At 71.6% G+C, this 115,343-nt stretch carries 89 protein-coding genes and 3 pseudogenes (2 of these 92 running past the window's edge); 49 read left to right on the top strand and 43 right to left on the bottom strand.

The window, feature by feature from the left end; all coding sequences use genetic code 11:
• The 5 genes from QC385_RS13040 to QC385_RS13020 form a co-directional block, all read left to right on the top strand.
• Positions 1–2,019, top strand: the end of a protein-coding gene (locus tag QC385_RS13040; RefSeq protein WP_279541459.1) for an NEW3 domain-containing protein. Its footprint begins 2,235 nt before the window's first position; 2,019 of the gene's 4,254 nt are visible here — the last part of the coding sequence; its start codon lies off the left edge, out of view; it ends in the stop codon at positions 2,017–2,019.
• Positions 2,016–2,687 (top strand): peptidyl-prolyl cis-trans isomerase, encoded by a 672-nt coding sequence (locus QC385_RS13035; protein WP_279541458.1) that lies wholly within the window; start codon positions 2,016–2,018, stop codon positions 2,685–2,687. The genes QC385_RS13040 and QC385_RS13035 overlap by 4 nt, the downstream gene beginning before the upstream one ends.
• Before the next feature lie 127 nt (positions 2,688–2,814).
• Complete coding sequence (locus QC385_RS13030) at positions 2,815–4,188, top strand: extracellular solute-binding protein (protein ID WP_279541457.1); 1,374 nt, start codon at positions 2,815–2,817, stop codon at positions 4,186–4,188.
• A 2-nt stretch (positions 4,189–4,190) separates the two neighbouring features.
• Positions 4,191–5,228, top strand: coding sequence for a carbohydrate ABC transporter permease (locus QC385_RS13025; RefSeq protein WP_279541456.1), 1,038 nt, complete (start codon positions 4,191–4,193; stop codon positions 5,226–5,228).
• Complete coding sequence (locus tag QC385_RS13020) at positions 5,225–6,106, top strand: carbohydrate ABC transporter permease (protein ID WP_279541455.1); 882 nt, start codon at positions 5,225–5,227, stop codon at positions 6,104–6,106. The genes QC385_RS13025 and QC385_RS13020 overlap by 4 nt, the downstream gene beginning before the upstream one ends.
• Here QC385_RS13020 and QC385_RS13015 read toward each other — a convergent pair.
• A complete protein-coding gene (locus QC385_RS13015; protein ID WP_279541647.1) occupies positions 6,070–8,250 on the bottom strand; it encodes a glycoside hydrolase family 3 N-terminal domain-containing protein in 2,181 nt (726 codons plus the stop codon). The two genes, QC385_RS13020 and QC385_RS13015, sit on opposite strands and share 37 nt — an antisense overlap.
• Positions 8,251–8,330: 80 nt before the next feature.
• Positions 8,331–10,049, bottom strand: coding sequence for a BadF/BadG/BcrA/BcrD ATPase family protein (locus QC385_RS43990; RefSeq protein WP_336621284.1), 1,719 nt, complete (start codon positions 10,047–10,049; stop codon positions 8,331–8,333).
• A 44-nt stretch (positions 10,050–10,093) separates the two neighbouring features.
• On the opposite strand from QC385_RS43990, the gene QC385_RS13005 reads away from it, so the two are divergent.
• Positions 10,094–11,362: a glycoside hydrolase 5 family protein gene (locus QC385_RS13005; protein ID WP_279541454.1), complete on the top strand. Its 1,269-nt coding sequence runs from the start codon at positions 10,094–10,096 to the stop codon at positions 11,360–11,362.
• Between the two features lie 9 nt (positions 11,363–11,371).
• Here QC385_RS13005 and QC385_RS13000 read toward each other — a convergent pair whose 3' ends face one another.
• The 3 genes from QC385_RS13000 to QC385_RS12990 all read right to left on the bottom strand — a co-directional run bounded on the left by QC385_RS13000 (position 11,372) and on the right by QC385_RS12990 (position 13,970).
• Positions 11,372–12,865 (bottom strand): glycoside hydrolase family 3 N-terminal domain-containing protein, encoded by a 1,494-nt coding sequence (locus QC385_RS13000; protein WP_279541453.1) that lies wholly within the window; start codon positions 12,863–12,865, stop codon positions 11,372–11,374.
• Positions 12,866–12,938: 73 nt separating this feature from the next.
• A complete protein-coding gene (locus QC385_RS12995) occupies positions 12,939–13,451 on the bottom strand; it encodes a RipA family octameric membrane protein (RefSeq protein ID WP_279541452.1) in 513 nt (170 codons plus the stop codon).
• A 30-nt stretch (positions 13,452–13,481) separates the two neighbouring features.
• Complete coding sequence (locus QC385_RS12990; protein WP_279541451.1) at positions 13,482–13,970, bottom strand: hypothetical protein; 489 nt, start codon at positions 13,968–13,970, stop codon at positions 13,482–13,484.
• 330 nt (positions 13,971–14,300) lie between these two features.
• Between QC385_RS12990 and QC385_RS12985 the strand changes: the two genes are divergently transcribed.
• The 8 genes from QC385_RS12985 to QC385_RS12950 are packed head-to-tail and all read left to right on the top strand — an operon-like array spanning position 14,301 to position 27,989.
• Complete coding sequence (locus tag QC385_RS12985; RefSeq protein WP_279541450.1) at positions 14,301–14,753, top strand: hypothetical protein; 453 nt, start codon at positions 14,301–14,303, stop codon at positions 14,751–14,753.
• A 16-nt stretch (positions 14,754–14,769) separates the two neighbouring features.
• Positions 14,770–16,827: an Hsp70 family protein gene (locus QC385_RS12980; protein WP_279541449.1), complete on the top strand. Its 2,058-nt coding sequence runs from the start codon at positions 14,770–14,772 to the stop codon at positions 16,825–16,827.
• On the top strand, positions 16,824–18,320 hold the full coding sequence (locus QC385_RS12975; RefSeq protein ID WP_279541448.1) for a tetratricopeptide repeat protein: 1,497 nt from the start codon (positions 16,824–16,826) through the stop codon (positions 18,318–18,320). Before QC385_RS12980 ends, QC385_RS12975 begins: the two co-directional genes overlap by 4 nt.
• The gene (locus tag QC385_RS12970) at positions 18,317–19,867 is read left to right on the top strand and encodes a hypothetical protein (protein WP_279541447.1); all 1,551 of its coding nucleotides are present in this window, start codon (positions 18,317–18,319) and stop codon (positions 19,865–19,867) included. The genes QC385_RS12975 and QC385_RS12970 overlap by 4 nt, the downstream gene beginning before the upstream one ends.
• Entirely contained in the window at positions 19,848–20,189 is a 342-nt protein-coding gene (locus QC385_RS12965; protein ID WP_279541446.1) for a hypothetical protein, read from the top strand. The genes QC385_RS12970 and QC385_RS12965 overlap by 20 nt, the downstream gene beginning before the upstream one ends.
• The gene (locus tag QC385_RS12960; protein ID WP_279541445.1) at positions 20,186–22,060 is read left to right on the top strand and encodes a hypothetical protein; all 1,875 of its coding nucleotides are present in this window, start codon (positions 20,186–20,188) and stop codon (positions 22,058–22,060) included. Before QC385_RS12965 ends, QC385_RS12960 begins: the two co-directional genes overlap by 4 nt.
• Positions 22,057–23,784: a TIR domain-containing protein gene (locus tag QC385_RS12955; protein WP_279541444.1), complete on the top strand. Its 1,728-nt coding sequence runs from the start codon at positions 22,057–22,059 to the stop codon at positions 23,782–23,784. The genes QC385_RS12960 and QC385_RS12955 overlap by 4 nt, the downstream gene beginning before the upstream one ends.
• Positions 23,781–27,989: a hypothetical protein gene (locus QC385_RS12950; protein ID WP_279541443.1), complete on the top strand. Its 4,209-nt coding sequence runs from the start codon at positions 23,781–23,783 to the stop codon at positions 27,987–27,989. The genes QC385_RS12955 and QC385_RS12950 overlap by 4 nt, the downstream gene beginning before the upstream one ends.
• Positions 27,990–28,030: 41 nt before the next feature.
• Here QC385_RS12950 and msrB read toward each other — a convergent pair whose 3' ends face one another.
• From msrB to QC385_RS12930, 4 genes are all read right to left on the bottom strand, one after another.
• Positions 28,031–28,438 (bottom strand): peptide-methionine (R)-S-oxide reductase MsrB, encoded by a 408-nt coding sequence (gene msrB / locus QC385_RS12945; RefSeq protein ID WP_279541442.1) that lies wholly within the window; start codon positions 28,436–28,438, stop codon positions 28,031–28,033.
• Positions 28,439–28,452: 14 nt separating this feature from the next.
• Positions 28,453–29,844: a UDP-N-acetylmuramate--L-alanine ligase gene (murC, locus tag QC385_RS12940; protein ID WP_279541441.1), complete on the bottom strand. Its 1,392-nt coding sequence runs from the start codon at positions 29,842–29,844 to the stop codon at positions 28,453–28,455.
• Positions 29,845–29,925: 81 nt separating this feature from the next.
• Complete coding sequence (locus QC385_RS12935) at positions 29,926–30,399, bottom strand: indole-3-glycerol phosphate synthase (RefSeq protein WP_279541440.1); 474 nt, start codon at positions 30,397–30,399, stop codon at positions 29,926–29,928.
• A 252-nt stretch (positions 30,400–30,651) separates the two neighbouring features.
• A complete protein-coding gene (locus QC385_RS12930; RefSeq protein WP_279541439.1) occupies positions 30,652–31,467 on the bottom strand; it encodes a pyrimidine reductase family protein in 816 nt (271 codons plus the stop codon).
• 37 nt (positions 31,468–31,504) lie between these two features.
• Between QC385_RS12930 and zapE the strand changes: the two genes are divergently transcribed.
• From zapE to QC385_RS12895, 6 genes are all read left to right on the top strand, one after another.
• Complete coding sequence (zapE, locus tag QC385_RS12925; protein WP_279541438.1) at positions 31,505–32,608, top strand: cell division protein ZapE; 1,104 nt, start codon at positions 31,505–31,507, stop codon at positions 32,606–32,608.
• Positions 32,609–33,312: 704 nt separating this feature from the next.
• A complete protein-coding gene (locus QC385_RS12915) occupies positions 33,313–33,894 on the top strand; it encodes a carbonic anhydrase (protein WP_086849579.1) in 582 nt (193 codons plus the stop codon).
• Positions 33,895–33,902: 8 nt separating this feature from the next.
• Positions 33,903–35,393, top strand: a complete 1,491-nt coding sequence (locus QC385_RS12910; protein WP_279541436.1) for a SulP family inorganic anion transporter — start codon at positions 33,903–33,905, stop codon at positions 35,391–35,393.
• 175 nt (positions 35,394–35,568) lie between these two features.
• Entirely contained in the window at positions 35,569–36,483 is a 915-nt protein-coding gene (locus tag QC385_RS12905; RefSeq protein WP_279541435.1) for a slipin family protein, read from the top strand.
• Between the two features lie 90 nt (positions 36,484–36,573).
• Positions 36,574–37,956 (top strand): PhoX family protein, encoded by a 1,383-nt coding sequence (locus tag QC385_RS12900; RefSeq protein ID WP_279541434.1) that lies wholly within the window; start codon positions 36,574–36,576, stop codon positions 37,954–37,956.
• 180 nt (positions 37,957–38,136) lie between these two features.
• On the top strand, positions 38,137–39,018 hold the full coding sequence (locus QC385_RS12895) for a PPK2 family polyphosphate kinase (RefSeq protein WP_443032899.1): 882 nt from the start codon (positions 38,137–38,139) through the stop codon (positions 39,016–39,018).
• Between the two features lie 44 nt (positions 39,019–39,062).
• On the opposite strand, the gene QC385_RS12890 is transcribed toward QC385_RS12895, so the two are convergent.
• Together QC385_RS12890 and QC385_RS12885 are read right to left on the bottom strand one after the other, a co-directional pair.
• Complete coding sequence (locus QC385_RS12890; RefSeq protein ID WP_279541433.1) at positions 39,063–39,548, bottom strand: SRPBCC family protein; 486 nt, start codon at positions 39,546–39,548, stop codon at positions 39,063–39,065.
• Positions 39,545–39,967, bottom strand: a complete 423-nt coding sequence (locus tag QC385_RS12885) for an ArsR/SmtB family transcription factor (RefSeq protein WP_279541432.1) — start codon at positions 39,965–39,967, stop codon at positions 39,545–39,547. Before QC385_RS12885 ends, QC385_RS12890 begins: the two co-directional genes overlap by 4 nt.
• Before the next feature lie 86 nt (positions 39,968–40,053).
• Here QC385_RS12885 and QC385_RS12880 point away from each other — a divergent pair, with 86 nt between their 5' ends.
• The 3 genes from QC385_RS12880 to QC385_RS12870 all read left to right on the top strand — a co-directional run bounded on the left by QC385_RS12880 (position 40,054) and on the right by QC385_RS12870 (position 42,689).
• A complete protein-coding gene (locus tag QC385_RS12880) occupies positions 40,054–41,574 on the top strand; it encodes an FAD-dependent oxidoreductase (RefSeq protein WP_279541431.1) in 1,521 nt (506 codons plus the stop codon).
• Positions 41,575–41,636: 62 nt separating this feature from the next.
• A complete protein-coding gene (locus QC385_RS12875; RefSeq protein WP_279541430.1) occupies positions 41,637–42,491 on the top strand; it encodes a polysaccharide deacetylase family protein in 855 nt (284 codons plus the stop codon).
• Positions 42,492–42,509: 18 nt separating this feature from the next.
• Positions 42,510–42,689 (top strand): hypothetical protein, encoded by a 180-nt coding sequence (locus QC385_RS12870; RefSeq protein WP_086603996.1) that lies wholly within the window; start codon positions 42,510–42,512, stop codon positions 42,687–42,689.
• Here QC385_RS12870 and QC385_RS12865 read toward each other — a convergent pair.
• Together QC385_RS12865 and QC385_RS12860 are read right to left on the bottom strand one after the other, a co-directional pair.
• A complete protein-coding gene (locus tag QC385_RS12865; protein ID WP_279541429.1) occupies positions 42,681–43,352 on the bottom strand; it encodes an ABC transporter in 672 nt (223 codons plus the stop codon). The genes QC385_RS12870 and QC385_RS12865 overlap by 9 nt on opposite strands.
• Complete coding sequence (locus QC385_RS12860) at positions 43,349–44,215, bottom strand: ABC transporter ATP-binding protein (protein ID WP_279541428.1); 867 nt, start codon at positions 44,213–44,215, stop codon at positions 43,349–43,351. Before QC385_RS12860 ends, QC385_RS12865 begins: the two co-directional genes overlap by 4 nt.
• Before the next feature lie 42 nt (positions 44,216–44,257).
• Between QC385_RS12860 and QC385_RS12855 the strand changes: the two genes are divergently transcribed.
• Positions 44,258–45,019 (top strand): aminoacyl-tRNA hydrolase, encoded by a 762-nt coding sequence (locus tag QC385_RS12855; RefSeq protein ID WP_279541427.1) that lies wholly within the window; start codon positions 44,258–44,260, stop codon positions 45,017–45,019.
• A 70-nt stretch (positions 45,020–45,089) separates the two neighbouring features.
• A complete protein-coding gene (locus QC385_RS12850; protein ID WP_279541426.1) occupies positions 45,090–45,536 on the top strand; it encodes a DUF7144 family membrane protein in 447 nt (148 codons plus the stop codon).
• Between the two features lie 33 nt (positions 45,537–45,569).
• Here the strand turns inward: QC385_RS12850 and QC385_RS12845 are convergent, their stop codons facing one another.
• Entirely contained in the window at positions 45,570–46,109 is a 540-nt protein-coding gene (locus QC385_RS12845; RefSeq protein ID WP_279541425.1) for a potassium channel family protein, read from the bottom strand.
• 215 nt (positions 46,110–46,324) lie between these two features.
• On the opposite strand from QC385_RS12845, the gene QC385_RS12840 reads away from it, so the two are divergent.
• Positions 46,325–47,887, top strand: a complete 1,563-nt coding sequence (locus tag QC385_RS12840; protein ID WP_279541424.1) for a DUF692 domain-containing protein — start codon at positions 46,325–46,327, stop codon at positions 47,885–47,887.
• A gap of 9 nt (positions 47,888–47,896) precedes the next feature.
• Here the strand turns inward: QC385_RS12840 and QC385_RS12835 are convergent, their stop codons facing one another.
• Genes QC385_RS12835 through QC385_RS12825 form a run of 3 tightly spaced genes read right to left on the bottom strand, consistent with a single transcriptional unit; the run spans position 47,897 to position 52,437 of the window.
• Positions 47,897–49,378 carry an APC family permease gene (locus QC385_RS12835; RefSeq protein ID WP_279541423.1) on the bottom strand — a complete coding sequence of 494 codons (1,482 nt, stop codon included), beginning with the start codon at positions 49,376–49,378 and terminating at the stop codon, positions 47,897–47,899.
• Positions 49,375–50,946 carry a GMC family oxidoreductase gene (locus QC385_RS12830; RefSeq protein WP_279541422.1) on the bottom strand — a complete coding sequence of 524 codons (1,572 nt, stop codon included), beginning with the start codon at positions 50,944–50,946 and terminating at the stop codon, positions 49,375–49,377. The genes QC385_RS12835 and QC385_RS12830 overlap by 4 nt, the downstream gene beginning before the upstream one ends.
• Positions 50,947–50,970: 24 nt before the next feature.
• Positions 50,971–52,437: an aldehyde dehydrogenase family protein gene (locus tag QC385_RS12825; protein WP_279541421.1), complete on the bottom strand. Its 1,467-nt coding sequence runs from the start codon at positions 52,435–52,437 to the stop codon at positions 50,971–50,973.
• Between the two features lie 292 nt (positions 52,438–52,729).
• Here QC385_RS12825 and QC385_RS12820 point away from each other — a divergent pair, with 292 nt between their 5' ends.
• The 4 genes from QC385_RS12820 to QC385_RS12805 all read left to right on the top strand — a co-directional run bounded on the left by QC385_RS12820 (position 52,730) and on the right by QC385_RS12805 (position 56,962).
• Positions 52,730–53,482, top strand: a complete 753-nt coding sequence (locus QC385_RS12820; protein WP_279541420.1) for a DUF4142 domain-containing protein — start codon at positions 52,730–52,732, stop codon at positions 53,480–53,482.
• Positions 53,483–53,568: 86 nt separating this feature from the next.
• On the top strand, positions 53,569–54,342 hold the full coding sequence (locus QC385_RS12815) for a TIGR04222 domain-containing membrane protein (RefSeq protein WP_279541419.1): 774 nt from the start codon (positions 53,569–53,571) through the stop codon (positions 54,340–54,342).
• 40 nt (positions 54,343–54,382) lie between these two features.
• On the top strand, positions 54,383–55,153 hold the full coding sequence (locus QC385_RS12810; RefSeq protein WP_279541418.1) for a transposase: 771 nt from the start codon (positions 54,383–54,385) through the stop codon (positions 55,151–55,153).
• Between the two features lie 186 nt (positions 55,154–55,339).
• Positions 55,340–56,962, top strand: coding sequence for an alpha/beta hydrolase (locus QC385_RS12805; RefSeq protein ID WP_279541417.1), 1,623 nt, complete (start codon positions 55,340–55,342; stop codon positions 56,960–56,962).
• On the opposite strand, the gene hemQ is transcribed toward QC385_RS12805, so the two are convergent.
• Both hemQ and hemG read right to left on the bottom strand, forming a co-directional pair.
• Positions 56,963–57,706 carry a hydrogen peroxide-dependent heme synthase gene (hemQ, locus tag QC385_RS12800; RefSeq protein WP_279541416.1) on the bottom strand — a complete coding sequence of 248 codons (744 nt, stop codon included), beginning with the start codon at positions 57,704–57,706 and terminating at the stop codon, positions 56,963–56,965.
• A 5-nt stretch (positions 57,707–57,711) separates the two neighbouring features.
• Positions 57,712–59,231 (bottom strand): annotated as a pseudogene (gene hemG / locus QC385_RS12795) (protoporphyrinogen oxidase).
• A 157-nt stretch (positions 59,232–59,388) separates the two neighbouring features.
• Between hemG and QC385_RS12790 the strand changes: the two are divergent.
• The gene (locus QC385_RS12790) at positions 59,389–60,378 is read left to right on the top strand and encodes a DUF4349 domain-containing protein (RefSeq protein ID WP_279541415.1); all 990 of its coding nucleotides are present in this window, start codon (positions 59,389–59,391) and stop codon (positions 60,376–60,378) included.
• 27 nt (positions 60,379–60,405) lie between these two features.
• Positions 60,406–61,797, top strand: coding sequence for an FAD-dependent oxidoreductase (locus tag QC385_RS12785; protein ID WP_279541414.1), 1,392 nt, complete (start codon positions 60,406–60,408; stop codon positions 61,795–61,797).
• A gap of 119 nt (positions 61,798–61,916) precedes the next feature.
• On the opposite strand, the gene QC385_RS12780 is transcribed toward QC385_RS12785, so the two are convergent.
• The gene (locus QC385_RS12780; protein ID WP_248505410.1) at positions 61,917–62,249 is read right to left on the bottom strand and encodes a hypothetical protein; all 333 of its coding nucleotides are present in this window, start codon (positions 62,247–62,249) and stop codon (positions 61,917–61,919) included.
• Between the two features lie 134 nt (positions 62,250–62,383).
• Here QC385_RS12780 and QC385_RS12775 point away from each other — a divergent pair, with 134 nt between their 5' ends.
• Complete coding sequence (locus tag QC385_RS12775) at positions 62,384–63,208, top strand: rhomboid family intramembrane serine protease (protein ID WP_279541413.1); 825 nt, start codon at positions 62,384–62,386, stop codon at positions 63,206–63,208.
• Position 63,209: 1 nt separating this feature from the next.
• Here the strand turns inward: QC385_RS12775 and hemE are convergent, their stop codons facing one another.
• Entirely contained in the window at positions 63,210–64,277 is a 1,068-nt protein-coding gene (gene hemE / locus QC385_RS12770; protein ID WP_279541412.1) for a uroporphyrinogen decarboxylase, read from the bottom strand.
• 101 nt (positions 64,278–64,378) lie between these two features.
• On the opposite strand from hemE, the gene QC385_RS12765 reads away from it, so the two are divergent.
• The 3 genes from QC385_RS12765 to QC385_RS12755 all read left to right on the top strand — a co-directional run bounded on the left by QC385_RS12765 (position 64,379) and on the right by QC385_RS12755 (position 67,515).
• Positions 64,379–65,053 (top strand): DUF3000 domain-containing protein, encoded by a 675-nt coding sequence (locus tag QC385_RS12765; RefSeq protein WP_279541411.1) that lies wholly within the window; start codon positions 64,379–64,381, stop codon positions 65,051–65,053.
• 323 nt (positions 65,054–65,376) lie between these two features.
• A complete protein-coding gene (locus tag QC385_RS12760; RefSeq protein ID WP_279541410.1) occupies positions 65,377–66,039 on the top strand; it encodes a response regulator transcription factor in 663 nt (220 codons plus the stop codon).
• 186 nt (positions 66,040–66,225) lie between these two features.
• A complete protein-coding gene (locus QC385_RS12755) occupies positions 66,226–67,515 on the top strand; it encodes a ribonuclease D (protein WP_279541409.1) in 1,290 nt (429 codons plus the stop codon).
• 10 nt (positions 67,516–67,525) lie between these two features.
• On the opposite strand, the gene QC385_RS12750 is transcribed toward QC385_RS12755, so the two are convergent.
• From QC385_RS12750 to QC385_RS12740, 3 genes are read right to left on the bottom strand one after another with little or no spacing between them, the layout of a single operon-like run.
• Positions 67,526–68,356, bottom strand: coding sequence for a carbohydrate ABC transporter permease (locus QC385_RS12750; RefSeq protein ID WP_150483622.1), 831 nt, complete (start codon positions 68,354–68,356; stop codon positions 67,526–67,528).
• The gene (locus QC385_RS12745; protein WP_279541408.1) at positions 68,353–69,303 is read right to left on the bottom strand and encodes a carbohydrate ABC transporter permease; all 951 of its coding nucleotides are present in this window, start codon (positions 69,301–69,303) and stop codon (positions 68,353–68,355) included. The genes QC385_RS12750 and QC385_RS12745 overlap by 4 nt, the downstream gene beginning before the upstream one ends.
• Positions 69,303–70,616 carry an ABC transporter substrate-binding protein gene (locus QC385_RS12740; RefSeq protein ID WP_279541407.1) on the bottom strand — a complete coding sequence of 438 codons (1,314 nt, stop codon included), beginning with the start codon at positions 70,614–70,616 and terminating at the stop codon, positions 69,303–69,305. The genes QC385_RS12745 and QC385_RS12740 overlap by 1 nt, the downstream gene beginning before the upstream one ends.
• A 163-nt stretch (positions 70,617–70,779) precedes the next feature.
• On the opposite strand from QC385_RS12740, the gene QC385_RS12735 reads away from it, so the two are divergent.
• The 4 genes from QC385_RS12735 (at position 70,780) to QC385_RS12720 (ending at position 77,908) form a co-directional block, all read left to right on the top strand.
• On the top strand, positions 70,780–73,407 hold the full coding sequence (locus QC385_RS12735) for a glycoside hydrolase family 2 protein (protein WP_279541406.1): 2,628 nt from the start codon (positions 70,780–70,782) through the stop codon (positions 73,405–73,407).
• Positions 73,404–74,447 (top strand): LacI family DNA-binding transcriptional regulator, encoded by a 1,044-nt coding sequence (locus QC385_RS12730; protein ID WP_279541405.1) that lies wholly within the window; start codon positions 73,404–73,406, stop codon positions 74,445–74,447. Before QC385_RS12735 ends, QC385_RS12730 begins: the two co-directional genes overlap by 4 nt.
• A gap of 117 nt (positions 74,448–74,564) precedes the next feature.
• Positions 74,565–75,782, top strand: a complete 1,218-nt coding sequence (locus QC385_RS12725; RefSeq protein ID WP_279541404.1) for a thiolase family protein — start codon at positions 74,565–74,567, stop codon at positions 75,780–75,782.
• Positions 75,779–77,908: a 3-hydroxyacyl-CoA dehydrogenase NAD-binding domain-containing protein gene (locus QC385_RS12720; RefSeq protein ID WP_279541403.1), complete on the top strand. Its 2,130-nt coding sequence runs from the start codon at positions 75,779–75,781 to the stop codon at positions 77,906–77,908. The genes QC385_RS12725 and QC385_RS12720 overlap by 4 nt, the downstream gene beginning before the upstream one ends.
• Before the next feature lie 108 nt (positions 77,909–78,016).
• Here the strand turns inward: QC385_RS12720 and QC385_RS12715 are convergent, their stop codons facing one another.
• On the bottom strand, positions 78,017–79,033 hold the full coding sequence (locus QC385_RS12715) for a hypothetical protein (protein WP_279541402.1): 1,017 nt from the start codon (positions 79,031–79,033) through the stop codon (positions 78,017–78,019).
• 82 nt (positions 79,034–79,115) lie between these two features.
• On the opposite strand from QC385_RS12715, the gene QC385_RS12710 reads away from it, so the two are divergent.
• Positions 79,116–79,487, top strand: coding sequence for an NTP pyrophosphohydrolase (locus QC385_RS12710; protein ID WP_279541401.1), 372 nt, complete (start codon positions 79,116–79,118; stop codon positions 79,485–79,487).
• Positions 79,488–79,708: 221 nt separating this feature from the next.
• Here the strand turns inward: QC385_RS12710 and QC385_RS12705 are convergent, their stop codons facing one another.
• The 9 genes from QC385_RS12705 to ngcE form a co-directional block, all read right to left on the bottom strand.
• Positions 79,709–81,208, bottom strand: coding sequence for an amino acid permease (locus QC385_RS12705; RefSeq protein WP_279541400.1), 1,500 nt, complete (start codon positions 81,206–81,208; stop codon positions 79,709–79,711).
• 136 nt (positions 81,209–81,344) lie between these two features.
• Positions 81,345–83,276 (bottom strand): 1-deoxy-D-xylulose-5-phosphate synthase, encoded by a 1,932-nt coding sequence (dxs, locus tag QC385_RS12700; RefSeq protein WP_279541399.1) that lies wholly within the window; start codon positions 83,274–83,276, stop codon positions 81,345–81,347.
• 177 nt (positions 83,277–83,453) lie between these two features.
• Entirely contained in the window at positions 83,454–84,755 is a 1,302-nt protein-coding gene (locus QC385_RS12695; RefSeq protein ID WP_086854988.1) for a sugar ABC transporter permease, read from the bottom strand.
• Positions 84,752–85,543 carry an ATP-binding cassette domain-containing protein gene (locus tag QC385_RS12690; RefSeq protein ID WP_059420691.1) on the bottom strand — a complete coding sequence of 264 codons (792 nt, stop codon included), beginning with the start codon at positions 85,541–85,543 and terminating at the stop codon, positions 84,752–84,754. The genes QC385_RS12695 and QC385_RS12690 overlap by 4 nt, the downstream gene beginning before the upstream one ends.
• A gap of 232 nt (positions 85,544–85,775) precedes the next feature.
• Positions 85,776–86,876 (bottom strand): ABC transporter substrate-binding protein, encoded by a 1,101-nt coding sequence (locus tag QC385_RS12685; protein ID WP_279541645.1) that lies wholly within the window; start codon positions 86,874–86,876, stop codon positions 85,776–85,778.
• A 133-nt stretch (positions 86,877–87,009) separates the two neighbouring features.
• Entirely contained in the window at positions 87,010–88,221 is a 1,212-nt protein-coding gene (locus tag QC385_RS12680) for an ROK family transcriptional regulator (protein ID WP_279541398.1), read from the bottom strand.
• A gap of 670 nt (positions 88,222–88,891) precedes the next feature.
• Positions 88,892–89,815 (bottom strand): carbohydrate ABC transporter permease, encoded by a 924-nt coding sequence (locus QC385_RS12675; protein WP_279541397.1) that lies wholly within the window; start codon positions 89,813–89,815, stop codon positions 88,892–88,894.
• A 4-nt stretch (positions 89,816–89,819) separates the two neighbouring features.
• Positions 89,820–90,746, bottom strand: a complete 927-nt coding sequence (locus QC385_RS12670; RefSeq protein WP_279541396.1) for a carbohydrate ABC transporter permease — start codon at positions 90,744–90,746, stop codon at positions 89,820–89,822.
• A 42-nt stretch (positions 90,747–90,788) separates the two neighbouring features.
• Positions 90,789–92,243 carry an N-acetylglucosamine/diacetylchitobiose ABC transporter substrate-binding protein gene (ngcE, locus tag QC385_RS12665; RefSeq protein ID WP_279541395.1) on the bottom strand — a complete coding sequence of 485 codons (1,455 nt, stop codon included), beginning with the start codon at positions 92,241–92,243 and terminating at the stop codon, positions 90,789–90,791.
• Between the two features lie 367 nt (positions 92,244–92,610).
• Here ngcE and QC385_RS12660 point away from each other — a divergent pair, with 367 nt between their 5' ends.
• Entirely contained in the window at positions 92,611–96,408 is a 3,798-nt protein-coding gene (locus QC385_RS12660) for a GH92 family glycosyl hydrolase (protein ID WP_279541394.1), read from the top strand.
• A gap of 20 nt (positions 96,409–96,428) precedes the next feature.
• Positions 96,429–98,429, top strand: coding sequence for an alpha-glucuronidase (locus QC385_RS12655; RefSeq protein WP_279541393.1), 2,001 nt, complete (start codon positions 96,429–96,431; stop codon positions 98,427–98,429).
• 12 nt (positions 98,430–98,441) lie between these two features.
• Here the strand turns inward: QC385_RS12655 and QC385_RS12650 are convergent, their stop codons facing one another.
• The 6 genes from QC385_RS12650 to QC385_RS12625 all read right to left on the bottom strand — a co-directional run bounded on the left by QC385_RS12650 (position 98,442) and on the right by QC385_RS12625 (position 105,449).
• Positions 98,442–100,448, bottom strand: coding sequence for a beta-galactosidase (locus tag QC385_RS12650; protein WP_279541392.1), 2,007 nt, complete (start codon positions 100,446–100,448; stop codon positions 98,442–98,444).
• A complete protein-coding gene (locus QC385_RS12645) occupies positions 100,445–101,128 on the bottom strand; it encodes a hypothetical protein (RefSeq protein ID WP_279541391.1) in 684 nt (227 codons plus the stop codon). Before QC385_RS12645 ends, QC385_RS12650 begins: the two co-directional genes overlap by 4 nt.
• A complete protein-coding gene (locus tag QC385_RS12640) occupies positions 101,125–101,328 on the bottom strand; it encodes a hypothetical protein (protein WP_279541390.1) in 204 nt (67 codons plus the stop codon). The genes QC385_RS12645 and QC385_RS12640 overlap by 4 nt, the downstream gene beginning before the upstream one ends.
• Positions 101,329–101,822: 494 nt before the next feature.
• Positions 101,823–103,478 (bottom strand): ABC transporter substrate-binding protein, encoded by a 1,656-nt coding sequence (locus QC385_RS12635; RefSeq protein ID WP_279541389.1) that lies wholly within the window; start codon positions 103,476–103,478, stop codon positions 101,823–101,825.
• Positions 103,479–103,590: 112 nt separating this feature from the next.
• Positions 103,591–104,463 carry a carbohydrate ABC transporter permease gene (locus QC385_RS12630; protein ID WP_279541388.1) on the bottom strand — a complete coding sequence of 291 codons (873 nt, stop codon included), beginning with the start codon at positions 104,461–104,463 and terminating at the stop codon, positions 103,591–103,593.
• Positions 104,457–105,449: an ABC transporter permease gene (locus QC385_RS12625; RefSeq protein WP_279541387.1), complete on the bottom strand. Its 993-nt coding sequence runs from the start codon at positions 105,447–105,449 to the stop codon at positions 104,457–104,459. Before QC385_RS12625 ends, QC385_RS12630 begins: the two co-directional genes overlap by 7 nt.
• Before the next feature lie 231 nt (positions 105,450–105,680).
• Here QC385_RS12625 and QC385_RS12620 point away from each other — a divergent pair, with 231 nt between their 5' ends.
• Both QC385_RS12620 and QC385_RS12615 read left to right on the top strand, forming a co-directional pair.
• Complete coding sequence (locus QC385_RS12620; RefSeq protein ID WP_279541386.1) at positions 105,681–106,676, top strand: acetylxylan esterase; 996 nt, start codon at positions 105,681–105,683, stop codon at positions 106,674–106,676.
• A gap of 119 nt (positions 106,677–106,795) precedes the next feature.
• Complete coding sequence (locus tag QC385_RS12615; protein WP_279541385.1) at positions 106,796–107,314, top strand: hypothetical protein; 519 nt, start codon at positions 106,796–106,798, stop codon at positions 107,312–107,314.
• 174 nt (positions 107,315–107,488) lie between these two features.
• On the opposite strand, the gene QC385_RS12610 is transcribed toward QC385_RS12615, so the two are convergent.
• The gene (locus tag QC385_RS12610) at positions 107,489–107,899 is read right to left on the bottom strand and encodes an MmpS family transport accessory protein (protein WP_279541384.1); all 411 of its coding nucleotides are present in this window, start codon (positions 107,897–107,899) and stop codon (positions 107,489–107,491) included.
• Positions 107,900–108,217: 318 nt separating this feature from the next.
• Here QC385_RS12610 and QC385_RS12605 point away from each other — a divergent pair, with 318 nt between their 5' ends.
• Positions 108,218–109,309 carry a lytic polysaccharide monooxygenase auxiliary activity family 9 protein gene (locus QC385_RS12605; RefSeq protein ID WP_443032890.1) on the top strand — a complete coding sequence of 364 codons (1,092 nt, stop codon included), beginning with the start codon at positions 108,218–108,220 and terminating at the stop codon, positions 109,307–109,309.
• Positions 109,310–109,342: 33 nt separating this feature from the next.
• Here QC385_RS12605 and QC385_RS12600 read toward each other — a convergent pair whose 3' ends face one another.
• Complete coding sequence (locus QC385_RS12600) at positions 109,343–109,810, bottom strand: DUF1648 domain-containing protein (protein WP_279541383.1); 468 nt, start codon at positions 109,808–109,810, stop codon at positions 109,343–109,345.
• A 163-nt stretch (positions 109,811–109,973) separates the two neighbouring features.
• A pseudogene (locus tag QC385_RS12595) lies at positions 109,974–110,132 on the bottom strand (aminoglycoside phosphotransferase); the annotation flags it as partial.
• A 279-nt stretch (positions 110,133–110,411) separates the two neighbouring features.
• Between QC385_RS12595 and QC385_RS12590 the strand changes: the two are divergent.
• The 3 genes and pseudogenes from QC385_RS12590 to QC385_RS12580 form a co-directional block, all read left to right on the top strand.
• Positions 110,412–112,916: pseudogene (locus QC385_RS12590) on the top strand (SpoIIE family protein phosphatase); the annotation flags it as partial.
• A 580-nt stretch (positions 112,917–113,496) separates the two neighbouring features.
• A complete protein-coding gene (locus QC385_RS12585) occupies positions 113,497–114,579 on the top strand; it encodes a substrate-binding domain-containing protein (protein ID WP_279541382.1) in 1,083 nt (360 codons plus the stop codon).
• A gap of 12 nt (positions 114,580–114,591) precedes the next feature.
• A protein-coding gene (locus QC385_RS12580; RefSeq protein WP_279541381.1) for an ATP-binding cassette domain-containing protein crosses the window boundary here: on the top strand, positions 114,592–115,343 show its 5' portion. It continues 28 nt past the right edge of the window; 752 of the gene's 780 nt are visible here — the first part of the coding sequence; the start codon lies at positions 114,592–114,594; the stop codon falls past the right edge of the window.

The raw sequence follows: 115,343 nt of genomic DNA, 5'->3' as shown, positions 1-115,343 counted from the left end.
TTCGTGGACGTGGACAGCGAACGGTTCCCCTGGACGCTGGACAACCCCGCCAACACGTGGTTCGGTCTCGGCTCCACCGCCCGCGTCGCCGTCCACGACGACTCCGGCGTCCTCCTCGGACACCGCTCGATCGGCGTCGCCGAACTCGTCTATGCCGACTGGGACGTCGCGGGGGACCTCGGCACCCCGCTCGCGGCGGCCCTGGTCCGCGCCGGGGTCACGGCCACCTCGACGATCGCGGGCGGCCCGCGCTACGGCGACCTGGAGGTCGACTCCAACCTCCCGGACCTCCGGATCGCCGTCGGCGGCCCCGACCGCAACGCCGTGGTCGCCGAGGCGCTCGGCTGGGACCCGGCGGCCGGGCGGGAACTGAAGCGCCAACTCGCCGAACGGGGCGTGGCCGCCGTCTGGGTCGCGCCGCGCGCCTGTCTGGCCGAGGAGTGGATCCCCGGGGCCGATCTGCGCGATCTGGAGCGCCTGCCGCTGCTGGTGGTGGCGGGCGCCCGCCCCGAGGACGACGCCGAGGCGGTCGGCGCGCTGATCGCCGACCTGGACGACTTCACGGTGAGCGCCACGGCCGCCGGCGGCGGCGAGGCACTGCCACCGGGTGACGCCTGGGACGGCCGCAGCTTCGCGATCCTCAACCGCGGCACGCCCGGCTGCGTGGTCACCGCCTCCGGCGATCTCTACATGTCCCTGATGCGCTCCTGCACCGGCTGGCCGTCCGGCATCTGGATCGACCCACCGCGCCGCACGGCCCCCGACGGCTCGGGGTTCCAGCTCCAGCGCTGGTCGCACACCTTCGAGTACGCCGTCGTCGCGGGCCCGGGCGACTGGCGCGAAATGCGGCTGCCGCAGGCGGGCCACGCGTACAACCGTCCGCTGACGGCGCGGCTGCGGCAGTCCCCCGACGCCCAGGCCTCGGGCGCCCAGTCCTCCGGTGCCCTGCCGAGGAAGGCCACCCTGCTCGGTCTGGAACCCGCCGGCGAGGTGCTGCTCGACGCGCTCAAGCCGCTCGGCTCCCCGCTGGCCCGGGGCAGCGGGGCACCGGTGGATCCCGGACGGGGCCTCGTCGTCCGCGTGCACGAGGTCGACGGCCGGCCGGTACGAGCGCGGGTGGCCGGGCCGGTGGCATGGGCGGCGGGCGCCCGCGCCGACGTCCTGGAGAGGCCCGGGGCGCCCCTGGGGGGTGTCCGCAAAGTCCCGGAGGAGACCGGCGGCCTCGGAGTCGACCTGACCGGCTTCGAGGTCGCCACCCTCCTCGCCACGCCCGCCCACGCGCCGGAAAGCGCGGTCGGCCCCGGCGTCGGCGCCCACGAGCCCGCCCAGCCGGTCGCCACCCGCTACTGGCTGCACAACTCCGGTCCCGCGCCCCGCGGCAACATGCCGGTCGCCGTGTACCTCTCCCCCACCGCCCTCACCGCCGACGGCCCCGTCACGGCGACCGTCCGGGTCTCCTCGGAGCTCACCGACGCGCCGGTGTCGGGCACGGTGACCTTCGAGGTGCCGCCCGGCTGGCGCACCGAGCCCGCCGAACTGCCGTACGCGCTCGGCCCCGGCGGCTTCACCCTCACGGACATCACGGTGACGCCCCCGCCGGACCCCGTCCCTGGCCGGCACTGGCTCGCCGCCCGGCTGTCGTACGGCGGCCAGACGTACGAGGACGTGGTGGCCCTGGACGTCGCGGGCGGGCACAGGGGCCCGACTCTGGTGACGGAACTGGGGGTTGAGCGGGTGTCCGTGCGCCGGGGCGAGCGGACCCGGGTGCCCGTGACCCTGCGGAACCCCACCCGCGGCCCCGTCCACGGCACCCTGTGGGCCGTCTCCTCCTGGGGCACCTGGCCCGGCGTCACCCCGGGCTGCCAGGGCTTCACGGTGCCCGGCGGGGAGCAGCGGGAGTGCGCGATCGAGGTCGACGGCGACGCGATCCCACCGGGTTCGTACTGGCTGATGGCGAAGGCGGCCTGGCACGGCTGCGTGGCGTACACGCGGGCCGTCGAGCTGGAGGTGACGCCGTGAAGGATGAGTACGCGGCTACCGTCCGTGGCGACCCGATCCCCAAGCAGCACGTGGAGACATTCCTCGGCACTGACGCCCTCAGGGGCGCGGGGAACTGCGCGACCAGCCACGACGGCGCGGCACCCGCACACGGACATGGCGCGGCACTCTCCGCCCGCGCAGCCCGCCAACGAAGACGCTGGGCGACCCAGGTCATCGTCACCGACGAACTCGCCCGCCACGCCTGCGCGGAACGAGGGCTCGTCCCACCGAACGACGTCCTGCCGATGCAGTTGCTCACCGTCCCCGAACCCGACGTCGCCGACCTGGGCAGCATCATCGCCGCAGCACTCGCCCACTCCCCCGCCGCCCGAGCCCTGCTCGCCGCCCTGGAACGCGAGCAGCACATCCCCGAGACGGCCGTACGGGACTACTACGACCGCAACCGGGACCGCTTCCTCACCCCCGACGCCCTGCGCCGCGGCGTCGACCCCTACGACGATCCGGCCCCCTCGGACATCCACCCCTACGAGCACGTCCACGACGGCATCGCACAGCAGCTACGGCACGCCGCCGCCCGACGCGCCTTCTTCAACTGGCTCGACCGGGCAAGGGCGGACGTCGTGTACGCCGAAGGCCACGAACACCCCGGCGACCCCTCCCACCCGGACCACGAACACCGCCACTGATCGCCGTACGCAACCGAACAGCAACACGGCAAACCATTGACCTCCGATGAATTCTGGTCCACCTTTTCATCAATCGAAGTCCAACTTGGTGATTTGATCCAGCATGACTGGTCCCAGGAGGGCAGCAATGCGCGCAAGAAGACTCACCGGATCCCTGACCTGTCTGGCCGTCCTGACACTGACGGCCGCCGGCTGCGGTCTGGCCGGCGGCGGTTCGGACGGCGGCGACGCCACGGCCGGCGGCTGCAAGGTCGACAAGGGCAACGTCGGTTCCGGGAAGCTCTCCGGCGAAGTCAAGGGAAAGATCACTTTCCAGACCACCAACCTGAAGAAGGACTTCGGGAAGTACTTCAACGGCGTCATCGACGCCTTCGAGAAGGCCCACCCCGGCACCGAGGTCAACTGGATCGACGACCCGGGCGACGCCACCTTCACCCAGCGCCTGGTCGCCGACGCGCAGGGCTGCACGCTGCCGGACGTGGTGAACATCAACGTCAACACGGCGGTGGCGCTGACGAAGAACGGCTACCTGCTGAACCTGGACGACAAGGCACCGGACGCGGGCAAGCCGTTCACGCCCGCGCTGTGGAAGTCCAGCATGTACGCCGACGCAGACGGCAAGAAGGTGCACAGCGTGCTGCCCTGGTACTCCGGCGGCATCGTGCAGACGTTCAACACCGACCTGATGAAGAAGGCGGGCCTGGATCCCGCCAGACCTCCGACCACCGTGCTCGGCCTGTTCGACGACGCCGAGAAGATAGCCAAGGCCTCCGGCGGCGAGTACTACGCGTTCCTCGCCAACCCGCAGCTGCGCATCCCCGCCGACTGGCAGCAGATGGGCATCAAGATCCTCTCCCCGGACGGCAAGAAGTTCACCTTCGCCGACGACCCGAAGACGGCCCGGTGGGTCGACGCCATGACGAGCCTCTACAAGGCCGGCGGCATGCCCAGGGACTCCCTGTCCTCCACACAGGACCCGGCCAACGTCTACGGCCAGGGCAAGCTGGTCTACGGCCCCACCAACCCCAACTTCCTGCGGTTCATCCAGCAGAACAACCCGAGCGTCTACAAGAAGACCGGCGTGGCGCCCTTCATGCTGGACGCCCTCGGCCACACCGTCGGCGCCCCGCAGTACATCGGCACCGCGTCCACCAGCAAGAACGCCTCGACGGCGCTGGCCTTCGCGCGGTTCCTGACGAACGCCGGGAACCAGCTGGAGTGGGCCAAGGACCCGAACGTCGTCATCTTCCCGTCCACCACGGCCTCCCTGAACGACCCGTTCTTCCAGTCGGTCAAGGGCGACGACCCGTTCGCCGAGGCCCGCAAGATCGTCGCCAGTGACCGCAAGACCGCCACGGCCGACGAGATCGCGCTGACGCCCGGCGAGCTGAACGCCATCTCGGCCCAGATCCAGCTGGCCATGCAGGGCAAGAAGAGCGCCGAGGACGCTCTGAAGGAGGCCCAGTCCAAGGCGAACCAGCTGATCGAGCAGGGCAGTTGAGGATGACCCAACCGACCGTCCACAAGGCGCCCGCCCCCGCTCCCCCGGGTGCGGGCGCCCGACGCCCCGGCGCTTCCCCCGCGCCCGGCACGCCGGGGCCCCTGCGCCGCGCCCTCCGCTTCGTCACGCCCGGCGCGAGCGCCGACGCGGGGGGTGCGGCGCTCTACCGCCGCTGGTGGCTGCCCTGGCTGTGGATGACCCCGGCGATCATCGGCGCGACCGTGTTCGGGGTCTTCCCGTTCCTCAACACGGTCGTCGTCTCCTTCACCGACGCCAAGCCGCTCGGCGGGGCGTACGACGTCGTCGGCCTGGAGAACTACCGCCGGATGCTGGGCGATCCGGACTTCTGGGTGGCCACGCGCAACAGCCTGCTGTACGCGCTGTTCGTCGTCCCGCTGATGGTGCTGCTGCCGCTGCTGCTCGCGATCCTCGTCGAGAAGAACCTGCCGGGCATCGGCTTCTTCCGCTCGGCGTTCTACACGCCGGTCCTCGCCTCCAGCGTGGTCGTCGGCCTGAGCTGGCAGTGGCTGCTGAGCGACCAGGGGCTGGTCAACACCTGGCTCCAGAAGGCGCACCTCATCCGCGAGGCCATCCCGTTCCTGTCGGACTCGTGGCTGATCCTGCTGTCGGCGATGGGCCTGACGCTGTGGAAGGGCCTCGGCTGGTACATGATCTTCTATCTGGCCGCCCTCGGTAACGTGCCCAGGGAGCTGCACGAGGCGGCGGCGGTGGACGGGGCGGGCGCCGCGCGCCGGTTCTGGCACATCACCGTGCCCGGTGTCCGCCAGTCGATGATGCTGGTCGGCACCCTGACCGGGATCGGCTCGCTGCGGGTCTTCACCGAGATCTACATGCTCGGCGGTGCCACCGGTGGCCCCGGCGGCGCCGACCGCACACTGCCCTTCTACATCCGCGACGTCGGCCTGGACCCGCTCACCGGCAACGCCGGCTACGGCGCGGCCGTCAGCGTCGCCCTGTTCGCACTCACCCTCGGCCTCACGCTGCTCGCCCAGCGCCTGACGAAGGAGGACGAGTCATGACGACGACCGCCGTCGACAAGCGCCGACGTCTGATGCCCCGCTGGCGCGACTACGGCCGCCCGCGCGAACTGGCCCTGCGCTACCTGCTGCTGGTGTTCGTCCTCTTCATCACCGTCGGCCCGCTGCTGTGGCAGCTGCTGTCGTCCCTCAAGGGCGCGGGCGAGGACGTCTTCGGCGCGGGCGCGTCCCTGATCCCCCGTGACCCGTCGCTGCGGGCGTACCGCGAGGTCTTCGACCAGGTGCCGGTGTGGACCTACATCGGGAACAGCGTGGTCATCGCCCTGCTGTCCATCACCAGCCAGCTCGTCTTCTCCACCATGGCCGGCTACATGCTGTCCAAGCCCGGCTGGAAGGGCCGCAAGCTGGTGTGGATCGTGCTGCTGGCCTCCATGATGTTCCCCTTCGAATCGATCATGGTGTCGCTGTTCCTCAGCATCCGGGACATGGGCCTGGTCGACCACCTGGCCGGTGTCTGGCTGCCCGGCTTCGTCGCCGCGATCAACGTCCTCATCATGCGGGCCGCGTTCCTCGCCGTGCCGCGCGAGATCGAGGACGCGGCGATGCTCGACGGAGCGGGCGAGTGGAAACGCTTCCGGTACCTGTACCTGCCGTCCGCCTACGGCGCGATCCTCGTCGTCACCATCAACACGTTCATCAGCGCCTGGGACGACTTCCTGTGGCCGCTGATCGTGCTGCGCACCGAGGACCACTTCACGCTGACACTGGGCCTGGCAAGGCTTCAGACCTCGTCCTTCGGCTACGACCAGCGGATGGTGATGGCGGGCTCGGTGATCTCCGTGATCCCCGTGCTGGTGCTGTTCGTCATCACCCAACGGTGGTTCTACAAGGGGGTTTCCTCAGGGGCCGTGAAGCTCTGAGTCGGTACGGCGGTCAGGGCGGCCCGCGCGGACGCGGCGACCCGGAACTCGACCACCGTGCCGGGCGGAACGGCGGTACGGAAGTCGGCGCCGAGCCGGAAGGCGACCGTGCGGGTCTCGCCCGGCGCCAGGTCGACAGCCTGGAAACCGCACAGCTCCAGCGTGCGCGGCCAGACGGGGGTCCGCAGCCGGCGCAGATAGAGCTGGGCGACGGAACGGCCCTGGCGCCGACCGGTGTTGGTGATGCCGGCCTCGACGGTATGCCCTGACAGCCGCGGGGGGCCGTACGCGAAGGTCGTGTACGACAGCCCGTGCCCGAAGGAGTGGAGAGGCTCGGCGCCGGAGTCCACGTAGCCGCCGTACTCGGTGTCCTTGTGGTTGTAGTGGACGGGGAGCTGGGCCGCCGAGCGGGGCAGGGAGACCGGCAGGCGGCCGACGGGCCCGGCGAGACCGAGCAGCACTTCGGCGATCGCCTCACCGCCCCACGGGCCGGGGTACCAGGCGGTGAGCAGCGCGGCCGGCGTGCCGGGCACGACGTGCGGGCGGCCCTGGATCAGCACGACCGCTGTCGGCGTCCCCGTCGCGATCACGGCGTCCAGGAGCGCGTACTGGGCGTCGCCCAGCCGCAGTCCGGCCAGATCGACGCCCTCGCCGCAGGTCATCTCGGACACGGCGGTGCGCGCGGCCCCGTTGGCGTCGAACCCGGTCCCGGCGGGACGCGCGCTGCTGCCGCCCAGCACCAGCACGGCGACATCCGAGGCGGCGGCGTGGGCGATCGCCTCGGGGACGCCCGACAGGTCGCCGCCGGTGAGGGCGCACCCCTGGGCGTGGCGTATGTCGATGCCGGGCGGGGCGAGCTCGCGCAGCCCGTCGAGGACGCTGGTGCCGGTGCCGGGCCGTTGCGGGGCGGTGTAGTCACCCAGTTGGTGGACGACGGTGCCGGAGTGCGGGCCCAGGACGGCGATACGGGAGACGGTCGCCGGGGACAGGGGCAGCAGGTCGTGGTCGTTGTGGAGGAGGGTGACGGCGGCGCGGGCGAGGGCGGTGCTCAGGTCGCGTCCTACGGCCGGGGGCGGCGACGGGCAGGTGGAACAGGGCTGTTCGAACAGGCCCAGGCGGAATTTTAGCCGCAGGACGCGCGCCACGGCCTCGTCGAGAGCCGTCTCGCTCACCAGCCCCCGCTCGACCGCCGTCTCCAGGTGCGTGAAGCCCTCGTCCCACAGGCTCAGATCCACACCGGAGGCGAGCGCGAGGGCGCCCGCGGCGACCTTGTCCCCGGTGATCCGGGCCAGCCGGTCCACGGCCAGTCCGTCCGCCATGACGAGACCCTGGAAACCCCAGCGCTCCCTGAGCAGTTCGTGGAGCAGGGCGCGGTTTCCGGAGCAGGGCAGGCCGTCCACCTCGTTGTACGCGGCCATGACGGCGGCGGCCCCGGCGCGGACCCCGGCACGGGCGGCGGGGAGGTGGATCTCGTGCAGCTCCCGGAGCCCGAGCTCGGACTCGGCGGAGTTGCGGCCGCCTACGGTCGCGCCCTGCCCGGCGAAGTGCTTGAGGACGACGGGGGCTTTGTCGGCGGGGAAGTACTCGGCGGGTGCGCCCTGCATGCCGCGCACCAGCGCCTCCGTCAGCCGGGCGGCCAGGTACGGGTCCTCGCCGAAGCACTCCTCCGTCCGCCCCCAGCGCGGGTCGCGGGCGATGTCGAGGGCCGGGACCAGGGCGACGTGCCCGCCACGGGCGCGCAGTTCGGCGGCGGCGTGTGCGGCGGCCCGCTCGTACAGCCCGGGGTCCCAGCCCGCGCCGACGGCCAGGTTGACGGGCATGACCGTGCCGTCGAGGGCCATGTGCCCGTGCGGCACCTCCTCGACGAACAGGGCGGGGATGCCGAGCCGGCTGCGCTCGACGACGTGGCGCTGGACGAGGTGCGCCAGTTCAGCGCCGTCCGACGCGCCGGAACCGGTGGCGTGGTCGACCCCCGACCAGGCGTCGGCGCGCAGCAGTCCGTACAGCGCGCCGAGTCCGGCGAAGCGCTCGGTCTCGGCGTACAGGGCGTCGGTGAGCTCGAAGGCGCCGTCGGGGGTGCGGCGGTAGGCGTCCCAGCCGTACATCCGCTGGTTGAGCTGACCGGCCTTCTCGCGCAGGGTCATACGGGAGAGCAGGTCGCGGACGCGGGCGTCGACTGGGGCGGCGGGGTCGCGGTACCGGGGCGTGCCCTGCCGGGTGGCGGTCACGTACGGCCGCCGTGGGCGAGGCGGGCCAGGGCGACGGCGCCCCGGCAGCCGTCGGGGACCCAGTCGAGGGTGAGGCCGAGGGCGCTCAGGCGGGTTTCGAGGCGGTCTGTGAGCGGCCCGTCGGGCCCGAGCAGCCCACCGGTGGCGACCACCCGCTCCCCGGGGCTGGGATCCAAGGCCCTTACGGTCTCCGTGAGTTGGTCCGCCGCCTCGTCGAGGATCGCCAGGGCGACCGGGTCCTCGGCGTCCCGGGCCGCCGCGACGACCAGCGGCGCGAGCCGTGCCAGGCGGATGGGGTGCTCGGCCATGACGGCGGGGAGCAGATGCCTGCGGTAGGCCTCGCGGTGGGGGCGGGACCAGGGGGTGTCGTCGTGGGGCGGGAGGGGGCGCCGCCCGACAGCCGGAGAACCGGCCACACCGCCGACCGCGGCCCCGGCTCGTCCGGCCTCCCCCGGACCGGCAGGCCCCCGCCCGCCCACGGCTCCAACTCCTCCGGACTGCCCCGGGCCGACCGACCGCCCACCCGCACCGGACTGCCCCGGGCCGGATGGCCGCCCGCCCGCAACCCCGGCCCCTCCGGACTGCCCCGGGCCCAACGACCCCCCGCCCCCACCGGACTGCCCCAGGCCGGCCGATCGCCCGCCCGCGCCGGACTGCCCCGAGCCGGATGGCCGCCCGCCCGCAACCCCGGCCCCTCCGGACTGATCCGGACCAGCAGGCCCCCGCCCGCCCACGGCTCCAACGCCTCCGGACTGCCCCGGGCCGACCGACCGCCCACCCGCACCGGACTGCCCCGAGCCGGATGGCCGCCCACCCGCACCGGACTGCCCCGAGCCGGATGGCCGCCCGCCCGCACCGGGCTGCTCAGGACCGGCCGACCGCCCGCCCTCGGCCACAGCCCCTCCGAACCGCCCCGAACCAGCCGCCCCCCGCCTGCCCGCGCCGCTCGGCCCCGGACCGGCCGACCGATCACCCGCGCCCCCAGCCCCTCCCGACCACCCCGGCCCGGTCACCGGCGGCACCGCCTCGTGCCGCCCGTCGCGCGACGCGCCCTCCGCGCCGCCCGGGACCACGTCGGGGGACAGTCTGCGCACCGCGCCACCGGCTGCGGCACCGCCGGGCAGGGCGTCGCCCGGCACCCCGAGTTCCCGGCCCACCGTCGCCGCCAGCACGGTCGGCGCGCCCCTGCCGTCGGCCATGCGCAGTGCGGCCCGTACCGCCGCGCGGCCGATCCAGAAGCCGCTGCCGTCGTCGCCGAGGAGCCAGCCGTCGCCGTCCACGGTGACGGTGCCGCGGCGGTCGGTGATGCGCATGGCGACCGCGCCCGTGCCGGCCACCAGGGCGAGACCGTCGGCCGGGGTGCCCGGGGCGGAGGCGAAGGCCGCTTCGATGTCGCTGCCGATGACGGGCGGGCCGGCGTCGATGCCCAGCCGGCGCAGGGCGGCGGTGAGGGCGGCCAGGGCGTTGCGCCGCCCCGGCTCGTCGGCGGCGGCGCCGGTCGCGCCCGCGAATCCGCCGGCCACGGCCACGACCCGGTCCCTGACCGGCTCCGGCACGGCCCGCCCGACGGCCTCGACGAGGTGCTCGGTGAGCTGCGGCAACGGCACGGTCAGCGCGTTGCCCGGCCCGGCGGCGCCCTCGCCCACCGGGCGCCCGTCGTCGGCGGTCGCCAGGACCGCCCGGGTCCGCGTGCCGCCCGCGTCGAGACCGACCACCAAGTCTCGACGTTCCTGGTTCAATTCATTACCCATTGCCGACTATGGTGATTGATGCATTCACCCAGGGCAAGACCCGACCCGAGGAGGATCCCATCCCTACGCTCCGCTTCGGCGTCAACTACACGCCCCGCCGCGGCTGGTTCCACTCCTGGCACGACTTCGATCCGAAGCACGCCCGCGAGGACCTGGACCAGATCGCCGCCCTCGGTCTCGACCACGTCCGGGTCTTCCACCTCTGGCCGCTCCTCCAGCCCAACCGCACACTCATCCGCACCGCCGCCGTGGACCAGCTGGCGCACCTGGTCGACCTGGCGGCCGAGGCCGGTCTCGACGTCCTGGTGGACGGGGTGCAGGGCCATCTGTCCAGCTTCGACTTCTACCCGGAGTGGACCCGCGGCTGGCACCACCGCAACGTCTTCACCGACCCGGAGGCCGTCGCCGCCCAGGCCGACCTCATGCGGACCCTCGCCCGCGCCCTCGCCGGCCGCCCCAACCTCATCGGCCTCCAGCTCGGCAACGAGCTCAACAACCTGGTCGAGCACAACCCCGTGACCCCCGACGAGGTGGACCACTACCTCGACACCCTGCTGGCCGCCACCCGCGAGCACCTGCCCCGCGGCCGGCTCGCGACCCACTCCGCCTACGACGCGGCCTGGTACGGCGACGACCACCCCTTCACCCCTCAGTCCTCGGCCCGCAAGGGCGACGTCACCACCGTCCACCCCTGGGTGTTCTCCGGCGACTGCGCCCGCCGCTACGGCCCCCGCTCCCCGCAGGTGCTGCACCTCGCCGAGTACGGCACGGAACTCGCCAAGGCCTACGCCGAGGATCCGGCCCGCCCGGTCTGGGTCCAGGAGACGGGCGCCCCGGAACCGCACATCCCGGCGGCGGACGCGCCCGACTTCGCCCGGGCGACCGTACGGAACGCGGCCGGGTGCGAGGGACTGTGGGGCGTGACGTGGTGGTGCTCCCACGACGTGGACCGCTCGCTGGCCGACTACCCGGAACTGGAGTACACCCTGGGCCTGTTCGACGCGCGGGGCGGCGCCAAGCCGATCGCGACCGCCCTCGCCGAGACGGTCGCCGAGGTCCGCGCGGGGCACCACCCGGCGCGCCCCCGCGACACGGCCCTGGTCCTGGACTGCACGCCGTCCACACGTTCCGTGTCCGGCCCGGGCGGCGCCTGCTTCGACGCGTGGATGGCCCTGCGCGCCGAGGGCGTCCGCCCGGCGGTGGTCCTGGCGGCCCGGGCGGACGACGCCGCGTACCTGGCGGCGCGCGGCATCAAGGAGGTCGTACGAGTGCCGTAGGGGCTCAGCTCAGCCGCCCGCCAGCACCTCGGCGACGGCCCGCAGGTTCACCCGCCCCCGCCCGTAGGAGCACAGCGCGCCGCCCTCCGGCAGCCCGGTGTCGACGCGTACGGCATCGGGCCGCCGGGCCAGCAGGGCGGCGCGCAGCCGCTCCTGCCAGGGGTGCAGCCCGGCGTCGCAGGTGGCGACGACCAGCGGTGCGTCACCGGACGCGCGCAGGACGCCGCCCACGACGGCGGCCGGATCCACCGGCTCCCCGGTGACCGCCGTCCCCGTGGCCGCGGGGTCGACGGCGCGCACCTCGGTCAGCAGGTCCTCGCCGCCCCAGTTGAGTGCGGGATGCGGCGGCGGGAACAGGTCGACGACATGGGCGCCGCGCACGGCCGGCGGCACCGGCCGGCCGCGGACGGCCCGGCGGGCCGCCTCCAGCCCGGCCCCCGCGTCCCAGCCGTCGACCGCCGCGGACGGAACCGCGTACCGCCCGGCGAGCCGCCGCACCCGCCCGGCGGCCTCCCGCAGCCGCTCCTCGGACAGCGCACCGGAGCGCAGCGCGCCGAGCACCTCGTCGCGGCAGGCCAGGGTGACCTCCAGGTCCGGCACGGCCACGATCACCTGGTCGGCACCCGCCGCGAGGGCGATCCGCGCCCCGGCGGCCTCGCCGTAGCGGTCGGCGATCGCCTTCATCTCCAGGGCGTCACTCACCAGGACCCCGTCGAAGTCCAGCTCGTGCCGGAGCAGATCGCCCAGGATGCGGCGGCTCAGGGTGGCGGGTCGCTCGGGGTCCAGCGCCGGGAACACGACGTGCGCGCTCATGACCATCGGCACGCCCGCGTCGACGGCCGCGCGGAACGGTTCGAGGTCGGCCCGCAGTTCGTCGTACGGCCGCGGATCGACGGCGATGCCGTGATGGCTGTCGGTCTCGGTGCCGCCGTGGCCGGGGAAGTGCTTGGCGCAGGAGGCGATGCCGCGCGCCTCGGTGGCGGCGATCCAGGCCCGCAGATGCCGGGCGGCGAGCGCGGGTCCGGCACCGAAGGAACGGGTGCGCACGATCGGGTTGCGCGGATGGTGCTGGAGGTCGGCGACCGGGGCGTAGGAGACCGTGATGCCGAGGGAGGCCAGGTGCCCGGCCAGGGCGTCGGCGCAGCGGGCGGTCAGTCCTGGCTCGTCGGCGACACCGAGGGCGAACGACCCGGGCACCTCGGGAGCGCCGGCACCCGCCAGGTGCCCGATCCCGCCGCCCTCGTTGTCGATCCCCACGAGCAGGTCCGGCCGGACGGCCCGCAGTTCCTCGGTGAGCCGCCGCACCTGCTCCGCGTCCCGCACGTTGCGGGTGAACAGGATGACCCCGCCGAGCCCCCGGTCGACGAGCCGCTTGAGCTCGTCCGGAACACCCGTGGTTCCGGCGAACCCCGCGACGAGACAGCGGTGGGCGGCCTCGTCGAGGTCGACGGGGAGGCCGGCGGGGCTTGCGGAGGTGCGCGCGGAGGAGGTCACCCCGGACATCCTCTGGCTCACTCAGCCGTAAGTCAACGGCTCTACGGTTCACCAATTCACCACCCGAACGCGCACCCGTCGATCACCGAAAGGCGGCAGCGCAGAAACCCACGAGGTAGGAGACGGCGAAGATGACCGGTACCCACTGCTCGACATGAGTCAGGGGCATGTACTTGCGCCAGTCACGTCCCTCTCCGGACGCCTTCCACTCCGCCCGGGAGTACGCATAGGCCGGGAGCCGCTCCTCCAAGGCCCCGATCACCGCCCACTTGGCGAAGTTGAGCTGCCGGTACGAGCGCACCATGACGTACCACGCCGCGCACTGGGCGAACAGGATGACCAGTCCGGCCAGCAGCAGCAGGACCGGCAGGCCGACCACGCCCCGGGCCGCGACCGCCGCCAGGGCCGCCACGACCGCACTGTTGAGCGACAGGAAGAAGGTGTTGGTCAGAGCGCGCCGCGAACTGACCCGGTCGGCCATCTCCACGCAGAGTTTGTACTGCTCCAGTACCGCCTGCCGGTACCTGTCCTCCGCCTCCGTGTAGCCGGACGGCCCGACCGCCTCGTTCCACAGCACGTCCCCGATGTCGCTCATGCCACCAGCATGACGAAGGAGGTGGGCCGTTCACCCACGGCTGGCTCCTTCCGGCCACACCACGTCCACCGGGATGCCGGCCGCCCGGGCTCCGAGCACCGCGTCGGCGGTGCCTCCGCCCCTGCCGCCCGGGGGCTCGCCGTTCCATACGGCGACGAGCCGGTCGGCGCGTGCCAGCAGTACGGCGTTGGCGGCGTCGTACGCCTGCCGGCCGGCCGTCTCGTAGGACAGCGCGAGCACCTCGTCAGCGGCTTCGACGAGCCGGTCGAACAGCCGGGCACGGCCGGCCTCGGCGTTGATCCGGCGGTAGTCCCTGGAGGGGATGACCACGACCAGGCGTCCGCCGAAGGCGAGGACGGCCTCGGCGAACAGGGAGTCGGCGCCTTCGGCGATGCAGGAGACACCGACCAGTTCGTGCGCGACGGCACGCCGCTCGAGCAGGTCGTCCAGGGCGGTGCGCACCAGAGGGACGCTGTCGTCGGTCAGGTCCATGTGCCCGGTCACGGCGAGGGTCGTCACGGTCCTCTTCCCATCGGTGCGTCGGCGGATCGTGGCTCACCCTGGCACGATCGGGCGACCTCGGACAGGCCGGGCGGCGCTCGTCGTCCGCGCCTCGCCGACGACGAGGCCGGTGCCCCGGTACGCCTCACGGGGGAATCGAATCCGGCCATGTCGTCCCCAGCACCCCCAACTGGTGCGGAACGGCTCCGTGTTGCGCTCCCGCACCTCTAGAATCGGCGCGACATCACGGCCGTACACGGTCGGCCTGAGCCGAGAAAGACTGCGTCGAGCACGAGCCTCCCAGCCTTGTTCCTCGGCGCGCGGCGTTCGCGAACGGGGGATGTTGGGATGCCCGCTGCCAATGAGGCCGACGGGGCGCTGTTCTCGTTACCCATGGTCGTCCCCAGGACGACCGAGTACACGCGCCTGGGCGTACCGCCCGAAGCGACGGCCGACGAGATCCGTGCCGCCGCCAACCGCCACGACGCCCGGCTGAGGGCCCGGGGTGCGAGCGACGAGGAGATCGCCGCCGCGCACGCCGCCAGTATCGAGAACGCCGATGCCCGTGCCGCTCACGACGCCCGGTTCCCACCGCTTGAGCTGCTGCGCCTCGTGCCGACCTGGGAGCCGATGTTCGACGCGGACGAGAAGGCGATCGGCCTGGCCGTACTGCGCAGGGAGATCGAGGCCTTCCTGACAGCGGCAGGCGAGTCCGTCCATCACCCCATGGACACCACCCGTACCGATTTCACCGGCGACTTCGCCCGCACCCATCTCCTCGACGGCTGCGCCGGCGAGTGAACCCCGGAGGTCCCCCATGGAAGACGAGCTGCACCGGGTCGTCGGCATCGACCTGGGCACCACCTACTCGGCCGTCGCCGCCTACCACGCCGACGACTACGCGCCCAAGATCCTCGCCGACCCCGAACGCGAGGGGGCCGCCGCTGTCGCCATGCCCTCGGTCGTCCGGCTCGACCCGGCCACCGGCGTCCTTGTCGTCGGGCACGACGCCAAGAACGCCATCAACGAAGGGCCCGGCACCGAGGGCACTCTGGTGGAGATCAAGCGCGAGATGGGAGCGGTGTTCGACGAGAAACTGCTCGACCGCTTCGGCGCGCGGGGCGTCTACCAGGTAGAGGACCCGGTGCGGGCCAGGCTCGGCGACGAGTGGCTGCGCCCGCAGGAGATCAGCGCCCTGGTGCTGATGAAGATGAAGTGGATCGCCGAGCAGTCGCTGGGCGGAGAGATCCACGACGCGGTGGTCACGGTGCCCGCCTACTTCATGGAGCGGCAGAAGAAGGCCACCGAGGAGGCCGCGCTGCTGGCCGGTCTCTACCCCCGTCAGCTCATCCCCGAGCCCACCGCCGCCGCCATCGCCTACGGCGTCGACCGGGCCGAGTCCGAGCGGCAGGTCTACCTGGTCTTCGACCTGGGCGGCGGCACGTTCGACGTGTCGATCATCGAGACCCGGGAGGACGAGATCGAGGTCATCGCGACCGCCGGCGACCAGCGGCTGGGTGGTGGCGACTTCGACGACGCCGTCGCGGAGTGGATCAAGCGGGAGCTCGGCGACACCCTTCCGAAGGACGTCGAACCGCTCCAGATCAAGGCGGCCGCGGAGGCGGCGAAGCGCGAGCTGTCCCTGCGCTCCACGACCAGCATCGACCTCGGCGGCGGAACCACTCCGCTGGAGCTGAGCCGGGACACCTTCGAGGCACTGATCCAGCCGATCCTCGACCGGTCCCTGAAGCAGGTCGACGAGGCGCTGAAGTTCGCGCAGAGCGCCAAGGGCGTGCTGCCCGAGCACGTCAACGCGGTGCTGCTCGTGGGCGGTTCGACGCGAATCCCGCAGGTCAAGCGGATGCTCCTGAACCACTTCGACCGGGACGAGGGGTTCGTGCGCGGCGACGCCAACCCCGACACCCTGGTCGCCCGGGGCGCGGCGATCGTCGCCAACCGGTTCGAGGCCTCGCCCGCCTTCGACCTCGCGACCCGGCCCACCGCCGAGCGGTCCGCGGAGGACCAGGACTACGCCGTCACGCTGATCACGGAACACACCCTGGGCGTCGGCGTGCAGGACGGCGAACTCAGCGTGCTGATCCCGCGCGGCACCAAGATCCCGGCCCGCCAGGTGCGGACGTACACCAACCCGGATCAGGCCCCCCGCATCGAAGCGGTCATCTACCAGGGCGAGGACAAGTACGTCTACAACAACACCCTGATCGGCACGATCCACCTCGACGACATCGAGCGCCGCCCGCAGGGCTACCACGAGTTCGAGGTCGAGTTCAGGCTCGATGTGAACGGGCTGCTCGGGGTGCAGGTCACCCACACCAACACGGGGCGGGAATACCAGGCGACCTTCGACCAGAGCACCACCATCGGCAAGCTGGACGAGCTGGCGGAGCGGCGGGCGGCACTGGCGCGGCTGTTCGCGACGGTGCGGCCGGCCGGCGCGGCGGAACCGGCGGGAGGACCACAGGACGGCGGACCAGCGGAGTTCGCGGTCCCGTCACCGGTGGCCGCCGGCCTGCCGGGCCCGGTCACCGCGACGGTGCCCGAGCCGGCCACCACCTCGGTCCCCGGACCGGCCACCACCGCAGTGCCCGGGCCGGTCACCGCCACGACAGCCGCCTCCGTCCCCGCTCAGGGCGGCCCGGCCCCGTCCGCGGACGCGCCCGCCACCGGCATCGATCCCGCCGCCGTTCCGGCCGAGTACCGCCGCATGGTCAAGAAGGCCCTGCGCGCGGGACGGGACGGCCAGGCTCCGCCCACTCTCACCGCCGCCCTGGGCGCGTTCTGGGAGGCGGTGCGCGCGGGTGCCGACGAGGACACGCTGGACGATCTCGCCGACGCGCTCGAGGACGAGCTTTGACCACGACCCTGGAGGCCTCCCAGGCGGCGGCCGTCGCCGCGGAACTCGACGCCGAGTACGTCGGCGTCGGCTGGTGGGGCACGCTTCACCGCGCGCCGCACCGCCGCCGCTGGTACCGGCTGATCCCGGTCGAGGAGATCGACGGCGACCAGCGCTCCGAACTGCTGGCCTGGCACACCCGGCCGCGCCGGCCCGAGCTGGTTCCCGTGGTGCCCGGTGAGCAGGGCGAGCAACGGCAGCTCGGCGGGCGCTGGTTCCAGGTCGTCAGCTACGAGACCGACGCGCCCCGCTCTCTCGCCGACGCCCTCGCCGGGCGGGCGGCGGCCGCGCGGCTCGCGTCCGTGGCCGGGGCGCTGCGCGCGCTCCCGGCCTGGCGTGCGGCGATCGGCCCCGAACTGGTGGCCCTGCCCGCCGACATCGTGCTGAGCGGACACGGCCCGCTGCTGCTGCCGCTGCCCGCCTGGGGAGCGCCGTCCGTCGGGCAGCTCTTCGCGGAGCCGGAGCGGCTCGCGTACCTCGCGCCGGAAGCGGCCCGCGGTCTCCCGGCCGGTGACCGGGACCCCGGTCTGCACGCCCTGGGCGTCGCGGCGCTGCACTGCTTCGAGTCACCGCCGGACGCCGGCACGGAGCGGCTCCTCCAACGGGCGGCCTGCGGCGCGGTGTTCGCTCCCCGGCCGCACGACAGCCGGCTGCCGTCCTGGACGCGGCGCGTGGAGCCGGTCCGCGCGGCACACGAACAGCTGCGTGCCGTCGTCACGGGCCTCGGGAGCACCGATCCGGTGCGGCTGGCCGACGCCCTCGACGAGGCACGCCGCGCGATGGACCCCCTGGTCGCGGTGCGTTCCCTCCGTAGCGCGGGCCAGCCTCGCAAAGCCGTCGGACTCGCCCACGCCGCGCTGGTCGACAGCCCCGGATACCCGCTGCTGATACTGGCCGCCGAGATCGCCCACGAGGATCTGCGCGACCCGCTGGAGGCGCTGTCGCTGCTGGAGCGCGCGGTGCAGGCGGACCCGGGGCGTCCCGAGGCGTACGCGGCACAGCTGTCGATCATCGGCGGTCTGTGGGCGGTCGTGCAGGGGCGGCTCGCCGGGGCCACGGACGGCTCGTTCGCCCACCGGCTCCTGACCACGGCCCGCACGGCGTTCGACCGGCTGCCGTCCGACCTGCGCCGGGACCACGCCCACGAGATGGCCCTCTGTCTCATCGGCCAGGGCGAACTGGCCGAGGCCAACGCCTTCGCGCACCGGTGGCTGCACGACGGCACCACTCTGATGTGGTGGCGTCTCGACCTCATGCTCGACTACGCCGAGACCTTCCTGCTGCTGGGCCGCCTGGACGAGGCCGGACAGGTCGCCGACCAGGTCCAGGCGGGGCTCCGGCGCCTCCGGGAGAACGGCCAGATGGCACAGCGCGACATCCACGAACACGGCCTGAGGTACGCGGACCTGGTCCGGGATCTGCACCACAGGCGCGGCAGGGGGGCCGGGGCGTGACCACGATTCTGCTGGCAGTCGTCCTGCCCCTGCTGCTCCTCTCCGTCCTGGCCGGCGCCGGGTACTTCCTCCTGGTGCTGCCGAGCCGCTGGCGGTTGCCGTACGAGCGGTCACTGGCCCTGCTCGACAGCGACGACCGCGACGAGCTGGAGCGGGCCGACCAGCTGCTCGGGCAGGCCGTCAACGCGGGACCGCGGGGGCGGGCGCTCGACCGGATCCGGTTCGCACAGGCCTATGCTCGGGCGATGCTGGGTCGGCACGATCCCGCCCGCTACGGCGCCGCCGCGACCGTCCTCGACGAGCTGATCGCCACCGAGGGCCGCACCGCGGACACCGCCTACCTCGAACTGTGGGTGCGGGCGCAACTGAAGAACCACGACCGCGTCACCGACCTGTACGCGGAGCACACGGAACTGCTGGACGCCCGCCCGCAGAGCCGTCGTATCGCCGCCGTCTCCCACCTCCAGCTGGCCGTCGAGCACTGGCGGCGGCGTGAGACCGAGGGGGCGCTGCACCACTTCGACCGGGTCCGGGAGCTCGGCGAACTCACCGACCGGATCCCGCCCGAGGTGAACGACCTCCAGCTCGTCAAGGGCGTCCAGTCGGTGTTCGACGGGCGCACCGACGACGCCCGCGACGCGTTCACGGGAGCGCGTGAGCGCGCCGAGCAGCGGAAACTGCCGACGGTCGAGGCCGAGTTGGGGATTGTCGTCTGCGACTGGGCGGACGGCGATCCCGCGGAGCTGGGGGAACGGCTGACCCGGCTGTCCGGGCAGGTGGCTGAGCTCCCCGCCGGGGAACCCACGGCGGGACCGCTGCGCACCGGCGTCGAGGTGCTGCGGCTGGTCGCGCTGGTGCGGGAGTGGCTCGGCAGGCCCGCCCTGTCCGGGGCACCGAGCCCCTCCGACTTCCTGGAGCTGGAGCGGCGGGCGGCCGCGGTGCGCGAGGCGGACCCCGACCTCGGCGACGCCGCGCTGGTCGAGGGCCTGGTCCGCTACTACTTCGCCCTGAACCAGCCCGAGCGCCGACGGGCCCTGGACGTGCTGGACGAGGGCAGGAACCTCGCCAAGGGCATCACCCTTCCCGAGGTGCTGGACCTGATGGAACGCGAGCGTGCCCTCGGTGACGAGGGCGATGCCGTCTCCCGGTACCTCGTCCTGGTGGGCGAGTTCCTCGACGATCCGGACCGCTCCCCCGAGGACCGGGCCCACTACCGACGGCTGAAGGACAGGTTCCGGCAGTTCGGCGATTCGGGCGACCTCGACACGAGGGCCGTTCCCCGGCAACGGGCCCCGCAGGACGACGTCCGGCGCCGCAACGAGGCCCTGCGCCGCCGTGTCGAACTGATCGTGTACCCGCGCCTGCGCGACCTCGCCGAGGACGCCCCCGCCAAGGTCGCCCTGCGGGCGCTGCTGGAGGAACTCGAGGCCGCCTCCCGGGTGTACGGCGACGGCGCGTCGGTCCTGCACGAAGCGGAGCACAAGCTCATCACCACCACCGGAGAGATCCTGCTGCCCGAGGAGACCGATGACCAGGATCGTGCCTAGGCGGCTCGCGCCCGGGCGACGGACCGGCGCACCCGCGACCGGGCGGCTGGCCGGACTGCTGCCCGGGCGGGGCCGTACGACGGACCGTGCCGCGTTGCTCGACCGGATCCCGGCCGTGGAGAGCCGGCCCGCGGCGGACGAGAAGCAGCTCTTCGAACAGGCCGGACTGGCCCGGGTGTTGCTCCTGATGGCGAAGGTCGACCAGGAGTCCGAGTACCTGCTCTGCCGGCGGCTGGCCGAACACGCGCTGGGCACGGTGCCCGATCCGGGCGAGGTGTCGGAGCTCGGGGAGTCGCCCGGGTCCGGAGGGGAGTACACGTGACCGGTACGTCGGAGGGCCGCCACTCGTTCCGGGACATCGGCCCCGTCCAGTCGCTGCGGACGCCGTCGTTCGAGTTCGCGGAGATCGGCCGCCAGGCGGACCTCGCCGAACACGACCGGCGGCTGGACGAGCTGGCCCGCAGGGCGGACACCGCACCCGTCGCGGACCGCCTGCTGGACCTGTCCCCCGTCGCCGCCAGTGCCCTCGAGGAGATGTCGCTGGTCATCGGCGACGACGGCGAGGACCTGCTGGAGGACGGCCGGGCGAACGCCCACGCCGGTGAGTACGCCACGGCCCTGGAGCTCCTGACCGAATACCTGCGCGGCAGGCCGGAGCACCAGGAGGCCCGCTATCTGCGCGCGTTCTGCATGTACCGCCTGGACGGGCAGGACCAGGTGGAGGCCCTGCGCATCCTGCTGCCGCTGCGCGACGAGCCGATGGAGGACGGTCTGCGCGAGCAGGTCCGCGAGCTCCGCCGCGAACTGCGCCGCCGTGTCACCCCACTTGAGGTGGGCGCCTACGCCCGCACGGCCCGCTCCGACCCCGAGGGAGCGCTGGAGCGTGCGGAGGCGTTCCTCGAACTGGTCCCGGAGGAAGGCTCCCTGTCCTATCTCGTCGCCCTCGGCCAGGCCAAGGCCGGCGATCTGGAACAGGCCCTGGACACCGCCACCCGGGGCGCCGCGGAAGCGGAGGTCGACAAGGAACAGGTCGCGGCGCTGGCACGCAAGCTGCTCCTGCCGTATCTGCGCCCCGCCGCCGCTCGCGCCGTCGCGGCGTTCAAAGCACACGATCCGCGCCTGGCGCGCGCCGAGCTGTCCCGCATGGATCCGCGGTGGCGGCGCAGCGCAGTCATCGAGGACTTCGACGCCTACCTCGCCCTGTGCGTCACCGGCTGGAACCACACCTCGCCACCCGCGCCGCGGCTGCCCGACGACCGCGCCGACGACCTCTACTCGCTGATCGCCGAGCCGGACGGCCAGCAGGCCGCGGCGCTGATGCAGGCCGGGCTCGTGGACGTGGCGGAGCAGGTGCTGTCCCTCGTACTGCCCCTGGTCCCGGGCTTCCGCTGGCTCAACTTCCTTTACGCCGCCTGCCTGTTGCGGCTGGGCCGCGACCCGGACCGGGCGGCGGCGTGTGCCGAGATCGCCGTGCGGGACGCCACCATCGCCCAGGCCGGTGAACTGCTGGAGGCGATCAGGGGCTGGCAGGAGGCGACGGTCATCAACCCGGTGGTCGAGGAGTACCTCGCCGCCATGAAGTCGGTGAGCGGCGGGGTGTCGCCCGATCGCCTGGCCAGGCTGCGCACCCGGCTGACCGTCCTGGAGCGGGGGCTGCCCGCGGTACGGGCGGCGGCGCGGAGCGAGTCGGGCAGGCAGGTCGTACAGGAGCTGGAGAAGGCGATCGGCCAGCGGCTCGCCGAGATCGCGGACGCCGTCGTCGTGGCCGAGCTCTACGAGAGGTACGACGCCGTCATGGCCCCGGTACAGGGCGGTGTCGCCGGCACAGCGGCGGCGGACCGGCTGGCCCGGTCCCTCGACGACCTGGCCGCGCAGATCAAGGACAAGCGCCGGGCGGCCGGGAAGGGCGCCGGGCAGGAGCCGTTCGAGAAGCTGACGGAGCTGGTCACCGCGCGCCAAGCGGAACTCGACCGGGTGCGTACGGGGTTGCGGGTGTCGGACCTCGTCAAGCGGTTCAACGAGCTGGTCGAGCCCCCTCGGACCCCGGATCCGTACACGGCGCGCACGAAGCTGGCCGGGATCCGCGAGGAGGCCCGCGGGCTCCGCCGGAGCCACAAGAAGACCCTGGACCCCCGGGAGACCGAACTGCTCGACGAGCTGATCACCACCATCACGAAGGTGCTGGGACGATGACCGACACCACGGGGGCCGCGTCCGGCACCGACGACTGGGACGTGTTCATCAGTTACGCCCGCGAGGACTACATCCAGGCCAAGGACCTGTACGACGCGCTGAGCGGCTTCGTGACCGCCGACGGCGCGGCGCCGAGGATCTACCTCGACGTCTCCCGCACCAGCGGCACCCCGCTCGGCGCGGACTGGCAGACCTTCCTGGAGGAGGCGCTCCCCCGCAGCAGGCACATCGTGGCGCTCTACTCGCCGACGTACTTCGACAAGGACGTCTGCCAGTGGGAGCTGCACGAGGCGTACAAGCTGAACCCCCCGGAGGGCGGCCGGCTCATCCCGCTGCTCATCCACCCGGGGGCGGTCGCGAAGGTGCCGTACATCGTGCACCGGATCAACTGGATCTCCACGGCACGGCCGCGCTGGATCGACGAGGTGTGCAAGGCCGCAGGGCTGCACCTGGCCGAGACCGGCGCAGTCCTCCGCTTCGACACCCCGGTCACCGGCGCGGTCGCCGGTCACACCCTGCCGTCCGTGAGGGTGACCGGCACGGCACCGGACGGCATGTCCCCGTGGCCGTCCGGTGCGACGGTGACCCTGACCGCGCAGCCGGACACCGCCGAACTGACCGGGACGCTCTCCACGCCGGCCGCCGGCGGCACGGCGGTCTTCGGTGACCTCGCCTTCCGTACGCCCGCCCCGGAGATACGGCTCGTCGCGACCGCCCCCGGCTGCGAGCCGGTGCTGACCCCGCCCTTCGAAGTGCGGGCCCCCGAGGAGCAGCCGCCCTGGGACGACGAGCCCGACCGTCCCGTCCTCGCGGCGCGCGGGCACCCCGTCTTCTTCCCCGACGGCCGGACGCTGGCCGTGCGCGACGGGCGGACCCTGACCGTCCACACGGCGGAGTACAAGGCCGCCGGTACGGCGGAGCTCAGGGAGCGTCCCCGGCTGTGGGCGCGCGGGGAGAGCTGCGTCGCCGTCGCCGACTGGTCGGGGCGGGTCGTCCTGGCGGCGCCGGACGGGCGGACCCGGGTCGTGGACCTCCCGGCGTCCCACGGTGGGCGGCTCAACGTGCCGGGGGCGCTGGCCTTCGCCGGGGACGTGCTGTACGCGGGCATGTGGGGCGGGAAGGTCTGGGCGGTGTCGCTCGACGCCGCGGATCCGGAGCCGGTGCTGGAACACCGGGCGGGCGTCCAGGTGCTGGCGGCGGACGGCTCGGGACTGCTGGTGGGCGGCCTGGACGGCACGCTCGCCATTTACACGGACGGCCGGGCCGGCGCCGAGCACCTGCTGGAGCCGGTACTCCTCGCCCTCACGCGCGTACGGAACTTCGCCCTCGTCGTCGGGGAGCGCCACGTGTACCGGCTGGACCTGACCAGCGGACGGCTGCTCAAGGTCACCCAGCCGGTGAGCGCGGTCACCGGGGCCCTGCCGGGCGGTGAACTCACGGCGATCGTGGACGCGTCCGGCCAGGGCGTGTGCTTCGACGCCGAGCTGGCCGTACGGGTCGGGTTCGGCACCGTGCCGGGTGCGCGGCCGGTGGGTTCCGGCGCCGAGGGGCGGCTGCTGGTCATGGAGTACCCCGACGGCTCCCACGCCCTGGTCCGCGACGGCCGCACCACCTATGTCGCCGGGCATCCGATGACCGTCTCCCCGGACGGGCTGCGGGCGGCGGTGTCGGACGGCGAGCGGCTGCTGATCCTGTCTCCCGAGGAGCTGGAGGAGCCGTCATGACATCGCGTACGGCGCTGGAGAACCGGCCCGAGGTGCTGCGCCGCCTGGCCGACGGGCTGTGGTCCGAGCTGGAGCGGGGACAGCCCCTCACCCAGGGCCAGCTGGACGCGGCCGTCGAGGCCTGCTTCCGGATCGGCGTGCATCCCGCCACCGACCCGGCGACCGCGCTGACCATGCTGACGCGCGCCCACCGGCTGGACGACACCAACCCCAAGCACCCGTATCACGTGGGGCTGCTCTACCTGCGTCACGGCCTGCCGGAGGCCGCCGTCCCCTGGTTCAGGGCCGCGGCGGCCCTGTCCCCCGGAAACCACCGCGTCTGGGCCCATCTGAGCCTCGCGTACCGGGCGATGGACCACCAGGGGAAGAGCGCGGACGGCGGCCATCGCGCGCGTGCCGAGGCCATCGCGGGCAAGATCCGGGAGGGCCGCCACGACTTCGCCCCACAGGACGCGGAGGAAGGCGCCGAAGTCACGGCCGGCGAGAAAAGCGCGGAGGGTCAGGAAGGCGCGGCAGGCGAGAAGGGCACGGAAGGCGCGCCGCCGTCCGTCCAGCCGCTGCTGCGCCCCGGCGCGTGCAGGTGGACCGGCGTCCACGACATGGCGGCGGACAGCCGGCTGCGCGGCAACACCACCACGCACACCCGGGACGTACTCGCCGCCGAGCTGGAGAGCGTCGTCGAACTGGCCGGCCGCCGCCGGGGACGGACGGCCGCGTTCACCGTCCTCGCCGCGCAGTGGATGGTGTACGGCTACCCGGTGGCGACCGTCCGCCGCCTGGCGAAACGGCTCCCGCCGGACGACGGCCCCGCGACACGGATGCTGCACCTGGTGTGCGACCTCTTCGAGACGGACGTCCACGAGCTGCCGGACCGGCTCGCCACCTGCCTCGCCGAGCGCTCCCTGCCCGACGTGCTCATCGCGCTGATCCACCGCGGGCGGTTGTTCCGGCGCCCGCTGGTGTTCCCGGACCTGGGAGCCCACGCGGCGGCGCGGGAGTTCACCGACGGCCATCCCGACCGGCACGAGAAGGCGCTGCGGTCGGCGGCGGAACAGCTCGCGGCCGCCCCCGCCGAGCCGATGGCGGACGTCCCGCAACCGGCCGGTCCCGACGAACAGGACGCACCCCGTCCCGACGAGCGGCTGGCCTTCTTCGAGAAGGCCGCCGCCGGTCTGACCGACCTCGCGAAGGACGTCCAGGCGCATGCCAAGGGCCTGGCCGGGGCCACGGTGACGGACGCGGCCGGGTACGCCCGGGTCGCCGGGGACCGGGACGTGCTGACGGATCTCGTCAAGCGCCTGGAGACCGTACGGCAGGCCCGGCTGGAGGAGCTCCAGCGGTTTCAGGAGTCCGAGCCGTCGGGTCTGGTGATGGCCTTCGAGGAGTTCCAGCGGCGGATCGGCGCGTGCCAGGCCTCGTTCCAGGAGCCGCTGGGCAGCCTGCGGACCATCCTGAACAAGCGGGTCGCCAAGCGACTGGCCGCGAAGGAGAAGGATTTCGGGGCGGCCGTGCCCGCGCCGGGCGATGCGGTGCTGGCGCTGCGAAGCCGCCTGTCCGCCCTGGAGACGGAGCCCGCCGGCACTCTCACCCCCGACGACCGGCTGGCCCTCTTCGAGGAGACGGCCACCCGGCTGGCCGGCATCACGCAGGACGCCCTCGACCACGCCAAGGCTCTCGCCAAAGCCACCGTCACGCAGGAACCGGACTACGCCCGCGTCCTGGGGGACCAGCAGCTCCTCACCCACCTGGTCGACCGGCTGGAAGCCGTCCGGCTGGACCGGCTGGAGGCTCTCCAGCAGCTCAAGGCCCCCGAGGCGTCGGCGTCCGGCCTGCTGATGTCCTTCGCGGAGTTCCACCGGCGGGTCGAGGAGTGCGAGACGCGCTTCCAGGAAGGCCCGGGCGGTATCCGCAACATCCTCAACAAGAGGGTCCGCAAGAAGCTGGCACCGAAGCAGGCGGAGTTCGCGACCACCGCCCCCGCGCCCTCGCCGTCCGCCCTGGCGCTCGCGGAACGCCTCGCCGACCTGGACACGACACCCGACGCCCCGGCTGCGACGGGCGCCCCCGCGGCGACCGGCGCCCCGGTGCCGACCACCGCCTCGCCCCCTGCCCGGCGTCCCTCACATCCGCCACCGGACGCCCTGGCAGATCCCCGCGAGCGGGTGCGGCACGCCCTCACCGTCGCCGAGCAGGCCCTCGACGAGAACTTCACCGAGGCCTGGCGGACCCTGGAGGCCTATCCGGCCGGGCTGAGACACCGCGACGCGGTCGTCCTGTTGCGGACCTACCTCGGCGGGAAGCAGGCGGAGGCCGACCAGCGGCTGGGGCGGTCGGCGGCGGCCCGGCGGCGCTGGAACGCCATGCTCGCCGACGACCCTCTGAGGCCGGCCGTACTGCGCAACCTCGCGGTGGCGCACACCACCGCCGGTGACCTGGGCCAGGCCGCGCACGCGTGGCGGCGCCACCTCGAAGCGCTGTACCTGGAGGCCGTGCTCGACGGGGACCTGCGCCGCGGCGCCGCCGAACGCGCCGAACTGCACCGGGTGCTGGCCGCGTCCTTCGGTACGGCCCCGCTGTGTCCGCGCGCCACGGACGAGCGGGAGACCGAGGAGGAAACGGCGCAGGTGGTGCCGCTGCTGGCCAGTGCCGGCAAGGTCACGGCCGCGGTCGCCCATCTGCGGCTGGAGGAGCTCAACCACATGCTCTCCCAGCGCAGTCCGACCCTCCTGCTCGGCGTCGGCCGCTCCGTCGAGGACACCGCCCTGGCCGCCGCCCGGGACCGTCGCAAGGCCGCCGTCGAAGCGGCGGTACCGCTGCTCCCGCCCAGGGTCAGAGCGGTCTTCCGGAAGCTGTGCGACGAGATGATCGACGCTGCGTACAGCGAGGCGTCGCGGACGCGGGGACGCACCCGGCGGGCGGGAGACGAGGCAGAGGACGAAGCGCACCTGGAATGGGCGCGGGGCCGTCTGCTGTGGAAGTCGCGGCTCGACAACGCCGTGCGGGGCCAGAGTGCCCAATGGCCGCTCGCCGAGTACTCGGGCGACGTCCTCGCGGGCCTCGACCGCGTCGACTCGCTGCTCCTGGACCCGGCGGACCCGGGCCTGTTGATCAGCGCCCAGAAGCTGGGCGTCCGGGGAGATGCCACGCAGGTCCTCGAGCGGTACAACCAACTCACGCTGCACGCCGCCGACTTCGCCCTTCAGGTCATCTACGAGGCCGCCCAGGAGGCGGCGTCCGGCCATGCGACGCGGAACTTCTCCGACCGGTTCCGGCGGATGACCCGTTCCTGGGGGCGCAACGACGACACCATCCCTGAGCGCTGCTCCGGCCTCCTGGACGATCCGCAGAGCCTCTACCACCCCTCGGCGGAGTCGGCGTTCGCGCTGCTGCGGCGGTTGAGAGAGGCCGGCCGCCCCGCCGACGAGAAGGAACACGGCATCCTCACGGCAGCCGTGACCGCTCTGGAACGCTGGGTGGAACGACTCCCGGGAGCCACCGGCCCCGCCCGCACCCTGGCGGTGATCCTCGGCGCCCTCGACCGGCACGACGAGGCCCACCGGGTGCTCACCCAGGCGCACCAGGAGGCGTTCGGTGCGCGGGGGCGACGGCAGGTCACCCTGTCGCTGGTCCGGCTCGACATCACCCGCGAGAGATTCGCCGAGGCCGTGCGGCAGGTGCGGGAACTCCTGCTCCGGGAGCCCGACGAGGAGTCGCTGCGCGCTCTCCTCATCGAGGCGTACGACAGCTGGATCGCCTCGGGAAGGGATGTTCCCGGGACGTCGGACATCACTGGCGCATTCGCGCGGTGGACGGACGCCGAGACCGTCAGGAGCCGCCGCCGGCTGGTGGTGAAGGCGATCATGGCCAAGGACCGGAGCGGACTGGACCCCGTGAGCGCCGCGCGTTCGGTCGTCGACGACCTGCGCGGGGTGTGCGCGGGCGACCCCGAGAACGTGGACGGCCGCGAACAGCTCGTCGTCGCGCTCTACCAGCACGCGGTGGCGGTCCGCACGGCGATGCGGTCCACCACGGGCAGCCGGCGCGGAGTCATGGGCGAGCGGCTCAAGGAGATCTGCGACGAGTGTGCGGAGTCCGCGACCGGTCTCCTGGACTCCGGGCTCCTCGCCGACGAGGAGCGGCGCGAGCAGATCCGGAAGTTCCTCCGGGCCGTACGCCCGGAGGAAGCCCCAAAGCCGAGCACCTGAGACCGTGCCGCGTCATCGGCCGGGACGGCCTCGGTCCCCGGTCAGCCCTCGACCGGCGTCAGCCGCAGCGCGATGCTGTTGATGCAGTACCGCTGGTCGGTCGGGGTCGGATACCCCTCCCCCTCGAACACATGCCCGAGGTGGGATCCGCAGCGGGCGCAGCGCACCTCCGTGCGGACCATGCCGTGGGAACGGTCCTGGATCAGTTCCACCGCGTCGGTGTCCTTCGGGTCGAAGAAGGACGGCCAGCCGCAGTGGGACTCGAACTTCGTGTCCGAGGTGAACAGCTCCGCTCCGCAGGCGCGGCAGGAGTAGACGCCCCGCGTCTTGGTGTCGGTGTACTCACCGGTGAAGGCGGGCTCCGTGGCCGCCTGGCGCAGCACCGCGTACTCGCCCGGGGTCAGCTCCGCGCGCCACTGCTCGTCCGGCTTCTCGACGTCGTACGGCATGAGCCTCCAGCCCCTCAGTTCGACAGACGGTCCAGGATGTGCGGGCCGAGGTCGGTGACGTCGCCCGCTCCCATGGTGAGAACGAGATCTCCCGGCTTCGCCATTCCCGCGACCGCGGAGGGGACGTCCGCCTTGTCGTGCACCGGCGTCACGTCGGCGCCCGCCGCCCGGGCCGCCTCGATGATCAGCTCGCTGGTCACGCCGGGGATCGGGTCCTCACGGGCCGGGTAGATGTCCAGCACGACCGAGGCGTCCGCCAGGGCCAGGGACTGGCCCATCTCCTTGCCCAGCTCCTGGGTCCGCGAGAACAGGTGCGGCTGGAAGACGACCAGGATCCGGGCGTCGCCCGCCGCCGCGCGCATGGCCTCCAGGTCGGCGGTCATCTCGGTGGGGTGGTGCGCGTAGGAGTCGATGACCTGCACGCCCGCGGCCTCGCCCTTCAGCTGGAGCCGCCGCTTCACGCCCGTGTACGCCGCCAGCGCCGCGGCCAGCTCGCCGGCGGGGACGCCGAGCGCCACGCCCGCCGCGAGCGCGGCCACCGCGTTGTGCGCGTAGTGCCGGCCGGGCACGGAGACCGTGAAGGTCAGCTCCTCGCCCTCCAGCACCACCGTGACCTCGCTCTTCAGGCCCTGCGGCACGACCGACAGGATGCGCACACCGGCGTCCTGCGACTCGCCGTACGTCACCACCCGCACACCGCGTCCCGTGACCCGGCGCGTCAGCTCGCGCGCACCCTCGTGGTCGGCGGTGATCACCAGCGTGCCGCCCTCGGTGACGCGGTCCACGAACGTCTCGAACGACTCGTAGATCTCGTCCATCGACGCGTAGTTGGCGTGGTGGTCGAGCTCGACGTTGAGGACGATCGCGACCTCGGGCGCGTACTTGTGGAAGCTGCGGTCCGACTCGTCCGCCTCGGCGACGAAGATCTCGCCCTCGCCGTGCAGCGCGTTGGAGCCGGGCGCGTCCAGGTCCCCGCCGATCGCGTACGACGGCTTCAGGCCCAGCTCGCTCAGCGACACGGCCAGCATGGACGTCGTGGTCGTCTTGCCGTGCGTACCGGCGACCGCGATCGGACGCAGGCCCTCCATCAGGGCGGCGAGCGCGTCGGAGCGGTGCACGACGGGGATGCCGAGCTCTGCCGCGCGGGCCAGCTCGGGGTTGTCCTGCCGGATCGCCGAGGACACGACCACACAGCTGGCGTCGTCGGCCAGGTGCCGGGCCGCGTGCCCGATGTGCACCGTCACACCCAGCGCCCGCAGCGCCTCGGCCGTCGCCGACTCCTTGGCGTCGCTGCCCGCCACGACGGCCCCGCGCTGCGCGAGGATCTTCGCGATCCCCGACATCCCGGCCCCGCCGATGCCGATGAAGTGCGGTCGGTCCATGGCGGTGGGAAGGCCGGGTGCCATGCGTGTCTCCCTGTGCGTGTGCGGAACGTTCAGCGGCACAGCCTATGCCGAAGCGCTGATCGGCGCCGCCACCGCCGGCGGCTACGCCTTGCTGTGCGAGAACAGCTTGAGCACCGGCACACCGACCTTGTGCCGTGCCCTCGACGCCCAGTCCCGGTGGAAGAACTCCTCCACGTAATGGGGGTCGGTCAGCACGATGACCTCATCGGCCCCGGCCTCCTCCACCAGGGACTTCAGCGCGTCCAGCGGATGATCCTCGATCAACCGTCCTTCGGATTCGCTCCCGGACGCCCGCAACGCCGCGAGCGAGACCTCCAGCGCCCGCTGCCCGACGCTCAGCGCCTCCTCGCCCTCCGGCGTCTCCCCCTCGCGTACGGCTTCGTCGAGCTCGCCGAGCGCGACGTCGTCGATGGCCCGCAGCAGCCGGTCCGCCTGCTCGCCGCGCGGCTGGAGCAGCACCTGGAAGGAGACCTGCTCCTCCCCGTGCAACGTCGTGACGAACTCCACGTCGGCGGATGTCAGGGCCTTCTCGATCATCAATACGCTTGTGAACACCAGGCGCCCCTTCTGCTCCCGGGGGCCTGCGGCCCCACTCCTCCGTAGGCCGTGCCGGGCCCTGCGGAAACCATCCTGCCCCGTGTTCGCACGGGTACTGCCGGATCCAGTGTGCCCTCCGGAAAGCAAACGGAATGGCACATTCCGCCGATTACCGGACCGGCGGTGACCACCGTACCGATTCCGGGCCTACCGACCGGTTCGGCATCCCGGCCGCCGAGACCTGTACCCCGTGCCGCGCGGTTCAGTACGTCAGGACCGCCCGTACCGCGTGAACAGGAAACCGTCCTCCTCCAGCATCGACACCAGCCTGAAGCGCTGCGGCACCGTGACGGCGGGCCCCCCGGCGATGCGCTGCGCATCGCCCGAGGTCAGCATCGGGGAGACGGTCAGGCACAGCTCGTCGAGCACGTCGGCCGCCACCAGCTGCCCGAGCAGCCGCGGGCCGCCCTCGGTCAGCAGCCTGGTGTACCCGAGGCCGGCCAGGGCCTGGACGGCGCGGGCGGGGTCCACGCCGATGCCGTCCCCGGCGGTGACCACCCGGGCGCCCGCCTTCCCGGCGGCGGCGACGCGGTCCGGGGCGGCCGAGGCTCCCGTGAGGATGAGGGTGGGCACCAGGGGCGAGGTGAACAGCGGCAGCGAGAAGTCCAGGTCGAGGCTGGCGGAGACCACCGCGATCGCGGGGGCGGGGCTCTGCCCGGCCGCCTCCCTCATCCCGGCGAACTCGGCACGCGCGCGTGCCGGCCGGTATCCCTCCTGGCGCACCGTCTGCGCGCCGACCACCACGACGTCCGCCAGCGCCCGCAGCGTGCCGAAGATCCGCATGTCGGTCGCGCTGGAGATGGGCTGGGAACGGCCGTCGTGCTGGGCGGCCCCGTCCAGCGTGGACACCATGTTGGCGCGCAGAAACGGCAGCGGCCCGCCGGGCCCCGCCTCGGGATAGGCGTACGCGGCGGCGAGCTCGGCCAGACCCCACTCCCGCCCGGCCCCCTCACGCACGTCCTCCCCGGGCACCCCGCCCGAGTCCGGAGCTGCTGTTTCATCGGTCACAGGGAACAGACGTCGCATGCCGTGCAGTGTTCCACGCGCCGTAGCATGGTGAACCGTGTCCTCTCCCCCTGCCCCCTCCGGAACCGGTCCCATAGCCGACTCCGCCCCGCTGTCCCTGTGCGCCCGTGAGCCGCGCGTTCCCGCCGACCGGCTGGTCGCCGAGATGGTGCCGCCGCCGCGGTTCGACTCGGTCCGCTTCAGCACGTACATCCCGGACCCGAACCAGCCCAGCCAGACGGAGGCCGTCCGGGTCCTGGAGGGCTTCGCGGCGGGTCTCGGCCAAGGCGCGGGCGACTCCGGCAAGCGGCGGCTGTTCGGATTCGGCAGGGCGCCCAGGAAGGCGGCCCCGACCGGCCCGCGCGGCGTCTACCTCGACGGCGGTTACGGCGTCGGCAAGACCCATCTGCTGGCGTCCCTGTGGCACGCCACCCCGGCCGAGCCCGCCCGCAAGGCGTTCGGCACGTTCGTGGAGCTGACCAACCTCGTCGGCGCCCTCGGGTTCCAGCAGACCGTCCAGACGCTGTCCGGCCACCGGCTGCTGTGCATCGACGAGTTCGAGCTCGACGACCCCGGCGACACCGTCCTGGTCTCCACCCTGCTCGGCAAGCTCGTCGACGCGGGCGTCGCGCTCGCCGCCACCTCCAACACGCTGCCCGGCAAGCTCGGTGAGGGCCGGTTCGCCGCGGCCGACTTCATGCGCGAGATCCAGGGCCTGTCGGCCCGCTTCCGCGCCCTGCGCATCGACGGCGAGGACTACCGCCACCGCGGCCTGCCCGAGGCGCCGCCCCCGTACTCCGACGAACAGGTGACCAAGGCGGCGCACGCCACCGAGGGCGCGTCCCTCGACGCGTTCTCGCCCCTCCTGGACCACCTGGCCCGCGTCCACCCCAGCCGGTACGGCGCCCTGACCGACGGAATCAAGGCCGTCTGCCTCACCGGCGTGCGGCCGGTTCCCGACCAGTCGACGGCACTCCGGCTCGTCGTCCTCGCGGACCGGCTCTACGACCGCGAAGTGCCCGTGCTGGCCTCGGGCATGCCCTTCGACCAGCTCTTCAGCGACGAAATGCTGAACGGCGGCTACCGCAAGAAGTACTTCCGGGCCATCTCCCGGCTCACCGCCCTGGCCCGCGACGCGGCCAAGTTGGCGAACTCCCGGTAACCACAACCCCAATATCGTGCCAACTGCCGTAAGGCAAGGGTTGGTTCAAGCCAAGCCACCTACGGTTTTCAGGCTCTCTTCAGCTTGAAACGTTAAGTTAACCCTGCAAACGACCTTGCGGGGTTAACGTGTTTCTTGACCAGCCATTGACTAAGCGTTGGTCATCGCTAGATGTGCGAATCACCTGAAGGGGGGCGCATGTACCGAGGTACGACGGCACGGACCGTGGTTTCGATCCTCGCCGCCGTCCTGCTCGCCCTCCAGCTCTTCGCACCGACGGCATCCTTCGCATCCGCGCACACACCCCGTGAAGTCGAGGCCAAGGCTCAGCCCGGAACTGAACCCTCCGGCATGTCTTCTCGCCCCGGAACCACATTCGGGAAGACTCTGCGCGACGAGACCGCGACCTGCCGCGCCGGACACCACGGGGGCCCGACCGGCCCCCTGCGGACCCGCGACCGGTTCCACAGCACCGACCCCGCGCCCTCGGCGCACGAGCGGCCGCTGCTGAGGCACATCCCGCCGAGAGCACCGGACCGGGTCACACCCGGCGTCGCACACGAACGCACGTCGAGATCCTCGACGTCGCACACTCCGGCAGCACTTCAGGTCTTCCGCTGCTGAGGAACAGAGCGGTTCCACCCCCCACCTGTCATGCCCGTCCGACGCGTCCCCACTGCGCGCCAGGAGGAGTCACCACACTCATGCAACCCCTCATCGACAACGCCCGCATGTTCGGACAGCGCCCTGAGGAGTTCGCCCGCCTCGCCGAGGGCCAGTCCCCCGACGTCCTGTTCATCACCTGCTCCGATTCCAGGGTCGTACCGGCCCTGATCACGGGCGCCCGGCCCGGCGAGCTCTTCGAGCTGCGCACCGCCGGCAACATCGTCCCCCCGCACGCCTTGGAACACCCCACGTCCGAGGCGGCCACCATCGAGTACGCCGTGGAAGTCCTCGGCGTCAAGGACATCGTGGTCTGCGGCCACTCGCACTGCGGTGCCGTGGGCGCGGTGGTACGGGGCGACGACCTCGCCGCCGTACCGGCGGTGCGCGACTGGCTCGCGCACGCCGCCGAGGAACCCAAGTGCGAGGACCCGGCGGACCCGACGGTCGCCGAAGCCGTGCAGAACCACGTCCTCACCCAGGTGCTGCGACTGCGGTCGTACCCGTACATCGAGCGCCGGCTCGCGGAGGGCCGACTCGGCCTGCACGCCTGGTTCTACGAGGTGCACACCGGAACCGTGTGGCAACACCACGCGGAGACCGACACCTTCGAGACTCTGTGAGGGGCGCCATGACCAAGTTCCCTCACTTGAGGCAGGACTTCCTCGCCTCCATCGTCGTCTTCCTGGTCGCCGTGCCGCTCTGCATCGGCGTGGCCGTCGCCTCCGGCGTCCCGGCCGAACTCGGCCTGATCACCGGCATCGTGGGCGGCCTCGTCACCGGCCTGATGCGCGGCAGCAGCCTCCAGGTGTCCGGGCCCGCCGCCGGCATGACCGTGCTAGTCTTCGAGGCCGTCAGCGAGTTCGGCGTGGCCGCGCTCGGCGTGATCGTGCTGATGGCCGGTCTGCTCCAGCTCGCCATGGGCTTCCTCGGCATCGGCCGCTGGTTCAGGGCCATATCCGTCTCCGTCGTCGAGGGCATGCTCTGCGGCATCGGCCTGGTGATCATCGCCGGGCAGATCTACGCGGCGGCGGGCCTGAAGGCCCCGGAGACCGGCATAGGCAAGATCGCGGGGCTGCCGGGGGCGTTCACCGACGTCCTGGGCAGCACCGAGGCTCTGATCTCGCTCGCGATCGGCGCGGGCACCATCGCCGTCATCGCGCTGTGGAAGAAGCTGCCGAAGGCCGTGCAGTCCGTGCCGGGCGCCCTCGCGGCGGTGGTCCTGGCCACGGTCGCCACGCTCGCCTTCAGCCTGCCGGTCGCCACCGTCGAGGTGGAGGGCCTGCTCGGCGTCATCCAGCCGCCCGGGACCGAGGCCCTCAGCCAACTGGCCACCCCGGCCATCTGGGGCACGATCATCGCGTTCGCGCTGATCGCCTCCGCGGAGAGCCTGTTCAGCGCGGCGGCCGTGGACCGGCTGCACGACGGTCCGCGCACCCAGTACAACAAGGAGATGATCGCCCAGGGCGCGGGCAACACCGTGTGCGGTCTGCTCGGCGCGCTGCCCATGACCGCGGTGATCGTCCGCAGCTCGGCCAACGTCAACGCGGGTGCGAAGACCAAGGCGTCCCGTGTGCTGCACGGCGTGTGGCTGCTGCTGTTCGCCGCCGCGATGCCGTGGGCCCTGGCGCTGATCCCGCTGCCCGCCCTCGCCGGCATCCTGGTGCACGCGGGCTGGAAGCTGATCCCGTTCCGCCAGGTCGTGGCGCTGTGGCGGGCACACAAGGGCGAGGCCCTGATCCTCGTGGTCACGGCCGTGTCGATCGTCGCCGTGAACATGTTCGAGGGCGTCCTGATCGGTCTGGCCCTGTCGGTCGTCAAGACCGCCTGGGAGGCCTCGCACGTGAAGCTCGAGGTCATAGACAAGGGCGCCGGTCCGATCCAGGCGTACCTGTCGGGCAACGCGACGTTCCTGCGGCTGCCGAAGATCCTCGACAGCCTGGAGAGCCTGCCCCAGGACCGCCCGGTCGAGCTGGACCTCTCGGGTCTGCACCACCTCGACCACGCCTGCCGCACGGCCCTGGAGAGCTGGGCCGAACGCCACAGCGCGACGGGCACGGAGCCGGTGAAGGTCACGGAGCCGGAGCTGTCACCGGAGGCCGAGAAGGTCACGGTCGCGTAGCGACGTAGCCGGAACGCCGACACCCCCTGGTCCGGGGCGCGCCTGGGAAGGCGCGCCCCGGACCTTCGCGTGTATGACCCCCGGTCCCCCGGCCCCCGAGGCATGGCCCCGACCCCGATTCCAGGCATATCGTTACAGGGACAGACGAAACGGACCTCTGGACGGGGAGGTCGGCATGGTCGAAGAGCTGATCGGGGCGGCGGTGGCGGCCGGGACCGCGGGGCTGGTGTATCTGGCCACGGCGGCGCGGGTCGTCAAGCAGTACGAGCGCGGGGTCGTGTTCCGGCTCGGACGGCTGCACGGAGACGTGCGGCGGCCCGGGTTCAACCTCATCGTCCCCGCAGTGGACCGGATGCGTAAGGTCAACCTGCAGATCGTGACCATGCCGGTGCCCGCCCAGGAGGGCATCACCCGCGACAACGTGACCGTGCGGGTCGACGCGGTCGTGTACTTCAAGGTCGTGGACCCGGCGGCCGCGGTCGTCAACGTCGAGGACTACCGCTTCGCCGTCTCGCAGATGGCACAGACCTCCCTGCGCTCGATCATCGGCAAGAGCGAGCTGGACGACCTCCTGTCCAACCGGGAGAAGCTCAACCAGGGCCTGGAGCTGATGATCGACAGCCCGGCCGTGGAGTGGGGCGTGACCATCGACCGCGTGGAGATCAAGGACGTGTCCCTGCCGGACACCATGAAGCGCTCCATGGCGCGCCAGGCCGAGGCCGACCGCGAGCGGCGGGCCCGGGTGATCAACGCCGACGCGGAGTACCAGGCCTCCAAGAAGCTGTCCCAGGCCGCCCAGCAGATGGCCGACACGCCCTCGGCCCTCCAGCTCCGCCTGCTCCAGACCGTGATGGCCGTGGCGGCGGAGAAGAACTCCACGCTGGTGCTGCCCATCCCGGTGGAGCTCCTGCGGTTCCTGGAGAGGGGCCACCAGGAGGGGAGCCAGCAGGCTCCGGCGCCGGCGGAACGCTCCGTCGACACGACAGAGCACCCCGTCGACACGACACAGCACCCCGTCGACACGACACAGCACCCCGTCGACACGACACAACAGGCCATCGACGAGCTGCGGCACGCGGTCGAGCAGTGACCCGCGCTACGCGCGTGGTTCCCGCGACCCGCACCAGGTGATAGACACAGCGGGATCACAGTTCCTGTCCGCCAGCAGGAAGGTTTCCCCATGACCCAAACCGGTCGATTCACCACGCGCCGTCAGATGCTCGCCGGGACGGGCGCCCTGGGCGTCGGGATCGCGTTCTCCGGTGCCCTGTCCGAACTCTTCGCCGGCACCGCCGCCGCCCAGACCCTCGGCCGCGCCGGCTACGGCCCGCTCGTCCCCGACCCGAAGGACCTGCTCGACCTGCCGGAAGGTTTCAGCTACCGGGTCCTCTCCCGCGAGGGCGACCCGCTCCGCTCCGGCGAGGGCGATGTCCCCTCCAACCACGACGGCATGTCGGCCTTCGCGGGCAGAGGCGGCCGGGTCCACCTGGTCCGCAACCACGAGAACCGCGCCGACGGCAAGGTCCCGGTCCCGGTGATCGAGGGCCTCACCTACGACCCGGCCGGCAAGGGCGGCTGCACGGCCCTGACGCTGGACTCCCGCAACCGGGTCCTGTCGGAACGCGTCGCGATCGCCGGCACGGCCGTGAACTGCGCGGGCGGTCCCACCCCGTGGGGCACCTGGCTGACCTGCGAGGAGACCGAGGACAAGGCGGGCACCGCCGGGTACGCCAAGGACCACGGCTTCATCTTCGAGGTCGACCCGGTCGACCCGCGCCGCACGGGAGCCGTACCGCTGACCGCGATGGGCCGCTTCCAGCACGAGGCGATCGCCGTCGACCCCCATCGGGGCGTGGTGTACGAGACCGAGGACGCCTTCCAGAAGCCGTTCGGCCTCTTCTACCGTTTCCTGCCGGACCGGCCGCTGGGCGGGCGGGGTTCGCTGCGCGCGGGCGGCCGGCTCCAGGCCATGCGCGTGCCCGGCGTGCCGGACCTGTCCTCGATCCAGGACATCGGCGCCGAGTTCGACCGCGTCGAGTGGGTGGACGTACCGGACCCGCAGGCCGCCCAGACGCCGATCCGGCTCCAGGACTTCGGTCCCAAGGGCATCACGCACGCGCAGAAGCTGGAGGGCTGCTACTGGGGCGGCCGGTCGGTGTACTTCGTGTCGTCGTTCGCCCACAGCGCGGACGGCTCGGCGGCCGACCACTTCGGGCAGGTGTGGCGTTACGACCCGGACCGGCGCCGGCTGACCCTGGTGATCGTCTTCGGCCCGGACACCGACATCCAGAAGCCGGGAGAGTCGCCGGACAACATCTGCCTGGCGCCCAGCGGCGGTCTGATGGTCTGCGAGGACGGTGACGGCGCCCAGCACGTCTACGGTGTGACGCGGCGCGGCGAGGTGTACGCGATGGCCCGCAACCGGCAGAACATCGGCACCCCGGAGGAGCCCGAGTGGGGTGAGTTCGCCGGGGTGACCTTCTCGCCCGACGGCGACACGATGTACGTCAACTGCTACCGGCCCGGCACCACGTTCGCGGTGACGGGCCCCTGGCGCCGGTAAGCGCGGCGCTGTTCCCGTCGGGCGCCGGGTGCGGAACCCGGCGCCCCGGCGCACGATCGAGGCTCGGGGAACGGAAGGAGCCCGGTGGCGGAGAAGGACGAACCGGAGAGGGACGAACCGGAGACGGACGAACCGGAGAAGGACACGGCGGCGGAGGACTCGGCAGTGAAGGGTTCGGCGGTGAAGGGTTCGGCGGTGAAGGACAAGAAGGCCGGGCGCGGGACCTCGCTGCGGGAGCGGCTGCGCCTCCCCGGCGGCGAGCCGGTCGACCTGTCCCGTCACGACGCCGCCGCCACTCCCGGCGGCCCGGACGGCAAGGCGGCGGGCAAGGCCGCCACGGCCCGGATCGGCGAGCGGCTCGCCGGCCTTCAGGAACGGCTGTGGGCGGCGAGCACCGCGGGCGACCGGCGCCGCGTCCTGCTGGTCCTCCAGGGCATGGACACCAGCGGCAAGGGCGGCACGGTCAAACACGTCATCGGTCAGCTGAACCCGGCCGGCTGCCGGATCACGGCGTTCAAGGCACCGACCGCCGAGGAGCGCGCGCACCCCTTCCTGTGGCGCGTGGAGAAGGCGCTCCCGCTCCCCGGTGAGCTGGGCATCTTCGACCGCTCGCACTACGAGGACGTCCTGGTCGCCCGCGTCAGGGACCTCGCGCCACGCGCCGTGATCGACAACCGCTACGAGCGGATCAACGATTTCGAGCGGTCCCTCGCCGAGGACGGCGTGACCCTGGTCAAGTGCTTCCTGCACATCTCCTACGACGAGCAGCGCCGCCGCCTGCTCAGGCGCCTCGACAGGCCGGAGAAGCGCTGGAAGTTCGCCCCGTCCGACATCGACGACCGAGCCCTGTGGCCCGCGTACCAGGAGGCCTACGAGGTGGCCCTGGAGCGCTGCGGCACCTCGTACGCGCCCTGGTACCTGGTCCCGGCCGACCGCAAGTGGTACCGCAACTGGGCGGTCAGCGCGCTGCTCCTGGAGCAGCTGCGGGAGCTGGATCCGCGGTATCCGGAGGCGGACTTCGACGTGGCGGAGTGCAGGAAGCGGCTGCTGCGGGAGTCCTGACCGGGGCGGCCGGGCCTTGGACGGTCGGGTCCTGATCCGGGCGGTCAGGCGGCCAGCAGGGCGTCGATCTGGCCGACGGCCTCCTTCAGGCCCTCCTCCATGCCCATGGTGATCAGCTGCTCCATCTGCTCACGGGAGTCGAACAGGGAGCGCATCTCCATGCGGGTGCCGCCGCCGTGTCCGCTGAGCCGCACCGTCACGGACATGGTCGGCATGTCGTCCTTGGGCTTTCCGTCGTCGTCGGCGAAGCCGTCGGTGAACTCCAGGGAGGTCGGCTCGGCGACCGAGGTGATCCGCCACCAGCCGCGGTGCCGGTCGCCCTCCGGACCGGTCATGAAGTACGTGACCTCTCCGCCGGGCGTCAGGTCGTGCTCCTCCACGGTCGCCGGGTACGTCGGCGGGCCCCACCAGCGCTCCAGCTGCCGGGGGTCGGCCCACAGCCGCCACACGCGCTCCACCGGGGCGGCGAAGTCGGCGATCAGGGTGAGGGTGAGGTTGTCGAGGTCCTTGTCGATACTGGTGACGCTCATCTCCGGGATCCTTCCGGGGTGTTGTCCTCTTCGGTACCGGGGGTTTCCGGCTCTTCGGTACCGGGGGTTTCCGGCTCTTCGGTACCGGGGTCCTCCGCGAGCAGCCGAGCCATCCGGTCCACGCGGCCGCGCCATGCCGACTCGAGCTCGTCGAGGGCCTGGCGGGCGCGGTCCACCGCGTCGGGGTCGGTGCGCACGAGCTGCTCCCGTCCGCTGCGCTGCTTGCTGACGAGACCGGCCCGTTCCAGCACCGCGACGTGCTTCTGCACCGCCGCGAAGCTCATCGGATAGGCCTCGGCCAGCCGCGAGACCGACAGCTTCCCGCGCACGCAACGGCGCAGTATGTCCCGGCGCGTGGTGTCGGCCAGGGCGTGGAACAGCCGGTCCACCGTCTCGTCGCTCAACTCATCTACAACCATTTGGTTGTACGTTAGTCCTGCCGGCCCTTCCTGTAAAGCGGAACACCGGATGCTGAAGCCGGGCAGTCGGGGGTACTCGGTGGCTCATGAGCGAGAAGCAGCAGGTCAGCAGCTCGTACTGGATGGAGACCGCACCGGACGGCCGCCATCCGGCCCTGACGGAGGACCTGGACGTCGACGTGGCGGTGATCGGCGCCGGGATCGCCGGACTGAGCACGGCGTGGGAACTGACGCGGGCCGGGCGGAGCGTGGCGGTGCTGGAGGCCGGGCGGGTCGCGGCCGGGGTCACCGGGCACACCACGGCCAAGGTCACCGCCCTCCACACACTCGTCTACGACAAGCTGCGCCGCACCCGCGGCCCCGAGGGCGCGCGGCTGTACGCCCGCTCCCAGTCCGAGGCGATCGAGCGCGCGGCCGGGATCGCCGGGGAACTGGGCATCGACTGCGACTGGGAGACCAGGAGCGCCTACACCTACGCGTGCGACCCCGGCCGGGTCGACGAGCTGCGGGCCGAGGCGCGGGCGGCCGCCGAGGCCGGGCTGCCCGCCGAGTTCGTGGAGGAGACCGGGCTGCCCTTCCCCGTGGCGGGCGCGGTCAAGGTCACCGGCCAGGCCCAGTTCCACCCCCGCAAGTACCTGCTGGCCCTCGCCGCCGACCTCGTCGAGCACGGTGGGCGGATCTTCGAGGACACCACGGTCCTCGGTCTGGACGAGGGCGAGCCGTGCCGGCTGTCGACCAGGGCCGGGGCGACGGTGCGGGCCCGGGACGTCGTCGTCGCGACGCACTACCCGATCTTCGACCGGGCCCTGCTGTTCACCCGGCTCACGCCGAAGCGCGAACTGGTCGTCGCCGGGACGATCCCCGCGGACCAGGACCCGGACGGCATGTTCATCACGCCCGACGAGAACACCCGCTCGGTGCGCACGGCACCGTACGACGAGGGCCGGCGGCTGCTCATCGTCACCGGTGAGCACTTCACGCCGGGCACGGGCGACCCGCGGGCCGCTTTCGAGCGCCTCACCGCCTGGGCCGTCGAGCACTTCCCGGACTTGGACGTCACCAACCGGTGGGCCACGCAGGACAACACTCCGACCGACACCGTGCCGATGGTCGGCCCGCTGCACCCGGGCGCCCGGCACGCCTACGTGGCCACCGGCTTCGGCGGCTGGGGCATGACCGGCGGCATCATGGCGGGCAGCCTCCTCGCCGCGCAGATCACGGGCGAGGAGCGCGAGTGGAGCGGGCTGTACGACCCGCGCCGGCTGAAGCCCGCCGTGCGGGAGGCGCCGTCGTTCCTCAAGACCCAGGCCAAGGTCGCCGGCCACTTCCTCGGCGACCGGCTGCGGCCCTCGCCGCCGGTGGAGTCCCTGCCGCCCGGCGAGGGGGCCGTGGTCCGCGCCGACGGCCACCACCGCCTCGCGGTCTACCGGGACGAGGACGGCAACCTGCACTCCTTCTCCGCCCGCTGCACCCACCTGGGCTGCCTGGTCGCCTTCAACTCCGCCGAACGCGCCTGGGAGTGCCCCTGCCACGGCTCCCGCTTCGACACGGACGGCAAGGTGATCCAGGGCCCGGCGACCAAGCCCTTGGAGCAGCGGGACCTCTGACGGCCGGGTGACGCCCGCAGCCGACGCGCATAAGAGGACGATCCCGTTCATATCTTCATACGGTGATCATTCTCCTCCGCCGTGTCGCCGCCGTGTGCGCCCTGAGCGCGGTCCTCGCCGCCTGCGGGACCGGCCGGCCCCCGCGGGCGGCCCCGCCGCCGGTGTCCGCACCGCCCTCGCGCCCTCCGACCCTCGCGCCCGGCCCCGCCGGCCTGACCCCGGTCTTCGAGCACGGTCCCCGCACCCGCGGCAGGACCGTCGCGCTCACCTTCGACGCCGACATGACCGCCGGGCAGGGGGCACGGGCGGCGGCGGGTGAGCGGTTCGACCATCCGCGGCTGATCTCGGCGCTGCGGGCGCTGAAGGCGCCCGCCACCGTGTTCATGACCGGGCGGTGGGCCGAGCAGTACCCGGACCAGGCCCGCTCCATCGGCCGGGACCCGCTCTTCGAGGTCGCCAACCACTCCTACAGCCACTACGCCTACACACGGGACTGCTACGGCCTGCCGACCGTGCCCGAGGGGCGGATGCGGTCGGACATGGAGCGGGCGTACGCCGCCTTCCGGAAGGCCGGCGTGGCGGATCCGATGCCGTACTTCCGTTTCCCCGGCGGCTGTTACGACCGGCGGGCGCTGAAGGCGCTGACACCAGCCGGCGTGACCGCCGTGCAGTGGGACGTGGTCGGCGGCGACGCGTTCGAGTCGGACCCGGACGTGGTCGCCCGGCAGGTGCTGGACGGAGTGCGGCCGGGATCGGTGGTCGTGCTGCACTGCACGCGCAGCGCCGCTCCGGCGACCGAACGGGCGGTGCGCGCGATCGTGCCCGAGCTGCGCCGCGAGGGCTACAGGTTCGTGAAGGTGTCCGAGCTGATCGGGGCGGCGGACAGCGGTGCGCGGGCCCGCCCGAAGGCACGCTGACCGGCCTACGCTGGAGGTATGAGCGAGAACGACTACTGCCTGATCGACGCGACCAGGCCGCCCCGGGCGGACGGGCCGCCGTACGCGGAGTGCGTGCTGTGCCGGGAGCCGACGGAGTACCCGGAGTCGTACAAGGGCATCACCCTCTGCCCGGTCTGCGAGTGGCAGGAGGCGCAGCGCACCGCCTGCTCAGGGTGATCTGCGGGCGGCGAGCGCACCGGCCAGGGCCAGCGCGGCGGCCGTGACCAGGGCTGCCGCGGCCAGGGGCAGCAGCGGCAGCGGGACGGTGCCCGACCGTGAGCCGGTCACCAGGCCCTGCACCGCCGCCTGCGCCGGGGAGCCGGTCGCGACGAGGGACAGCAGCGCCGCGAGCAGCAGGGCCAGGACGGCACGGCCCCGCGACCGCAGCAACGGCCGGCTGGTGAGCGCGCCGACGGCGGTGCCCAGCAGGGCGCAGGCCAGGGCGGCGAGCAGCCCGGCCCCGCAGGCGGGGGCGAGCGGCACCGGGGTGCGGTGGTCCGAGGCGACCGGAGCGCTCAGCAGCGTCACGCCGAGGGTCGCGACCGTGCCGAGCGCCGCCGCACCGGACAACGCCACCAGCAGGCAGGCCACATGGGCGCGCGCGGGCCCGACGGCCGCCGCCACGCAGCCGCGCGCGGCCTGCGGCTCGGCCGTGGCGCAGATCCGCGCCAGCCAGGCGGCGACGGGCAGCAGCGCGGCGGCGGAGTAGCCGAGCGAGTCGAGCACCGGCTGTCCGGCCTGGACGCTGACGGCGAGGAAGGCGGCGTACAGCAGGAACGGCGGCAGCCAGCGCTGGGAGCGCAGCAGCAGGGCGGCGTGGTAGCGCAGCAGGGCGGTCACCGGCGGCTCCCGGGGGCGTCGGCCTGCCGCTCCACACGCACCACGTGCCAGGGCGGGTGGGCCGTGAGCAGGGCGCGGAGCAGGACGTCGGAGTGCGGGGCGGGGACGGTGAGGCGGTGGCTGCCCGGCGCGGTCTCCTCGGCGGAGGTGACGGTCCGCCGCACGTCGTCGGGAAGCCGTCCGTCCGGCGGGCCCTGGATCTCGACCGTGACCTGCGGTCCGGACGGCAGCGGTCCCGGCCCGGCGCGCTCGGCGAGGCTCCCGTCGCGCACGGTGTACGTCGCGTCGGGCAGGCCCGCGAGGCGGCGCGGGTCGTGATCGACGAACACCACGGATCCGCCGGACGCCGTACGCTCGGCGACCGCCCGCTCCAGCTCGGCGCGGGCGTCGGTGTCCAGGCCGGTCCACGCCTCGTCCAGCACCAGCAGCTCCGGCTCCCCGAGCAGGGCCTGGGCGACCGCGACCTTCTGGCTGCTGCCCTTCGACAGCCGTGCCATCGGCGTATCGGCGTAGGCGGCGGCCCCGAGGCGCTCCAGCCACTCGGCGGCGGCACGGGCGGACGCCGCGCGGGTCAGGCCGTGCACGGTGCCGAGGTGGGTGAGGTAGCCGGCGGCGGTGAACGGCAGGGCCGGCGGGAACCGCTCGGGGACGTACGCGGTGCGCGGGCGGCCGGTGATCCGGCCCTCGCTGGGGGCGTCGATGCCGGCGAGCAGCCGCAGGAGGGTGGACTTGCCGGTGCCGTTGCCGCCCTCGACGCGGACGAGCCGGCCGGGTGCCACCGTCAGGTCGACACCACGTAACACCCAGGGGCCGCGCAGGCCGTAGCGGCGGCCCGCGTTCTCCAGGCACAGGTCGGGTCGCATGGGCCCATCCTCCACGATCTTCCGGCTGGCACACTGGGATTCGTGAGCGAAGACCCGACGCCCGTGAGTGACAGCCCCTTCCGTTCCGAGCCCTCGGACCGCGACACGGCACCGCAGTTCGTGCTGCCGCTGGTCGTGCGGATCGAGCGGGCGGACCCGCCGGCGCGTACGGACGCGCTGGAGACGGCCGCGCGGGCCGTGCTGACGATCCTCGGCGACGAGCGGTCGGCCGGCGACGGCGCGTGGGCCGAGGCGATGCGGGACTGGCAGGACACCCGGATCCGCAAGGTGGTGCGACGGGCCCGCGGCGCCGAATGGCGGCGGGCGGAGGCCCTGCCCGGCATCACGGTCACCGGCAAGGCGGCCGAGGTGCGGGTCTTCCCGCCGGTCCCGCTGGACGGCTGGCCCAAGGACCTGGCCCGGCTCCAGGTCTCCGGCACCGACCTGGACGACCCGGAACCGCCGGTGGACGCGGACCCGGCCGCCCCCGTGCTGTGGCTGAACCCCGACCTCGGCATGTCGGCCGGCAAGGCGATGGCGCAGGCCGGGCACGCCGCGCAACTGGCCTGGTGGGAGCTGCCCGACGAGGAGCGGGCCGCCTGGCAGGACACGGGCTTCCCGCTCTCGGTACGCACGGCCGACCCGGCCCGCTGGCCCGGACTGACGCGCAGCGGCCTGCCGTTGGTCCGCGACGCGGGGTTCACGGAGATCGCGCCCGGCTCGTGCACGGTGGTCGCGGACCACCCGGCGCTGCGCCGGGAACCCTACGCGCCCGGCGGTCCGGCGCCCACCCGTTCGGAGTAGCCGCAGGCGCGCCGGTGGCGGGCGGATGCTCCAGTGGGGTTACCAGACAACCCCGACCCAGGAGGCAGCCATGTCCAGCGCCGCGCCCCCTCCCCCCGCCCCGCCCGCTCCCGACGACCGGACGCCCGGCGGCTCCGGCGACCCGCTGGCGGCCGGGGGCCTCGCTCTCGGCGGCACCCTGATGGTCGTCTACGGCCTGTTCGCGGTGCTCCAGGGCATCACGGCGATCGCCGACGACGAGGTGTACACGAGCTTCGGCGAGTACGTCTTCGAGTTCGATCTGACCGCGTGGGGCTGGATCCACCTGGTCGTCGGTGTGCTCGTGGTGGCGGCCGGGTTCGGCCTGTTCACCGGGGCCGCCTGGGCCCGGGTCGTGGGCGCGGTCGTGGTCGGGCTGGCGCTGATCGCGAACTTCATGTGGCTGCCGTACCAGCCGTTCTGGTCGATCATCATGATCCTGACCGGCCTGTTCGTGCTGTGGTCGCTGTTCAACTACCGCTCCACCCGCTCGGCGTAGGCGCCGCCCCCGGCCGTCCCCAGCCGCCCCGCGTCACGAGGGCGGCGGGCGCCGGTCGCGCGCGGCGACCACCGCGTGCAGCCGGCGCGACAGCGCGGTGGCCGCCGCCGTCAGGAAGACGAACGTGTACAGGATCTGAGCGACGGCCACCAGGCGGGCCTCCTGCCCGCTCGGGGTGATGTCCCCGTAGCCGACGGTCGCGAGCGTGACGACGGTGAAGTACAGCGCGTCGACGCGGGTGCTCAGCCCGGTGAACTGGCCCGGCCGCTGGGCGAGGGCGTAGTACCCCGACGAGAAGACCAGCACGGCCAGGCACATCAGCAGCGGGATCATCACGCCCGGCCGGGTGTGCGGCTTCTCCAGCACGACGTCGCGCACCTGGCGCAGCAGCAGCGCGGCCAGCAGCCCCAGGCACAACGCGAACAACGGCCAGCCCAGCCAGGGGCGGTCGGCGCCGAGCCCCTCCAGCGGGAGCAGGAAATAGGCCGTGCCGACGACCGCCACCAGTCCCCCGGCCCCGGCCCACAGCCGCCGGGTCGAGACCGGGGCCGCCTGTTCGCTGCCGTCGCTCATGCGTCCGGTCTACGACGTATCAAGAGGTGACGCGACCCTGGCGCCTCCGTCGGTGGAGCCTGCGATCCGTCGGTGGAGCCGGTGATCCGTCGGTGATCCGTCGGTGGCCGAACCTCAAATGTTCCTCTGAAGGTGTCCGTGGCGGGGTTCGGGGGCGGGCGGCTGGGCCATACCCCCCTCACGTTCGAAGGACCGGCCGTGCGGAGGAGGGGACGATGGAGCGACTGGGGACGGGCATCGGGTGGCGACCGGAGATCGCGGACGCCGTGGAGCGCATGCCGGGCATCGACTGGGTCGAGGCCGTGGCCGAGAACGTCTGCACCGGCCATCTGCCCGACTCGCTGCGGCGGTTGCGCGAGCGCGGCGTCACCGTGGTGCCGCACGGCGTCTCGCTCGGCCTCGGAGGTGCGGACCGCCCCGACGAAGGCCGTCTGACCGCGCTGGCCGAACGGGCTGAGGCACTCGGCTCGCCGCTGGTCACCGAGCACATCGCGTTCGTACGGGCCGGCGGTGCCCTGACGGCGACCCCGCACCTGGAGGCGGGCCATCTGCTGCCCGTGCCCCGGACCCGGGACGCGCTCGACGTGCTGTGCGAGAACGTGCGCATCGCGCAGGAGGCGCTGCCGGTGCCGCTGGCCGTCGAGAACATCGCCGCGCTGATCTCCTGGCCGGGCGAGGAGATGACGGAGGGCCAGTTCCTGTACGAGCTGGCCGACCGCACGGGCGTCCGGCTCCTGATCGACGTGGCCAACCTGCACACCAACCACGTCAACCGCGCCGAGGACCCGGCCAAGGCCCTCGCCGAGCTGCCCCTGGAGGCCATCGCCTACGTCCATGTCGCCGGCGGCTTCGAACGCGACGGCGTCTGGCACGACAGCCACGCCCACCCCGTCCCCCGTCCGGTCCTGGACATCCTGGCCGACCTCGCGTCCCGCGTCTCCCCTCCGGGAGTCCTCCTGGAACGCGACGAGAACTTCCCGGAACCGGCGGAGCTGGAGGCCGAGCTGGGCGCGATCCGGCGGGCCGTGGAGGCGGGGTCCGTCGAGCGGGTGAAGGCGGAGGTGCGCGCGGCGGGCCACGCGGTCGCCGCGCGGCCGACCGCCGCGCCGGGAGGCCGGAGCGAGGCGCGGTGGCCGGGGGCCGCGCCCGGAGGCGGGAGCGAGGTCCGCGCCGACGCCCCCGCGCGCGGCGACGCGGTCACGCCGAGGGCCGGCGGCACGCTGACGCCGGACGTGCCTGGCGCGGGGTCCCGGGGCGAGCAGCGCGACACGCTCGTGGCCGCCGGGACGCCGCAGGGCCACGAGACCGGGGCGGCCAGGGCGGCACGGGGCGCCACCGGCCGACCCGAACACAGGGGGGCCGACGGGGCCCGGCAACGGCTCGGGCTCGCGCAGGCCGCACTGCTGTCGGCGCTGGTCGCGGGGACGCCCGTGCCCGAGGGGTTCGACCGGGCGCGGGTCGGCGTACAGGCACGGGCCCTGGCCGCCAAGCGGGCGGATGTCGTGGCGAAGGTCGCGCCCGAACTGCCGGAGATCCTCGGGGCGGAGTACCGTACGGCCTTCCTCGGATACGCCCAGACCCAGCCGATGACCGGCGGCTACCGGCGCGACGCGCTCAGCTTCGCCGAGCACCTGCTGTCCGCCGGGCGGCCCGGGGACGCGGCGGTGCGGCGGGAGCTGCGGGAGTGGTGGCTGGAGCGGTCGGGACCCGCGCCCCGGTCCCGGCGCCCGGTCCACCGGCTGGCCCGGGCCACCCGGAAGGTGCTGCTCCGGCGCTGACCGGGGAGGTCAGCGCTTCGATACGGCCTCGTCCTTCGGTACCGCGTCACCGGCAGCCGCTTCACCACGGCCGTAGTGGTGAGTGGTGAACATGTACAGCACGCCGGTCCCGACCACCACCGCACCGCACAGCAGGACGATCCAGTTCTCGTACCACGGCTTCTCCGGGCTGCGGGCCCAGCAGATGTTGACGATGGCGAAGATGCCGTAGGCCAGCGCCCCGATGTTCACGGGAAGGCCCCAGCGGCCCAGGGTGAACTCCCCCGCCGGACGCCATCCCTTGAGCCGGGCGCGCAGCGCGGCCAGCACGACCATCTGGAACGAGCCGTAGATGCCGAGGATCGCGAACGAGACGATGTTGGTGAGGGCGTCCTCGGAGAACAGTGAGGCGAAGGCGATGAGCAGCGGCACCGCGGCGGACACGAACAGCGCGTAGCCGGGCACCGCGCGGGCGTGGGCGAATCGCCGCAGCAGCCGGTGCCCGGCGATCATCTCGTCCCGGGCGTAGGAGTAGATGAGCCGCCCGGCCGCGGCCTGGAGGCTGATCGTGCAGGACAGGAAGGAGATCAGCACCACGGCCATCACCATCCGCGCCCCGGTCTCGCCCATGGCGTCGTACAGCACGTCCACCACCGGGTCGGCCACCTCGCCCGAGATGACCGCGTCGAAGTCCGTGACCGACAGCAGCAGCGACATACAGGTGAACGTGGCCGCGGCACCGCCGATGTAGATGGTGCGGCGCATCGCGCGCGGGATGACACGGCCCGGGTGGGCGACCTCCTCGGCGGTGTCGCCGCACGCCTCGAAGCCGTAGTACTGGTAGAAGCCGATGATCGCGGCCGCGAGGAAGGCCGGCAGGTAGGAGCCGTCCCCCTCGGTGCCGTAGGTGTCGAAGATGACGCCGATGCCGTGGTGACGGTGGGTCGCCAGCAGGTAGATGCCGACGACGAGGGCGCCGATGAGCTCGCCGGCGAAACCGATGATGGCCGCCAGCGAGAGCGCCTTGGTGCCCATGTAGTTGATGAGGATGGCGACGACGATGAGCACGGCGGTGCACAGCACTGTGGTGTGCACGGTGGCGTCGAAGCCGAAGAGGATGGCGATGTAGGGGCCGGCGCCGTACGCCACGGAGGTGATGGTCACCAGCAGCGCCCACATGTACACCCAGCCGGTCATCCACGCCCAGCGCTTGCCCCACAGCCGCCGGGCCCAGGGGTAGACGCCGCCGGCGATCGGGTACTGGGCGACGATCTCGCCGAAGATCAGCGCGACGAGGAACTGACCGCAGCCGGCCAGCACGAACGCCCAGATCATCGGCGGTCCGCCGTCGACGATCGCGATGCCGAAGAGGGTGTAGGTGCTCACCACCGGGGAGAGGTAGGTGAAACCGAGCGCGAAGTTGGCCCAGGGGCCCATGTCCTTGCGGAACTCCGAGCCGGGCTCTCCCCCGGACGGGTCGGCCGCCGGTGCGGGGGGCGTCGGGCTGGTCACTTCCGGGCCTCCCGTTCCGCGGGGCCGGGCCGGTCGAGGATCAGGTCGGCGGCGCGTTCGGCGGCGAGCAGGACGGTCACCATCGGGTTGATGGTCGGCATCGTCGGGAACACCGACGCGTCGACGATCCGCACGCCCTCCACGCCCAGCAGTCTCAGCTCCGCGTCGCAGACGGCCATCGGGTCGTCCGGTGCGCCCATGCGGCAAGTGCCCGCCGGGTGGTAGACGGTGTGCGCCGCGCGGCGGCCGTACTCCGACAGGTCGGCGTCGGAGACGACGTACGGGCCGGGCGCGACCTCGCGGACGAGCCAGTCGCGCAGCGGGGCGGTGGCGGCGACCTCGCGGGCGACCTTCAGCCCCTCCACGATGGTGCGCTCGTCGTGCCCCTCGGGGTCGGTGAAGTACCGGAAGTCCAGGGCGGGATGCTCGGCGGGGTTGTTGCTGCGCAGCCACATGCGGCCGGTGGAGCGGGCGCGCGGCACGTTGGGCGTCATGCACACCCCGTACGGCGGCACGGGGTAGCCCAGGCGCTCGGTGTTGACGGTGAACGGCACTTGGTAGAAGTGGAACATCAGGTCGGGGCGCGGCTGGCCCTGGTCGCGGCGCAGGAACAGGCCGGCGTCGGAGTCCATCGCGGAGTTGGGCGGCAGCGGCCCGTCCGTCTCCCAGACGATCACGGACTCGGGGTGGTCCAGCAGGTTCTCACCCACGCCGGGCAGGTCGGCCCGGACGTCGATGCCCAGGCCGCGCAGGTCGTCGGCCGGGCCGATGCCGGAGAGCATCAGCAGGCGCGGGGTGTCGATGGCGCCCGCGCACAGGAGGAGTTCGCGTTCGGCACGCACGGTGGCGGGTTCGCCGTCGGCGCCGCGGACGGCGACGCGGGTCAGCCGGCCCGACTCGTCGGGGAGCAGCCGGTGCGCCCAGGTCTCCAGCAGGAGCGTCAGGTTGGGCCGGTCCAGCACGGGGTGGAGGTAGGCGACGGACGCGGAGGAACGCAGGTTGCCCTCCGGCTGGTAGGCCAGCGAGAAGAAGCCGGTGCCGTCGGCGAAGGGCTCGGCGTTGAAGTCGTCGACGACGGGGACGCCGAGAGCGCGGGAGGCCGCGGTGACGAAGTCCTTGGCGATGGGATTGCGGTCGGCCTCGGCCACCGGGACGATCCGGGTGAGCAGGCGGTCGCGGTAGGGGAGGATCGTCGCCGGGTCCCAGCCGGAGCAGCCCCCGCTCACCCAGTCGTCGAGGTCCTGCGGCAGCGGCAGGAAGCTGATCAGGGTGTTGTGCGAGGAGCAGCCGCCGAGGACGCGGGCCCGTGAGTGCAGGATGTGGGAGTTGCCGCGCGGCTGCTCGACGGTGGTGTAGCCGTAGTCGAACTCCGAGCCCAGCAGGTTGATCCAGTTGCGCAGGCGCAGGATGCGCTCGTCGCCGATGTCGCTGGGGCCGCCCTCGACGACGCAGACGCGGCAGTCGGGGTCCTCGCTCAGGCGGGCGGCGAGCACGCAGCCGGCGGTGCCGCCGCCGACGATGACGTAGTCGTAGGCGGACTCGGCGCCGTGCGGGGTGGTGGGGGCCATGCGGTGCCCTGCTTTCTGTGTCGTTCAGCCCTTGAACCAGCCGGAGGGGGCCGGGGCGAGGTTCTGGTAGATGTGCTTGGCCTCCTGGTACTCGCGCAGCCCGGTGGGGCCGAGTTCGCGTCCGACGCCGGAGCGGCCGAAGCCGCCCCACTCGGCCTGCGGCACGTAGGGGTGGAAGTCGTTGATCCAGACGGTGCCGTGCCGCAGCCGCTGGGCGACGCGCTGGGCACGGCTCGCGTCGGAGGTCCATACGCCGCCGGCCAGGCCGTAGCGCGTGTCGTTGGCCAGGTCCACCGCCTCGTCCTCGGTGCCGAAGCGCTCTACGGTGACGACCGGGCCGAAGACCTCCTCCTGGACGATCCGCATCGACCGGTCGCAGTCGGCGAAGATCGTCGGCAGCAGGAAGAAGCCGCGGCTCAGGGCGGGGTCGTCGGGGCGGGTGCCGCCGGTGACCAGGCGGGCGCCCTCCTCCTGGGCGACGGCGATGTAGCGCTCGACCTTCTCGCGGTGCTCTGCGGAGCTGAGCGGGCCGCTCTCGGTGCCCTCCTCCATGCCGTTGCCGAGCCGGATGGCCCGCGCGCGGCGGGCGAGGGCCTCGACGAACCGGTCGTGCAGCGAGTCCTGGACGAGCAGGCGCGAACCGGCCGAGCAGACCTGCCCGGAGTGCAGGAAGGCGGCGTCCAGCGCGTAGTCCACGGCGGCGTCGAAGCCGGCGTCCGCGAAGACGATGTTGGGGTTCTTGCCGCCCAGTTCGAGGGCGATGTTCCGCGGGCCCTCGGCGGCGCTGGCCATGATGGACCGCCCGGTGGTCAGACCGCCGGTGAAGGAGACCAGGTCGACCTCGGGGTGGCTGGTCAGGGCCGCGCCGACGGTCGCCCCGGAGCCCAGCACCAGGTTGGCGACGCCGGGCGGTGCGCCGGCCTCCTCGATGAGCCGGATCATGGCGATGGTGGTGAGCGGTGTGGTCTCGCTGGGCTTGAGGACGAAGGTGTTGCCGGCGGCCAGCGCCGGGGCGACCTTCCAGGAGGCCTGGAGCAGCGGGTAGTTCCAGGGGGCGATGAGCGCGCAGACTCCGACCGGCTGGTAGACGACGCGGCTGAGGACGTCCGGGCCGACGTCCACGACCCGGCCGCCGTCCTTGCCCGCGAGTTCGGCGTAGTAGCGGAAGGCGTTCGCCACGTCCTCCACGTCGATGCGGGCCTCGGCCAGCGTCTTGCCGGTGTCGAGGGTTTCGGTGCGGGCGATGTCCTCCTGGTCGCGCAGCAGCAGGTCGCGGACGCGCAGCAGGAGGTCGGCCCGGTGGCGGGAGGTGGTGTTCGCCCAGTCCTCCTCGTCGAAGGCGCGCCGGGCGGCGCGCACGGCGCGGTCCACGTCGGTGGCGTCGGCCTCGTCGACGGTGGTGACGACGGAGGCGTCGTAGGGGTTGACCACCTCACGCCGGCCACCGGCCGCCGCCTGTGTCCACTCGCCGTCGATGTACAGCTCGCCCACCGCGGGGCCTCCTTCGCATCCGGCCGGTGCCGATCGGCTCGACGGTCAGCAACATGGCCCATCGCGCGGGCGGCGGCCACGGGGCGCACCGCCCCGGCGGCCTCCCGGCGGTCCAGAGGACCCGGGTGGGCTAGTCACCCGGCCTCGCCCGTGCGCACGCGAGTGTGCGGGGGCTGACACCCGAGTCCTGCCTGCCTGGACGCTTACGGCAGTTGGCATAGACCCCGCAGTAACATGTCAACTCCGCACCTGAAGCCGATTGGCGTGCGGTGCCGTACCAGGAGGCACCACCATGCGACCGCGACCCCCCGTCAAGGGCCGAGGCATCGTCAGCGGCACGGGGCTCATCGTCACGTGTCTGGCGGCGACGTTCGCCGCGCTGGTCTTCTCCCTCTGGCCGTACACCGACCGGCCGGGGACGGGACCGGACGTGCTGAGCGCCCAGACCCTGCGCACGAGCTACGGCCCGTTGTCCGCGCTCGACCAGGACTTCCTCGTCAAGGTCCGGCTGGCGGGACTGTGGGAACTGCCCGCCGGGCAGCAGGCGCGGGCCAAGGGGACCACACCGGCCGTGCGGACGGCGGGCCGGCATCTCGTCGAGGGACACGGGTTCCTCGACGAACGGGTCCGCGGTGTCGCCGCACGGCTGAACCTCACCCTGCCGGACGAGCCCAGCGACCAGCAGAAGCAGTGGCTGGAAACCCTGGACGAGGCACAGGGTGCCGAGTACGACCGCCAGTTCGCCAACATCCTGCGGCTGGCGCACGGCAGGGTCTTCTCGGTCGTCGCCCAGGTCCGCGCGAGCACCCGCAACTCGCTGGTGCGCGATCTCGCCGACGACGCCAACACGACCGTCCTCGACCACATCAAGGTCCTGGAGGCCACGGGCCACGTCGACTTCGACGCCGTGGCCCGCGACCTGGCCACCGGGAACACTCCCCCGACGGCGGCCCCGGCCTCGCCCACGGCTCCGGCCCCGGCGCCGGCGCCGGACCCGGCCTTCACGCTTCCGCCGCCCACCTTCCGCCCGCCGCCGGAGCAGTGAAACGGAACGTCACGTACCGACAACACTCCGTCCGGATCGTGAACAAGGCATGGTGTTTCCGAGACCGTGTCACATACAAACAACATATGCTCTGGGTTCTTTTCCTGCTGGCGGCCTGGATCGTGGCCGGCACGGCGTGCACGCGCCTGTGCCTGGCCGCCGTACGCGCCGCGGCCGCCGACGCGAACGCCGGCCGCGTCCATGAACTCACGCTCTACGAGGCCGCGTTCCTCTCCGGCGGGCCCCGGCGGGTCGCCGACGTGACCCTCGTCGCCATGGCGCACCAGCGCCGGCTGCTCCTGGCCCACACCGGCTGGGCGACGGTCGTCGATCCACGGGGGCGCGACGAGATGGAGCGGTCGGTCATCGGGGCCATCGGCCCCGAGGGGCAGTCCCGGATAGCGCCGGTGCGGGCCACCGCCGCCACGGCGGACGCGGTGCGCGGCATCGCCGACCGGCTGGTGCGCGCGGGACTCGCCGTGCCGGACAGCGCCCGTACGACGGTCGCGGCGGCCGTCCGGCAGGTGCGCTCGGCGGCCCTCGCGGTACTCGGCCTCGGCGCGGCCGCGCTGCTGACGCCCCCTCCGCCGGACATGCCACGTCATCTGGTGGCCCTGTGGTTCGCGCTGCCGCTCGCCCTGACCCTGAGCTCCCTCGCCGTCGCCCGCATCGAGGCCCACCCGTACTCTCGCTGGGCTTCCCCGGCCGGTCAGCGACTGCTCGGCGCACTGGCCCGGAACGCGGACGGCGCCGCCGACGACCGCACGTACCTCACCTCCGTGGCCGTACGCGGTGTCCGCGCGATCGGCGAACCGGACCTGCGCGCCGCCTTCACGCACCGCTGGGCGGACATCCCCTAAAGGGTGTTGCAGAAAGCTCGGCTCCGGGCATTTTCCCTGTATGGGTGGGGTGTTGCGGGCTGAGCCGGTGTGGGTGGAGACGTTCACGGGCTTGCGTATGGACCGGTTCGCGAGGCTGGTGAAGGTGGTACGGGAACGGGGCGGGACCGGGCCCGGTGGTGGCCGGCCGTGGTGCCTGCCCCTGGCGGACCGGGTTCTGCTGGTGGCGGTGTACTACCGCACGAACCTCACGATGCGGCAGCTCGCCCCGCTGTTCGGGATCTCTTCGGCGACCGTGTGTCGGGTCATCCAGCGCCTGCGGCCATTGCTCGCGCTGGAGCCGGCGCCGCGGCCCGTCGCGGACGTCGAGCGTTTGTGGATCGTGGACGGCACCCTCATTCCCGTGCGCCATCGGCAGGTCGGCGCCTCCTCCCGCAACTACCGCTTCTCGGCGAACGTGCAGGTCATCATCGATGCTGACACCCGCCTGGTCGTCGCCTCGGCTCGGCCGGCACCCGGAAACAAAGCCGATGCCCACGTCTGGCGGGAGTCGGACCTGCCGGCCGCGGCGGCCGGGACTACGGTGATCGCGGACGGCGCCTACCTGGGCACCGGTCTGATCGTCCCGCACCGCCGACGAGCCGGACGCCCCCTCCTGCGCGGTCAGGAGGAGGACAACGCCGAACACCGCCGGGTCCGTGCCCGCGTCGAGCACACCTTCGCCCGCATGAAGAACTGGAAGATCCTCCGCGACTGCCGCCAAAGGGGCGACGGCCTCCATCACGCCGTCCAAGCCGTCGCCACCATGCACAACCTCGCCCTGGCTGGGTGAAACAGCAGGTCAAGCACAACCCCGGCCTGCCCGAACCCGACCTTCTGCAACACCCTTTAGGCACACGACTGACAGACCGAGGGCGCACAGGGGCATTGAGGCCGACACCGGCGGACGGTGCTTGCCTTCCCCAACCGCCCGACGAAACATCCCTTTTGTCGCCACCGTGCACCGAAGGGATTCGCGATGAGAGCCGCCCTCCTCTACTCGGCAGCGGGGTCCTTGCTGCTGAGCGCCCTCACCGCCGCCCCGGACCCCGACGGCTCGAGGGCGACGGCCGAGCTGCGCGGCACCGCGGTGGCCGCCGCGCGGGCGAAGGCGGCCGGCATCGACTTCGGCCCGTGCCCCGACGCGGAGGACCTTCCTGGCAGCATGCGGTGCGGCACGGTCACCGTCCCGCTGGACTACGCACAGCCCGACGGCAGGCAGATCGAGCTCGCCGTCGGCCGCGCCCGGGCCACACAGAAGGATCCGCACGACAGCAAGCGCAAGGTCCGCCGCCAGGGCGCTCTGGTCTACAACCCGGGCGGCCCGGGAGCCTCCGGCCTGTACTTCCCCCTCGTCGGCCTGCTGCCCGAGTGGAAGCGGCTCGCGGCCGCGTACGACCTGGTCGGCTACGCCCCGCGCGGGGTCGGCCGTTCCGCGCCGCTGTCCTGCAAGGACCCCAAGAAGTTCTTCAAGGGGCCCACCCAGTCACCGACGCACCCCTCCGAGTCGTACAAGAAGGAACGCAACGCGCAGGCCGAGGCGTATGCGCGCGGCTGCGCCGAGCGGGCCGGCGGCACGCTGCGGCACTACCACTCGCTGAACAACGCCCGCGACCTCGACGTGCTGCGCGCCGCGCTCGGCGAGGAGCGGCTGACCTTCATGGGCTCGTCGTACGGCACGTACTTCGGTGCCCTGTACGCGACGCTGTTCCCCGCGCACGTACGACGGATGGTGTTCGACTCGGCGGTCGACCCCGACCCGGAGCAGATCTGGTACCGCAACAACCTCGACCAGTCGGCGGCGTTCGAGGACCGCTGGAAGGACTTCCGCAAGTGGATCGCCCGGCACCACGACGTGTACGGGCTGGGCAGGACCGCACGGGAGGTGCGGCGCAGCTACGAGCGGGCGAAGGCCCGGCTGGCCGTCGAGCCGGCCGGCGGGAAGGTCGGGCCGGGGCAGTTGCAGGGGGCGTTCCTCCAGGCCGGGTACTACGACGACCAGTGGCCGCACCGGGCGCACGCGCTGTCGGCGTACCTCAAGGGCGATCCGGGGCCGCTGGTCGAGCAGGCGGCACAGCACCCGGAGGCCGCCGTCGAGGCGGAGAACTCACGCGCCGTCTATGTGGCCGTCGAGTGCAACGACGCCCCCTGGCCGACGGACTGGGAGGTGTGGGACCGGGACAACACCCGGCTCGCCCGGCTGGCGCCCTTCGAGACCTGGGACAACGTGTGGACGAACCTGCCCTGCGCCTACTGGCAGGGGCCGCGGCAGCGCCCGCTCGACGTCGGCACCGGGCCGGGCGAACTGCCGCCGACGCTGATCCTGGCCGCCGAGCGGGACGCCGCCACGCCGTACGACGGCGCCCTCGAACTCCACCGCCGCCTCGCGGGCTCCGTACTGGTGACGGAGCGCGACGCGGGCACGCACGGCCTGGCGGGCGGGCCGAACGCCTGCGTCAACGGCCACATGGAGGCGTATCTGCTGGAGGGCCGGCTGCCGGGACGGGGCGCGGACTGCGCCGCGCGCCCGGAACCGAAGCCGAAGCCGCAGCCGCGTTCGGCGGCCCCGGAGCAGCCCGGGGCCGGACGACCGCTCCGCTGATCAGGCCAGACCCGCGACGAGCTCCGCGATGTCCTTGCGGCGGCCCGTGAAGAACGGGACCTCCTCGCGGACGTGCCGGCGGGCCTCCGAGGCGCGCAGGTGACGCATGAGGTCGACGATGCGGTACAGCTCGTCGGCCTCGAAGGCGAGGATCCACTCGTAGTCGCCGAGGGAGAACGAGGCGACCGTGTTGGCGCGCACGTCCGGGAAGCCGCGGGCCATCTTGCCGTGGTCGGCGAGCATGCGGCGGCGGTCCTCGTCGGGCAGCAGGTACCAGTCGTAGGAGCGCACGAAGGGGTAGACGCTCACGTAGTCGCGGGGCGTCTCGTCGGCGAGGAACGCCGGGATGTGCGAGCGGTTGAACTCGGCGGGGCGGTGCAGCGCCATGTTCGACCACACCGGCTCCAGGGCGCGGCCCAGCTTGGTGCGGCGGAAGAGGTTGTACGCCTCCTGGAGCGCGTCGCTGGTCTCCGCGTGCCACCAGATCATGAGGTCGGCGTCGGCGCGCAGTCCCGAGACGTCGTACGTGCCGCGGATGGTCACGTCCTTGGCGGAGAGCTGATCGAACAGCTCCTGGACCTCGTCGGCGTACCCGGCGCGGTCCTCGGGGAGGACGTCCTTCAGCTTGAAGACGGACCAGAGCGTGTAGCGGATGACCTCGTTGAGGTCCTTGGCCAGCTTGCCCTTGTTCGCGATGCGGTCGGGCGTGGCGCTGGAGGCCGTGGTGGAGGCGTCGTCACTCATGCTCCTCATTCTCCCGCTCCGCCGTGCAGACTCTGCACCGGGTGGGCGGTGAGCTCCTGCACGCCCGCCCGTCGCCCACCACCACCCTCAACCGAAGCGCTTCGCGCTGCTCCTTTCATTGCCGGTCACCGTGGATCTGGTCGACGGCGGCGTACGCGCTCGCGATGCACGCCGGGATGCCGACGCCGTCGTACGCCGCGCCGCACACGGCGAGCCCGGGGAGCTTGGCCACGTGCTCGCGGATGCGGGCCACGCGCGCGTGGTGGCCGACGGGGTACTGGGGCAGGCCGTCGTCCCAGCGGGTGACGCGGGTGGCGACGGGTGTGGCGTCCAGGCCGGTGGCCGCCTTCAGGTCGTGCCGGGAGACGTCCACGAGCCCGTCGTCGTCGCGCTGGAGGATCTCCGTCTCGCCGTACCGTCCGACGGAGGTGCGCAGGACGACCAGGTCCGGGTTCTCGTCGGCGATCCAGCCCCACTTCCGCGAGGCGAAGGTGGACGCCTTGATGGTGCGCCCGTCGACCGGCGGCACGAGGAAGCCGCTGCCCTCGGGGAGGGCCGTATCGGCGCGGCGGTAGGCGAGGGTGACCAGGGCCATGGAGGCGTACTCGACGCCGCCGAGCCCGGCGGCGGCCTCGGGGGACTCGGTGCGCAGGAGCCGGGCGGCCGCGGGGGCGGGGACGGCGAGCACCACCGCGTCCGCGCGCAGCACCCGCTCGCCCGTGACCACGCGCCACCCGCCGCCGTCCGCCGCGCTGTGGCTCAGCTCCGTCACCGGCGTCCCCGTCAGGATCTCGCCGCCGCGTGCCCGCACCGACTCCGCCACCGCACGGGGCAGCGTGCCGACGCCGCCCTGGATGCCCATGAACACCGGGCCGGTCTGCCGGGCGGCGGCCGCCTTCGCCTGGATCTCGCGGACCCCTGCCGTCAGGGAGGTGTGACTCCGGGCGGCCTGGAAGAGCTGCGGGACGGCCGAGCGCATCGAGATGCGGTACGCGTCGCCCGCGTAGACGCCGCCGAGCAGCGGTTCCACCAGGCGGTCGACGACCTCGCGGCCGAGGCGCGCGGCCACGTACTCCCCGACGGCCACGTCATCGCCGACCTCCGTGCGGGGCAGCCCGGCGTCGCGGTCGATGCGGGCGAGGCCCTCGTCGGACAGCACACCGGACAGGGCCGCGGCGGTGCCGGGCACGCCCATCACATGCCCCTTGGGCATCGGGCGCAGCGCGCCCCGGGTCCAGATCGAGGCCGTCGCCGTCGCGGGCGGCTGGAGCCGGTCGGCGAGGCCCACCTCCCGGGCGAGCGCCACCGCCTCGGGGCGGCGGGCCAGCATCGACTCGGCGCCGAGGTCCACGCGCGCGCCCGCGATCTCCCCGGGCAGCAACTTGCCGCCGACCCGGTCGGAGGCCTCCAGCACGGTCACCCGCGCCCCGCGCTCCAGCAGCCGGTGCGCGGCGGCCAGTCCCGCGATGCCCGCCCCGATGACGACGACCTGCCCCGTGCCCGCACGGGCTTGAACTTCGCGCATGTCCCCAGCCTCTCAGACCCCACTGACAGCGCTGCCGCACCCCGGTGTCCTTCACGAGTCCCGACCGTGACCGCATCGGAACCGCCCCGGAGCAAACGTCAGGCGCCGCCCGGGCGTCGAAGAAGCGTCAGCCGAACCGATCCCCGGGGGAAACCACATGCGCACACCACGACCCGCCCGCCACCCCGTCCCGGCCCTCGCCGCGCTCCTGCTGGCCGCATCACTCGCGCTCACCGGATGCAGCGGCGCGGGAGAGGACTCCGCTTCCGGCGCCGCCGACCGGGGAGTCGCCGCCCCGGACGCCGACCACAAGGGCGGTGCGAACGAGGCCGCCCCCGGCGGCGCCGGAAGCGGAGCCAGGGCGACCGCGCCGGCGAAGCTCCCCACGGCCCACATCATCCGCACGGCCTCACTGACCGTGCAGGTCAAGGACGCCCCGAAGGCCCTGGAGGAGGCCCGCACGAGCACCGAGAACGCGGGCGGCTACGTCGGCAACGAGACCACCACCCGGGACGAGGAGGGTCACGAGCGCACCCGCGTCGTGCTGCGCGTGCCCGTCGAGAAGTACGACGAGGTCCTCACCGGGCTGGAGGGCGCGGGCAAGCTCCTCGACCGCAGCGCGAAGGCGGAGGACGTCACCGACCAGGTCGTGGACGTGGAGAGCCGGATCAAGTCCCAGCGCGCGAGCGTGGCCCGGATCCGCGAGCTGATGGACCAGGCCACCAGGCTCAGCGACGTGGTGACTCTGGAAGGCGAGCTGAGCACCCGCCAGGCCGACCTGGAGGCCCTCCTGGCGCGCCAGGAGTCCCTGAAGGACCGCACGAGCCTGGCCACCATCACCCTGTCGCTGTCCGAGACGCCCGTGAAGAAGGAGGCGAAGGACGACGACCCGGGGTTCGTGGACGCGCTCGCGGGCGGCTGGAACGCCTTCGTGACGATGCTGCGCTGGCTCGCGGTGGCCCTCGGCGCGGTCCTGCCGTTCGCGGCGGTGGCCGCCCTGCTCGCGCTGCTGTGGCTGCGCGTCGTACGCCCCCGCCTCCCGCGCCCCGCGCCCGCCACGAGCGCCCTGGGCCCGCTGCCGACGGCCCGTCCCGCCCCGCAGTCCCCGCAGTCCCCGCCCGCGCGGACTCCTGACGAGCAGGACTGAAATGCCGTGCTCCCGTAGCGTGTTCGCATGAACATGAGCCGTACGCGCAGGGAGCGACTGGTCGTGATCGGCGGCGACGCCGCGGGGATGTCCGCGGCGTCGCAGGCACGCCGTCTGAAGGGCCCCGACGAGCTGGAGATCGTGGCGTTCGAACGCGGCCACTTCACGTCGTACTCGGCGTGCGGCATCCCGTACTGGGTGGGCGGCGACGTCACCGACCGGGACCGGCTCATCGCCCGCACACCCGAGGAGCACCGCGCGCGGGACATCGACCTGCGGCTGCGCACCGAGGTCACGGAGCTCGACCCCGACGGGCAGCGGGTACGCGCGCGTGACCTCGAATCCGGCGCCGAGTCCTGGACGTCGTACGACAAGCTCGTGATCGCGACCGGCGCCCGGCCGATCCGGCCGGACCTTCCCGGCATGGACGCCCCCGGGGTGCACGGCGTGCAGACGCTGGACGACGGCCAGGCGCTGCTCGACACGCTGGCACGCACGCGTGGCCGCCGCGCGGTGGTCGTCGGGGCCGGCTACATCGGCGTGGAGATGGCCGAGGCGCTCATCAACCGCGGCTACGAGGTGACGGTCGTCAACCGCGGCAGCGAGCCCATGTCGACCCTCGACCCGGACATGGGCCGCCTGGTGCACAAGGCCATGGAGGGCCTGGGCATCACGATGGTGAACGACGCCGAGGTCACCGAGATCCTGACGGGTGACGACGGGCGGGTACGGGCGGTGGCCACCCAGGACCGCGACTTCCCGGCGGACGTCGTCGTGCTCGGCATCGGCGTCCGCCCCGAGACGACCCTCGCGCAGGCGGCCGGCCTGCCCCTCGGCGCCCACGACGGCCTGCTCACGGACCGCTCGATGCGAGTGCGCGGGCACGAGGACGTCTGGGCGGGCGGCGACTGCGTCGAGGTCCTCGACCTGGTCTCCGGCCAGGAACGGCACATCGCGCTCGGCACCCACGCCAACAAGCACGGCCAGGTCATCGGCACCAACGCCGGCGGCGGCTACGCCACCTTCCCGGGCGTGGTCGGCACGGCGGTCAGCAAGGTCTGCGACCTGGAGATCGCGCGCACGGGACTGCGCGAGAAGGACGCCCACCGCGTGGGCCTGCGCTTCGAGGCGGTCACCATCGAGTCGACCAGCCGCGCGGGCTACTACCCGGACGCCTCCCCCATGACGGTCAAGATGCTCGCCGAACTCCGCACGGGCCGCCTCCTCGGCGTCCAGATCGTCGGCCGGGAGGGCGCGGGCAAACGAGTCGACATCGCGGCGGTCGCCCTCACGGCGGGCATGACGGCGGAACAGATGACCACGCTGGACCTGGGATACGCCCCGCCGTTCTCCCCTGTCTGGGACCCGGTACTGGTGGCGGCCCGCAAGGCGGCGGCAAAGGTGCGCGGTTCCTTGTAGGGGACGGTGTGGGAATCAGGGGCGCGGGGCTGTATCGATCTGCGGCTCCGCCGCGTGGGCGCGACCAGCCACAGCCTGCCCGCACCCGGCGATGCACCCGCACCCCCGCGGCGAAGCCCCTACGCGGTCCCCGCCGTACCGTTGATCCGGTCGATCGCCTGCCTCGCCTGCTCCGCCGGCGGCCGCGACGGCAACGACGACACCGACGCCGAAGCCGCCGTCACCGCCGGCGGCTGCTCCCCGGCCGGCTTCGCGTGGGAAGCCACCCGGGTCGACCGCAACCGGTGACTCACCGCCTCCTCCAGCGTCACGGGCCGCCGCATCTGGGTCGCCAGCCGCCCGGCCTCCTGGCCGAGGCGGGCCACGTCCTCCCACGGCAGCCGCACCACCAGCGTCAGCTCCGCCTCGCCGTCCGGCAGGGCGTGCATCGCAGGAGTAACTCGGTCGTTCATCGCCTGTTCCTCACGTCGGCCCCGCGACCCGCCTTCCCCGCGCCGCGGGCGGTTGCCGACACATACGCACGCCCGGACGGCTGCGTTCACCGGCGGGACCGATTCACCGGCGGCGCCCCGGGCACACGTGTGGCGTGGTCATCCCCGTTCATGACGTGAACCCCGCGCGGCGCACCGCCTGGGTGACGTACGCGCTGCTCGCCGCCAACATCGTCGTGTTCCTGCTCACGCCCGGCATGGCCGGTTCCGTGGTGGGCGAGGGCAGCCTGGCGCAGCTGTGTCACCTCCAGGCGTTCCTGGACCAGTACGCGGCGGTGCCACGGGAGCTGATCCACCATCAGATGCCCCGGCTGGTGCCCACGGGCGACATCGGAGTGGGCCCGCAGGGAGCCGGCTGCGTCATCGGCCCGCCGCCCTACGACAAGTCGCCGGAACTGAGCGTCCTGACCGCGATGTTCCTGCACGGCGGCTGGCCGCACCTGCTGGGCAACATGCTGTTCCTGTGGATCTTCGGCAACAACATCGAGGACCGGATGGGGCACCTGCGCTTCCTGCTCTTCTACGTCGTCTGCGGCTACGCGGCGTCGTACGGCTTCGCGGTCCTGAACAACACGTCGGCCGATCCGCTGATCGGCGCGTCCGGAGCGATCGCCGGGGTGCTGGGTGCCTATCTGGTGCTGTATCCGAGGGCCCGGGTCTGGGTCCTCGTCCCGTTCCTGGTCTTCCTGCCGCTGCGGCTGCCCGCCTGGACCGTGCTGGGGCTGTGGTTCGTGCTCCAGGCGGTGTACTCCTCCGGCGGGGGCCTGTCCGACGCCGGCACGGTGGCGTACGCGGCGCACATCGCCGGCTTTCTCGCCGGCATGCTGATCGCCTGGCCGCTGCGCCCCGGCACACCGCCGCCGCCGGAGCCGCGCGGCATCCTCTTCGGCAGGCGGGCGCGGCCCCGGCACACCTGGTGAGTCAGCGGGCGGTGTGCGTGTGCACGTACTCCACGAGCCGCGTCAGCGCGTCCGGGTCCGTCGACGGCATGACGCCGTGGCCGAGGTTGAAGACGTGGCCCTCCAGCCCCGCCGCCGAGTCCAGGACCTCACGGGTCTTCGCCTCGACGGCCTCCGTCGTGGCGAACAGCACCGTCGGGTCGAGGTTGCCCTGGAGCGCCTTGCCGGGGCCGACGCGGCGGGCGGCCTCGTCCAGCGGGACGCGCCAGTCGACGCCGACGACGTCCGCGCCGGCCTCGCCCATGAGCCGCAGCAGCTCACCGGTGCCGACGCCGAAGTGGATGCGCGGGACGCCGTAACCGGCCACGGCCTCGAAGACCTTCGCCGACGCCGGCAGCACCGAGCGCCGGTAGTCGACGGGGGCCAGCGCCCCGGCCCAGGAGTCGAACAGCTGGACCGCCGAGGCGCCGGCCTCGATCTGCACCTTCAGGAAGGCGGCCGTGATCTCGGCGAGGCGGTCGAGGAGGTCGGCCCACAGCTCGGGGTCGCCGTACATCATCGCCTTGGCGTTCTCGTACGTGCGGGACGGGCCGCCCTCGACGAGGTAGCTGGCGAGGGTGAAGGGGGCGCCGGCGAAGCCGATCAGGGGCGTGGCGCCGAGCTCGCGGGTGAGCAGGCCGATGGCCTCGGTGACGTAGGACACGTCCTCGGGGGTCAGGTCGCGCAGCTGGGCGAGGTCCGCGCGGGTGCGGATCGGGCGCTCGACGACCGGGCCGACGCCTGGCTTGATGTCGAGGTCGACGCCGATGGCCTTGAGCGGGACGACGATGTCGCTGAAGTAGATCGCCGCGTCGACGCCGTGCCGGCGCACCGGCTGGAGCGTGATCTCGGTGACCAGTTCGGGCCGCATGCAGGAATCGAGCATCCCGATGCCCTCGCGCACCTTGCGGTACTCCGGAAGTGAGCGCCCGGCCTGCCGCATGAACCACACCGGCGTGTGCGGCACGGGCTCGCGCCGGCAGGCCTTGAGGAAGGCTGAGTCGTGCGGGGCGGACGGCTGCTGGGCCCGGGGGGCGTCGTTGGCACTCACGGGCCAAGTTTCGCACGCCCCCGATGGGCGTGATTCAGCCCCTGGAGAGGCGCGGGGTGTCTAGCCCGGCACCCGGGCTCCGGTCCCCGTAACCTTCCGGCATGGCTGCGGCTCAGGGACCACTGTCGGACGGCGCTGGCGGAATGGACGAAGCGAAGGACACCGAGAAAGACCGGCGGGAGGCGGACACCGCCCCGCTGCCCTTCCGGGCCGCCGTCGACGCGCTCGGGGCGGCGCGGCTGCGGCCCCAGATCGAGGTCGAGCCGACGCGCCCGCCCCAACGGCTCGCCCCCTACGCCCACGCGCTGGAGGCCGCGGTCGTCGACGGCGACCAGGACCTGGCCGACGGCCGGCTGGTGCTGCTGCACGACCCGGCGGGGCACGAGGCATGGCAGGGCACGTTCCGGCTGGTGACGCTGGTGCGCGCGGAGCTGGAGCCGGAGATGGCCGCGGATCCGCTGCTGCCGGAGGTGTGCTGGTCCTGGCTGACCGGCGCGCTCCAGACGCGCGGGCTGACGTACGGGGAGCCGAGCGGCACCGTCACGCGGGCGAGCTCGCACTACTTCGGCGGTCTGTCCGCGCGTCCGGCCGCCTCGCAGATCGAGATCCGTGCCTCGTGGACGCCGCGCGAGGGCGTGGGCGGGGTCCCGGACACGGCCGCGCACCTGGCGTCCTGGTGCGATCTGCTCGCCCAGGTCGCGGGGCTGCCGCCGGCCGGGCCGGGGGACGCGTCGGTGGTGACGCTGCCCCAGCGGCGAGGTCCGCAGTCCCGCTGATCGAACCTGTTCCGACCCCGTACTGACCGAACCTGTACGGGGCGGTCAACGCTGCCCTGTCGACGATCACACCTGCGTCCCCCTCTTGGCCGAATCACTTTGTCGATACGGCCACTTTCGACCGCGTACCGACGCAGACCGAAACCGTTCGACCTTCGAATGATCGACCGCGTGTCCGAATTGCACGGATTGTTATCACTGATTCGTGATCATTCTCTAAAGGCGGACGGGTTGGGTGCCGAAGACGACTGTGACCTTGAAAGCACGGTTCGTCCCGGCTTCACCCCCACGAGCCGGCCCCGTCCCGCACCCCAGGAGGCCTGGTGTCCGTTCTCCTCGAGCAGCCCGCAAGCCTGGTCGCCTACCGCCCGAACAAGCCGACCGCCATGGTGGTCGTGGCCGACCCGCGCGTCCGCTCCACCGTCACCCGCCATCTGTGGGCACTCGGTGTGCGCGATGTCATCGAGGCCTCGTCCATCGCGGAGGCTCGTCCCCGCATCGGCAACCCCCGCGACATCTGCGTCGCCGACGTCCACCTGCCCGACGGCTCCGGCCTCACCCTGCTGTCGGAGACCCGCGCCGCGGGCTGGCCCAACGGGCTCGCCCTCTCCGCCGCCGACGACATCGGCGCCGTTCGCAACGCCCTCGCGGGCGGCGTGAAGGGCTACGTCGTCACCGGCACCCGCACCAACGTCGGTCTCCCCACCCGCCCGGGCGCCGCCCCCATCGGCGCCGCCGCCGCCCGCCTGCACCGCCGCCCCCCGGGTACCCCGAGCCACCCGGGCGGCTACCGCGAACTCTCCGGCCGCGAAGTCGAGGTGCTGCGGCTGGTCGCGGAGGGCCAGTCGAACAAGGCGATCGGCGTCTCGATGGGCCTGTCCGCACTGACCGTCAAGAGCCACCTCGCCCGCATCGCCCGCAAGCTCGGCACGGGCGACCGCGCCGGGATGGTCGCGGTGGCGCTGCGGACCGGAATCATCCACTGAACCAGTCCATGGTGACCCTTTGTGATCATTCACTCACGTGAACGGGACCGGCCGCGGGTCCCGTGCATGTCATTCACGGTTCGTGAACCCGCCACTTCCCCGACCTGACTGGTTTGCGACCCTCGAGCGCCCGCCGACGGAACGTTCCGTCGGCGGGCGCTGTCCATACATGGATACCCTTGACATGTGACCGACGCCCACGAGACCGCAGCAGACAGCTCACTGCGAACCACCGGAGGCGCTCCTCCGGACGACGACGGATCTTCTGCTACGGAGGCGCCGATCCCCTTGCTGGAACCGCGCGAGGGCATTCCGCCCGTGATCGCGGACGAGCCTGCCCTGGCCCGGATGATCGCCGCCTTCGCGGCGGGCTCCGGTCCGGTCGCCGTCGACGCCGAGCGGGCGTCCGGCTACCGCTACGGCCAGCGCGCCTACCTGGTCCAGCTGCGCCGCCAGAGCGCCGGGAGCGCTCTGATCGACCCCGTCGCCTGCCCCGACCTGTCCGCGCTCGGAGAGGCCCTGTCCGACGCCGAGTGGGTGCTGCACGCCGCCACCCAGGACCTTCCCTGTCTGCGCGAGATAGGCATGGTGCCGACGCGGCTGTTCGACACGGAGCTGGCCGGGCGGCTCGCCGGGTTCCCCCGGGTCGGTCTCGGCGCGATGGTCGAGGGCGTCCTCGGTTTTGTCCTGGAGAAGGGGCACTCCGCCGTCGACTGGTCGACCCGGCCGCTGCCGGAGCCCTGGCTGCGGTACGCGGCCCTGGACGTCGAACTGCTCGTCGACCTGCGCGACGCGCTGGAGAAGGAGCTGGACCGGCAGGGCAAGCTGGAGTGGGCCCGCCAGGAGTTCGACGCGATCGCCTCGGCCCCGCCGCCGGAGCCGCGCAAGGACCCCTGGCGGCGCACGTCCGGCATGCACAAGGTGCGCCGGCGGCGGCAGCTGGCCGTCGTCCGGGAGCTGTGGCAGACCCGGGACCGGATCGCGCAGCGGCGGGACGTCTCGCCCGGCAAGGTGCTCGGGGACGCGGCGATCGTGGAGGCCGCGCTGGCGATTCCGGCCAACGTGCACGCGCTGGCCGCGCTGAACGGTTTCGGACACCGGATGAGCAAGCGGCAGCTGGAGCAGTGGCAGGCGGCCGTGGACCGGGCCAAGGGGCTGAGCGAGGCGCAGCTGCCGCAGCCGGGGCAGCCGGTGACGGGGCCTCCGCCGCCGCGGGCCTGGGCGGACAAGGACCCTGTGGCCGCGGCCCGGCTGTCCGCGGCCCGGGCGGGGGTCTCGGCGCTGGCCGAGCAGCTCACCATGCCGCAGGAGAATCTGATCACGCCGGACACCGTGCGGCGGGTCTGCTGGGAGCCGCCGGCGGTTGTCGATGCCGAGTCCGTGGCGGCCGCGCTTGCCGGGTACGGGGCGCGGCCGTGGCAGGTCGAGCAGGTGACTCCCGTGCTGGTGGAGGCTCTGTCCGTCAAGGAGGCCTGAAAGAAGGCCCCTACTTGGTGGCACCTCGCGTAAAACCGTTGTAGATGAACCGCTGGAGGAACAGGAAGACGATCAGCGTCGGGACGATGACGAGGATCGCGCCTGCCGAGATGGTCTCCCAGTGGGCTCCGAAGGGGCCCTTGAAGCGGAACAGGGACGTCGAGATCACGCCAAGATCTTCGGAGGGCATGTAGAGGAAGGGGATGTAGAAGTCGTTGTAGACATTGATCCCCTTCACGATCACGACCGTCGCGATCGCGGGCTTGAGCAGCGGGAAGATGATCTTCCGGTAGACCGTGAAGGCGTTGGCGCCGTCGATGCGGGCCGACTCGTCCAGTGAGACGGGGATGGCCCGTACGAACTGAAGGAAGATGTAGATCGACACGATGTCCGTGCCCATGTAGAGCGCGATCGGCGCCCAGAGGCTGTCGAACATCCCGAGGCTGTTGACGATCTGGAAGGTGGCCACCTGGGTGGTCACCCCGGGGACCAGTGCCGCGACCAGGAACAGGGCCAGGACCAGCTTCCGGAAGCGGAACCGGAAGCGGTCGATGGCGTACGCCGTCATCGAGCCGATGAGGACCGTGCCCCCGATGGCGACGACCAGGATCAGCGCCGTGTTGCCGAACGCCGAGAGCATCCGGCCGTCCTGGAACGCCGTCACGTAGTTGCCGAAGTTCAACGGGTCGTCGGGCAGCGTGAGGGCGCCGCTGTCGTCCGCCATCTCCCCGGAGGTCTTCAGCGACGTCAGGAAGACCACGGTGAGCGGCAGGAGCACGACCAGCGTCGCGAGCACCAGGGACAGGTACACGAGGGCACGGGCCACGGCACGGCGCGTCATACGAGGTCCACCTTGTCGTCCGGGACGAGGCGCCGCTGCACCCAGGTCACCGCCAGGATGATCAGCAGCAGCACGACGGCCGCCGCCGAGGCGAGGCCCGTCTTGTTGAACTGGAAGGCCAGCTTCACGGTCTGGATCACGAAGGTCTCGGTGCCGGTCGCGCCGCCGGTCATGATGTACGGGATCTCGAAGACGGACAGCGACCCGGAGACGGACAGGATCACCGACAGGCTCAGCACGGGCCGGATCCCGGGCGCGATGATGTGGCGGAACTGCTGCCAGCGGTTCGCCCCGTCCAGTTCGGCCGCCTCGTACAGCTCCCCCGGGATGGACTGGATCGCGCCGAGGAAGAGGACGAAGTTCAGGCCCATGTAGCGCCAGACGGAGACGCCCGCGAGGGAGACGTTGGCCGAGGCCGGCGTGCCGAGCCAGGCGCGGTCGCCGTCGTAACCGAAGAGGCTCAGGATCGCGTCGAGGGTGCCGCCGTCCTGGAAGAAGTACAGGAAGACGAACCCGATCGCGACGCCGTTGATCAGGTACGGGAAGAAGAGCACGCCCTTGAAGAAGTTGCGGAAGCGGACGTTGAAGCTCAGGACGGTGGCGAAGTACAGGGCGGCGGCGATCTGCACCACGGACGCGGCGAGGTAGTAGCCGCTGACGAGGAACACCTCGAACAGCTCGGGGCGGGTGAGGAGTTCGGCGTAGTTCTCGGCGCCCGTGTAGTGCAGCTCGGGGCTGACGCCGTCCCAGTCGGTGAAGCTGTACGCGACCATGTTGACGATCGGCGCGTAGGTGAAGGCGATCAGCAGGACCAGCGGGCCGATCAGGAACAGCCAGGGGGTCACGCCCCGCCACCGCCGCGCCCGGTGCGCGGCGGATGGCGGTGTCGGCCCGGCGGGCGCGGCCGGTGGCACCGGCCGCGCCGCCTTCCGGGTGGTGTCGGTCATCAGGACCCCAGGTTCTTCTGCGCCTCGGTCCACTTCTCGCCCAGTCCGCTCAGGAAGTGGTCCAGGCTGCCCTTGCGGGCACCGCGGGCGAGGTCGACGAGCTCCTGGCGGTAGTCGGGCTTGTAGATGCCGACCTCGGACTGGTTGTCGATGGACTTGACCTCGGCGCCCTTGGTGTCGTCGATGTCGAGGAGCTTCACGCCCGCCTCCTCGTACGGCTTGAGGACGTCGGGCAGCGGGCCGTCCTTGAGGGGCGAGAGGGCCAGGTTGGCGTCCGCGTAGCCGGACTTGTCGGTGAACCAGTCGATCCAGGCGCGGGCGGCGGCCTTGTGGTCGGAGTTGACGTTGACGGCCTGCTGGTAGTCGGGCGACGTCACCGCGCAGAACGTGCCGTTCTTCTGGGCGGGGAACGGCATGAAGCCGATGTCGGCCGGGTCGGTGCCCGCCTGCTTCGCCGCGTCCCGCATCTGCACGATCGCCCAGGAGCCGAGCCACATCGTGGCGATCTCGCCCTTCGCCAGCTTGGGCTTGGACGCCTCCCAGTTGGTGGTCGTCGGGTCCTTCTCGATGAGCTTTTGGCGCACGATGTCGTGGAGCAGCGTGTCACCGACCCGCAGGTCGGCGCCTTCCGCCCAGGGGTTTGACTCGGCGAGCCTGGTGGTGGCCCGAGTGTCGCAGCCGACCGAGCCGTTGACGTTCGTCCACTGGGTCAGCGGCCACATGTCCTTGAAGTTCGTGTAGTACGGGACCGCGTCGGACTTGGACTTGATGGCCTCGAGGTCGTCGAGGAACTCGGCCGGGGTCGTGGGCCAGTCGGTGACGCCGGCCGCGCTCCACACCTTCTTGTTGTAGACGAAGCCCGGGACCACGCCGAGCGGGCTCTGGCCGTAGACCTTGCCGTCGACGGTGGTGTAGTCGGTGAAGCGGTACTTCTTGCCGCGCTCGGCCCGGGTCCCGAGGGAGGCGAAGAACTTCGGGTAGTCCTTCTTCTCGATCACGGCCGGGATCATCAGGACGTCGCCGTAGTTCTCCGTGTTCATCCGGATCTTGACCTCGCCCTCGTAGTCGGTGAGGCCCTCGAACTCGACCTTCACCTTGGGATAGGTCTTGTTGAACTCGGCGGCGTACTTCTTCATCGTCCCGTCCTGCACGAGGTCGGTCCGATGGGTGAGGACGGTGATGGTCCCGTCGACCTTGGCGGGATCGTCGGGCGCGTCGGCGTCCGCGCCCTTCGAGGTGCCTCCGGTGCCGGTACAGCCCGAGGCCAGCAGGGCTGCGCCCACGGTGAGGGCGAGGACGGTACGGCGGTTCATGTGCATCAGCTCCGTTCGCGGAGGGGAACTCGGGACGGAAGAGCACGTGCGGTATGGCTGGTTCGGCACTCTGACAGCGCTTTCTCAACCGGTAAAGTCCCATTCCCGCCAACGCTGCGAAACCTGTACACCCTTCTTCACTGGACCGGTTTAGGGAGTGCGCATGCTGGAGGCCACACCGCTCGGCGACGGATGGATCCTGCGGCACGGACCGGACGCGCTCCCGGCCTCGGTGCCGGGCTGCGTGCACACCGATCTGATGGCGGCCGGGGTGATCCCGGACCCGTTCCTGGGCCGGGGCGAGTCCGAGGTGGCGTGGGTGGGGCGCCGGGACTGGACGTACGAGCGCGAGCTCACCCGGGCGTCCGCGCGGGAGCAGACCGACCTGGTCTTCGACGGGCTCGACACCGTCGCCGAGATCTCCCTGAACGGGCGGCTGCTGGGCAAGGTGCGGAACATGCACCGCTCGTACCGGTTCGACGTGACGGGGCTGTCCGGGCGGCTGTCCGTGCGGTTCGTCTCCGCCTACGCCGAGGCCGAGGCCGTGCGGGGACGGCTGGGCGAGCGGCCCGCCGCCTACGCCGAGCCCTACCAGTACCTGCGCAAGATGGCCTGCTCCTTCGGCTGGGACTGGGGGCCGACCCTGGTGACGGCCGGGATCTGGCGGCCGGTGCGCCTGGAGCACTGGTCGACGGCCCGGATCGCCCGGGTGCGTCCGCTGGTCACCGTCGACGAGGGCGTGGGGGTCGTCGAGTTGGCCGTGGACGTCGAGCGGACCCGGGTCGAGGCACCGCTCGCCCTGGAGGCGACGGTGGGCGGGGTGCGCGCCCGGGCGGAGATCGACGGGGCGAGCGGGGTGGTACGGCTCCGCGTGCCGGACGTCCGGCTGTGGTGGCCGCGCGGCTACGGCGAACAGTCTTTGTACGACGTCGAGTTGCGGTTGCTGCACGGCGAGGACGCGCTGGACGTGTGGCGCCGGCGGGTCGGCTTCCGGACCGTGGAACTGGATCAACGGCCCGACGCGCACGGCACCGGCTTCACGCTCGTCGTCAACGGCGAACGGCTCTTCGCCCGGGGCGTCAACTGGATCCCCGACGATGTCTTCCCGTCCCGGATCACCCGCGAGCGCTACCGGGAACGGCTGGAGCAGGCCGCCGGGGCGGGCGTGGACCTCGTACGGGTCTGGGGCGGCGGGATCTACGAGAGCGAGGACTTCTACGACGCCTGCGACCAACTCGGGCTGCTGGTCTGGCAGGACTTCCCGTTCGCGTGCGCGGCCTACCCGGAGGAACAGCCGCTGCGCGGTGAGGTGGAGGCCGAGGCGCGGGAGAACGTCGTACGGCTCATGCCGCATCCGTCGCTGGTGCTGTGGAACGGCAACAACGAGAACCTGTGGGGCTTCAGGGACTGGGGCTGGGAGCCGCGGCTGGCCGGGGACTCCTGGGGCGAGGGCTACTACCTGGGCGTACTGCCGCGCGTGGTGGCCGAGTTGGATCCGACGCGGCCGTACTCGGCGGGGAGTCCCTGGTCCGGGTCGTGGGACCGGCATCCCAACGATCCGGCGCACGGCACGCACCACTCCTGGGAGGTGTGGAACCGTGAGGACTACGCCGACTACCGGCTGAGCGTGCCCCGGTTCGTCGCCGAGTTCGGCTGGCAGGCGCCGCCCGCGTACGCCACGCTGCGGCGTGCGCTGCCCGGGGAGGAGCTCGCGCCGGACTCCCCCGGCATGCTGCACCACCAGAAGGCCGACGACGGCAACGGCAAGCTGGAGCGGGGGCTGGAGCGGCATTTCGCCGTGCCGGAGGGGGACTTCGACCGCTGGCACTACCTGACCCAGGTCAACCAGGCGCGTGCGGTCGCCGCCGGGATCGAGCACTGGCGGTCGCACTGGCCGGTGTGCGCGGGCACGGTCGTCTGGCAGCTCAACGACTGCTGGCCGGTGACCTCCTGGGCGGCGATCGACGGGGACGGACGGGAGAAGCCGCTGTACCACGAGCTGAAGCGGCTGTACGCGGACCGGTTGCTGACGCTCCAGGCGCGGGACGGCGGGCTGGTGCTGGCCGCCGTCAACCAGGCGGCCGGGGACTGGACGACGACGGCGACCCTGCGGCGGATGTCCGTCGAGGGCGAGGTGCTGGGGCAGGCGGCGGTGGAGCTGACGGCAGGGGGGCGGAGCGTGGCACGTGTGGACGTCCCGCGCGAGCTGACACCGACCGGGCCGGAGGAGTTCCTCGTCGCGGACGCGGAAGCGGACGCAGAAGCGGACGAGAGCACACGAGCAGGCGGGAACGCGGACGTGGGAGCGGGAGCAGGCGGGGGCGGGAACGCGGCTGCGGGAGCGGGCCGGGACGCGGACGCAGACCGGTACACGGGCACAGGCCGGGACGCGGACGCAGACCGGCACACGGGCACAGACCGGCACACGGACGCAGACCGGCACACGGACGCAGACCGGCACACGGGCACAGACCGGCACACGGACGCAGGCCGGCACACGGACGCGGGTCGGTTGCGGGCGTTGTACTTCCCGGTGCCGGACCGCGAAGTCCCTTACCCTGCTCCCCGGTTCGATGTCGCACTCGTCCCGGGCGGCATCAGCGTCACCGCCCGCACCCTGGTCCGGGACCTGCTGCTCCAGGCGGACCGGCTGGATCCCGGGTCGCGGGCCGACCGGGGGCTGGTCACGCTGCTGCCGGGCGAAGAGGTGACCATCGGGGTGCGCGGCTGGAAGACTCCGGACGCGAAGAGCGCTCGTTCGGCCCTGTACTGCGTGGAGCCCACCCGATGACGGCAACGCCGGTCCCCCGCGTCACCATCAAGGACGTCGCGGCGCGCGCCGGCGTGTCCAAGGGCGCCGTCTCGCTCGCGTTCAACCACAAGCCCGGCCTGTCGGAGGCGACCCGGGACCGGATCTTCCGGGCGGCGCGGGAGCTGGGCTGGGCGCCGAACCTCACGGCCCGGACGCTGGCCGGTTCGCGCGTGGACGTGGTGGGGCTCGCGGTGTGCCGGCCCGCGCGGGTGCTCGGGCTGGAGCCCTGGTACATGGAGTTCGTCTCGGGCGTGGAGAGCGTCCTGGCCGAGAACTCCTGTTCCCTGCTGCTGCGGCTCGTGCGGAACATGGACGAGGAGGTGGGGGTCCAGGAGTCGTGGTGGCGGGGGCGGCAGATCGGCGGGTCGATCCTCGTCGACTTCCGGGCCGACGATCCCCGGGTGGGTCTGGTGGAGCGGCTCGGGCTGCCGGTGGTCGCCGTGGGGCATCCCTCGCTGACCGGAGGCCTCACCTCCGTGTGGACCGACGACGCGACGGCCGTGACGGAGGCGGTGCGGTATCTGGCCGCGCTGGGGCACCGGCGGATCGCGCGGGTGGGCGGGGCGGCGGCCCTCGGGCACACGGCCATCCGGACGGCCGCGTTCGACGAGGCGGCGGGGGCGCTGGCGCTGGCCGGTGCGTGGCAGGTCGCGACCGATTTCTCGGGGGACGCGGGGGCGCGGGCGACGCGGTCGCTGCTGACGGCCACGCCGCCGGACCGGCCGACGGCGATCGTGTACGACAACGACATCATGGCGGTGGCGGGGTTGTCCGTGGCGGCGGAGATGGGGTTGCGGGTGCCGGAGGACGTGTCGCTGCTGGCGTGGGACGACTCGCAGCTGTGCCGGCTGACGCATCCGACCTTGTCGGCGATGAGTCATGACGTGCACGGTTTTGGGGCGGAGGTGGCTCGGACGCTGTTCGGGGTGATCACCGGGGACGGGACGGCCGGGTCGCATCCGGTGCCGACTCCGGTGCTGACGCCGAGAGGGTCCACGGCGCCACCCCGTGAGGTGTGACGTTCACCGCTCGCCGTGTCAGGACTGTGCAGCTACGTTACTCATAAGTAGCATGGGACTGAGCGCGCGCTCAGCGCATCGCAGCAGTGCAGATCCGGACCCTGGAGGAGAGCCATCGTGCCTCGTACCGTCAGGGACGTCGTCTTCGTAGACGGCGTCCGCACCCCGTTCGGCAAGGCGGGCCCGAAGGGCATCTACCACGAGACCCGTGCCGACGACCTCGTCGTGAAGGCGATCCGGGAGCTGCTGCGCCGCAACCCCGGTCTCGACCCGAAGAAGATCGACGAGGTCGCCATCGCCGCGACCACCCAGATCGGCGACCAGGGCCTCACCATCGGCCGTACCGCGGGGATCCTCGCCGGTCTGCCGCAGTCCGTCCCGGGTTACTCCATCGACCGCATGTGCGCGGGCGCCCTGACGGCCGTGACCGCGGTCGCCGGTTCCGTCGCCTTCGGTGCCTACGACGTCGCCATCGCCGGCGGTGTCGAGCACATGGGCCGCCACCCCATGGGCGAGGGCGTCGACCCGAACCCGCGGTTCGTCAGCGAGAAGCTGGTGGACGAGTCGGCCCTGTTCATGGGCATGACCGCGGAGAACCTGCACGACCGGTACCCGCAGATCACCAAGCTGCGCGCCGACGAGTACGCCGTGCGCTCCCAGGAGAAGGCCGCCAAGGCGTACGCCAACGGCAAGATCCAGGCCGACCTGGTGCCGGTCTCGGTGCGCCGCACCTCCCCCGAGGCCGGTGAGACGGGCTGGGGCCTGGTCACCGCCGACGAGCCGATGCGCCCGGGCACGACGCTGGAGAACCTCCAGGGCCTCAAGACCCCGTTCCGCGTCCACGGCCGGGTCACCGCCGGTAACGCGGCCGGTCTGAACGACGGCGCCACGGCCTCGCTCATCGCCTCCGAGGAGTTCGCGCGGGAGAACGACCTCCCCGTGAAGATGCGCCTGGTCTCCTACTCCTTCGCGGGCGTGGAGCCGGAGGTCATGGGCTACGGTCCGATCCCGGCGACGGAGAAGGCGCTGGCCCAGGCCGGCCTGTCCATCTCCGACATCGGCCTGTTCGAGATCAACGAGGCCTTCGCCGTCCAGGTCCTGGCCTTCCTCGACCACTACGGCATCGCCGACGACGACGAGCGCGTCAACCAGTACGGTGGCGCCATCGCCTTCGGCCACCCGCTGGCCTCCTCCGGCGTCCGTCTGATGACGCAGCTGGCCCGCCAGTTCGAGGAGCAGCCGCACGTCCGCTACGGCCTGACGACCATGTGCGTCGGCTTCGGCATGGGCGCGACGGTCATCTGGGAGAACCCGCACTTCGAGGGGGACAAGTGAGCACCACCGCCGAGCTTCTGAAGCAGGCTTCCGAGCTGTTCCCGGACGAGGTCGTCACGCAGGCGCACGTACGCCACTTCGACCTCCCCGCGGGTGCCGGGCGCTTCGCCCTCATCACCCTCGACAACGGCCTGGACCACACCAAGCCGACCACCTTCGGCCCGGCCTCGCTGGCGAACCTCAACGCCGCCCTCGACCAGGTCGAGAAGGAGGCCGCGGACGGCGAGATCGTCGGCGTCGGCATCACCGGCAAGCCGTTCATCTTCGCGGTCGGCGCCGACCTCAAGGGCGTGGAGATCCTCAAGGAGTACGAGCACGCCCTCGCCATCGGCAAGGGCGGCCACGAGGTCTTCAAGCGGCTGTCCAAGCTGGCCGTGCCGACCTTCGCGTACTACAACGGCGCCGCGATGGGCGGTGGCGTCGAGGTCGGCCTGCACTGCTCCTACCGCACCGTCTCCGCCGCCCTCCCGGCGTTCTCCCTCCCCGAGGTGTTCCTGGGCCTGGTCCCGGGCTGGGGCGGCTGCACGCTGCTGCCGAATCTGATCGGCGCCGACAAGGCCGTCTCGGTGATCATCGAGAACAGCCTCAACCAGAACAAGCAGCTCAAGGGCAAGCAGGTCTACGAGCTCGGGATCGCCGACGCGATCTTCGAGGGCGCGGACTTCCTGGAGCAGTCGCTGATCTGGACCGCGTCCGTCCTCAAGGGCGAGATCGAGGTCGAGCGCCCGGTGATCGACCGCGGCGAGGGCTGGGACCAGGCCGTCGCCAAGGGCCGTTTCATCGCGGACTCCAAGGTGCACGGCGCCGCTCCGGCCGCCTACCGCGCGCTGGACATCATCGCCGCCGCCAAGAACGGCGACCTCCAGCAGGGCTACGACGCCGAGGACAAGGCGCTCGCCGACCTGATCATGGGCGGCGAACTGCGGGCCGGCATCTACGCCTTCAACCTGGTGCAGAAGCGCGGCAAGCGCCCGGCCGGTGCCCCGGACAAGAACCTGGCCCGCCCGGTCACCAAGGTCGGTGTCGTGGGCGCCGGTCTGATGGCCAGCCAGCTCGCGCTGCTGTTCCTGCGCCGCCTGGAGGTGCCGGTCGTGCTGACCGACATCGACCAGGAGCGCGTCGACAAGGGTGTGGGCTACGTCCACGCCGAGATCGACAAACTGCTCGGCAAGGGCCGCATCAACCAGGACAAGGCCAACCGCCTCAAGGCGCTGGTGACCGGTGTCCTGGACAAGGCCGAGGGCTTCGCGGACGCGGACTTCATCATCGAGGCCGTGTTCGAGGAGATGGGCGTCAAGCAGAAGGTGTTCGCGGAGGTCGAGGCGGTCGCCCCGGCGCACGCGATCCTGGCCACCAACACCTCCTCGCTGTCGGTGTCGGAGATGGCCTCGAAGCTGAAGAACCCCGAGCGGGTCGTCGGCTTCCACTTCTTCAACCCGGTCGCCGTGCTGCCGCTGCTGGAGATCGTCCGCGGCGAGCAGACCGACGAGGCCTCTCTCGCCACGGCGTTCGGCGTCGCCAAGAAGCTGAAGAAGACCGCGGTGCTGGTGAAGGACGCCCCGGCGTTCGTCGTGAACCGCATCCTGACCCGCTTCATGGGCGAGATCCAGAACGTCATCGACGAGGGCACCCCCGTCGAGGTCGCCGAGAAGGCCGTCGAGCCGCTGGGCCTGCCGATGTCGCCGCTGGTCCTGCTGGAGCTGGTCGGCCCGGCGATCGGCCTGCACGTCTCCGAGACGCTCAACAAGGCGTTCCCGGACCGCTTCACGGTCTCCCCGAACCTCAAGGCGGTCGTCGAGGCGGGCAAGCGCGGCTTCTACGTCTACGACAGCGGCAAGCCGGAGCTGGACCCGGAGGTCGCCGCGCTGCTGAAGCAGGGCGACAGCGTCCTGACGGAGGAGCAGGTGCGCACGCGCGTCCTCGACGCGGTGGCGCAGGAGATCGGCATCATGCTCGACGAGGGCGTCGTCGCCGAGGCGCAGGACATCGACCTGTGCCTGATCACGGGCGCCGGCTGGCCGTTCCACCTGGGCGGCATCACGCCGTACCTGGACCGCGAGGGCGTCTCCGAGCGGGTCAACGGCAAGAGGTTCCTGGCGCAGGGCGTGGCGAGCGTCCCCGCGTAACGCGTAACCCCTGAGGGGGGTGGGGCGACGGTAACGATCCGGATGCCCCGCCCCCCTTCTGTATGCCGCCACGGACAGGGCCCTCTCCAGCGACGGCAGAACGGGGTGTCAGATCTCCCGCCAGGCCTCCAGCGCGAGCCCCGGTTCGTCCTTGCGGCGGGTGAGCAGCAGCTTCCCGGTCGACGGGGAGAGGGAGGCCGCGACGACCTCGTCGTGCTCGTCGAGCGCCAGCGACACCGTGGCGTCGGCGGGCAGTTGGGGGCCCGACTCGGTCCACCAGGCCCCGGCGGACTCCAGTTCGGTCGGATAGGCGGCGAAGGCGACCCGGCCGCTCGACGACCGCTGGGCGAGCACGGTGCAGTCGTGCCCCTCGATCTCACAGCGCACGGCGGACACGGGCCCCGGCCCGGCGGCGGCGATGAGCGTCACCGGCTTCTCCCCCGGGCGCCAGGCGCACAGGTCGCCGGAGACGTCCGTGAAGAAGAGGGTGGTGTGCTCGGCGGACGTGGAAAGGGCCCGGAGCGTCCCGGCCCGCACCGCCGCATCCACGCCCTCGGTCCGCACCGGCGTCTTTCCGTGTTCCTCCTGCCGCCAGTGCACGATCCCGCCCGGCCCGGACGCGTACACCTCGACCATCCCCGACTCGCCCGTGACTGCGGCCAGCTGCCCCTCGACGTCGTGCCCCTCCAGGTCCTGCCAGGGCCCCCAGCCGCCCTTCACCTTCTGGTTGCGCAGGCTCACCCCGCCGCCGTTGTTGCGGACGAAGACGTAGGCACGCCCCGCGGAGTCCACGGCGACGGCCGGCGGGCCCGTCCGGTCGCCCTTCTTGTCAGGGTGGCCGATCGGGATCCAGTCCAGGGGCGCGAGCCGGGGCCGGAAGTGGGTGGAGTGCACGAGTCCGGACTCGCCCGGCACGGTGGGCCGCCAGGCGGCCAGATGGGCGTAGCCGTCGGACCCCTGGCCGACCGCGACACCCGGGTGCAGCTTCTGGGTGCCGCCGACGGTGCGGGGTGCGTCCCAGGAGCCGGCGGGGCCGCGTTCCGCACGGCACAGGACGGCGTCGCCGGAGGGCAGGTAGACGGTGAGGCGGCCGTCGCGGCCGCGGATGAGCCAGTCGCCGTTCACCAGTTCACTTTACGCGGGCGGGGTGGCCGGCCGCCGCGCCCGCCCCCTGCCTGGCCGAGATCCGCCGTGCGACCCTGACCACATGAACAGCAACGCTCCCCTGCTTGTCGTCGTCGACGCCGCGAACGTCGTCGGGTCGGTGCCCGACGGCTGGTGGCGCGACCGGAGGGGAGCGGCGGAGCGGTTGCGGGACCGGTTGGCGTCGGACGGAGTGCCGGGGGTGGACGGGCCGGTGGAGATCGTGCTCGTGGTGGAGGGGGCGGCGCGGGGGGTGGAGTCCGTGCCCGGGGTGCGGGTGGAGTCGGCGGCGGGCAGTGGGGACGACCACATCGTGGACGTGGTCGCCGGGGCGGGCGCGCGTCCGGTGCTGGTGGTCACGGCGGACCGGGAGCTACGGAGGCGGGTCGGGGAGCTGGGGGCGGAGGTGACGGGACCGCGGGCGGTACGGCCGTAAGTGCGGGGGCGTTTCTGCCGGGGCGGGCTGTGTCGCAACCCCGGCGTTGCGGGGTGCCGCCAACTGCTGCCGGGGCGAGGTGGGTCCGCAGCCCGGCGGAACGGGGTGCCGCTGCGCCCACCCGTGCCGCCCCCAGCGGCACGACTGCCCGCAGCTCACCTACGCGCACCCCCACCGAAGCCGCACAGGCCGCCGCAGGCACCCCGCCCGACCGCCGGAGGCTAGAGCGTCTGCTCGGGCCTGGTTTCCTCGCCCTTCGCGAGGCGGCTGTGTGTGCGGCCGTACAGGAAGTACACGACGAACCCGGCGGCCATCCAGATGCCGAACCGCACCCAGGTCTCGGCGGGCAGGTTGATCATCAGCCACAGCGAGGCGCACACCGACAGGATCGGGATGACCGGCACCCACGGGGTGCGGAAGGACCGGGGCAGGTCGGGACGGGTCCGACGCAGGATGACCACGCCGATCGCGACGACCACGAAGGCGAACAGCGTGCCGATGTTCACCAGGGCGGCGAGCTCCGTCAGCGGAGTGAAGCCGGCCAGGATCGCGATGACCACACCGAGCAGGATGGTCGGCCGGTGGGGGGTCTTGAAGCGGGGGTGGACGCGGGAGAAGAAGCGGGGCAGCAGCCCGTCCCGGCTCATCGCGAAGAACACCCGGGTCTGCCCGAGCAGCAGGATCATGCACACCGTCGTCAGACCGACCGCGGCGCCGAAGCTGATGAACCCCGCGTACCAGGGATGCCCGGTGGCCTTGAACGCGTCTGCGAGCGGCGCGTCGACGGACAGCCGGCTGTAGTGCTGCATACCGGTCACGACGATCGACACGGCGACGTACAGGGCTGTGCAGATGAAGAGCGAGCCGAGGATGCCGCGCGGCATGTCGCGCTGCGGGTTCCGGGTCTCCTCCGCCGCCGTGGCCACGACGTCGAAGCCGATGAACGCGAAGAACACGACGGAGGCGGCGGTGAAGATGCCCATCACACCGAAGTTGGAGGGCGCCCAGCCGAACATGAGCTGGATCAGCGGGGAGTCGAGACTGGCCCCGGCCTCCACGGGCTTCTCCTTCGGGATGAACGGGTCGTAGTTCTCACCCTTGATGAGGAACGCGCCCGCGATGATCACAACGAGGACGACCGTCACCTTGATGGCGACGACGATCGACGTGATCCGCGCCGACAGCTTCATGCCGAGTACGAGGATGCCGGTGAGGACGAGGACGAGCGCGGCGGCGAGGAGGTCGAAGCCGAAGACGTCGGAGCCCTCTCTGCTGCCCAGGGCCGCGGGCATCGCCCAGCCCGCGTTGTCCATGAGCGACTGGATGTAGCCGGACCAGCCGACGGCCACCACCGCCGTACCGAGTGCGAACTCCAGGACCAGGTCCCAGCCGATGATCCAGGCGGACAGTTCACCGAGGGAGGCGTACGAGAACGTGTAGGCGGACCCGGCGACCGGGACCGTGGACGCGAACTCGGCGTAACAGAGCGCGGCCAGGGCGCAGGCGACGCCGGCCGCGACGAACGCCAGAGCCGTCGCGGGCCCGGCGTTGTTCTTCGCGACTGTTCCGGTGAGGACGAAGATGCCGGTGCCGATGATCACGCCGACACCGAAGACGGTCAGATCCAGCGCGGACAAGGATTTCTTGAGCGCGTGCTCTGGCTCCTCGGTGTCGAGGATGGACTGCTCGACCTTCTTCGTCCGGAAGAGGGTACTGCTCACGGGGTACCTCCCACGCTTGTCGTCCTCGACATGATCGAGAGGGGGCACCATCCGTATGCCCCGGCACGGACGAATTCACGCCAATGGGCCGGTTCCACCACCCTTCACGGTGGTCGAACCGGCCCATTCAGCGGTGTCAGTCGCGCGCGGGTTCCACGGAGTCGACGGCGTCGGCCGCGGAGCGCTCGTACCGGCCGTCCAGCTTGGCGACCAGCCCGGTCACCTGCCGGGCGATGTCCGGTGCCGTGAGGCCGATCTCGGCCATGACCTCGGCGCGCGAGGCGTGGTCGAGGAAGCGCGGCGGGATGCCGAAGTCGCGCAGCGGCACGTCGACGCCCGCGTCGCGCAGCGCCTGCGCGATCGCCGAACCGACACCACCGACCCGGCTGTTGTCCTCGACGGTGACGACCACGCGGTGCCGCTCGGCGAGCGGGGCCATGGCCTCGTCGACGGGTTTGACCCAGCGCGGGTCGACGACGGTGGCGGAGATGCCCTGCTTGTCGAGCAGACCGGCGATCTCCAGGCACATCGGCGCGAGGGCGCCGACGGAGACCAGCAGCACGTCGGGCCGGTCGGTGCCGGGCTCGCGCAGCACGTCCATGCCGCCGACCCGGCCCACGGCGGGAACGGCGGGACCGACGGCGCCCTTGGAGAAGCGGACCACGGTCGGCGCGTCGTCGACCGCGACGGCCTCGCGCAACTGGGCGCGGACCTGGTCCGCGTCACGCGGCGCGGCCAGCCGCAGCCCCGGTACGACCTGGAGGATCGACATGTCCCACATGCCGTTGTGGGACGCCCCGTCGGTGCCGGTGACACCGGCCCGGTCCAGGACGAAGGTCACGCCGCACTTGTGCAGGGCGACGTCCATCAGCACCTGGTCGAAGGCGCGGTTGAGGAAGGTGGCGTACACCGCGAACACCGGGTGCACACCGCCCGTCGCCAGGCCTGCGGCCGACACGGCGCCGTGCTGCTCCGCGATGCCGACGTCGTAGACCCGTTCGGGGAAACGCTTGGCGAACTTGTCGAGGCCCACCGGCTGGAGCATGGCGGCGGTGATGGCGACGATGTCCTCGCGCTCCTCGCCGAGTTTGACCATCTCCTCGCCGAACACGGACGTCCAGTCGGCGCCGGAGGAGGCGATCGGCAGGCCCGTGTCGGGGTGGATCTTGCCGACGGCGTGGAAGCGGTCGGCCTCGTCCTGGAGGGCGGGCTGGTAGCCGCGGCCCTTCTCGGTGAGGCAGTGCACGATGACCGGCCCGCCGAACCGCTTGGCCCGCGCGAGCGCGGACTCCAGGGCCTCCAGGTCGTGTCCGTCGATCGGGCCGACGTACTTCAGGCCGAGATCCTCGAACATGCCCTGCGGGGCGATGAAGTCCTTCAGGCCCTTCTTGGCGCCGTGCAGGGTGTCGTAGAGCGGCCGCCCGACGACGGGGGTGCGCTCCAGGACCTCCTTGGTGCGGGCGAGGAACCGCTCGTAGCCGTCCGTCGTCCGCAGCGTCGCGAGGTGGTTGGCGAGACCGCCGATCGTCGGCGCGTAGGACCGCTCGTTGTCGTTGACGACGATGACGAGGGGCCGGTCCTTGGCGTCGGCGATGTTGTTCAGCGCCTCCCAGGCCATGCCGCCGGTCAGCGCGCCGTCACCGATCACGGCGACGACGTGGCTGTCGCGCTCGAGCAGCTCGTTGGCCTTGGCGATGCCGTCGGCCCAGCCGAGGACGGTCGAGGCGTGCGAGTTCTCGATGATGTCGTGCTCGGACTCGGCCTGCGAGGGGTAGCCGGACAGGCCGCCCTTCATCTTCAGTTTGGAGAAGTCCTGACGGCCGGTGAGCAGTTTGTGCACGTAGGACTGGTGTCCGGTGTCCCAGAGCACCTTGTCCTTGGGCGATTCGAAGACCCGGTGCAGGGCGATGGTGAGCTCCACCACGCCGAGGTTGGGGCCGAGGTGACCGCCGGTCTTGGAGACCGCTTCGACAAGGAAGGTCCGGATCTCCTCCGCCAGCTGGTTCAGCTCCTCCAGGCTGAGCCGGTCCAGATCGCGCGGTCCCCTGATACGGGTCAGCAGCGGCACCCGTGCCTCCTTGCAGTAGAGCTGTTGCCGGGCTTGTCGAGTCTAATGTTCCGCCTTCGCGGGCGGCGCCGAGGCCATGCGTCGTACGTCACGCGTTCGGCTGTACCCAAGTTGTGCCACACCTACGACATGACTGTGCCCGGCACCCCCAGGGGCACCGGGCACAAAGCCGAAATGCTACGCGCGGCCCGCGGTCTTCTGCGTCTTGCGCGTCACCGCGTCGATCACCACCGTGGCCAGCAGCACACCACCGGTGATCATGTACTGCACCGGAGAGGCGATGCCCTCCAGGGCGAGCCCGTACTGGATCGACACGATCACCAGCACACCGAGCAGCGCGTTCCACGTCCGCCCGCGACCGCCGAACAGTGACGTACCGCCGATCACCGCGGCGGCGATCGCGTTCATCAGCAGGTCACCGCCACCGGCGCCCTGGTTGGCCGCGGCGATCTTCGACGCGATGAACAGGCCGCCGACCGCCGCGAACGTCCCGGAGATCGCGAAGACCGAGATCCGGACCATCTCCACGTTGATACCGGCCCGGCGCGACGCCTCGACGCTGCCGCCGAGCGCGAACACCTTCCGCCCGTACGCCGTGCGCCGCAGCACGAAGTCCGTGACCAGCAGCACCACGATGAAGATCACCACGGCCAGCGGCAGGCCCTTGTACTGGTTGAAGACGATGGCGACGGCGAACGCGACGACGGCCAGCAGCACCGTCCGCACGATGGTCTCGCTCAGCGGCCGCGACGGCACCCCGGCGGCCTCCCGGCGCCGGTTGCCGAGGAAGGAGCTGAGGAAGAACCCGGCGGTCACCACGGCGGCCAGGCCGTACGCGGCGGCCACGTCGGAGAAGTAGTAGCTGGTCAGCTGGGCCACGACCCCGTCCGGGTCGAGGTTGATCGTGCCGTTGTCACCCAGGATCTGGAGCATGAAGCCGTTCCAGAACAGCAGTCCGGCCAGGGTGACGGCGAACGCGGGGACGCCGATCTTCGCGAAGAAGAAGCCGTGCAGCGCACCGGCGACCGTGCCGGTGACGATGGCCAGCAGGAAGGCGAGCCACTCGTTCATGCCGTTGGTGACGTTCAGCACGGCGAAGCTCGCACCCGCCACACCGCTGACCGAGCCGACCGACAGGTCGATCTCACCCAGCAGCAGCACGAACACGATGCCGACGGCGATCATGCCCGTGCCGACCATGGCGACGGACATGTCGGACAGGTTGCCCGCGGTGAGGAAGTTGGAGTTCAGGCTCGTGAAGATGATCCAGATGATCGCCAGGCCGATGACGACCGGGATGGAGCCCAGGTCACCGGACTTCATCTTGCGCTTGAACTCGGTGACGTAGCCGGCGAGGCCCTGCTCGCGCACCAGCAGCCGGGGGTCGACGACCGTGACGGCGGCCTTGGCCGCCTCGGGGTTCTCCACGACGTGGTCTTCGGGGGCTCCCGTGGCCGCGGAGGTCTTGTCGATGCTCACTTGGAAACCTCCCCGTTCGTGCGCGCCGCACGGCGGGTCACGGCGTTGTCGGTGGCGCCGGTGATGGCGGAGATGATCTCTTCCTGCGAGGTCGACTTGACCTCGAAGATGCCGTTGTTGCGCCCGAGGCGCAGTACGGCGACCTTGTCCGCGACGGCCTTGACGTCAGCCATGTTGTGGCTGATGAGGATCACGGCGTGGCCGCGCTCGCGCAGCCGCTCGACCAGGTCGAGGACCTGCGCGGTCTGCTCGACGCCGAGGGCGGCCGTGGGCTCGTCGAGGATGACCAGCTTGGGCTCGCCGAGCATGGACCGGGCGATGGCCACGGTCTGGCGCTGACCGCCGGAGAGCGAGGCGATCGGGATGCGGACGCTGGGGATGCGGATCGACAGCGTGTCGAGGAGCTCGCGCGAGCGGCGCTCCATCTCCACCTCGTCCAGGACACCGCGCTTGCGGATCTCCCGGCCCAGGTAGAGGTTGCCGACGACGTCGATGTTGTCGCACAGCGCGAGGTCCTGGTAGACGGTCGCGATGCCCAGGTTCTGGGCGTCGTGCGGTTTGTTGATCTGGACGGACCTGCCGTCCCATTCGATGACGCCCTCATCGATGGGGTGAACGCCGGCGATCGTCTTGACCAGCGTGGACTTTCCGGCTCCGTTGTCGCCGACCAGGGCGACCACCTCACCGGCGTGGACCTCAAGCTCTACGTCGGTGAGCGCCTGTACGGCACCGAACCGCTTGGAGACCCCGCGCAACGCCAGCACGGGCGTAGCGGACACGTGAACCATCTCCTTCGCCGCCTGACCCGGCGGGAGGTTGTGCAGAAGTGTGGGAGGAGTGATCACTCCGGCGCCCCGCGGAGCTTGCGGGGCTGATGTGGCGGGGCGCCGGAGGAACTCGGGGCAGCTGGTCCCGTACGGGGGTCACGGGAGTCCGGACACGGACTCCCGTACTCCCTCAGGGGACCTGGCGACTGCTTGCGTTGAGACCGATCGCCTGCTTGAGGCCGGTCCCGATCGCCTACTTGAGGCCGATCTTGTCGCAGGCGGCCTTGTACTTGCCGGAGCAGATCTCGCTCACGGTGTAGATGCCGTCCTTGATGACGGTGTCGTTGATGTTGTCCTTGGTCAGCGAGACGACCGGGACCAGGACGGACGGGATGGCCTTGGTGGTCGGGCTGTCGACCTTGTCCTTGGCGATCGAGTCGAGCGACTTGCCCTGGGCGAGGGCGACGGCCATCTCGGCCGCGACGTCCGCCTCCTGCGGGTAGGGCTTGTAGACGCTCATGTACTGCTCACCGGTGACGATGCGCTGCACGCCCGCGAGCTCGGCGTCCTGGCCGGTGACCGGGATGTCGGCGATGCCGGCGGCCTTCAGGGCGGTGATGATGCCGCCCGCCATGCCGTCGTTGGCGGAGTACACGCCGACGATCTTGTCCTTGCCGAGGGCGGAGATGGCGCCCTCCATGTTGGAGTTGGCGTTCTCCGGCTTCCACTCCTTGGTGTCGTACTCGCGGCCGATCTTCACCTTGCCGTCGAGGACGGAGTGCGCGCCCTTCTTGAACTGGGCGGCGTTCGGGTCGGTGGACGACCCGTTCATCATGACGATCTGGCCGTCCTTGGCCTTGTCGCCCAGGGCCTTCAGCAGGGCCTCGCCCTGGGTCTTGCCGACGGTCTCGTTGTCGAACGAGGTGTAGGCGTCGATCGGGCCCTCGGCCAGGCGGTCGTAGGCGACGACGGGGATGCCCGCGTCCTTGGCCTTCTTCACCGAGCCGGCGATGGCCTTGGAGTCCACCGCGTCCACGATCAGCACGTCGACCTTGTTGGTCACCATCGTGTCGACCTGCTGGTTCTGCGTGCTGGCGTCCTGCTTGGCGTTGGCGTAGACGACCTCGCCCTTGCCGTTGGTGAGCTCCTTGACCTTCTCCTCGATGAGGGGCCGGTCGAACTTCTCGTAACGGGCGGTCGCGTTCTCCGGAAGGAGCAGGCCGACCTTGATGTCGTCGCCCTTCTTGGCGGACCCGGTGGAGTCGGCGCTGTCGCCCGACTCCTTGGCGCTGCCACAGGCAGCAAGCGAAACGGCCATCGCACCGGCGGCAATCGCAACGGCGGCGCGACGCATACGCGTGTTCACTTCAGAAACCTCCCTGACGAGGCCGCGACATTGCGGCCGAGGTGGCTGGAAGTCAACTCGGCCACACGTGCGACGTCAAGAAGTAAATCCTTAACGAGATGGCAACGGTGCCATCCGTTCTCTAAGTGAAGGCAGGGGTCGCCGCCTCCAGCGCCCCTACGGCAGTGCCGTCCAAAAGTGTCGAATCGCCCATCTCGCTGAGGGCCAGCGCGAGCGCTCCGAGCACCTCCGCACGGCCGCCGAGAGCCCCGGGGAGAACGGAAAGCTGGCGTGCCGCGCTGGGAATGGCGTAGCGGCCCACGGACTCCCGGATCGGCCCGAGCACCAGCTCACCGGCCTCGGCGAGATCACCGCCGAGCACCACGCGGCTCGGGTTCAGCAGGTTGCAGAGATTGGCGACTCCACTGCCGATGTGGCGGCCGACGTCGGCGATCACCCGACGGCAGCCCGGGTCTCCGTCCCGCGCGAGCCGCACGACGCCTTCCATCGTCAGGTCGGTGCCGTGGCTGGACTGGAGGAGCGGGAGCACGTAGCGCGCGGCCGCGAAGGTCTCCAGGCAGCCGCGGTTTCCGCAGCGGCAGACGGGGCCGGATTCGTCGAGTGTAATATGTCCGATTTCTCCGGCGGTACCGCCCGGACCGCGGTAGATCTTGCCGTTGATCACCAAACCCGCGCCGACACCGCTGGCGACCTTGATGTACGCCAGGTCGCGCACGCCGCGGCCGCTGCCCCAGACCATCTCGCCGAGGGCACCGAGGTTGGCGTCGTTGTCCACGTGCACGGGTACGCCGAGGCGGCCGTGGAGCTCCTCGGCGGGCTTGGTCCCCGTCCAGCCGGGCAGGATCGCGGTCGAGCCGAGGGTGCCGGACTCGACGTCGATGGGGCCGGGCACGCCGAGGCCGACGCCGGCGATCTTGGTACGGTCGACGCCGGTGGCCTCGATCAAGCGGCTGACCAGCTGTTCCGCCCGGTCGAAGCCCTGGGTGGACGAGGCGTCGACGTCGAGTGGCTCGGACTCCTCGGCTAGCACCTGATGGGCGAGGTTGCCGATGGCGACGCGGAGGTGGGTGTGCCCGAAGTCGACCCCTATGACGATGCCGGCGTCCCCGCTGAGGGACACGCTGCGGGCCCTGCGGCCGCCCGCCGAGGTGGGTGTGACCTCGACCGTGCCGCCTTCCTTCAACTCCCGGACGATGTTGGACACCGTCGCGGCGGACAGGCCCGTCGTCCGCGCGATCTCGGCCTGGGTGAGGGAGCCCGCCAGGCGCACGGCTCGTACGACCCGCTCCAGGTTGGCTCGGTGCAGCGACGACTGCGACCCCGGAGTCTCCACGACGACCTCCTGCGCGCGGGGCCGCTTCTATGAGGCCCCGTCCATGTCCAACTAGTGAACTCTAAGCTGAGCTGTTCGGGTTGCCTCCCGTCAAGAGGTTGAACCGATTCGAGGTGTGTGCATGTGGTTGCGGAGGGCTACGTGTACCTCCGGTGGTCGGGCGGGGTGCCTGCGGCGGCCTGTATGGGTTTGTGGGGGCTTGTGTCGCGCCTTCGCGGTGGTGGGGGGTCGGGGCCGCGCCGGGGGGTGTCCGTCCTCGGAACGGCGCGATGGGGTCGGACGCCGGCTGACCGTCCGTTGACGCGCCAACCGCTGCGGGCGGACACCCCCCGACACGGCCCCTTCTCGCCGTAGGCGGCGTGCGGGCGCGTCGTGACTCAGCTGCCGCAGGCCGCCCTAGGACCTGTCGTTTGGATCACGCCGCAGACGCGGGGTCTGGCACGCACATCTGCGGCGTTGTCGTCGGTTGCCGACGCTCCGCGTCGACGCCCTCCTCCGCCTTGCAGCTGCACGCACCAGACCCCGCTCACCGGCGCTGATCAGCGCTGTCGGTTCCCTGCGACCTGATCCAAACGACAGGCCCTAGCTGCGGGCAGTCGTGCCGCTGCACCCACCCGTGCCGCCCCAGCGGCACCCCGCAACGCCGGGCTGCGGACCCACCCGGCAGTCGTTACTTCAGCGCACCCGCCGTCAAGCCCTGCACCACCTGGCGCTGGAAGATGATGTACGCCGCGAGGACCGGGAGCATCGCCATCACGAGGCCCGCGAAGAGGCCCGACCAGTCGCCCTTGTAGCCCTGGCTGACCGCCAGTTGGACGAGGCCCTGGGTGAGGACGCGCTTGTCGGGGTCGGTGTTCAGGACCGTGGGCAGCATGTACTGGTTCCACTGGCCCAGGAAGTTGAAGATGCCGACGCTGACCAGGCCGGGCTTGGCCATGGGGAGCATGATCTGGAAGAACGTACGGCTGTGGGAGGCCCCGTCGACGAAGGCCGCCTCGGCGATCGAGGTCGGCAGCGTGCGGAAGAACGCCGTCAGGAAGAACACCGTGAAGGGCAGGGAGTAGGCGATGTAGACGAGGATCAGGCCGTGGATGGTGTTCAGCAGGCCCATGTTGTTCACGACGTAGAACAGCGGGACCAGCGCGAGCATGATCGGGAAGCTCATGCCGCCGATGAACAGGTAGTAGATGAAGCGGTTGCCCGGGAAGTCGAACCGGGCCAGGACATAGGCCGCCATGGAGCCGAGGACGAGCGTGCCGATGAGGGAACCGCCGACCACGAGGACCGTGTTGAGGAAGTAGTCGCTCATGTTGGCCTCGGTCCACGCCCGCGACCAGTTGTCGAAGTGCAGCGTGTCCGGCAGCGACCAGGGCGAGGAGAAGATCGAGCGGTCGTCCTTGAAGGACGTCATGACCGCCCACAGCAGCGGCATCACCACCATGAACGCCCAGAGGACGAGGATGCCGTGGGAGAAGGCGTTGAGGACCGTGCCCTCCTTCTTCTCCTTCGGGGGCCGGGGCGGTGACGTGTCCGTCTTGGTGATCGGCGCGCCGGACTCGGCCGGGAGGGGAGCGGGGGTTTCGGTCGTCTTCATCTGATCAGTACTCCAGCCGCTCGCGACGGCCCAGCCGCATCACCACGGCGGCGAAGGCCAGCGTGACGACGAGCAGGGCGACACCGATGGTCGTGGCGTAGGCGGCCTGCCCGTCACGGAACGCCTTCTGGTACACGTACAGGACCATGACGGTGGTCGAGTAGTCGGGACCGCCCGGCCCGGTCGTCATGATCTGCACGACCGCGAACGACTCGGCGCCCAGGGCGAGGATGCCCATGTAGACCCAGCCCGACTGCACGGTGTCCCAGAGCAGGGGCAGGGTGACGCGGAAGAACGTGGTGACCCGGTTCGCGCCGTCCAGGAGCGCCGCCTCGTACATCTCCGCCGGGATGGAGGCCATGCCGGCGGAGAAGAGCACCACGAAGAAGCCGACCGTGGACCAGACGAGCACCGCCATCACGGCCCACAGCGCCAGGTCGGGGTCGCCGAGCCACAGGGGCTGGACCTCGTCGAGGCCGATCCCGCGCAGGACCGAGTTGATCGCGCCGCTGTCCGGGTTGTACGCGAACGCGAACAGCAGCGCGACGATGGCGATCGAGAGGACCTGCGGGAAGAAGTAGACGATCTTGTAGAAGGAGGAGCCGCGGACGCCGGAAACGACCGGGCCGTTCTTCCTCTTTCTGCCGCCGACATTGATCATGAAGGCGAAGAACAGTGCCAGGCCGATCGTCACGACCGGCAGCAGGAGCGCGAACAGCAGGCTGTGCTGCAACGACTTCCAGAAGATCTCGTCGTCGAGCATCCGGCTGTAGTTGTCGAAACCGACCATCTTGAATTCGGGACTCAGGCCGGTCCAGTCCGTGAACGAGTAGTAAATGGACTGGATGAACGGCCAGATCACGAAGAGCGCGTACAGTCCCAGGGGCAGCGCGAGGAAGCCCACGATGAACCGGTACTTGCCGTGCTGCATCGCCACTCCGGTGCCGTTGCGGAAATTGGGTTTCCGGTGCCGTTACTGGTGCTTGTAGTGCTTGATCGAGTCGTCCTTGGCGACCTCGTCGGCATAGGCCTGGATCTTCTTGATGGCCTCGGCCGGGGCGAGGCGGCCGGCCATCATCTCGCCCAGGCCGGAGACGCCGATCTTCTCCTTCTGCAACTGGACATACCAGTCCTGGAGGCGTGGATTCACCACGTTCTCGCCCGCCTTGTCCAATGCCGCGACACCCGATTTCAGACCGGGGGTGAGGGCGATACCGTCGGTGCCGCCGTTGTACGCGGTCAGCGACTTCACCTTGCCGGTGAAGTTCTTCGAGGACGCCTCACTGAGCATGATGCGCAGTTGCTCCATGCCGCCCTCGGCGTTCTTCGCCTTGGACGGGACGATGAAGGGCTCGCCGCCGGAGGCCCAGATGGTGCCGAAGGGCAGCTTGTCGGAGGAATCGATTCCGGTGGGCGCGGAGACCGCCAGGCCGAAGTCCTCCGGGATGACGTTGGCCGACTCGTTCTCCACCCAGGAGCCGTTCGGGATGAACAGCGCCTTGCCCTGGGCCCACGCGGTCTGCGACTGGATGTGGTCCAGGCCCGGGGTGCCCTTGAGGACGTAGCCCTTCTTGTAGAGCTCGTAGTACGCGTCGAAGCAGGCCTTGACGGCCGGGTGCTTCCAGGCGTTCGGCTCCAGGTTGTCGATGGCGTCGAGGACCTCGCGGCCGCCGACCTTGCCGATCATCGGGTAGAGCGAGAAGGGGAGGTAGTACGGGTATTTGCCCGCGTATGTCCAGCCCGCCATGCCCTTCTTCTTGGCCTTCTCGCAGACCGCGAGCATCTGGTCCCAGGTCTCCGGGTACTGCTCGTCGAGCGAGTCCAGGGCCTTCTGCGAGTACCAGACGCCGTAGACCGTGTAGGCGTAGTAGAGGATCCAGACCTTCTCGCCGTCGAACTGGCCCATCTCGACGATGCCGGGGCGCAGCGTGTCACGGACCTTCTTGTTCGGGTCGTCGTAGGAGGGCGCGTCCAGCAGCGGGGTGAGGTCGGTGAGCTGGTCCTTGCCGACCAGGACGCCCATGTCCATCTGCTCGGCGCCGGAGTTGTCGATGAGGTCCGGCGGGGTGCCCTGGTTGAAGCGGGGCTGGAGGGTGGACTGGATCTTCTGGGTGGCGGAGAACTTCACCTTCGCCTGGGGGAAGTTCTTCTCGTAGATCTTCACGGCGTCCTCGGCGTACTCCTTGCCGAAACCGCCGTCGAACAGGACGAATTCCATGCCCGCGGTGTCGTTGACGCCGAGCGGGTTCTTCGCGGTCTTCTTGCCGGCCTTGGCCTTGTCCCCGCTGTCGTTCCCGCCGCTGCTGGCGCAGGCGGACAGGAAGCTCATCGTGGGAACGGAGATCAGCCCGAGCGCGGCGGACCTTTTGATCAGATCACGGCGGCCGACACCCTCGGTGCCGCGGTTCTCGGCGGAAGTGGATCCCATGCTCAAGTCCTCGCCTTCTCCAGGACTCAGGCGGTGAACCGGATCCTTCCGGCACCGCGATCGGGTCAAGCTGGGTCGTGCAGGGAAGTGCGGGTGGTGACGTGCGGATCGTGTGAAGCGTGCGACAGGTATAGTCCACTTCCCGCCAGCGGATCAAGATCGAACACAGGGTTGGCCGTGGGTCTTATCCGAGTTGAGACCTGGCGGAAAGTCAGGTGCTCCGTCTGTTTCTCGGCGGAAATATCCCGGTCATCACCCCCGAACGCCACAAGCAACACCCTTGACACCCCCGGCCACTTGGGCAACTACTGGTCCTTGCGCCTCGAAGTTGACAACGTTGTCCACTGCGCAGGGAGGGTACCCGTAGATGCTGCGGAAAGCTCGGCACAGATGGGGTTCGGCGGTCGTGTCGGCGACCGCCTTCGCTTTGGCCCTGGGGTCCCAGGGCGTTGCGGTCGCACTGCCCGAAGCCCCCGAGAAGACCGACCGGAGGTTCGCGTCCTCGTTCGAGGCGGACGACCCGGTTCCGGACTGGTTGAACACCGTCGACACGGGTCCCGACGGCGGCAAACGCGCCTCGGGCGTCGACGGCGGCTACAGCAGTGGCATACCGGGCAATGTGACCGACCACGTCACCGACGTCCGGGCCGACGGTGAGAACACGGGCGGGGGCGAGGTGAAGGAGAACCTCGTCGACGGCGAGCCCAGCTCCAAGTGGCTCACCTTCGAACCCACCGGCTGGGTGGAGTTCGACCTGGACAAGCCGGTCAAACTGGTGCGATACGCACTGACATCGGCCAACGACCACGACGAGCGCGACCCGAAGGACTGGACCCTGAAGGGCTCCTCCGACGGCAAGGAGTGGAAGACGCTCGACACCCGCTCCGGTGAGTCCTTCTCCGAACGGTTCCAGACCAAGACGTACGACCTGGCGGAACCGGCCGAGTACCGGCACTTCCGGCTCGACGTCACGGGCAACAACGGCGGCGACATCCTCCAGCTCGCCGACATCCAGTTCTCCACGGGCGGCAGCGACGGGCCCGTCCCGCAGGACATGCTCTCCCTGGTCGACCGGGGCCCGACCGGCTCCCCCACCGCCAAGGCGGGCGCCGGGTTCACCGGAAAGCGGGCCCTGCGTTACGCCGGCCGGCACACCGCCGACGGACGTGCGTACTCGTACAACAAGGTCTTCGACGTGAACGTGGCCGTCGGCCGGGACACGCGGCTGGCCTATCGCATCTTCCCGTCGATGGCGGACGGCGACCTCGACTACGACGCGACGAACGTCTCCGTCGACCTCGCCTTCACCGACGGCACCCACCTGAGCGACCTGAGGGCGACGGACCAGCACGGCTTCCCGCTGACCCCGCGGGGGCAGGGCGCGGCGAAGATCCTCTACGTCAACCAGTGGAACAACGTGGTCGCGCGGATCGGGTCGGTGGCGGCCGGGAAGACCGTGGACCGCGTCCTGGTGGCGTACGACTCCCCCAAGGGCCCGGCGAAGTTCCGGGGCTGGCTGGACGACGTGACCATCGAGTCCGTCGCCCCCGAGCGGCCGAAGGCGCATCTGTCCGACTACGCGGTCACGACGCGCGGCACCAACTCCAGCGGCGGCTTCTCTCGGGGCAACAACTTCCCGGCGACGGCGGTGCCGCACGGCTTCAACTTCTGGACGCCGGTGACCAACGCGGGCTCGCTGAGCTGGCTGTACGACTACGCGCGGGCCAACAACGCGGACAACCTGCCGACGATCCAGGCGTTCAGCGCGAGCCACGAGCCGAGCCCCTGGATGGGTGACCGGCAGACCTTCCAGGTGATGCCGTCGGCCGCCTCCGGCACCCCGGACACCGGCCGGGAGGCCCGCGAGCTGGCCTTCCGGCACGAGAACGAGACCGCGCGGCCGTACTACTACGGGGTGCGGTTCGAGAACGGGCTGAAGGCCGAGATGGCGCCGACCGACCACGCGGCGGCCCTTCGCTTCACCTACCCGGGCGACGACGCGAGTGTCCTTTTCGACAACGTGACGGATCAGGCGGGCCTGACTCTCGACAAGGAGAACGGGATCGTCACCGGCTACTCGGACGTGAAGTCCGGCCTGTCGACGGGCGCGACCCGGCTGTTCGTCCACGGCGAGTTCGACAAGCCGGTGACCGAGGGCTCGTCGTCCGGCGTCAAGGGCCACCTCCGCTTCGAGGCCGACGACCGGACCGTCACCCTGCGCCTGGCGACCTCGCTCATCAGCGTCGACCAGGCGAAGGACAACCTCCGCCAGGAGATCCCGGACGGCACCTCCTTCGAGGCGGTGAAGCGGAACGCCCAGCGGCAGTGGGACCGGCTGCTCGGCAAGGTGGAGGTCGAGGGCGCCACCCCCGACCAGCTCACGACGCTGTACTCCAGCCTGTACCGGCTGTACCTGTACCCGAACTCCGGTTTCGAGAAGGTCGGCGGGAAGTACCAGTACGCCTCGCCCTTCTCCCCCATGCCGAACCCGGACACTCCGACGCACACCGGCGCGAAGATCGTCGACGGCAAGGTGTACGTCAACAACGGCTTCTGGGACACCTACCGGACGACCTGGCCGGCGTACTCGTTCCTCACGCCCGGCAGGGCGGGCGAGCTGGTCGACGGTTTCGTGCAGCAGTACAAGGACGGCGGCTGGACCTCGCGCTGGTCCTCCCCCGGCTACGCGGACCTCATGACCGGCACCTCCTCGGACGTGGCGTTCGCGGACGCATACGTCAAGGGCGTCGGCTTCGACGCGAAGGCGGCGTACGACGCGGCCGTGAAGAACGCCACGGTCGTACCCCCGAACCCGGGCGTCGGCCGCAAGGGCATGGCCACCTCCCCCTTCCTCGGCTACACGAGCACCGAGACCCACGAGGGCCTGTCCTGGGCGCTGGAGGGCTACCTCAACGACTACGGCATCTCCCGCATGGGACGGAAGCTGTACGAGGAGACCGGTGAGCGCCGCTACAAGGAGGAGTCGGAGTACTTCCTGGACCGGGCCCGGGACTATGTGAACCTCTTCGATCCGAAGGCCGGGTTCTTCCAGGGCCGCGACGCCAAGGGCGACTGGCGGGTCGAGTCCGCGAAGTACGACCCGCGGGTATGGGGACACGACTACACCGAGACCAATGGCTGGGGGTACGCGTTCACCGCCCCGCAGGACAGCCGGGGCCTGGCCAACCTGTACGGCGGCCGGAAGGGTCTCGCCGACAAGCTCGACGCGTACTTCTCCACGCCCGAGACCGCCTCCCCCGAGTTCGTCGGTTCCTACGGCGGTGTCATCCACGAGATGACCGAGGCGCGGGACGTGCGGATGGGCATGTACGGGCACTCCAACCAGGTCGCCCACCACGCGATCTACATGTACGACGCGGCCGGACAGCCCTGGAAGGCGCAGGAGAAGGTCCGCGAGGTGCTGTCCCGGCTCTACACCGGCAGCGAGATCGGGCAGGGGTACCACGGTGACGAGGACAACGGCGAGCAGTCGGCCTGGTACCTGTTCTCCGCGCTCGGCTTCTATCCGCTGGTGATGGGCAGCGGCGAGTACGCGATCGGCTCCCCGCTGTTCAAGAAGGCGACCGTCCATCTGGAGAACGGACGCGAGCTGGTGGTGAAGGCGCCGGAGAACAGCGCGCGGAACGTGTACGTGCAGGGGCTGAAGGTCAACGGCCGGACTTGGACGAAGACCTCACTGCCCCACTCGCTGGTCGCCAAGGGCGGGGTCCTGGAGTTCGACATGGGTCCGCGGCCGTCGTCCTGGGGCACGGGCCGGCACGCGGCACCGGTGTCGATCACCCAGGACGACGAGGTGCCGGCGCCCCGCACGGACGTGCTCGATGGTGAGGGCGCCCTGTTCGACGACACGTCGGCGACGGACGCGGCTGTGACGTCGGTGGACCTGCCGGTCTCCGAACCCGCCGGGCCGGTCCAGTACACGCTGACGTCGTCCTCGGACCGTGCGAAGGCGCCGAGCGGCTGGACGCTCCAGGGCTCCTCCGACGGCACCACCTGGCGGACGCTGGACCGGCGCTCCGGGGAGTCCTTCGCCTGGGACAGGCAGACACGCGCGTTCAGCGTGAGGTCACCGGGTACGTACGAGAAGTACCGCCTGGTCCTCGACGGCGAGGGCACGCTGGCGGAGGTCGAACTGCTCTCCTGAGCAATCGAGTTGGGGGTCAGATGCCGCTTCCCGTGCCCGCCCTGCCCGAGGGTGTCGACCCGGCCTGGCTGCCGCCCGCCGCCTTCCGGGCGGTCGGCCGCCGGCGGACGCTGATCCGTGGACCGGGTCCCCTGGCGGAGACGGTGCAGGGGGAAGTGGCGGAGGCCTGCCGGCGGTTCGGGGGCCGGGTCGTGCGCGACGCCCATCCGGGCGAGGCCGCGTACGACCTGGTCCTCGACCTCGGTGCCGACGGCCTCGGTGCCCACGGTCTCGGCGAAGAGGGCTTCACCTGCGCGCGTGAGGACGGCACGACGACCGTCACGGCCTCCGGCGGACGGGGACTGCTGTACGGGCTGTTCCACGTCGTACGGCTCGGCGAGGCGGCGTTCACCGGCGGGTGGGCGCGGGAGACGCATCGCCCCGCCCTCGCCCTGCGCATGCTCGACCACTGGGACAACGTCGCCGTGCACCCGGTGATGGGCCAGGTGGAGCGCGGTTACGCGGGCGGCTCGCTGTTCTGGGAGGACGGGCGGGCGCGCGGTGACCTGGAGCGGGTGCGGGCGTACGGCAGGCTGCTGGCGGCGTGCGGGGTCAACGCGGTCGCCGTCAACAACGTCAACGTGCACGAGACCGAGGCGCACCTGCTGACCGACCGGATCGGCGAAGTCGCCGCGATCGCCGACGTGTTGCGGCCCTATGGGATCCGTGCACACCTGTCCGTGTCCTTCGCCGCGCCGGTGGTGCTCGGCGGGCTCCCCACGGCCGATCCGCTGGACGAGGCGGTGCGGGGCTGGTGGGCCGTGGCGACACGTCGGGTGTACGAGGCGATCCCCGACTTCGGCGGGTACGTGGTGAAGGCGGACTCGGAGGGTCAGCCGGGCCCGTTCGCGTACGGCCGCACGCACGCGGACGGAGCGAACCTGCTGGCAGCCGCGCTCGGACCGTACGGCGGCACCGTCCACTGGCGGGCCTTCGTCTACGACCACCGCCAGGACTGGCGGGACCGCACGACGGACCGGGCCCGGGCCGCGTACGACCACTTCGTGCCGCTGGACGGCGAGTTCGCGCAGAACGCCGTGCTCCAGGTGAAGCACGGGCCGATGGACTTCCAGGTGCGCGAGCCGGTCTCGCCGCTGATCGGCGCGATGCCGCACACCCGGCTGGCGGTGGAGTTGCAGGTCACCCAGGAGTACACCGGACAGCAGCGGCACGTCTGCTGGCTGGGTCCGATGTGGAGCGAGGTGCTGCGCTTCCGGCACGGACCGGAGTCGTCCGTGGGGGAACGGGCGCGGGGCGGGCTGATCGCGGTGTCCAACGCCGGCGACGACCCGTTCTGGACCGGGCATCCCCTCGCCCAGGCCAACCTGTACACCTTCGGACGGCTGGCGTGGCGGCCGGACGCCGAGCCGCGTGACGTGCTCGACGAGTGGATCGGGCTGACCTTCCCGGAGGCTCCGGAGCGCTTGTCGGACGGGCTGCACGCGGTGCTCGACGGCTCGTGGCGGACGTACGAGAAGTACACCGCTCCGCTCGGCGTGGGCTGGATGGTGCAGCCGGGCCACCACTACGGGCCGAGCGTCGACGGGTACGAGTACAGCCCGTGGGGCACCTACCACTTCGCCGACCGGGACGGCATCGGCGTCGACCGCAGCGTGGCGAGCGGGACCGGGTACGCCGGGCAGTACGCCGAGCCGTGGGCCGGGCTGTACGAGTCGCCGGACACCTGCCCCGACGAGCTGCTGCTGTTCTTCCACCATGTGCCCTACGGCCATCCGCTGAAGAGCGGGAAGACCGTGATCCAGCACATCTACGACACGCACTTCGAGGGGGTGGAGGAGGTCGAGGAGGCCCGTCGCGTGTGGGCGGGTCTGGCGGACCTGGTCGACCCGGCGCGCCACGCGCGGGTGGCGGAGCGGTACGAGGAGCAGCTCCGCAGCGCCCGCGAGTGGCGCGACCAGATCAACAGCTACTTCTTCCGCAAGTCGGGGGTGCCGGACGAGCGGGGGCGCCGGATCCACTGAGAGCGCGCGACTCTACTGAAGGATCGCGACGCCCAGAGGGTCGAGGACCAGGGGTTCGCCCTGCTCGACCCGTTTGCCGGTGAGCAGGTCGGTGGCCGTGGTGTGGGCGGTCAGGCGGGCCGGTTCGGGGGCGTGGTTGAGGAGGAAGAGGAGGGGGGTGCCGTCGGGGGTGACACGGGTGGCGGTCTCCACCGCGGGGTGGTCGGCGTAGGGGCCGAGCAGGTCGTGGCGGGCCAGGATCCGGCGGACGACCTGGTCGACGCCCGGCTGGTCGAGGGCGGTGGCGACGTACCAGCCCTCGCCGTCGCCGAAGCGGTTGCGGGTGACGGCGGGGGTGCCGGCGTAGAAGTCGGTGCCGTAGGTGGCGAACGGTTCGGCGCCGCGTGGGAGGACGATCTCGAAGACGAGCCGTGCCTCGGCGGTCAGTTCGGGGACGGGTTGGGTGAACTCCGGTGGGCGGGCGTCCCATTCGTCCACGCGGATGCCCATCAGAGGGGCGAGCGGGCCGGGGACGTCGGTGAGGAAGGCACGGTCGTGCTCGTCGACCCGGCCGGAGAGGAAGGTGGTCAGGACCGTGCCGCCGCGTGCGGCGACTTCTTCCAGGCGGGTGGCGAGGTCGCCCTTGACCATGTGGAGGGCGGGGGCGAGCACCACGTCGTAGGGCGTGAGGCCGGCGGTCTGCGGGATCACGTCCACGTCGGCGCCGGCCTCGCGGGCGGCCCGGTAGTAGGCGTGGACCACGTCCGGGTACTTGACCAGCCGGGACGGGCCGTCGGAGATCTCCAGGGCCCACCAGCTGTCCCAGTCGAAGAGGAGGGCGGTGCGGGCCGGGGTGCGGGCGCCGAGGGTCCGGTCGCCCAGGGACTCCAACTCCCGGCCCAGTTCGGCCACTTCGCGGAAGACGCGGGTGTCGTCGCGGCCCGCGTGGCCGATGACGGCCCCGTGGTACTTCTCGCAGGCGCCTCGTGAGGCGCGCATCTGGAAGTAGAGGGCGGCGTCCGCGCCGTGGGCGATGGCCTGGAAGGTGGCGAGGCGGAGTTCACCGGGTCGCCGCAACGGGTTGACGTCACGGCAGGCCGTCGTCGACGGGGTCTGCTCCATCAGCCAGAAGGGGGCGCCGTCCTTCAGGCCGCGCATCAGGTCGTGGGCGAGGGCGGGCCGGGTCGGCGGGGCGTCGAGGGGCGGGTAGTTGTCCCAGGAGGCGAAGTCGAGGTGGGGCGCCCAGCGGTGGTAGTCGAGGGGGCGAAAGGTGCCCATGAAGTTGGTGGTGACGGGGGTGTCCGGGTCGTGGGCGCGGATCACCTCCTTCTCGGCCAGGAAGCAGCCGAGGAGGGCGTCGGTGGTGAAGCGGAACCAGTCGAGGGTGATGCCCTGGAAAGCGGTGTGGTCGGGGCCACGCCAGTGTTCGGTGAGGGCGTTGGGCGGCTCGATCTGGTCCCAGTCGGTGTAGCGGTGCGACCAGAAGGTCGTCCACCAGGCGTCGTTGAGGGCGTCGAGGGTGCCGTGCCGGTCGCGGAGCCACTCGCGGAACGCCTCGGCGCACAGCTCGCAGTAACAGGCGCCGCCGTACTCGTTGTTGATGTGCCAGGCGAGCAGGGCGGGATGGTCGGCGTACCGCTCGGCGAGGCGGGAGGCCAGCGCGGTGGCGTGTTCGCGGTACGCCGGTGAGCTGGGGCAGAAGTTGTGGCGCTGACCGTAGCGGTGGCGGCGGCCCTCGAAGTCGGTGCGGTTGACCTCGGGGTGCCGTTTGGCGAGCCAGGGCGGGAGGGCGGCGGTGCCGGTGGCCAGGCAGATCTGGCGTCCCTCGGCGGCGGCACGGTCCAGGATGCGGTCCAGGACCGCGAAGTCGTAGGTGTCCGGGGCCGGTTGGGTGAGGGACCAGGTGAACACGCCGACGGTGAGGGTGTCGATGCCGGCCCGGGTGAACAGGCGGTGGTCGTCGTCCCGGACGGTCTCGGGCCACTGCTCGGGGTTGTAGTCACCGCCGTACGGGATCTTCGGCGTGCGGGGCGCGGTCATGCCGTGAAGTCCTCCTGGGTCTCGGTGATCACCGTGCGGCTGCCGTGCAGCAGGGACAGCAGCAGCGGGGCGGCCAGCAGGGCGGGCAGGGCCTCGGTCAGCAGGGCCGTCATCGCTGCCGCCAGGACGAGCAGGGAGGCGGCGGCGAGGGTGGCGCGGCCGTGCCGGAACAGGAAGTACCCGGCGAGGCGGGCGGTGTCCCGGGCGCGGAAGGCGAACAGCGAGGTGAGGACGAGGGCGTGCGCGCCCCAGAGGAGGGAGCCCGCGCCCGTGACCACGAGCAGGACCGCCCACCAGCCGGGCAGACCCGTGGCCGAGAAGTGAGTGAGGGTGAAGGCGATGACGGTCAGCCAGGCCAGCAGGGGTGTCCACAGCTTCAGCGCCGGTACGGCGTTGAGCCGCCAGCCGCGCAGGTAGGCACGGGCCGGGTGCAGTTCGGTGAGGTCGCGGCTGCGGTGGTGGAGGGCGTAGAGGGCGGCGGACAGGGCCGGTCCGAGGGGCAGCAGGCACAGGGCCGCGAGGGGCAGGTTGGCGGGGTCGGGGCCCAGCAGGAGCAGTCCGGCCAGGCCCGGGGAGGCGGCGAGGAGCAGCAGCGCTTCGACGGTGAGGACGGTGTGGATCAGTGCGGAGGCGCGGGAGAGGGAACCGGTGCCGAAGTCGGAGGCGCGTGCGGTGCTCATGCCGCCCCCCGGCCGGACAGGCGCCACTCGTCCCACCAGGGCGGGGTCTCGTCGGCGACCGGGGTGAGCTCGACGAGGGTGACCTCGTGGCGGCCCAGGGGCAGGAGCGGGGGCGGACAGACGCGGTCGGCGTCGGCGGTCAGTCGCCGGTGGGTGCGCGCGGGCTCGGCGGAGCCCCGGACCTCGCGACGCAAGGCCACACCGACACCGCCGACGTCAGCAACCGACCACCGACAGGCAGGCGCAGGCTCGGCGGAGCCCCGGACCTCGCGACGCAAGGCCACACCGACACCGCCGACGTCAGCAGCCGACCGCCGACAGGTGCGCGCGGGCTCGGCGGAGCCCCGGACCTCGCGACGCAAGGCCACACCGACGCGGCCGACGTCAGCAGCCGACCGCCGACAGGCAGGCGCAGGCTCGGCGGAGCCCCGGACCTCGCGACGCAAGGCCACACCGACGCGGCCGACGTCAACAGCCGACCGCCGACAGGCAGGCGCAGGCTCGGCGGAGCCCCGGACCTCGCGACGCAAGGCCACACCGACGCGGCCGACGTCAGCAGCCGGCCGCCGACAGGTACGCGCGGGCTCGGCGGAGCCCCGGACCTCGCGGCGCGGGGCGAGGTCGTGGCGGCCGGTGGCGGCGCGGTGTCGCCGGGCGCCGGGCAGCCGGCCGGTCGGCGCGTCGAGGACGCGGATCACCCGTTCTCCTTCCTGAACCGCTCGTACGCCTTGTTGTGCAGGTCGACGAGCTGCTGCATGTTCTTCGACTTCAGTTCGGCGAGGTAGGCGTTCCATTCGGACAGGGGCCGCTTGCCGAGGACGAACTGGAGGGTGTTCTGGATGACGTGGTCCTTGAGCGGGGTGTCCCAGAGGGTCGACTGTTCCTGCTCGAAGGACTGGAGCGGGTGGGCCGGGTCGATGGGCAGCTGCTCGCGCTGGGACATGGCGTCCTGGAACCTCTTCTCGTCCGGGCTGAACGAGGAGGAGACCAGGGCCCAGCTGCCGCCGTAGGTGAAGACGCCGTTGAAGAAGCCGTAGTCCTTCTGGAGGTCCTTCGGGGCGTCCGCATCGGAGCCCATCAGGGAGATTCCGGGCTTCAGCTCGGGCCGGCCGCCGGACTCGGTGTAGGTGACGCCCTCGACGCCCCACTTGCAGAACTTCTGGCCCTCGTCGGAGTACCAGAGCCAGTCCAGGAACTGCATCATCGCGACGAAGCTGTCGCTCTTGAGGGCCTTGCCGGCGACCATGACGCCGTTCTCCAGGCGGGTGCCGCCGAGCACCACCGGGCCGGCCGGTCCGAGGGGCACCGGCACCATCTCGATCCTGGCCCCGTCGACCTGCTTCTCCAGGTTGTAGCGGTAGTTCTGCACCAGCTCCTGGGGGTTGGCGCTGATCGCGTAGGACTTCTCGGCGAGCAGCTTCTGCACGGCCTGGTCGTCGGTCTGGCTGAAGCTCTCGGGGTCCATGAGCTTCTCGGCGACGAGCCCGCGCAGGTACTCGACCATCCGGCGGTAGCCGTCCTGGGCGCCGGTGAAGACGAACTTCTGCGCCTTGTGGTCGAAGCTGATGTTGTCGTACGCCCATCCGGCCCGGACGCCGAAGGCCTGGCCCAGGTAGCCGAACAGGGCGCCGCAGGGGAACGGGGTGTTGGTGCTCCAGCGGTCGGAGAAGGGGTACGTGCGGGGGTACTCCTCCCTGAGCGCCTTGAGGACGTCATGGACTTCGTCCCAGGTGGTGGGCAGGCTCAGGCCGTGCTTGTCGAGGACGTCCGTGCGGAAGGACAGCGAGTAACCCGCCTTGGCCTTCTCGTGCAGGCCGGGCAGCAGGTAGTACTTTCCGTCGGACTGGCGGATCGAGTCGAGCTCGGGCTCCAGCTTCCATTTGCGCACCTTGTCGCGGAAGTTGGGCATCAGGTGCACGTAGTCGCTCACCGGGAGGATCGCGCCCGACGAGACGAAGGCGACCTCGGAGGGGTGGTACGTCTTCGGGATCAGGAACGGGGCGTCGCCCGCGCCGATGAGGACGCTGCGCTTCTTCTCGTAGTCGGCCAGCGGGACGTCGACCGGTTTGAGGGTCACCCCGGTGCGCTTGGTGAGTTCCTTCCAGAACAGCCAGCCGTCCTTCATCGGGTAAACCGGGTTGTTGTTGTGCAGCACCGAGAAGGACAGCGGCTTGGCGGCCTTGAACTGCTGCCCGGCCCGGTAGTTCTTCATCGCGCCGTTCTGCTTCTTCGACAGGTCCTTGCCGTCCCCGCCGTCATCCCCGCTGCCGCAGCCGGTGAGCGTGGCGAGCCCGATGAAGCCGGCGGCGGCGAGTATCTGACGCCGGGAGAGCTGTCCTGCGTTCTGCACGGAGACTCCTTTGTTCCGTAAGCGAGTTGATCCGTAAGCGAGTGGGCCCGTGGGCGAGTGGGCGCGTTGGCCCGTGGGCGAGTTGGCCCGTAGGCGCGTTGAGGAGGCGGCATCAGCCCTTGACCGCGCCGAGCATCACGCCCGAGACGAAGTAGCGCTGGACGAACGGGTACACGCAGAGGATCGGCAGGGCGGTGAGGACGATGGTCACCGACTGGATGTTCGCGCCGACCTGGCTCAGCTGCTCCGTGCCCGCGCCGGCGTTGCCGCCGCCGGTGGCGCCCTGGATGAGGTTGCGCAGATAGACGGTGACCGGCATCAGATCCGTCCGGTCCATGTAGAGGAAGGCGCTGAACCAGGAGTTCCAGAAGGACACCGAGTAGAACAGCACCATCGTCGCGACGACCGCCTTGGACAGCGGCAGCACGATCCTGAGCAGGGTGCCGTACGTGCTGAGGCCGTCGATCTGCGCGGCCTCCTCCAGTTCGGTCGGCAGGTTCTCGAAGAAGGCCTTCATGACCAGGAGGTTGAAGACGCTGATCGCGTTGGGCAGGGCGATCGCCCAGACGCTGTTCTTCAGGCCGAGGCTGGTGACCAGGATGTAGTTAGGGATCAGGCCACCGGTGAAGAACATGGTGAACACGGCGATCCCGACGAGTACGCCTCGGCCCTTGAGGTGCTTCTTCGACAGCACGTAGGCGTAACAGGTCGTCAGCACCATGGCCACGGCCGTCGCCACGACCGTGTACAGCACGGTGTTGCCGTAGTTCCGCCAGAACATCGAGTCCTGGAACACGATCTCGTACGTGGTGAGGTTGAACCCCTTGGGCAGCAGGGTCACCTCACCGGCCCGGATCTGCCGCTCCCCGCTGAAGGACCGCGCGAGGATGTTGACGAAGGGGTACAGGGTCACCAGCACGACGAGGGTGAGGACCACCCCGTTGACTCCCTGGAAGACCCGGTAGGAACGACTCGGCTTCACCACAGGCTGGTCCCCACTGTGCGGCGCGAGAGCTGGTTGGCGGACGTGATGAGGATCAGGCCGATGACCGCCTCGAACAGTCCGATGGCGGCGGCGTAGCTGAAGCTGTTGGACTCCACGCCGGACCGGTAGACGTACGTCGAGATCACGTCGGCGGTCGGATACGTCAGCGGGTTGTACAGCAGCAGGACCTTCTCGAAACCGACCGCCATGAACGCGCCGACGTTGAGGATCAGCAGCGTGACCATGGTGGGCCGGATGCCGGGCAGGGTGACGTGCCAGATCTGCTGCCAGCGGTTGGCCCCGTCGATGCGCGCGGCCTCGTACAGGTCCTCGTCGATCGTGGTGAGCGCGGCGAGGTAGAGGATCGTGCCCCAGCCGGCGGTCTGCCAGATCTCGGAGCCGACGTAGATGGTGCGGAACCACTCGGGCTCCTGGATGAAGCGGATCGGTTCATGGCCGAACCAGCCGAGGATGTGGTTGACCGGGCCGTCACTGGCCAGCATCTGCATGGTGATGCCCGCGACGATCACGATCGACAGGAAGTGCGGAAGGTACGACACCGACTGCACGAACCGCTTCAGGGAGCGCCGGCGCACCTCGTTGAGCAGCAACGCCAGCACGATCGGGACCGGGAAGCAGAACAGCAGCGTGAGCCCGCCGATCCACAGGGTGTTGCGGAACACCTGCCAGAAGGTGGGGTCGCTGAGGAACATCTGCACATAGCGCAGCCCCACCCACTCCTCGCCGAAGATCGACCCGCCCGGCTCGAAACGCCGGAAGGCGATGACGTTGCCGATCATCGGCAGGTAGCGGAAGACCAGGAAGAACAGCAGCGGCAGGATCGCCAGCGAGTACAACTGCCAGTCGCGGCGCAGCGCCCGCCGCCAGCCGGTCCGGGCGGGGTCCCGCTTGCCGCGTCGGGGTGCGGCTGGGGCCGGAGGCGGATTCTCGGTGCCCGGCGGGGCCGACGTGGTGGACGTGCTCATTGCTCGGGCCTCCCGGAGCATGGGACGCGGAACCGAAACTTTCGAGCTCTTACCGGTAACTTCGCGGCAACCTAAGGGCAGCAGAAAGCGCTGTCAATGGGTGCAGCGGCAGTCGGTTGAGGCGCTTGTGCCGCGTTGGGATCACATCGAACCTGGGTAGACCCCAGGGACCTGCCACCCGTCGTCCGCCGCAAGTTTCTGGACGACCACCGATTCCTGCGAGGTGCCGTCGTGCCCGCTTTCGACCTGCCGCTGACGGAACTGGAGCGCCATCGCCCGGACGTCGCGGAGCCCGCCGACTTCGACGCGTTCTGGCTGCGCACGCTCAAGGAGGCCGGCCAATCGGACCCGCTGGTGTCGGTGCGGCCGGTGGAGACGGGCCTGCGGCTGACGCGGACCTGGGACGTGACGTTCCGGGGTTTCGCGGGCGACCCGGTACGCGCGTGGTTCAGCAGGCCGGCCGGGATCGAGGAACCCCTGCCCGCCGTCGTCGAGTTCGCCGGGTACGGACGCGGCCGGGGCCTGCCGCACGAGCGCCTGACGTGGGTGAACGCCGGGTACGCGCACCTGCTCATGGACAACCGCGGCCAGGGCGACGAGTACGGCTGCGGCGGCGATACGCCCGACCCGCACGCCACCGCCCCGGGCGGCCCCGGCCCGGCGGTGCGCGGCCTGCTCGCTCCCGAGGACTACCACTACCGGCGCCTGATCACGGATGCGGTGCGCGCGGTCACGGCGGTCCGGGAGCTGCCCGGCGTCGACCCCGCGCGGACCGTGGCCGCCGGCAACAGCCAGGGCGGCGGGCTGGCTCTGGCGGTCGCGGGGCTCGTCCCCGACCTGGCGGCGCTGCTCGTCACCGCCCCGCTGCTGTGCGGCATCCGCCGCGCGCTCGACCTCACGGACGCGGGGCCGTACGGCGAGATCGCGTCCTACCTCGCCGTCCACCGTGGCGCCGAGCACGACGCCTGCCGCACGCTCTCCTACGTCGAGGGCGTCTCCTTCGCCCGTCGCGCGCAGGCTCCGGCTCACTTCGGCGTGGGGCTGCGGGACACGGTGTGCCCGCCGAGCGGGGCGTACGCCGCGTTCAACCGCTATGCCGAACTGACCGGCACGGACCCGCGCAAGGAGATCCACGCGTATCCGTTCAACGGGCACGAGGGGGGTGACGCGGTGCAGGTGCGGCGCCAACTGGGCTGGGTGCGGGAGGTATTGGGCGAACCGGAGTGACGCCCGCACCGTTCGCGGTCACCGTTCGGGGTTCGCCGACCTGAGGTCCGGCCGGGACTCGGCCAGGGCCTGTCCGGTGAGTCGGCAGGGACCTCTTGTCTGCCTTCTAGGCTGGCGCTATGGACAACGGGCTCGCTCACGAGGAAAGCGCCTTCATCAACTTTCGACGCTACGTCCCGGATCCGATGGAGCACGGGTTTCGGTGGGTCGACATCAAGCAGCTCCGCTTCGCCGCAGAGTCCGTGGACGATAGCGGGCTGCTGGCCGCACTGATTGGGCATGAGCAGTTCCGGGACGACTATGCGGGTGGCGGAGTGCTGCCGGACGGGCCCCGCCACGGTCCTTACTGGCTGCGGTTGATCACGCCTGACCTGTACGAGCCCATCAGCCATGAGAAGGCCGTGCAGATCCTGCGGGAGTGGATGGAACCGCTCTGGGACGTGTCCACCGAGTTGGAGGCAGATCTGCAGCGGGAGGTGTTCGCCCGTCTAACCGCAGCCGATGGCATCTACTACCTCAGCGAGCTCGGTGACGAGGCGATTCATGACTGGGGACGCGTGCACGACTACTTCCACGAGTTCGTGCTCATCGACCGCTCGGCCGAGCGGATCACGCTCATCGTCGCCGCCGACGACTGAGGCAACCCTCGGGGCTTCCTCTGCGGTGGCTGTCAGGCCCCAGCGACCCGAGGTCCGGCCGGGACCCGGTTCGTCGACCTGAGGTCCGGCCGGGACTCCGGGTGCGGGACGCCGACCCGCCCTGAGGCCCCGCGATTCGGAGTTAATCCCCGTCAGAGTTACTCCCCGTCGGAGTTACTTCCCCACCGGGGACTCCGCGGTGCAGCCGCCCGCGGTCACCAGACCATCGGCACTCTGCTCCTCGAGCACCTTGCCCTTGTGGATGATCTTGCAGGTGACCTGGGCGCCTTCGGGGTCCGCGGCGACCGGCATGACCGCCGCGGGCATGATGCCGCGCAGCGTGACCGTCTTCTTCCAGGGCAGTTCGGGCTTCGGCACCGACTCGACCTTCGGCTCCATGGCCTTGCCACCGCCACCGTGGAACTCGATCGAGTCGACGTTCTTCCCCGTGACCTCGTAGGTGACTTCGTACGTCTCGTCCACTGCCTTGTCGACCTGGTCGACCGCCTCGGAACAGGAGCTGAGAGCGAGCGCGAGACCGGCGGTGGCGACGGCGCAGACGGCTGCACGGATGGTGCGGTTCACAGAGATCCCCCCGGATCATGAAAGGTCGGATCCGCAGCCAACCGTGAAGGGGAAGCAAAGTCAACTTCACAGAATCCGACGCCAGTTCGTCAGGCGGCAGTGAGGCCGGATGCGCCGACCCGGGCGCCCGCCCGTCCTGACCGGCGCTCTTGCGCCGCAGCCGTAGACAACCGCGCCGCCCGGCGCTAACTTCCGCAACAGCGGGATGGGAGCGCTCCCATAACGGTGGACCGGAACCCGCCATGGAGTCGCTCCCATCCCGCGCATCCGCGCACACGCATCCACAGGCCCGTACCTCGAGGAACGGACGATGCTGTCATGATCATGACAAGAAACGCGGGGGGATCCCCCACGCCCCGATCAGCGCTCTCCACCCGGACCAGAGCCCTCTTCCTGGTCCTGCTCTCCCTCCTCGTCACCGTTCCGGCCCTCGGCCTGGTCATGACGGCCGGTGGCGAGGCGGAGGCGCACGGCACCCCCATGAAGCCCGGCAGCCGCACCTTCCTGTGCTGGCAGGACGGTCTGACCGACACCGGTGAGATCAAGCCGGTCAACCCGGCGTGCCGGGGCGCGCAGCAGGTCAGCGGCACCACGCCGTTCTACAACTGGTTCTCGGTGCTGCGCTCGGACGGCGCCGGCCGCACCCGGGGCTTCGTACCGGACGGCGAGCTGTGCAGCGGCGGCAACACCAACTTCACCGGGTTCAACACGCCCAGCAAGGACTGGCCGCTCACCCACCTCACCTCGGGCGCGACGGTCGACTTCTCGTACAACGCCTGGGCGGCGCACCCGGGTTGGTTCTACGTCTACATCACCAAGGACGGCTTCGACCCGACGAAGACGCTCACCTGGAACGACATGGAGGAGCGGCCGTTCCTGAGCGTCGACCACCCGCCGCTGAACGGCTCCCCGGGCACGGTCGAGGCCAACTACTCCTGGACCGGCAAGCTCCCCGAGGGCAAGTCGGGCCGCCACATCATCTACATGGTCTGGCAGCGCTCCGACAGCCAGGAGACCTTCTACTCCTGCTCGGACGTCGTCTTCGACGGCGGTAACGGCGAGGTGACCGGCATCAAGCAGCCGGGCACCCCGAACGAGCCGGTGCCCGGCACCTGCACGGCCACCCGCAAGACGACCGGCAACTGGAACGGCGGCTACCAGTCCGAGGTGACCGTCACCAACACCGGCACCGTCCCGATGCTCGGCTGGATGGTCGACTGGACGCTGCCGTCCGGCCAGCGGATCGAGAACCTGTGGAGCGGCAGCGCCACCTACAACGGCCAGTCGGTGATGGTCCACAACGCCGGCTGGAACGGTTCCCTCGATCCGGGCAAGAGCGCGACGTTCGGCTACACCGTCTCCGGATCGGGCGGTGACAGTACGACGAGCCTGCCCTGCCGGGTCGGCTGATCCATCGCTTCGGGCGGGCCCGGTGGCCGTCGGTCACCGGGCCCGTTCGGTCCCCGGCTTCAGGCTTCCCCGCCTCATCAGCCACCAGGTCAGCCCGCCCGTGGCCACGCCCGCGAGCAGCAGTACAGCCACGTGCCACACGGGCAGTTGCACCTCAGCCGGGTTCTGGACGTCCGTGTTGACAAGGACGGTGAGGACCAACGGGTAGCCGAGCGTGACGGCCGTGCCGGCGCCGACCGCGGCGGTCAGCCTCGACTTCGAATTCTCCTTGGAGACCAGGACCAGGACGGTGAACAGCAGTCCGAGACCGACGAGTACCCCACCGCCGACCCACAGCGCGGCGGCCCGGCTCGTGAAGCCGTCGGCCGCACCGTCCCCCGAGAAGTGGGTGGCGATCCGCCCGGGCAGCCGGTCGTAGCTCGCCAGAAACACACCGACGTAGGCAGCGGTGGCGATGGCGAACGGAGCGGCGGTCAGGGCGCCCCTGCGGATGACGGACATCTGACTCTCCCCCTCGTGTCGTTGTTCTTCGTGTTGCTGTTCTTCGTGCCGTTGTCCCTATCCGAATGGAACAGCTGGGCCGGACACCCCCTGGCGGCCTGCCGTCGCGAGGATGCGGCGCAGTGCCGTGTGGGCCGGTGGGCTCCAGGTCGGCTTGCCGCCGGGGCAGCCGGACGGCCAGGTCGTCACCGAGGCGCCAGAGCTGGTTGTCCCACCCAGCCGCGCGCGCCGAGCCGTGCAGGGAGATCGGCCAGGTCGGGGTGCCGGTCGCGCAGCAGCCCCTTGATCATGCCGCCGTGATCTCGGTTTCGGTGTGGGCCATCCGGCGCAACGTTAGCGGGGCGGCGGCTCACGGGAGACCGGGTGGCGGCTCGCCGGACACGCGAGTGGCCGGAAAACGCGGGATGTGCCGACCGAGCCGGTCCGTCGATCGCCCCCGGTCCCAGTCTGTCCCATATGTCGCTGTTATCCAGGTGTGCGATTCTGTGTGTGGGTGCCCTGCCGCTCATGTGGGGCGTGGATCCGCCGCGTCGTCGTCGCCTGAGTTCCGGGGACTCCCACCTGCCGGTAGCTGCGGCATGGACGGGAGGTGGATGCGGACATGCCCCATTTCGGCGATGCCCGGGCCGCGGCCCCCGGCCTTCGGGCGCCGGGGCACGCGGGCACCGGTTCGTCTCGTCGCACGCCGGAGTCCGCCGCACGGGAGCGGGTCCTGGCGTTCGCCGGGGTGGCTCTGGCGGCGGTGTACGTACGGAGCGAGCACGGTGCGGAGCTCCGGCTGGTGGAGGCGGCCGGCGGCGAGCCGGAGCGGTACGGGTTGCCGAGTCGCGTGCGGCACGGCGGGGGCACTTCGCCCGCTCCGGAGCCGGGCTACGCGGCGGCGTCGGGAGACAGTGGGCCCGCCGTGGTGGAGGCCTTCCGGAGCGGGCGGCCGCTGTGGCTCGCGAGCCGGCAGGAAGGCGGAGTCGCCGGTGCGCCGCTCGGGGCGGTGCCGCTGGGGGCCGCCGGCGGCTGGCTGGGGTGCCTGGTCGTGGTGGGAGAGGCCGGGGAGGGGTTCGGGGCCGAGCAGCGGGAGTTTCTGGAGCGGTATGCCGAGGCGGTCGCCGGACGGCTCCGGGGAGAGGCCGACCGGTCCGCCCCCTCCCCCCTGCTGGACTCCGCCCTGCGTGCCCTGGGGGTCGGTTCCTTCGCCCTGACCCCTGGGACCGGGCTGGTCGAGACCGACCCGGCCCTGCTCGAACTGGTGGGCGTCCCCGAGGGCGGCTTCGACGGCAAGACCGACTCCCTGCTCTCGTACAGCGTCCCGGAGGACGTCCCGGCCCTGATGTCGGTCATCGAACCGTCCGCGCAGACCCCCGGGCGCCGGGAACTGGAATTCCGTACCCGCCGGGCCACCGGCGAACTGTGCTGGCTGCGCCTGAACTGCCGCGTGCTGAAGGGACCCGACGGCTCCCCGGAGCGGGTGCTGGGTGTGGTGACCGCGGCACCCGTGCTGCGCCGGAGCGCCAGCGACGTCGCCCGGATCCAGTGGCTGACGGCCGCGCTCGACGACGCCACGACGGTCCGGGACGTCAGCCGCGTGGTGGTCGCCGCGCTGCGCGAGCCGCTGGGTGCCGACCGGGTGGCGCTCGCCGAGCTGCTGGAGGAGCGGCTGGCGGTCACCGTGCTCGATCCGCCGGGGGCCGGCGCCTGGCCGGAGCTGTGGCGTTCCGAGTGGCGCTCGGAGTGGCCCGACGCGCCGGTCACCGCCCTGCCCACGCTCCAGGCGGCGCTGCGGGACGGGCGGATGAGCCTGTGGCCGGCGGGTGCCGTGCTGGAGCCCGGGCTCGCGGGGATCGGCCCGGGCGGGCTCGCGGTCCTGCCGCTGCCGGCGAAGGGCAGGGTGGCCGGGGTGTGCCTGGTCGGCTGGGACGCGCCGCACGAGTTCGCGCCCGAGGAGCGGGCCCTGCTGACGGCGACCGCGGGGCTGGTGGGGCAGGCCCTGATCCGCGCGCACGCCTACGACGCCGAGCAGGAACTCGCGACGATGCTCCAGCGCAGCCTGCTGCCGCGCCGACTCCCCGAGTTGCCCGGGGGCACGGCCGTGGCCCGTTATCTGCCGGCCCGGCGCGGGCTCCAGGTGGGCGGCGACTGGTACGACGTGATCGCGCTGTCGGATGGGAAGGTGGCCCTGGTCATCGGTGATGTGCAGGGGCACAGCGCCGGAGCCGCGACGATCATGGGTCAGATGCGTACGGCGGTCCGGGCCTACGCCGTGGAGGGTCATCCGCCGGATGTGGTCGTCTCGCACGCCAACCGGCTGCTCGTCGGCATGGAGACCGACCTGTTCGCCACGTGCTGTTACGTCGAGCTGGACATGGAGGAGGGCAACGCGCTGTTCGTGCGGGCCGGGCACCTGTCCCCGCTGGTACGTCATCCCGACGGCGGCACGGAGGAGATCGCGGTCGAGGGCGGACTTCCGCTGGGCGTGCTGGAGGACGCGGAGTTCCCGCTGACGGCGTTGGCGCTGGCGCCCGGCTCGGTGCTCGCGCTGGTGACGGACGGGCTGGTCGAGTCGGCCGAGCTGGACGTGGACGAGGGGATGCGGATCGTGCGCGAGGCGCTCGCCGCGGCCGATCCCTCCGACCCGGGCCGGATGGCGGACGAGTTGCTCGGCGAGGCCGGCCGCCGGGAGGACGACGTGGCGTTGCTGCTGCTGCGCTACGACGGGATGCGGGTGCGGCCGGTGCGGGCGGGCTGGGTGGTGTGGCGGCTGCCGGACGCGGTCATGCACGCCCGCCGGTTCAGCGCGCGCACGCTGCGTTCGTGGGACGTCGTGGACGAGGCCGACACCGTTCTGCTGGTGGTGTCCGAGCTGGTCACGAACGCGCTGGTGCACACGCAGGGTGCGCTCCGGCTGGATCTGACCCTGGCCGCGGACCGGTTGCGGGTGACCGTGAGCGACTCCTCGCCCCGGGCGCCGGCCAAGCCGGTGGTCGTGGACTGGGAGTCGACCGGCGGCCGGGGGCTCTTCCTGGTCGAAGCGGTGTCGGCGGCCTGGGGGTCGGTGCCGGTCGGCGGCGGCAAGCAGGTGTGGAGCGAGATCGTCGTGTCACGCCCCGACCCTGAGGCGGATCAGGAACCGGAAGCGGAGCCGACGCCTGAAGCGGCACCGTGGGTCGAGCCCGAAGAGGAACGGGAGCCCGGACGGGGCTGGGGCATCGGCCGCAACCGGAGCTGGGGCATCGGCCGCAGCCGCGACCGCAGCGGAGGCAAGGCCTCCGGCCGATCCCGGAGCCGAGACCGGAACCCGGGTTCGGACGAGGGCCAGACGTCCGACACGCACAAGACCCGGACCCCTGGTCCAAGCCGGAGCCGAAACCGGAACCCGGACCCCGACGAGGGCCAGACCCCCGACACGCACGACACCCGGACGACCCCCGACACGACCCGAAGCCGAAACCGGAACCCCGACCCCGGCCCCGACCAGGACCAGACCCCCGACACGCACAAGACGCGGAGGCCCCCCGACCCAGCCCGAAGCCGAGCCCGAACCCCGGGCCCCGACCCGAGCGCGGGCGAAGGCCGAACCGACCCGGCCCGGGAGCCGAATCCGGACGCGCGTGAGGGCCGAGCCCGGGCCGGCACCGGGCGCCGGACCGGAGCGGTCCCCGGGGACCGGAGCGTTCCCAGGAGGGAGGTCCGGGATGAGGAGCCGTAGATGGGGGCTGGGCGCCGGGCTCGTCGCGATCGTCATGGCGGTGTCCCTGGCCGGGTGTACCGAGGACGGCGGGCAGGGCGAGGACGGGTTCACCGTCGGGCTGCTGCTGCCCAGCCGCGCGGTGCCCCGCTGGGAGCAGTCCGACAAGCCCTTGATCGAGAAGCGGGTGAAGGAGCTGTGCGCCGACTGCACGATCGCCTACGCCAACGCGGAGAACGACGCGGCGAGCCAGCGGCAGCAGATGAACTCCATGATCACCAGGGGTGTGTCCGTCCTGATCCTTGACGTCGTCGACCCCAAGGCGCTGCGCTCCTCGGTCCGCGCGGCGGACCGCGCGGGCATCCCGGTCGTCGCCTACGACCGGCTCGCCGAGGGCCCGATCTCGGGTTTCGTCAGTTTCGACGGCGGCCGGGTCGGCAGACTCCAGGGCGAGGCACTGCTGAAGGGTATGGGGGCCAGGGCCGACGACGGCGGGGTCGTCATGGTGAACGGCGATCCCTCCAGCCCCAACGCCGCCTGGTACGAGGACGGCTCGCGGTCCGTGCTCCAGGACAAGGTGCGGATCCTCAAGTCGTACAACACCATCGGCTGGCGCACGGAGAACGCGCACGACCACATGTCCGCCGCGATCAGTGCCCTCGGCCCGAACCGGATCGACGGCGTCCTCGCGGCCAACGACTCGATCGCCGCCGGCGTCATCGCGGCGCTGAAGAGCGCCCGCGTCTCGCCGCTGCCCCCGGTCACCGGCCAGGACGCCGACCTCGACGCCGTGCGGCGCATCGTCAAGGGCGAGCAGTACATGACCGTCTACAAGCCCTTCCGGCAGGAGACCGAGGCGGCCTCCGCCATGGCCATCGCCCTGGCGCGCGGCAACGACCTCGACGCCCTCGTCACGACGACCGTGGACAGCCCCACCACGAAGGACGTCCCGGCGGTGCTGCTCGACCCGGTCTCCGTGACGGCCGGGACCATCGGCCGGACCCTCGTCCGGGACGGCATCTACACGATCGACCAGATCTGCACCCCGAAGCTCCGGTCGGCCTGCGACCGGATCGGACTCACCCGGTGAGGGAGGTATCCCGTGGCCCATCCACCCGTCCTGGCGTTGCGCGGCATCTCCAAGCGGTTCGGCGGCGTGCAGGCGCTCGTGGACGTCGACCTCCAGGTCCGGGCCGGTGAGGTCGTGGCCCTGGCGGGTGACAACGGCGCCGGCAAGTCCACGCTGATCAAGGTGATCTCGGGCGTGAGCCCCGCCGACCGGGGCGTCATCGAGTGGGAGGGGCGGCTCGTGCAGATCAAACGCCCGCACGACGCCCACACCCTGGGCATCGCGACCGTGTACCAGGACCTCGCCATGTGCGACAACCTGGACATCGTGGGCAATCTCTTCCTCGGCCGGGAGATCGACCGGGTGGGCATCCTGGACGAGGTGGAGATGGAGCGCCGCGCCCGCGACCTGATGCGGACCCTGTCGATCCGTATCCCCGACGTGCGCATGCCGGTCGCGTCGCTGTCCGCCGGGCAGCGGCAGGCCGTCGCGATCTCCCGCTCGCTCATGGGCGCGCCCAAGGTGCTGCTGCTCGACGAGCCCACCGCCGCCCTGGGCGTCGAGCAGACCAGCCATCTGCTCGACCTCATCGAGGAGGTCCGCGACCGCGGTATGGCGATCATCCTCATCAGCCACAACATGGGTGACATCAAGGCCGTCGCGGACCGGGTCGCCGTGCTGCGGCTGGGCCGCAACAACGGTCTGTTCGACGTCAGTACCGTGACGCAGGAGCAGATCATCTCGTCCGTCACGGGGGCGGCGGACAACGCCGTGGCGCATCGTAC

Origin of the sequence: Streptomyces sp. DH10 (assembly GCF_029813805.1) — a bacterium.
GTDB classification, from domain to species: domain Bacteria; phylum Actinomycetota; class Actinomycetes; order Streptomycetales; family Streptomycetaceae; genus Streptomyces; species Streptomyces coeruleofuscus.
Note: the sequence above shows the minus strand (reverse complement) of the source record. Positions and strands in the feature narration are given on the sequence as shown.

Coding starts and splice junctions, on each gene's coding strand:
- QC385_RS12995 (WP_279541452.1), bottom strand. CDS start 13,451: ATGAGCGACATCGGGGACGTGCTGTGGAACGAGGCGGTCGGGCCGTCC.
- QC385_RS12625 (WP_279541387.1), bottom strand. CDS start 105,449: ATGAGCACGTCCACCACGTCGGCCCCGCCGGGCACCGAGAATCCGCCT.
- QC385_RS12840 (WP_279541424.1), top strand. CDS start 46,325: ATGGAGCGACTGGGGACGGGCATCGGGTGGCGACCGGAGATCGCGGAC.
- QC385_RS12890 (WP_279541433.1), bottom strand. CDS start 39,548: ATGAGCGTCACCAGTATCGACAAGGACCTCGACAACCTCACCCTCACC.
- hemQ (WP_279541416.1), bottom strand. CDS start 57,706: ATGAGTGACGACGCCTCCACCACGGCCTCCAGCGCCACGCCCGACCGC.
- QC385_RS12880 (WP_279541431.1), top strand. CDS start 40,054: ATGAGCGAGAAGCAGCAGGTCAGCAGCTCGTACTGGATGGAGACCGCA.
- QC385_RS12790 (WP_279541415.1), top strand. CDS start 59,389: ATGCGCACACCACGACCCGCCCGCCACCCCGTCCCGGCCCTCGCCGCG.
- QC385_RS12830 (WP_279541422.1), bottom strand. CDS start 50,946: ATGGCCCCCACCACCCCGCACGGCGCCGAGTCCGCCTACGACTACGTC.
- QC385_RS13020 (WP_279541455.1), top strand. CDS start 5,225: ATGACGACGACCGCCGTCGACAAGCGCCGACGTCTGATGCCCCGCTGG.
- QC385_RS12930 (WP_279541439.1), bottom strand. CDS start 31,467: ATGCGACGTCTGTTCCCTGTGACCGATGAAACAGCAGCTCCGGACTCG.
- QC385_RS12805 (WP_279541417.1), top strand. CDS start 55,340: ATGAGAGCCGCCCTCCTCTACTCGGCAGCGGGGTCCTTGCTGCTGAGC.
- QC385_RS12675 (WP_279541397.1), bottom strand. CDS start 89,815: ATGAAGACGACCGAAACCCCCGCTCCCCTCCCGGCCGAGTCCGGCGCG.
- msrB (WP_279541442.1), bottom strand. CDS start 28,438: ATGCCGTACGACGTCGAGAAGCCGGACGAGCAGTGGCGCGCGGAGCTG.
- QC385_RS12820 (WP_279541420.1), top strand. CDS start 52,730: ATGCGACCGCGACCCCCCGTCAAGGGCCGAGGCATCGTCAGCGGCACG.
- QC385_RS12730 (WP_279541405.1), top strand. CDS start 73,404: ATGACGGCAACGCCGGTCCCCCGCGTCACCATCAAGGACGTCGCGGCG.
- QC385_RS13030 (WP_279541457.1), top strand. CDS start 2,815: ATGCGCGCAAGAAGACTCACCGGATCCCTGACCTGTCTGGCCGTCCTG.
- murC (WP_279541441.1), bottom strand. CDS start 29,844: ATGGCACCCGGCCTTCCCACCGCCATGGACCGACCGCACTTCATCGGC.
- QC385_RS12670 (WP_279541396.1), bottom strand. CDS start 90,746: ATGCAGCACGGCAAGTACCGGTTCATCGTGGGCTTCCTCGCGCTGCCC.
- QC385_RS12810 (WP_279541418.1), top strand. CDS start 54,383: ATGGGTGGGGTGTTGCGGGCTGAGCCGGTGTGGGTGGAGACGTTCACG.
- QC385_RS12950 (WP_279541443.1), top strand. CDS start 23,781: ATGACATCGCGTACGGCGCTGGAGAACCGGCCCGAGGTGCTGCGCCGC.
- QC385_RS12885 (WP_279541432.1), bottom strand. CDS start 39,967: ATGGTTGTAGATGAGTTGAGCGACGAGACGGTGGACCGGCTGTTCCAC.
- QC385_RS12910 (WP_279541436.1), top strand. CDS start 33,903: ATGACCAAGTTCCCTCACTTGAGGCAGGACTTCCTCGCCTCCATCGTC.
- QC385_RS12900 (WP_279541434.1), top strand. CDS start 36,574: ATGACCCAAACCGGTCGATTCACCACGCGCCGTCAGATGCTCGCCGGG.
- QC385_RS12655 (WP_279541393.1), top strand. CDS start 96,429: ATGCCGCTTCCCGTGCCCGCCCTGCCCGAGGGTGTCGACCCGGCCTGG.
- QC385_RS12870 (WP_086603996.1), top strand. CDS start 42,510: ATGAGCGAGAACGACTACTGCCTGATCGACGCGACCAGGCCGCCCCGG.
- QC385_RS13005 (WP_279541454.1), top strand. CDS start 10,094: ATGGTGATTGATGCATTCACCCAGGGCAAGACCCGACCCGAGGAGGAT.
- QC385_RS12650 (WP_279541392.1), bottom strand. CDS start 100,448: ATGACCGCGCCCCGCACGCCGAAGATCCCGTACGGCGGTGACTACAAC.
- QC385_RS12735 (WP_279541406.1), top strand. CDS start 70,780: ATGCTGGAGGCCACACCGCTCGGCGACGGATGGATCCTGCGGCACGGA.
- QC385_RS12780 (WP_248505410.1), bottom strand. CDS start 62,249: ATGAACGACCGAGTTACTCCTGCGATGCACGCCCTGCCGGACGGCGAG.
- QC385_RS13025 (WP_279541456.1), top strand. CDS start 4,191: ATGACCCAACCGACCGTCCACAAGGCGCCCGCCCCCGCTCCCCCGGGT.
- QC385_RS12845 (WP_279541425.1), bottom strand. CDS start 46,109: ATGAGCGACGGCAGCGAACAGGCGGCCCCGGTCTCGACCCGGCGGCTG.
- QC385_RS12615 (WP_279541385.1), top strand. CDS start 106,796: ATGGACAACGGGCTCGCTCACGAGGAAAGCGCCTTCATCAACTTTCGA.
- QC385_RS12745 (WP_279541408.1), bottom strand. CDS start 69,303: ATGACCGACACCACCCGGAAGGCGGCGCGGCCGGTGCCACCGGCCGCG.
- QC385_RS12690 (WP_059420691.1), bottom strand. CDS start 85,543: ATGGTTCACGTGTCCGCTACGCCCGTGCTGGCGTTGCGCGGGGTCTCC.
- QC385_RS12985 (WP_279541450.1), top strand. CDS start 14,301: ATGCCCGCTGCCAATGAGGCCGACGGGGCGCTGTTCTCGTTACCCATG.
- QC385_RS13000 (WP_279541453.1), bottom strand. CDS start 12,865: ATGTCCGGGGTGACCTCCTCCGCGCGCACCTCCGCAAGCCCCGCCGGC.
- QC385_RS12645 (WP_279541391.1), bottom strand. CDS start 101,128: ATGAGCACCGCACGCGCCTCCGACTTCGGCACCGGTTCCCTCTCCCGC.
- QC385_RS12750 (WP_150483622.1), bottom strand. CDS start 68,356: ATGACGCGCCGTGCCGTGGCCCGTGCCCTCGTGTACCTGTCCCTGGTG.
- QC385_RS12740 (WP_279541407.1), bottom strand. CDS start 70,616: ATGAACCGCCGTACCGTCCTCGCCCTCACCGTGGGCGCAGCCCTGCTG.
- QC385_RS12685 (WP_279541645.1), bottom strand. CDS start 86,876: ATGCGTCGCGCCGCCGTTGCGATTGCCGCCGGTGCGATGGCCGTTTCG.
- QC385_RS12605 (WP_443032890.1), top strand. CDS start 108,218: ATGATCATGACAAGAAACGCGGGGGGATCCCCCACGCCCCGATCAGCG.
- QC385_RS12955 (WP_279541444.1), top strand. CDS start 22,057: ATGACCGACACCACGGGGGCCGCGTCCGGCACCGACGACTGGGACGTG.
- QC385_RS12600 (WP_279541383.1), bottom strand. CDS start 109,810: ATGTCCGTCATCCGCAGGGGCGCCCTGACCGCCGCTCCGTTCGCCATC.
- QC385_RS12815 (WP_279541419.1), top strand. CDS start 53,569: ATGCTCTGGGTTCTTTTCCTGCTGGCGGCCTGGATCGTGGCCGGCACG.
- QC385_RS12585 (WP_279541382.1), top strand. CDS start 113,497: ATGAGGAGCCGTAGATGGGGGCTGGGCGCCGGGCTCGTCGCGATCGTC.
- QC385_RS12850 (WP_279541426.1), top strand. CDS start 45,090: ATGTCCAGCGCCGCGCCCCCTCCCCCCGCCCCGCCCGCTCCCGACGAC.
- QC385_RS13015 (WP_279541647.1), bottom strand. CDS start 8,250: ATGACCCTGCGCGAGAAGGCCGGTCAGCTCAACCAGCGGATGTACGGC.
- QC385_RS12915 (WP_086849579.1), top strand. CDS start 33,313: ATGCAACCCCTCATCGACAACGCCCGCATGTTCGGACAGCGCCCTGAG.
- QC385_RS12965 (WP_279541446.1), top strand. CDS start 19,848: ATGACCAGGATCGTGCCTAGGCGGCTCGCGCCCGGGCGACGGACCGGC.
- QC385_RS12785 (WP_279541414.1), top strand. CDS start 60,406: ATGAACATGAGCCGTACGCGCAGGGAGCGACTGGTCGTGATCGGCGGC.
- QC385_RS12660 (WP_279541394.1), top strand. CDS start 92,611: ATGCTGCGGAAAGCTCGGCACAGATGGGGTTCGGCGGTCGTGTCGGCG.
- ngcE (WP_279541395.1), bottom strand. CDS start 92,243: ATGGGATCCACTTCCGCCGAGAACCGCGGCACCGAGGGTGTCGGCCGC.
- QC385_RS12905 (WP_279541435.1), top strand. CDS start 35,569: ATGGTCGAAGAGCTGATCGGGGCGGCGGTGGCGGCCGGGACCGCGGGG.
- QC385_RS12765 (WP_279541411.1), top strand. CDS start 64,379: ATGGCTGCGGCTCAGGGACCACTGTCGGACGGCGCTGGCGGAATGGAC.
- QC385_RS12860 (WP_279541428.1), bottom strand. CDS start 44,215: ATGCGACCCGACCTGTGCCTGGAGAACGCGGGCCGCCGCTACGGCCTG.
- QC385_RS12980 (WP_279541449.1), top strand. CDS start 14,770: ATGGAAGACGAGCTGCACCGGGTCGTCGGCATCGACCTGGGCACCACC.
- QC385_RS12710 (WP_279541401.1), top strand. CDS start 79,116: ATGAACAGCAACGCTCCCCTGCTTGTCGTCGTCGACGCCGCGAACGTC.